This window comes from Ensifer sp. B1-9 (assembly GCF_050474445.1).
In the GTDB taxonomy this organism is placed as follows: Bacteria; Pseudomonadota; Alphaproteobacteria; order Rhizobiales; family Rhizobiaceae; genus Ensifer.
This window is the reverse complement of sequence record NZ_JBCHVG010000002.1, coordinates 276,562-389,718: the sequence shown is the minus strand read 5'-3', so window position 1 is coordinate 389,718 and position 113,157 is coordinate 276,562. Positions and strand designations below refer to the sequence as shown.

At 62.6% G+C, this 113,157-nt stretch carries 103 protein-coding genes and 1 pseudogene (2 of these 104 cut by a window edge); 53 read left to right on the top strand and 51 right to left on the bottom strand.

Annotated features, from left to right (window positions below; genetic code table 11):
- A protein-coding gene (locus ACQ5BM_RS05085; protein WP_429808612.1) for a hypothetical protein crosses the window boundary here: on the top strand, positions 1–269 show its 3' portion. Its footprint begins 82 nt before the window's first position; 269 of the gene's 351 nt are visible here — the last part of the coding sequence; its start codon lies off the left edge, out of view; the stop codon is at positions 267–269.
- Between the two features lie 92 nt (positions 270–361).
- Here the strand turns inward: ACQ5BM_RS05085 and ACQ5BM_RS05080 are convergent, their stop codons facing one another.
- From ACQ5BM_RS05080 to ACQ5BM_RS05050, 7 genes are all read right to left on the bottom strand, one after another.
- Complete coding sequence (locus tag ACQ5BM_RS05080; protein WP_429808609.1) at positions 362–982, bottom strand: riboflavin synthase; 621 nt, start codon at positions 980–982, stop codon at positions 362–364.
- Entirely contained in the window at positions 982–2,085 is a 1,104-nt protein-coding gene (ribD, locus tag ACQ5BM_RS05075; RefSeq protein ID WP_429808605.1) for a bifunctional diaminohydroxyphosphoribosylaminopyrimidine deaminase/5-amino-6-(5-phosphoribosylamino)uracil reductase RibD, read from the bottom strand. Before ribD ends, ACQ5BM_RS05080 begins: the two co-directional genes overlap by 1 nt.
- A gap of 20 nt (positions 2,086–2,105) precedes the next feature.
- Positions 2,106–2,579 (bottom strand): transcriptional regulator NrdR, encoded by a 474-nt coding sequence (nrdR, locus tag ACQ5BM_RS05070; protein ID WP_034803756.1) that lies wholly within the window; start codon positions 2,577–2,579, stop codon positions 2,106–2,108.
- A 10-nt stretch (positions 2,580–2,589) separates the two neighbouring features.
- A complete protein-coding gene (gene glyA / locus ACQ5BM_RS05065; protein WP_429808602.1) occupies positions 2,590–3,885 on the bottom strand; it encodes a serine hydroxymethyltransferase in 1,296 nt (431 codons plus the stop codon).
- Between the two features lie 183 nt (positions 3,886–4,068).
- Positions 4,069–5,394 carry a L,D-transpeptidase family protein gene (locus ACQ5BM_RS05060; protein ID WP_429808599.1) on the bottom strand — a complete coding sequence of 442 codons (1,326 nt, stop codon included), beginning with the start codon at positions 5,392–5,394 and terminating at the stop codon, positions 4,069–4,071.
- A 494-nt stretch (positions 5,395–5,888) separates the two neighbouring features.
- Positions 5,889–6,401 (bottom strand): transcriptional regulator LdtR, encoded by a 513-nt coding sequence (gene ldtR, locus ACQ5BM_RS05055; RefSeq protein WP_065777474.1) that lies wholly within the window; start codon positions 6,399–6,401, stop codon positions 5,889–5,891.
- A 130-nt stretch (positions 6,402–6,531) separates the two neighbouring features.
- Complete coding sequence (locus ACQ5BM_RS05050) at positions 6,532–6,969, bottom strand: DUF6163 family protein (protein WP_429808941.1); 438 nt, start codon at positions 6,967–6,969, stop codon at positions 6,532–6,534.
- Positions 6,970–7,153: 184 nt separating this feature from the next.
- Here ACQ5BM_RS05050 and hemB point away from each other — a divergent pair, with 184 nt between their 5' ends.
- The 4 genes from hemB (at position 7,154) to ACQ5BM_RS05030 (ending at position 10,648) form a co-directional block, all read left to right on the top strand.
- On the top strand, positions 7,154–8,170 hold the full coding sequence (gene hemB / locus ACQ5BM_RS05045) for a porphobilinogen synthase (RefSeq protein WP_429808597.1): 1,017 nt from the start codon (positions 7,154–7,156) through the stop codon (positions 8,168–8,170).
- A gap of 184 nt (positions 8,171–8,354) precedes the next feature.
- Entirely contained in the window at positions 8,355–8,819 is a 465-nt protein-coding gene (locus ACQ5BM_RS05040) for an RDD family protein (protein ID WP_429808594.1), read from the top strand.
- Between the two features lie 140 nt (positions 8,820–8,959).
- A complete protein-coding gene (locus tag ACQ5BM_RS05035) occupies positions 8,960–9,748 on the top strand; it encodes an arginyltransferase (RefSeq protein WP_429808591.1) in 789 nt (262 codons plus the stop codon).
- Positions 9,749–9,751: 3 nt separating this feature from the next.
- Entirely contained in the window at positions 9,752–10,648 is an 897-nt protein-coding gene (locus tag ACQ5BM_RS05030) for a DMT family transporter (protein WP_429808588.1), read from the top strand.
- Positions 10,649–10,754: 106 nt separating this feature from the next.
- Here the strand turns inward: ACQ5BM_RS05030 and ACQ5BM_RS05025 are convergent.
- Positions 10,755–11,081: pseudogene (locus ACQ5BM_RS05025) on the bottom strand (helix-turn-helix domain-containing protein); the annotation flags it as partial.
- Between the two features lie 24 nt (positions 11,082–11,105).
- On the opposite strand from ACQ5BM_RS05025, the gene ACQ5BM_RS05020 reads away from it, so the two are divergent.
- Positions 11,106–11,261, top strand: coding sequence for a hypothetical protein (locus ACQ5BM_RS05020; RefSeq protein WP_429808585.1), 156 nt, complete (start codon positions 11,106–11,108; stop codon positions 11,259–11,261).
- On the opposite strand, the gene parC is transcribed toward ACQ5BM_RS05020, so the two are convergent.
- A complete protein-coding gene (gene parC / locus ACQ5BM_RS05015; RefSeq protein ID WP_429808582.1) occupies positions 11,251–13,527 on the bottom strand; it encodes a DNA topoisomerase IV subunit A in 2,277 nt (758 codons plus the stop codon). The genes ACQ5BM_RS05020 and parC overlap by 11 nt on opposite strands.
- A 426-nt stretch (positions 13,528–13,953) precedes the next feature.
- On the opposite strand from parC, the gene ACQ5BM_RS05010 reads away from it, so the two are divergent.
- From ACQ5BM_RS05010 to groL, 5 genes are all read left to right on the top strand, one after another.
- Entirely contained in the window at positions 13,954–15,147 is a 1,194-nt protein-coding gene (locus tag ACQ5BM_RS05010; protein WP_429808579.1) for a hypothetical protein, read from the top strand.
- A gap of 558 nt (positions 15,148–15,705) precedes the next feature.
- Complete coding sequence (locus ACQ5BM_RS05005) at positions 15,706–17,073, top strand: cytochrome P450 (RefSeq protein ID WP_429808577.1); 1,368 nt, start codon at positions 15,706–15,708, stop codon at positions 17,071–17,073.
- Entirely contained in the window at positions 17,060–18,067 is a 1,008-nt protein-coding gene (locus ACQ5BM_RS05000; RefSeq protein WP_429808574.1) for a lysophospholipid acyltransferase family protein, read from the top strand. Before ACQ5BM_RS05005 ends, ACQ5BM_RS05000 begins: the two co-directional genes overlap by 14 nt.
- 135 nt (positions 18,068–18,202) lie before the next feature.
- Positions 18,203–18,436: a hypothetical protein gene (locus tag ACQ5BM_RS04995; RefSeq protein WP_057252607.1), complete on the top strand. Its 234-nt coding sequence runs from the start codon at positions 18,203–18,205 to the stop codon at positions 18,434–18,436.
- A 111-nt stretch (positions 18,437–18,547) separates the two neighbouring features.
- Positions 18,548–20,173 carry a chaperonin GroEL gene (groL, locus tag ACQ5BM_RS04990; RefSeq protein ID WP_429808571.1) on the top strand — a complete coding sequence of 542 codons (1,626 nt, stop codon included), beginning with the start codon at positions 18,548–18,550 and terminating at the stop codon, positions 20,171–20,173.
- 175 nt (positions 20,174–20,348) lie between these two features.
- On the opposite strand, the gene aspS is transcribed toward groL, so the two are convergent.
- Positions 20,349–22,136 carry an aspartate--tRNA ligase gene (aspS, locus tag ACQ5BM_RS04985; protein WP_429808568.1) on the bottom strand — a complete coding sequence of 596 codons (1,788 nt, stop codon included), beginning with the start codon at positions 22,134–22,136 and terminating at the stop codon, positions 20,349–20,351.
- Positions 22,137–22,457: 321 nt separating this feature from the next.
- On the opposite strand from aspS, the gene ACQ5BM_RS04980 reads away from it, so the two are divergent.
- From ACQ5BM_RS04980 to ACQ5BM_RS04965, 4 genes are all read left to right on the top strand, one after another.
- Positions 22,458–23,699, top strand: a complete 1,242-nt coding sequence (locus tag ACQ5BM_RS04980; RefSeq protein ID WP_429808565.1) for an MFS transporter — start codon at positions 22,458–22,460, stop codon at positions 23,697–23,699.
- A 149-nt stretch (positions 23,700–23,848) separates the two neighbouring features.
- Positions 23,849–25,249: a multicopper oxidase domain-containing protein gene (locus tag ACQ5BM_RS04975; RefSeq protein ID WP_429808562.1), complete on the top strand. Its 1,401-nt coding sequence runs from the start codon at positions 23,849–23,851 to the stop codon at positions 25,247–25,249.
- 77 nt (positions 25,250–25,326) lie between these two features.
- The gene (gene rnd / locus ACQ5BM_RS04970) at positions 25,327–26,478 is read left to right on the top strand and encodes a ribonuclease D (protein ID WP_429808559.1); all 1,152 of its coding nucleotides are present in this window, start codon (positions 25,327–25,329) and stop codon (positions 26,476–26,478) included.
- Positions 26,479–26,643: 165 nt separating this feature from the next.
- Positions 26,644–27,696: an adenylate/guanylate cyclase domain-containing protein gene (locus ACQ5BM_RS04965; protein WP_429808556.1), complete on the top strand. Its 1,053-nt coding sequence runs from the start codon at positions 26,644–26,646 to the stop codon at positions 27,694–27,696.
- Positions 27,697–27,718: 22 nt separating this feature from the next.
- Here ACQ5BM_RS04965 and ACQ5BM_RS04960 read toward each other — a convergent pair whose 3' ends face one another.
- A complete protein-coding gene (locus ACQ5BM_RS04960) occupies positions 27,719–28,126 on the bottom strand; it encodes a DUF2000 family protein (RefSeq protein ID WP_429808554.1) in 408 nt (135 codons plus the stop codon).
- Here ACQ5BM_RS04960 and ACQ5BM_RS04955 point away from each other — a divergent pair.
- Positions 28,125–29,021: an AraC family transcriptional regulator gene (locus ACQ5BM_RS04955; protein ID WP_429808552.1), complete on the top strand. Its 897-nt coding sequence runs from the start codon at positions 28,125–28,127 to the stop codon at positions 29,019–29,021. The genes ACQ5BM_RS04960 and ACQ5BM_RS04955 overlap by 2 nt on opposite strands.
- A 201-nt stretch (positions 29,022–29,222) precedes the next feature.
- Positions 29,223–30,581, top strand: a complete 1,359-nt coding sequence (locus ACQ5BM_RS04950) for an esterase-like activity of phytase family protein (RefSeq protein WP_429808549.1) — start codon at positions 29,223–29,225, stop codon at positions 30,579–30,581.
- A 169-nt stretch (positions 30,582–30,750) separates the two neighbouring features.
- Here the strand turns inward: ACQ5BM_RS04950 and ppx are convergent, their stop codons facing one another.
- The 4 genes from ppx to ACQ5BM_RS04930 all read right to left on the bottom strand — a co-directional run bounded on the left by ppx (position 30,751) and on the right by ACQ5BM_RS04930 (position 36,374).
- A complete protein-coding gene (gene ppx, locus ACQ5BM_RS04945; RefSeq protein ID WP_429808547.1) occupies positions 30,751–32,274 on the bottom strand; it encodes an exopolyphosphatase in 1,524 nt (507 codons plus the stop codon).
- Between the two features lie 11 nt (positions 32,275–32,285).
- Entirely contained in the window at positions 32,286–34,472 is a 2,187-nt protein-coding gene (locus ACQ5BM_RS04940; protein ID WP_429808938.1) for an RNA degradosome polyphosphate kinase, read from the bottom strand.
- A gap of 64 nt (positions 34,473–34,536) precedes the next feature.
- Positions 34,537–35,226 (bottom strand): DnaA regulatory inactivator HdaA, encoded by a 690-nt coding sequence (hdaA, locus tag ACQ5BM_RS04935; protein WP_429808544.1) that lies wholly within the window; start codon positions 35,224–35,226, stop codon positions 34,537–34,539.
- Between the two features lie 26 nt (positions 35,227–35,252).
- Positions 35,253–36,374 carry an AI-2E family transporter gene (locus ACQ5BM_RS04930; RefSeq protein ID WP_429808541.1) on the bottom strand — a complete coding sequence of 374 codons (1,122 nt, stop codon included), beginning with the start codon at positions 36,372–36,374 and terminating at the stop codon, positions 35,253–35,255.
- Between the two features lie 370 nt (positions 36,375–36,744).
- Here ACQ5BM_RS04930 and purM point away from each other — a divergent pair, with 370 nt between their 5' ends.
- Positions 36,745–37,815 carry a phosphoribosylformylglycinamidine cyclo-ligase gene (purM, locus tag ACQ5BM_RS04925; RefSeq protein WP_429808539.1) on the top strand — a complete coding sequence of 357 codons (1,071 nt, stop codon included), beginning with the start codon at positions 36,745–36,747 and terminating at the stop codon, positions 37,813–37,815.
- On the top strand, positions 37,812–38,480 hold the full coding sequence (purN, locus tag ACQ5BM_RS04920) for a phosphoribosylglycinamide formyltransferase (protein ID WP_429808536.1): 669 nt from the start codon (positions 37,812–37,814) through the stop codon (positions 38,478–38,480). Before purM ends, purN begins: the two co-directional genes overlap by 4 nt.
- A gap of 139 nt (positions 38,481–38,619) precedes the next feature.
- On the opposite strand, the gene ACQ5BM_RS04915 is transcribed toward purN, so the two are convergent.
- The 5 genes from ACQ5BM_RS04915 to ACQ5BM_RS04895 all read right to left on the bottom strand — a co-directional run bounded on the left by ACQ5BM_RS04915 (position 38,620) and on the right by ACQ5BM_RS04895 (position 46,516).
- The gene (locus ACQ5BM_RS04915; RefSeq protein WP_429808534.1) at positions 38,620–40,005 is read right to left on the bottom strand and encodes a virulence factor family protein; all 1,386 of its coding nucleotides are present in this window, start codon (positions 40,003–40,005) and stop codon (positions 38,620–38,622) included.
- Complete coding sequence (mprF, locus tag ACQ5BM_RS04910; RefSeq protein ID WP_429808532.1) at positions 40,002–42,611, bottom strand: bifunctional lysylphosphatidylglycerol flippase/synthetase MprF; 2,610 nt, start codon at positions 42,609–42,611, stop codon at positions 40,002–40,004. Before mprF ends, ACQ5BM_RS04915 begins: the two co-directional genes overlap by 4 nt.
- Before the next feature lie 103 nt (positions 42,612–42,714).
- Positions 42,715–43,311 (bottom strand): NUDIX domain-containing protein, encoded by a 597-nt coding sequence (locus ACQ5BM_RS04905; protein WP_429808529.1) that lies wholly within the window; start codon positions 43,309–43,311, stop codon positions 42,715–42,717.
- A gap of 145 nt (positions 43,312–43,456) precedes the next feature.
- Positions 43,457–44,350, bottom strand: a complete 894-nt coding sequence (locus ACQ5BM_RS04900) for a cation diffusion facilitator family transporter (protein WP_429808526.1) — start codon at positions 44,348–44,350, stop codon at positions 43,457–43,459.
- Between the two features lie 30 nt (positions 44,351–44,380).
- The gene (locus tag ACQ5BM_RS04895; protein WP_429808522.1) at positions 44,381–46,516 is read right to left on the bottom strand and encodes a molybdopterin-containing oxidoreductase family protein; all 2,136 of its coding nucleotides are present in this window, start codon (positions 46,514–46,516) and stop codon (positions 44,381–44,383) included.
- Between the two features lie 69 nt (positions 46,517–46,585).
- Between ACQ5BM_RS04895 and ACQ5BM_RS04890 the strand changes: the two genes are divergently transcribed.
- The 4 genes from ACQ5BM_RS04890 to ACQ5BM_RS04875 all read left to right on the top strand — a co-directional run bounded on the left by ACQ5BM_RS04890 (position 46,586) and on the right by ACQ5BM_RS04875 (position 49,323).
- Entirely contained in the window at positions 46,586–47,455 is an 870-nt protein-coding gene (locus ACQ5BM_RS04890; protein ID WP_429808519.1) for a 23S rRNA (adenine(2030)-N(6))-methyltransferase RlmJ, read from the top strand.
- A 51-nt stretch (positions 47,456–47,506) separates the two neighbouring features.
- The gene (locus ACQ5BM_RS04885; protein ID WP_429808516.1) at positions 47,507–47,947 is read left to right on the top strand and encodes a hypothetical protein; all 441 of its coding nucleotides are present in this window, start codon (positions 47,507–47,509) and stop codon (positions 47,945–47,947) included.
- Positions 47,948–47,949: 2 nt separating this feature from the next.
- Entirely contained in the window at positions 47,950–48,666 is a 717-nt protein-coding gene (locus tag ACQ5BM_RS04880) for a ribonuclease T2 family protein (protein WP_429808513.1), read from the top strand.
- Positions 48,667–48,732: 66 nt separating this feature from the next.
- On the top strand, positions 48,733–49,323 hold the full coding sequence (locus tag ACQ5BM_RS04875) for a glutathione S-transferase (RefSeq protein ID WP_429808510.1): 591 nt from the start codon (positions 48,733–48,735) through the stop codon (positions 49,321–49,323).
- 75 nt (positions 49,324–49,398) lie between these two features.
- Here the strand turns inward: ACQ5BM_RS04875 and ACQ5BM_RS04870 are convergent, their stop codons facing one another.
- Positions 49,399–50,037 (bottom strand): outer membrane protein, encoded by a 639-nt coding sequence (locus ACQ5BM_RS04870; protein WP_429808507.1) that lies wholly within the window; start codon positions 50,035–50,037, stop codon positions 49,399–49,401.
- Between the two features lie 367 nt (positions 50,038–50,404).
- Between ACQ5BM_RS04870 and ACQ5BM_RS04865 the strand changes: the two genes are divergently transcribed.
- The 5 genes from ACQ5BM_RS04865 to ACQ5BM_RS04845 all read left to right on the top strand — a co-directional run bounded on the left by ACQ5BM_RS04865 (position 50,405) and on the right by ACQ5BM_RS04845 (position 54,635).
- Positions 50,405–51,169: an SDR family oxidoreductase gene (locus tag ACQ5BM_RS04865; protein ID WP_429808504.1), complete on the top strand. Its 765-nt coding sequence runs from the start codon at positions 50,405–50,407 to the stop codon at positions 51,167–51,169.
- Positions 51,166–53,190, top strand: a complete 2,025-nt coding sequence (gene uvrC, locus ACQ5BM_RS04860) for an excinuclease ABC subunit UvrC (RefSeq protein ID WP_429808501.1) — start codon at positions 51,166–51,168, stop codon at positions 53,188–53,190. The genes ACQ5BM_RS04865 and uvrC overlap by 4 nt, the downstream gene beginning before the upstream one ends.
- 128 nt (positions 53,191–53,318) lie before the next feature.
- Positions 53,319–53,906 (top strand): CDP-diacylglycerol--glycerol-3-phosphate 3-phosphatidyltransferase, encoded by a 588-nt coding sequence (pgsA, locus tag ACQ5BM_RS04855; RefSeq protein WP_429808499.1) that lies wholly within the window; start codon positions 53,319–53,321, stop codon positions 53,904–53,906.
- Positions 53,903–54,163, top strand: coding sequence for a molybdopterin converting factor subunit 1 (gene moaD / locus ACQ5BM_RS04850; protein ID WP_429808497.1), 261 nt, complete (start codon positions 53,903–53,905; stop codon positions 54,161–54,163). Before pgsA ends, moaD begins: the two co-directional genes overlap by 4 nt.
- A 4-nt stretch (positions 54,164–54,167) precedes the next feature.
- Entirely contained in the window at positions 54,168–54,635 is a 468-nt protein-coding gene (locus tag ACQ5BM_RS04845) for a molybdenum cofactor biosynthesis protein MoaE (protein WP_429808494.1), read from the top strand.
- 39 nt (positions 54,636–54,674) lie between these two features.
- On the opposite strand, the gene ACQ5BM_RS04840 is transcribed toward ACQ5BM_RS04845, so the two are convergent.
- Entirely contained in the window at positions 54,675–55,571 is an 897-nt protein-coding gene (locus tag ACQ5BM_RS04840) for a branched-chain amino acid ABC transporter permease (protein ID WP_429808491.1), read from the bottom strand.
- Between the two features lie 67 nt (positions 55,572–55,638).
- Here ACQ5BM_RS04840 and ACQ5BM_RS04835 point away from each other — a divergent pair, with 67 nt between their 5' ends.
- Together ACQ5BM_RS04835 and ACQ5BM_RS04830 are read left to right on the top strand one after the other, a co-directional pair.
- Positions 55,639–56,199, top strand: a complete 561-nt coding sequence (locus ACQ5BM_RS04835) for a CGNR zinc finger domain-containing protein (RefSeq protein ID WP_429808488.1) — start codon at positions 55,639–55,641, stop codon at positions 56,197–56,199.
- Between the two features lie 5 nt (positions 56,200–56,204).
- Positions 56,205–56,705 (top strand): hypothetical protein, encoded by a 501-nt coding sequence (locus tag ACQ5BM_RS04830; RefSeq protein WP_429808936.1) that lies wholly within the window; start codon positions 56,205–56,207, stop codon positions 56,703–56,705.
- Positions 56,706–56,794: 89 nt separating this feature from the next.
- On the opposite strand, the gene ndk is transcribed toward ACQ5BM_RS04830, so the two are convergent.
- Positions 56,795–57,217, bottom strand: coding sequence for a nucleoside-diphosphate kinase (gene ndk, locus ACQ5BM_RS04825; protein WP_153441477.1), 423 nt, complete (start codon positions 57,215–57,217; stop codon positions 56,795–56,797).
- A 102-nt stretch (positions 57,218–57,319) separates the two neighbouring features.
- Positions 57,320–58,009, bottom strand: coding sequence for a glutathione S-transferase family protein (locus tag ACQ5BM_RS04820; RefSeq protein WP_429808485.1), 690 nt, complete (start codon positions 58,007–58,009; stop codon positions 57,320–57,322).
- Positions 58,010–58,144: 135 nt separating this feature from the next.
- On the opposite strand from ACQ5BM_RS04820, the gene ACQ5BM_RS04815 reads away from it, so the two are divergent.
- Positions 58,145–58,654: a DinB family protein gene (locus tag ACQ5BM_RS04815; RefSeq protein WP_429808483.1), complete on the top strand. Its 510-nt coding sequence runs from the start codon at positions 58,145–58,147 to the stop codon at positions 58,652–58,654.
- On the opposite strand, the gene ACQ5BM_RS04810 is transcribed toward ACQ5BM_RS04815, so the two are convergent.
- Positions 58,640–61,240: an AMP-binding protein gene (locus ACQ5BM_RS04810; RefSeq protein ID WP_429808480.1), complete on the bottom strand. Its 2,601-nt coding sequence runs from the start codon at positions 61,238–61,240 to the stop codon at positions 58,640–58,642. The genes ACQ5BM_RS04815 and ACQ5BM_RS04810 overlap by 15 nt on opposite strands.
- Positions 61,241–61,519: 279 nt before the next feature.
- Between ACQ5BM_RS04810 and ACQ5BM_RS04805 the strand changes: the two genes are divergently transcribed.
- Complete coding sequence (locus tag ACQ5BM_RS04805; RefSeq protein WP_429808477.1) at positions 61,520–62,599, top strand: GGDEF domain-containing protein; 1,080 nt, start codon at positions 61,520–61,522, stop codon at positions 62,597–62,599.
- Between the two features lie 11 nt (positions 62,600–62,610).
- Here the strand turns inward: ACQ5BM_RS04805 and ACQ5BM_RS04800 are convergent, their stop codons facing one another.
- The 3 genes from ACQ5BM_RS04800 to ACQ5BM_RS04790 all read right to left on the bottom strand — a co-directional run bounded on the left by ACQ5BM_RS04800 (position 62,611) and on the right by ACQ5BM_RS04790 (position 63,863).
- Positions 62,611–63,063, bottom strand: coding sequence for a MarR family winged helix-turn-helix transcriptional regulator (locus ACQ5BM_RS04800; RefSeq protein WP_429808474.1), 453 nt, complete (start codon positions 63,061–63,063; stop codon positions 62,611–62,613).
- 89 nt (positions 63,064–63,152) lie between these two features.
- Positions 63,153–63,431 (bottom strand): hypothetical protein, encoded by a 279-nt coding sequence (locus ACQ5BM_RS04795; protein ID WP_429808471.1) that lies wholly within the window; start codon positions 63,429–63,431, stop codon positions 63,153–63,155.
- Positions 63,432–63,575: 144 nt separating this feature from the next.
- Positions 63,576–63,863, bottom strand: coding sequence for a hypothetical protein (locus ACQ5BM_RS04790; RefSeq protein WP_173516076.1), 288 nt, complete (start codon positions 63,861–63,863; stop codon positions 63,576–63,578).
- Between the two features lie 312 nt (positions 63,864–64,175).
- Here ACQ5BM_RS04790 and ACQ5BM_RS04785 point away from each other — a divergent pair, with 312 nt between their 5' ends.
- Positions 64,176–66,065, top strand: a complete 1,890-nt coding sequence (locus tag ACQ5BM_RS04785) for an ABC-F family ATP-binding cassette domain-containing protein (protein WP_429808468.1) — start codon at positions 64,176–64,178, stop codon at positions 66,063–66,065.
- An 18-nt stretch (positions 66,066–66,083) separates the two neighbouring features.
- Here the strand turns inward: ACQ5BM_RS04785 and ACQ5BM_RS04780 are convergent, their stop codons facing one another.
- On the bottom strand, positions 66,084–66,926 hold the full coding sequence (locus tag ACQ5BM_RS04780) for a GNAT family N-acetyltransferase (RefSeq protein ID WP_429808465.1): 843 nt from the start codon (positions 66,924–66,926) through the stop codon (positions 66,084–66,086).
- Positions 66,927–67,156: 230 nt separating this feature from the next.
- On the opposite strand from ACQ5BM_RS04780, the gene ACQ5BM_RS04775 reads away from it, so the two are divergent.
- On the top strand, positions 67,157–68,083 hold the full coding sequence (locus ACQ5BM_RS04775) for a Gfo/Idh/MocA family protein (RefSeq protein WP_429808462.1): 927 nt from the start codon (positions 67,157–67,159) through the stop codon (positions 68,081–68,083).
- 75 nt (positions 68,084–68,158) lie between these two features.
- Here ACQ5BM_RS04775 and ACQ5BM_RS04770 read toward each other — a convergent pair whose 3' ends face one another.
- Both ACQ5BM_RS04770 and ACQ5BM_RS04765 read right to left on the bottom strand, forming a co-directional pair.
- Positions 68,159–68,608, bottom strand: a complete 450-nt coding sequence (locus tag ACQ5BM_RS04770) for a DNA polymerase III subunit chi (protein ID WP_429808459.1) — start codon at positions 68,606–68,608, stop codon at positions 68,159–68,161.
- Positions 68,609–68,649: 41 nt separating this feature from the next.
- Complete coding sequence (locus ACQ5BM_RS04765; protein WP_429808456.1) at positions 68,650–70,143, bottom strand: leucyl aminopeptidase; 1,494 nt, start codon at positions 70,141–70,143, stop codon at positions 68,650–68,652.
- On the opposite strand from ACQ5BM_RS04765, the gene ACQ5BM_RS04760 reads away from it, so the two are divergent.
- From ACQ5BM_RS04760 to rsmA, 7 genes are all read left to right on the top strand, one after another.
- Positions 70,121–70,534 carry a hypothetical protein gene (locus ACQ5BM_RS04760; protein ID WP_429808453.1) on the top strand — a complete coding sequence of 138 codons (414 nt, stop codon included), beginning with the start codon at positions 70,121–70,123 and terminating at the stop codon, positions 70,532–70,534. The genes ACQ5BM_RS04765 and ACQ5BM_RS04760 overlap by 23 nt on opposite strands.
- 25 nt (positions 70,535–70,559) lie before the next feature.
- On the top strand, positions 70,560–71,729 hold the full coding sequence (gene lptF, locus ACQ5BM_RS04755; protein ID WP_429808450.1) for an LPS export ABC transporter permease LptF: 1,170 nt from the start codon (positions 70,560–70,562) through the stop codon (positions 71,727–71,729).
- Positions 71,723–72,805, top strand: a complete 1,083-nt coding sequence (gene lptG / locus ACQ5BM_RS04750; protein ID WP_429808934.1) for an LPS export ABC transporter permease LptG — start codon at positions 71,723–71,725, stop codon at positions 72,803–72,805. Before lptF ends, lptG begins: the two co-directional genes overlap by 7 nt.
- Positions 72,805–75,156, top strand: coding sequence for an LPS-assembly protein LptD (locus tag ACQ5BM_RS04745; RefSeq protein WP_429808447.1), 2,352 nt, complete (start codon positions 72,805–72,807; stop codon positions 75,154–75,156). Before lptG ends, ACQ5BM_RS04745 begins: the two co-directional genes overlap by 1 nt.
- 187 nt (positions 75,157–75,343) lie before the next feature.
- On the top strand, positions 75,344–76,282 hold the full coding sequence (locus tag ACQ5BM_RS04740; protein WP_429808444.1) for a peptidylprolyl isomerase: 939 nt from the start codon (positions 75,344–75,346) through the stop codon (positions 76,280–76,282).
- A 13-nt stretch (positions 76,283–76,295) separates the two neighbouring features.
- Positions 76,296–77,324, top strand: a complete 1,029-nt coding sequence (pdxA, locus tag ACQ5BM_RS04735) for a 4-hydroxythreonine-4-phosphate dehydrogenase PdxA (protein WP_429808441.1) — start codon at positions 76,296–76,298, stop codon at positions 77,322–77,324.
- The gene (rsmA, locus tag ACQ5BM_RS04730; RefSeq protein ID WP_429808438.1) at positions 77,324–78,151 is read left to right on the top strand and encodes a 16S rRNA (adenine(1518)-N(6)/adenine(1519)-N(6))-dimethyltransferase RsmA; all 828 of its coding nucleotides are present in this window, start codon (positions 77,324–77,326) and stop codon (positions 78,149–78,151) included. Before pdxA ends, rsmA begins: the two co-directional genes overlap by 1 nt.
- 101 nt (positions 78,152–78,252) lie before the next feature.
- Here rsmA and gmk read toward each other — a convergent pair whose 3' ends face one another.
- The 7 genes from gmk to fabD all read right to left on the bottom strand — a co-directional run bounded on the left by gmk (position 78,253) and on the right by fabD (position 85,421).
- Complete coding sequence (gene gmk / locus ACQ5BM_RS04725) at positions 78,253–78,912, bottom strand: guanylate kinase (RefSeq protein ID WP_173516065.1); 660 nt, start codon at positions 78,910–78,912, stop codon at positions 78,253–78,255.
- Positions 78,913–78,915: 3 nt separating this feature from the next.
- The gene (locus ACQ5BM_RS04720) at positions 78,916–79,803 is read right to left on the bottom strand and encodes a YicC/YloC family endoribonuclease (RefSeq protein WP_429808435.1); all 888 of its coding nucleotides are present in this window, start codon (positions 79,801–79,803) and stop codon (positions 78,916–78,918) included.
- Positions 79,804–79,901: 98 nt separating this feature from the next.
- Positions 79,902–81,101 (bottom strand): endolytic transglycosylase MltG, encoded by a 1,200-nt coding sequence (gene mltG / locus ACQ5BM_RS04715; RefSeq protein WP_429808432.1) that lies wholly within the window; start codon positions 81,099–81,101, stop codon positions 79,902–79,904.
- Between the two features lie 548 nt (positions 81,102–81,649).
- Positions 81,650–82,915 carry a beta-ketoacyl-ACP synthase II gene (gene fabF, locus ACQ5BM_RS04710; RefSeq protein WP_429808430.1) on the bottom strand — a complete coding sequence of 422 codons (1,266 nt, stop codon included), beginning with the start codon at positions 82,913–82,915 and terminating at the stop codon, positions 81,650–81,652.
- Positions 82,916–83,132: 217 nt separating this feature from the next.
- Positions 83,133–83,369 carry an acyl carrier protein gene (locus ACQ5BM_RS04705; RefSeq protein WP_003531676.1) on the bottom strand — a complete coding sequence of 79 codons (237 nt, stop codon included), beginning with the start codon at positions 83,367–83,369 and terminating at the stop codon, positions 83,133–83,135.
- A 330-nt stretch (positions 83,370–83,699) separates the two neighbouring features.
- Positions 83,700–84,437 carry a 3-oxoacyl-[acyl-carrier-protein] reductase gene (gene fabG / locus ACQ5BM_RS04700; protein ID WP_173516061.1) on the bottom strand — a complete coding sequence of 246 codons (738 nt, stop codon included), beginning with the start codon at positions 84,435–84,437 and terminating at the stop codon, positions 83,700–83,702.
- Positions 84,438–84,476: 39 nt separating this feature from the next.
- The gene (gene fabD / locus ACQ5BM_RS04695; RefSeq protein WP_429808426.1) at positions 84,477–85,421 is read right to left on the bottom strand and encodes an ACP S-malonyltransferase; all 945 of its coding nucleotides are present in this window, start codon (positions 85,419–85,421) and stop codon (positions 84,477–84,479) included.
- Between the two features lie 356 nt (positions 85,422–85,777).
- Here fabD and ACQ5BM_RS04690 point away from each other — a divergent pair, with 356 nt between their 5' ends.
- The 5 genes from ACQ5BM_RS04690 (at position 85,778) to rplI (ending at position 89,597) form a co-directional block, all read left to right on the top strand.
- A complete protein-coding gene (locus ACQ5BM_RS04690) occupies positions 85,778–86,821 on the top strand; it encodes an aldo/keto reductase (RefSeq protein WP_429808423.1) in 1,044 nt (347 codons plus the stop codon).
- Between the two features lie 301 nt (positions 86,822–87,122).
- Positions 87,123–87,569, top strand: a complete 447-nt coding sequence (rpsF, locus tag ACQ5BM_RS04685; protein WP_173516058.1) for a 30S ribosomal protein S6 — start codon at positions 87,123–87,125, stop codon at positions 87,567–87,569.
- A 26-nt stretch (positions 87,570–87,595) separates the two neighbouring features.
- Positions 87,596–87,844, top strand: a complete 249-nt coding sequence (gene rpsR, locus ACQ5BM_RS04680) for a 30S ribosomal protein S18 (RefSeq protein WP_025426448.1) — start codon at positions 87,596–87,598, stop codon at positions 87,842–87,844.
- A gap of 191 nt (positions 87,845–88,035) precedes the next feature.
- A complete protein-coding gene (locus tag ACQ5BM_RS04675; protein ID WP_429808419.1) occupies positions 88,036–88,989 on the top strand; it encodes a DUF2232 domain-containing protein in 954 nt (317 codons plus the stop codon).
- 32 nt (positions 88,990–89,021) lie between these two features.
- Entirely contained in the window at positions 89,022–89,597 is a 576-nt protein-coding gene (gene rplI, locus ACQ5BM_RS04670) for a 50S ribosomal protein L9 (RefSeq protein ID WP_429808416.1), read from the top strand.
- A 96-nt stretch (positions 89,598–89,693) separates the two neighbouring features.
- Here rplI and ACQ5BM_RS04665 read toward each other — a convergent pair whose 3' ends face one another.
- From ACQ5BM_RS04665 to ACQ5BM_RS04655, 3 genes are read right to left on the bottom strand one after another with little or no spacing between them, the layout of a single operon-like run.
- Positions 89,694–90,776 carry an HlyD family secretion protein gene (locus tag ACQ5BM_RS04665; protein ID WP_429808413.1) on the bottom strand — a complete coding sequence of 361 codons (1,083 nt, stop codon included), beginning with the start codon at positions 90,774–90,776 and terminating at the stop codon, positions 89,694–89,696.
- Positions 90,777–90,794: 18 nt separating this feature from the next.
- Positions 90,795–92,489, bottom strand: a complete 1,695-nt coding sequence (locus ACQ5BM_RS04660) for an MFS transporter (protein WP_429808411.1) — start codon at positions 92,487–92,489, stop codon at positions 90,795–90,797.
- A 5-nt stretch (positions 92,490–92,494) separates the two neighbouring features.
- Positions 92,495–92,938 (bottom strand): MarR family winged helix-turn-helix transcriptional regulator, encoded by a 444-nt coding sequence (locus ACQ5BM_RS04655; RefSeq protein WP_429808408.1) that lies wholly within the window; start codon positions 92,936–92,938, stop codon positions 92,495–92,497.
- 326 nt (positions 92,939–93,264) lie between these two features.
- Here ACQ5BM_RS04655 and ACQ5BM_RS04650 point away from each other — a divergent pair, with 326 nt between their 5' ends.
- Positions 93,265–94,767: a replicative DNA helicase gene (locus ACQ5BM_RS04650; protein WP_429808405.1), complete on the top strand. Its 1,503-nt coding sequence runs from the start codon at positions 93,265–93,267 to the stop codon at positions 94,765–94,767.
- Positions 94,768–94,868: 101 nt separating this feature from the next.
- Here the strand turns inward: ACQ5BM_RS04650 and ACQ5BM_RS04645 are convergent, their stop codons facing one another.
- The 3 genes from ACQ5BM_RS04645 to ACQ5BM_RS04635 form a co-directional block, all read right to left on the bottom strand.
- Positions 94,869–95,180, bottom strand: coding sequence for an AzlD domain-containing protein (locus tag ACQ5BM_RS04645; protein WP_429808402.1), 312 nt, complete (start codon positions 95,178–95,180; stop codon positions 94,869–94,871).
- Positions 95,177–95,830 (bottom strand): AzlC family ABC transporter permease, encoded by a 654-nt coding sequence (locus ACQ5BM_RS04640; protein WP_429808399.1) that lies wholly within the window; start codon positions 95,828–95,830, stop codon positions 95,177–95,179. Before ACQ5BM_RS04640 ends, ACQ5BM_RS04645 begins: the two co-directional genes overlap by 4 nt.
- A gap of 184 nt (positions 95,831–96,014) precedes the next feature.
- Positions 96,015–96,872, bottom strand: a complete 858-nt coding sequence (locus tag ACQ5BM_RS04635) for an AraC family ligand binding domain-containing protein (RefSeq protein ID WP_429808396.1) — start codon at positions 96,870–96,872, stop codon at positions 96,015–96,017.
- Between the two features lie 150 nt (positions 96,873–97,022).
- Between ACQ5BM_RS04635 and alr the strand changes: the two genes are divergently transcribed.
- The 5 genes from alr to ACQ5BM_RS04610 all read left to right on the top strand — a co-directional run bounded on the left by alr (position 97,023) and on the right by ACQ5BM_RS04610 (position 103,067).
- The gene (gene alr / locus ACQ5BM_RS04630) at positions 97,023–98,162 is read left to right on the top strand and encodes an alanine racemase (protein ID WP_429808393.1); all 1,140 of its coding nucleotides are present in this window, start codon (positions 97,023–97,025) and stop codon (positions 98,160–98,162) included.
- A gap of 157 nt (positions 98,163–98,319) precedes the next feature.
- Complete coding sequence (gene radA, locus ACQ5BM_RS04625; RefSeq protein WP_429808390.1) at positions 98,320–99,723, top strand: DNA repair protein RadA; 1,404 nt, start codon at positions 98,320–98,322, stop codon at positions 99,721–99,723.
- A gap of 331 nt (positions 99,724–100,054) precedes the next feature.
- Complete coding sequence (locus ACQ5BM_RS04620; protein WP_429808387.1) at positions 100,055–100,678, top strand: CvpA family protein; 624 nt, start codon at positions 100,055–100,057, stop codon at positions 100,676–100,678.
- Between the two features lie 145 nt (positions 100,679–100,823).
- Entirely contained in the window at positions 100,824–102,314 is a 1,491-nt protein-coding gene (gene purF / locus ACQ5BM_RS04615; RefSeq protein WP_429808384.1) for an amidophosphoribosyltransferase, read from the top strand.
- 12 nt (positions 102,315–102,326) lie between these two features.
- Complete coding sequence (locus tag ACQ5BM_RS04610) at positions 102,327–103,067, top strand: SDR family NAD(P)-dependent oxidoreductase (protein ID WP_429808381.1); 741 nt, start codon at positions 102,327–102,329, stop codon at positions 103,065–103,067.
- 183 nt (positions 103,068–103,250) lie between these two features.
- On the opposite strand, the gene pssA is transcribed toward ACQ5BM_RS04610, so the two are convergent.
- The 4 genes from pssA to ACQ5BM_RS04590 form a co-directional block, all read right to left on the bottom strand.
- The gene (gene pssA / locus ACQ5BM_RS04605; protein WP_429808377.1) at positions 103,251–104,126 is read right to left on the bottom strand and encodes a CDP-diacylglycerol--serine O-phosphatidyltransferase; all 876 of its coding nucleotides are present in this window, start codon (positions 104,124–104,126) and stop codon (positions 103,251–103,253) included.
- A 9-nt stretch (positions 104,127–104,135) separates the two neighbouring features.
- Positions 104,136–104,834, bottom strand: coding sequence for a phosphatidylserine decarboxylase (locus ACQ5BM_RS04600; RefSeq protein WP_429808374.1), 699 nt, complete (start codon positions 104,832–104,834; stop codon positions 104,136–104,138).
- A 107-nt stretch (positions 104,835–104,941) separates the two neighbouring features.
- Positions 104,942–106,828 carry an ABCB family ABC transporter ATP-binding protein/permease gene (locus ACQ5BM_RS04595; protein WP_429808372.1) on the bottom strand — a complete coding sequence of 629 codons (1,887 nt, stop codon included), beginning with the start codon at positions 106,826–106,828 and terminating at the stop codon, positions 104,942–104,944.
- Between the two features lie 191 nt (positions 106,829–107,019).
- A complete protein-coding gene (locus ACQ5BM_RS04590) occupies positions 107,020–108,777 on the bottom strand; it encodes a LysM peptidoglycan-binding domain-containing protein (protein WP_429808368.1) in 1,758 nt (585 codons plus the stop codon).
- A gap of 243 nt (positions 108,778–109,020) precedes the next feature.
- On the opposite strand from ACQ5BM_RS04590, the gene ACQ5BM_RS04585 reads away from it, so the two are divergent.
- A complete protein-coding gene (locus ACQ5BM_RS04585) occupies positions 109,021–109,641 on the top strand; it encodes a TIGR00730 family Rossman fold protein (RefSeq protein ID WP_429808366.1) in 621 nt (206 codons plus the stop codon).
- A 70-nt stretch (positions 109,642–109,711) separates the two neighbouring features.
- Here ACQ5BM_RS04585 and rarD read toward each other — a convergent pair whose 3' ends face one another.
- The 3 genes from rarD to pip form a co-directional block, all read right to left on the bottom strand.
- Positions 109,712–110,650 carry an EamA family transporter RarD gene (rarD, locus tag ACQ5BM_RS04580; protein ID WP_429808363.1) on the bottom strand — a complete coding sequence of 313 codons (939 nt, stop codon included), beginning with the start codon at positions 110,648–110,650 and terminating at the stop codon, positions 109,712–109,714.
- A gap of 306 nt (positions 110,651–110,956) precedes the next feature.
- A complete protein-coding gene (cimA, locus tag ACQ5BM_RS04575) occupies positions 110,957–112,573 on the bottom strand; it encodes a citramalate synthase (RefSeq protein ID WP_429808360.1) in 1,617 nt (538 codons plus the stop codon).
- A gap of 35 nt (positions 112,574–112,608) precedes the next feature.
- Positions 112,609–113,157: the 3' portion of a prolyl aminopeptidase gene (pip, locus tag ACQ5BM_RS04570; protein WP_429808357.1), read on the bottom strand. 414 nt of this gene lie beyond the right edge of the window; only the last 549 of its 963 coding nucleotides appear in the window; its start codon lies beyond the right edge, outside the window; it ends in the stop codon at positions 112,609–112,611.

Genomic DNA, 113,157 nt, shown 5'->3' with positions numbered 1-113,157 from the left:
CGATGAACTGGCCGGCGCATATCGACCAGACGGTACGCCACTTCAAGGGCAACCACTTCACTGTCGTCGATATCGACACGCTCAAGGCAACGAGCCAGACGCGGACCTGGATCAACGAAGCGACGCCGAAGCAAGTTTCGGCCCTGCACGCCGCAGTCCGCGCCAACAGGCCGCTGGCAACCAAGCTGAAGGGCGAGAACGTCGAGATGAACAACATCGCCGGCGCCGAACGGGCGGCCGATGGCAGCCTGACCTTCTATGTGCGCTAAGCCTTAAATTGCCCCTCCTGAAACGCCACCGCCCCCAATTGGGGGCGGTACGGTTGTAACGGACATTTTCGGCAAGGAACTTCAAACTTCGCTCATGCCGGCTTGGGTGCCGGGAACTCGGCCAGGCGCGCCGCATATCGCGCCATGGTGTCGACCTCGAAGTTCACAAAATCACCGGCCTTGCGCTCGCCCCAGGTGGTGACCTCCAGCGAATGACGGATAAGCAGCACGTCGAATTCGGCGCCATCGACCTTGTTGACCGTCAGCGACGTTCCGTCGAGCGCGACGGAGCCCTTCGGCGCTACGAATTTTGCCAGATGTTCGGGTGCCCGCAGCCGAAAGCGCACCGCGTCACCTTCCGGTTCCACCGAGAGGATTTCGGCCTTGTCGTCGACATGGCCGGAGACCAGGTGGCCGCCGAGCTCATCGCCGATCTTCAGCGATCGCTCGAGGTTGATCCGCGTGCCCTTCGTCCAGCCTGCAATCGTCGTCAGCCGCAACGCTTCTTCCCAGGCCTCGACCTCGAACCAGCGCTCGTTGCTGCCGGCTTCAGGCAGGGCGGTCACCGTCAGGCACACGCCGGAATGGGCAATGGAGGCGCCCATGTCGATGGTCTTCGGATCATAGCTCGTGGCAACACGCAGCTTGATGCCTTCCTTGAGCGGGGTGACGGCATCGACGGTGCCGATATCGGTAACAATGCCTGTGAACATCAGTTCTCTCTTTCGTATTCCTCGAACAGGTCGTCGCCATACCGTGCCTCGGCGACGCGTCGGAAGCCTCTCGGCACGGACTTACGGTCAAATGGGGATGCGATACCGTTTTCGCCAATCGCCCCGGGGCCGGTGTAAAGCTGAATACGGTCGACGAGATCCGCAGCGAGAAAGGCGCGTGCCGCGACGGCTCCGCCTTCGACCATCAGGGAGGAGAGGCCGCGGGAAGCGAGCGCCGCTAGCAGATCGGCAATCGAACCGGCTTCGAGAACCTCGACGCCCGCCGCCTCCAGGGCCGCCTTGCGTGCGGCCCGGCCGTCGTCAGCATCCGTCTCGCCGGATCCATCACTGGAGACCACGATCACCGGGACATCCCGCGCCGTTCGCGCCAGTTTCGAAGCAAGCGGGAGGTCGAGCCGACGGTCGAGGACGATGCGCAGCGGCGAGCGATTTTCGAGCCCTGGCAGCCGCACGGTCAATTCGGGATCATCAGCCGTCGCCGTGCCGATCCCGACCAGGATCGCATCCGTCTCGGCCCTCAGCATCTGCACCTGCCCGCGGGAGATGGGACCGGTGATGCGAACCTGCCCCTCCCCTTTGCGGCCGATCATGCCGTCGGCCGAAACGGCAAGCTTGAGAGTCACATAGGGGCGGCGGCTGACCTGGCGCATGAGATAGGCTTCGAGCGCCCGCTGCCCCTCTTCCGCGAGAACGCCGATATCGACGGTGAGGCCGGCATCGCGCAGGCGCACGACGCCGCGCCCGGCGACGCGCTCGTCCGGATCGAGGATCGAGATCACCACGCGGGCAACGCCGGATGCGACGAGCGCGTCCGCGCAAGGCGGCGTCTTGCCGTGGTGCGAGCAGGGCTCCAGCGTCACATAGGCCGTCGCTCCCCTCGCCCCCTCGCCGGCTTCGGCAAGAGCCTGGGTTTCGGCATGCGGACGGCCGCTTCGCGCCGTCACGGCGCGCCCGACGATGACGCCGTCCTTGACGATCAGGCAGGCGACGGAAGGATTGGTGGATGTCTGTCCGAGATGATGGCGGGCCAGCCTCAGCGCCGCGGCCATGAACCTCTCGTCTTCACGGTTGGTCGCTGCCATGGCTCTATCCAGCGTGTGTTCTATTCGCCGGGATCGCGCGCGATCTTGGCGCTGATCTCGGTGATGACCTTCTCGAAATCCTCGGCATGCGAGAAATCGCGATAGACCGAAGCGTAACGCACGAAGGCAACGTCATCGAGGCTCTTGAGGGCCTCGAGCACCTGCAAACCGATTTCTTCGGAGGGAATCTCCGTCTCGCCCGAGCTTTCGAGACGCCGCACGATGCCGGAAACCGCCCGCTCGATGCGGTCGCGATCGACCGGGCGCTTCCTCAGCGCGATCTCGAAAGACCGCAGGAGCTTGTCCCGGTCGAAAGGTACCTTCCGACCGGTCTTCTTGATGATCATCAGTTCACGCAACTGCACCCGCTCGAAGGTCGTGAAGCGACCTCCGCAATCCGGACAAATCCGGCGACGGCGAATGGCGTTCCCGTCCTCTGCCGGACGGGAATCCTTCACCTGGCTGTCTTCAGAACCGCAGTAGGGGCAGCGCATGGGCGACCGATCACATGTAGCCGTACATCGGGAAACGGTCGGTCAGCTTGACGACCTTGTCGCGAACGCCCGCTTCGACGGCGGCATTGCCCTCGTCGGAGTTGGCGACCTTCAGGCCATCGAGGACCTCGACGATCAGCTCGCCGATTTCCTTGAACTCGGCTTCCTTGAAGCCGCGGGTCGTGCCAGCCGGCGTGCCGAGACGGACGCCCGAGGTGACGAACGGCTTCTCGGGATCGAACGGGATGCCGTTCTTGTTGCAGGTGATGAAGGCACGGCCGAGCGCGGCTTCTGCACGCTTGCCGGTCGCATTCTTCTTGCGCAGGTCGACGAGCATCAGGTGGTTGTCGGTGCCGCCGGAAACGATGTCGAGGCCATTGGCCTTGAGCGTTTCGGCGAGCGTCCGGGCGTTCTTGACGATCTGGGCCGCATAGTCCTTGAACGAGGGGTGCAGAGCCTCGCCGAGCGCGACCGCCTTGGCGGCGATGACGTGCATCAGCGGGCCACCCTGGAGACCCGGGAAGACGGCCGAGTTGATCTTCTTGGCGATGTCTTCGTCGTTGGTCAGAACCATGCCGCCACGCGGGCCGCGCAGCGACTTGTGCGTAGTCGTGGTGGCGACGTGGCAATGCGGGAACGGCGACGGGTGCTGGCCACCGGCAACGAGACCGGCGATGTGCGCCATGTCAACCATCAGCCAGGCGCCGATTTCGTCGGCGATCTCGCGGAAGCGCTTCCAGTCCCAGATACGCGAATAGGCCGTGCCGCCGGCGATGATCAGCTTCGGCTTGTGCTTGCGTGCCTTCTCGGCGACGTCGTCCATGTCGAGCAGGTGATCGTCTTCACGCACGCCGTAGGAGACGACGTTGAACCACTTGCCGGACATGTTGACCGGCGAACCGTGCGTCAGGTGGCCGCCCGAATTGAGGTCGAGGCCCATGAAGGTATCGCCCGGCTGCAGGAGCGCCAGGAACACGGCCTGGTTCATCTGCGAACCGGAGTTCGGCTGGACGTTGGCGAAGTTGACGCCGAAGAGCTTCTTGGCGCGCTCGATCGCCAGTTCCTCGGCGATATCGACGAACTGGCAGCCGCCGTAATAGCGCTTGCCCGGATAGCCCTCGGCATATTTGTTGGTCATGATCGAGCCCTGGGCTTCGAGCACGGCGCGGGAAACGATGTTCTCGGAGGCGATCAGTTCGATCTCGTGGCGCTGACGACCCAGCTCCTTCTCGATCGCACCGAAGATATCCGGATCGCTGTCGGCCAGAGAGCGGGTGAAGAAGGCGTCATTGGTCTGTTCAGGCATCGGCGCGAGGCTCCTCTCAAGGGTGGCAGTTCTTTAGCTTCCTCGCACGGCGAGAGCAATATCTGCTGTGCGGTTTGCGTCATTTCCCCCATCTGCCGCGCCGAAATACCGCGGGGCTCCGTGCACGAAAAAGCCGCGCGGGCAAGGCTCGCGCGGCTTCAATCGGAAAATGCCCGACTTTGCTTATTGCGGCAGATTATCCTGCTCGATCGAGCCGGCCGATTGTTCGATGCCGGTCGTCGTCTGCAATGCCAGCTGCTGTTCGCCGTCCATTTCGTAGATGTCGTCGCGGAACTGGACGATGCCGTCCATCGCTGCCCAGGCGGTGATGTACTTGAAATAGACCGGAACCTCGACCGCCAGCTTGATCGGCGAATTCTGGCCCGAACGGATCGTCGCCTCGATCTGCTGGCGCGACCAGCCGGGCGTGTCGCGCAGAAGCCACGTCGTCAGGTCGCGCACGTTCTGAACCCGCACGCAACCGGACGATTCGAAGCGCGCCAGCTTGTTGAACAGGCCCTGCTGCGGCGTGTCGTGCATGTACTCGTTGTTTTCATTATGGAAATTGATCTTCGTCGAGGCCATGGCATTGGTCTTGCCGGGATCCTGGCGGAACGTCAGGTTCGGTGCCTTTTCGGCATTCCAGTCGATTGTCTCAGGGGAGACCTCGTTGCCGCTGCCGTCGATGAGGCGGATCGCATTCTTCTCCAGATATTCCGGATCCTTGCGCATCAGCGGAACGATGTCCTTCTCGACGATCGAACGCGGCGCGGTCCAATAGGGATTGAGGATGACCTCATAGATATTCGAGTTGATGATGTGCGTCGGGCGGCTGATACGGCCGACGACGGCCGTGTGGCGCGTTGCAACGCGGCCATTTTCGACCGCCTCGATGTAGGCCGCGGGAATGTTGACGAGGACATAGCGGCTGCCGAGATCTCCGGACATGGACTGTAGCCGCACGATATTCGTGTTCAGTTGCCCAAGCCGGACATCCGCGGAGATGTTCATCGCCTTGATGGAATATTCGCCGAGCACGCCGTCCGCCGGCAGTCCGTGGCGGGCCTGGAAGCGCTTGACCGCGCCATCGACGTAGGAGTCGAATGCGCTGGAAATCCCGGCAGACTGTGGAAGGTCACCGGAAATCATCAGACGCTGGCGCAGAGCCTGCACGGCCGGATCGGAGACGCCCATCTGCAAGCGAACTGCCGAATTGACCTGCGGCCAGCCGCCGGCGGAGACGATCTGTTGATACTGCGCAATGGCGTTCTGCGTGTTGGCAAGCGTATCGATGCCGAAGATCGGATTGTTGGAAACGACGGCGGTCGCGGCCCGCGCGGCCTTCGCGTCATACTGGTCATCCCAGGAACCGCGGCGCGGCGAATTGATGATCTCGTTCAGGGCATCCTGTGCGCTTGCCGCGCCAGCGACCGCCACAGCACCGAAGGTTGCCGCCGAGCGCAGAAAGGCGCGGCGCGAGAATGCATCAATTCCATTCTTTTTCGACATATTCCTACCATCCCAATGCGTTGGCACGCGCCCTATGCGCTGGCACGCATGTTGCCGGAGCCCTAACACGATCGTGGTTAACAAAGGTCAACCAACGAGCCACCCTGCCCTCACAAGTTTTCACGATACCGCGAGTGACAACCCTCATCCGGCAGGCGAAACGCGAAATGAATCCACGCTCGAGAAACCACGTGGCCGCACCTACCGCATGTCGTCGTCGCTGTCACAGCAATATGGCCAATTCGTGTCTCGGCGAGGCTGAACGACGACGTGACACGCCATTTGCTTTTCACCGCAACGGACAGGCCCGCAGGTAGGTCGCAGACAGCAACATTTTGATTTTCTAATATTTTCCGTCCGGAAAGCCGGCCAGACGCGGGATTGGCGTGCCAATGGGGTGCGGCTTTTGGGCAACAGAACGCGACGCCGACAAATGGCAAAGGTCGGACACGCAGGGATTGCGCCCGACCCTTGAACTGGAGGTTTTGTCTGGATCAGAGACGGTACATGATCGAGTCGTTCCAGAAGCGATCCAGGCGCTGCAGCAGCTTGTTCATCTGGGTGAACTCGTCCGAACCGATGCCGCCGACCTTCTGGATCGAGCCGATGTGGCGCTCATAAAGCTTGGCGACGGTTTCGGCGATGTCCTGGCCGTCTTCCGTCAGGCTGATGCGAACCGAGCGGCGATCGACGCGGGAGCGCTGGTGGTTGATCAGGCCAAGGTCGACGAGCTTCTTGACGTTGTAGGAGACGTTCGAGCCGAGGTAGTAGCCGCGGGAGCGAAGTTCGCCGGCGGTCAGTTCCGAATTGCCGATGTTGAAGAGCAACAGGGCCTGGACGGCGTTGACGTCGCTGCGACCTTCGCGGTCGAACTCGTCCTTGATGACGTCGAGCAGACGGCGATGCAGGCGCTCGACGAGGTGAAGGGATTCCATGTAGAGACCACGGATGGTTTCTTCCTGAGGGTCTCGGGGCTGAGCCGCCTGCGGCTTCATCTTGGTGTTCATTTGACTGCCTCACTGTTTTGTTTGGCGGTGTCTGTTTGTCTTCCCGCCTTGAGTGAGACCCTATCGAATACGTCTAAAATTCTACTTAAACCGCAGCCTTAACAAGAGCTTGCCATTTGACGAGCCTGTCTCAGGGTGAATCAACTCTTACCTGCTTGGCCTGCCGCCAACGCTGATAGAAGAGTGCCGCCCGGAAAAGAACGAAGGTCACGGCAACCGCCGCATGCAGCACGAGCAGCAGCGGACGGGCGCCGAAACTGGTCGGATAGAACTCGTACATGGCGATCTCGATCGCCGCGGCGACCACCCAGACCACGGGCCCCCAGGAGACGAGCAGCCAGAGGCCGAGCGCCGCAACGGGATAGACGACGGCGAGCGCGGTGGCGGCCGCACGCCATTCGGGAGACAGGAGATCGAAGCGACCGGCGCCGCCATGGGAAAAGCCGATCAGCATGGCCCAGTAATTGAGTGCGAACCAGATGCACGAGGCAGCGACCAGACGCAAGAAGACACCGAAGAGGATCTCGGTGAGCGATGGTTTCGGCACATGGGCAGAATCATGAAGCATGGTCGGCAAGATAGGGCGGCTCTTGCTCCTCCGCCAGCGGGATCGCTGCGCGCCCTCCCCTGCCGCCGTCATTTGAAGAGAAGAAATGCCGCAGCCTGTTTGCCTGACGCGCGGTTCCCAATTGCCGCCGCCCCATGATAAAGCGCTTGGCTAACGACGATTTTGACCGGAAAGGCGCGGCGCTATGAACGACAGGACAAATCTTGTGGACAGGATCACCGGCCACCGCCGCATGCGCCGCAACCGCAAGGCCGACTGGACGCGGCGGCTGGTGCAGGAAAACCGCCTGACCGTCGACGATCTGATCTGGCCGATCTTCATCGTGCCGGGCAGCAACATCGTCCAGCCGATCGAGGCAATGCCCGGCGTCAACCGCATGAGCGTCGACAAGGCGGTGGAAGCCGTCAAGGAGGCAGCCGACCTCGGCATTCCGGCGATCGCCACCTTCCCCAACATCGACATGCGGCTGCGCGACGAGACCGGCTCCAACAGCCTGGCTGCCGACAACCTGATCAATGAGGCCACCCGCGCGTTCAAGAAGGCGGTGCCCGAGATCGGCGTCATCACCGACGTCGCGCTCGATCCCTTCACCAGCCATGGCCACGACGGCATCCTGCGCAACGGCGAGATCGTCAACGATGAAACCGTCGAGATGATCTCCAGAGCGGCAATCGCCCAGGCGGATGCCGGCTCCGACATCATCGCCCCCTCCGACATGATGGATGGCCGGATCGGCGCGATCCGCCAGGCGCTGGACGCCGCCGGGCACCAGAATGTCGGCATCATGTCCTATGCGACGAAGTTCGCCTCCGGCTTCTACGGTCCCTATCGCGAAGCGATCGGCACCGGCGGCCTGCTCAAGGGCGACAAGAAGACCTATTACATCGATCCGGCAAACGGCACCGAAGCCATCCGCGACGCCGCCCTCGACGTCGAGGAAGGCGCCGACATGCTGATGGTGAAGCCGGGTCTCCCCTATCTCGACATCTGCTGGCGGATGAAGGAGGCCTTCGGCCTGCCGGTCTTCGCCTACCAGGTGTCCGGCGAATATTCGCAGATAAAAGCCGCCGCCGCCAATGGCTGGATCGACGGCGAGAAGGTAATGCTGGAAACGCTGCTCGCCTTCAAGCGCGCCGGCTGTGACGGCATCCTCAGCTATTTCGCCGTCGAGGTCGCTCGCATCCTCGCCAAGGGCCGTTAGGCCCAGGGTTCTTGGCCCCGAGGTTCTTCGGTACCGCGCATCTTTTCAGACGCGCGGGGGCGCCGCAGCATTTTGAGTTGCCGGATACCGTTTCCGACCTAAGGAATAGGCAGGAGCCTGCGATCCTTGTTTTGCCGGCGTCACCGTCCCATATTCTGCATGCACCCAAGCGAGGCTTAAACGGATGACCATGCACAACGAAGAACTGAGGCTGCCGAGCAATGATTGGCGCGCCTATCAGGGCGTGCTCTCCCGGCGCATATTCGCGTTCCTGCTGGATTACGCCATCATCGCCCTTTTGTGGATCCCGGCGGCGGTCGTCGTCTTCTTCCTGGGCATCCTCACGCTCGGCCTCGGCTTCATGCTTTACCCGGCGCTCTTTGCCATCGTCGCCATGCTTTATTTCGGCCTGACGGTCGGCGGGCGGGAGCAGGCCTCCCTCGGCATGCGGATGATGGGATTGGCGGTCGCCCGCACCGATGGACGTCCGATGGATTTCCTGACCGCCATCGTCCACCTCGTCATCTTCTGGATCGCCAACGCTCTGCTGACGCCGCTGATCCTGCTGATCGGCCTCTTTACCGATCGCAGCCGCCTGCTGCACGACCTGCTGATCGGTACCGTCATGGTCCGCCGTGACATGTACTGACCGGAAGCGCGCCCATTGTCGGCAATGCTAAAATAACTGGCCGGCAGAGGCGGAAGCTGCAAACGAGTGAGTTGACGTTTTCCATTCTTCCGCCATGCTACGGTCATGAGCAACCGCGTGAAGAGTAACCTCCGCACTCGATGAACACACAGACCGCACCGTCTCCGCAATTCTACCTCACTGCGCCGGCAGCCTGCCCTTACCTGCCGAACGAGATGGAGCGAAAAGTCTTCACCCACATGGTGGGCGAGCGCGCGCCCGAACTCAACGATCTCCTGACACAGGGCGGCTTCCGCCGCTCGCAGAACATCGCCTACCGCCCGGCCTGCGAGACCTGTCGCGCCTGTATCTCGGTGCGCATTCTTGCCAACGAGTTCAAGCCCAGCCGCTCCATGCGCCGGGTGCTTGCCGCCAATCAGGATGTGACATCGGCGGAGTATCCGGCCGAGCCGTCGAGCGAACAGTACAATCTTTTCCGTCGGTACCTCGACCGCAGACACCAGAAGGGCGGCATGTCTGACATGTCGGTGCTCGACTACGCGATGATGGTCGAAGACACGCACGTGCACACGAAGATCATCGAGTATCGCCTTAGGGTCGAAGGCGATGGCATTAGCGAGAAAGCGCGCGGACCGCTGATTGCGGCAGCGCTGACAGATCGCATGGGCGACGGGCTTTCGATGGTCTACTCCTTCTTCGATCCCGATCGAGAAGACCGCTCGCTCGGCACGTTCATGATTCTCGACCACATTCGCCGCGCCAGAGAGCGCGGATTGCCCCATGTCTATCTTGGCTATTGGGTCAAGGGATCGCGGAAGATGGGCTATAAGACAAAGTTTTTGCCGCAAGAACACCTTATGGCCCGTGGCTGGGAACGCTATGAAGGCGGAGACACCACAGTGGAAGCCGCACCTACGAAAACGGGTTAGAAATTGAGTTCATCTTCTGATGCCGCGATGCACCGGCGCGGCCTTGCCATAACCGGTCTCGGCGGTCTCGCGCTCTCCTTCGACATCCCGCTCATCCGCTCCGCCGGTGGCGACGTCTGGTCGCTGCTTGCCGTGCGCAGCCTGTCGACGTTCGTCGTCGCGCTCGGCGCCTGGTTCGTGATCAACCGCGTGTTCGGCCGGAAGCTCTCCCTGTTACCAGGCAAGACCGGGCTTGCCGTCGGGCTGTTCTACGGCATCAATTCCTGCACCTTCCTGCTCGCCGTCTTCAACACCTCGACGGCGAATGTGGTCTTCATCCTCGCCTTCACCTCGATGTTTGCCGCCATTTTGTCCTGGATCTTCCTGAAGGAACGGCCATCGAACGCCACATTGGTGACGATGCTGGTCATGGTGTTCGGCGTCGGATTGATCGTCCAGGACGGATTGGAAAGCGGCCATCTGTTCGGTGATGCGATGGCCGCGTCCTCCGCGTTTCTCCTCGCCAGTGCCATCACGATCAGCCGCGCGAGCAAGCGCGACATGGCGCTGGTACCGTTGGTGACGGCGATCTTCCCGGCAGCAGTCGCTCTGCTGATGCTGCCTCCTTCGGGCTTCTCGATCGCAGAGCCTAGTTACATCTTCTTCAACGGCCTCGTGATGATCCCGCTCGCCTTCTTCTGCCTGGCGACGGGACCGCGTTACCTCTCCGCGCCGGAAGTGGGCATGTTCTACCTGCTCGAAACGATCCTGGCGCCGATCTGGGTCTGGCTGGTCTTTGCCGAAACCCCGACAACGCAGACCTTGTTGGGCGGCGCGATCCTGATTCTGGCGCTCATTGGTCATTCGCTCTGGCAGATGCGCAGCCGGGCGCTGAGAGCCGCAGTGACCTGCGCCGAGTAACGATATCGGATCAATGGTCGCGGCGAGGACCGGTTGGCCGCGGGCGGCGCGGCTTCTGGTCGGATTCGCCACGGCGATCACGAATCGGGGTTCGTTCCGGCACCGGTTCCGGCGCGGCGGATGCCAGTCGGGTTTCAGGCATCTGCACGCGCATCGCCCACAGCTCACGATTGGTGTTGATCCAGGTGGCCGCCTCGCTCAAAGGCGCCGGATTCCCGCTTAGCGATTCGCCTTCGCGACGCCGCAGGCGCGTGACGAGACCCGCTGCCTCAAGGAGTGCGATGTGCTTCTCCAGTTCTTCGCCTCGCACCGCAACGGCCGAGGCGATGTCGGTGACACGCGCCTCGCCGGCAAAGAGGATCTCGAAGATCCGCCGGCGAACCGGGCTGGCGAGCGCCAGGAGAATATCGTCGAGCGTGTTGGCGTTCGGCATTGGCACCATCCTGTTGGATGGGCAGTGATCCACGATACGTGCGGCACTTACAAGCGCCGCATCTCGCTCGGTTTCAACTGTATTTCCAATACCTTAATGTACAAATTCAGTGCCCCGGAACGGGACACCGGCCATGCGGCTCGTCAGCCGCACGGCCAGCAATTGCTGGTCAGCCGCTAAACTTTCCGCTGCGCGGGAAGCCCTTCGGAACGACGCGGCCCGCCGATGCGCGATCGCCCTGCCACTCGATCAGCTCATCCTTCGTCTTGGTAAACACACGGCCGGCGCTGTCTTCCCAGACGAGCCCCTCGGCGATCGTGAAGCAGCGGATGTCGGAGATGCCGCCATCCTTGTAGCGCTGCAGCCGGACGCCCTTGCCGCGCGCCATTTCAGGGATCTGGACGAGCGGGAAAACAAGCATCTTGCGGTTCTCGCCGACGACGGCAACATGGTCTCCCTTGACCGGCACGACCAGCTTGGTTTCGTCCGGCATCGAAACGTTCATCACCTGCTTGCCCTTGCGGGTATTGGCGACGATGTCGCTTTCCGTCACGACAAAACCGTTGCCGGCAGCCGACGAGACAATGAGCTTGCGCGCCGGATCGTGGACGAAGGCGGTCAGCACGTCCTGGTCGTTCTCCATGTCGACGATGATGCGCAGCGGCTCGCCATGGCCGCGACCGCCAGGCAGCTTGTCGCCGCCGAGCGTGTAGACCTTGCCGCCCGTCGTGAAGACGAGGATCTTGTCGGTCGTCTGCGCCGGGAACGCCACCTTGAGCGCATCGCCCTCCTTGAACTGAAGCGAGGACGTGTCGGTGATGTGGCCCTTCAGCGCCCGGATCCAGCCCTTTTCCGAGATGACGACGGTGATCGGTTCCTTCTCGATCATCGCCTGCTGGATCGCTTCGACGTCAGCCTCCGGTGCATCGGCGAAGGTGCTGCGACGCTTGCCGATCTCGGTGGCCTTGGCAAACTTCTTTTTGACCTCGCCAATCTCCCAGGCGACGGTCTGCCACTGCTTCTCCTCCGAGGCGAGCAGTGCTTCGATTTCGGCCTTCTCCTTCGAAAGCGCGTCGAATTCGGTGCGAATCTCGAACTCTTCGAGCCGGCGCAAGGAGCGCAGGCGCATGTTGAGGATCGACTCGGCCTGCAGATCGGTGAGCGAGAAGCGCTCCATCATGACCGGCTTCGGCTCGTCTTCTTCGCGGATGATGCGAATGACTTCGTCGATGTTCAGATAGGCGACGAGATAGCCACCGAGGATTTCCAGCCGGCGATCAATGGCCGACAGGCGGTGGCGGGAGCGGCGCTGCAGCACCTCGCGACGGTGCGCTAGCCATTCCGAGAGCACCTCGTTGAGCGCCATGACCTTCGGCACGCGCCCCATGGACAGCACGTTCATGTTGAGCGAGATGCGGCTCTCCAGCTCGGTCAGCTTGAAGAGCGACTCCATCAGAATGCCGGCATCGACCGAGCGGCTCTTCGGCACGAGAACGATGCGGACGTCTTCCGCGGATTCATCGCGGATGTCTTCGAGCAGGGGCAGCTTGCGGGCGACCAGAAGCTCGGCGATCTTTTCGATCAGGCGCGACTTCTGAACCTGATAGGGGATCTCGGTGACGACGATCTGGTAGCCGCCACGGCCGAGATCCTCCTGCACCCAGCGAGCGCGAACGCGGAAACCGCCACGGCCCGTGCGATAGGACTCGGCCATGCTTTCGCGACTCTCGACGATCACGCCGCCGGTCGGGAAATCGGGGCCCTCAATGCCGCCCCTCTGTGGATTGGCCGGATCGTAAAGCAGGTCCTCGACACTCGCGTCCGGATGGCGGATGAGGTGCAGCGCCGCGTCGCACAGTTCGTGTGCGTTGTGCGGCGGGATCGAGGTGGCCATGCCGACCGCAATGCCGGTGGCGCCGTTTGCCAGCAGATTCGGGAAGGCCCCGGGAAGCACGGTCGGCTCCTGGTCCTCCTCGTTGTAGGTGGGGCGGAAATCCACCGCGTCCTGGTCGATCCCTTCGAGCAGGAGCGAGCAGACATCCGTCATCTTCGCTTCGGTGTATCGCATCGCCGCGGCGTTATCGCCGTCGATATTGCCGAAGTTGCCCTGGCCATCCACCAGCGGATAACGGATCGCAAATTCCTGGGACAGGCGCACCAGCGCGTCATAGATCGATGCGTCGCCATGCGGGTGGAACTTACCCATGACGTCGCCGACGATACGGGCGCATTTCTTGAACGACGAGTTGGGCCTGAGGCCCATTTCGCTCATCGCATGCACGATGCGGCGATGCACGGGCTTCAATCCGTCGCGGACGTCCGGAAGCGCGCGGTGCATGATGGTCGACAAGGCATAGGCAAGATAACGCTCTTCCAGCGCCGCCTTGAGGTCAACCGGCTGAATATTGTCGTCCCCGCCTGACGGGGGAGTAAGGCTTTGTCCCATAGGTCCTTGCTAACGCAACAAACCCGGAACAGCAAGGTTTTCAGGGGATGCGATTGTGGAGAACCCCCTTGCGGGCCAACTGTTGGCGGTCGAAGCGATCCGCTTGCTCCGGCGCAATGTTCGTGCAACGGTCGGACGGCTATGCGTCGGAGGCGAGCGCTTGGTAACATCCCGGAAAGCATGCCCGACCGGGAACATGTGCAGTTCGACCAAGCGAATATAATTTCGCCCTGTTTCGTAATAGCTTCGGCTGCAGTTGATTTGGACGAATTGTGAGGGGGATTGCAAGACACGAACTGGCCGCCGACATCCACCGGATGTTGCCGTTCGCTCCCAGTTGACGCCCGCCGCGGAAACAAACCAGATTAGCCACGCCTCATCTTCGAAACAGCTAGACAATCAAAGATTTTACGAAGGAACTCGACAATGATGCACACGCGCAAGATCCGCCTGATGATGGCGAGCGCCGCGCTCCTCACGCTCGCCGGTCCGGCCTTCGCGCTCGATGGCGCGGATCTGATGAAGAAGCTCGACGCGGCGACGAACGCGAACGGAACATCCCTTACCTACGACAAGGCCGAAGTCGACGGCGACAAGGTAACGGTGTCCGGCGTGCAACTGAAGGTCGCCAGCCACCCGGGCGACGCGCTGAAGATCGGTGAGTTGACCTTCGAAGGTGTCGAAGAAACCGAAGGCGGCGGATACTACGCAGAAACCGTATCGTTCCCCGACGTCAATCTAAGCCAGGACGAGGGCAGCCTGTCGGTCAAGGACATCCTGCTTTCGGGCCTGACGATCCCCGCCAACGCGAACGGCGGCACCATCAACGATATTCTCCTCTACGAAAGCGCCAGCACCGGCCCGATCACGGTGAATGCGAAGGGCAAGGAAGTCTTCTCGCTGGAGAGCACCGAAGCAAACCTGGCGCGCCAGGAAAACGACGCCGGCTTCGACTTCGACGCGACGGCGTCCGGCATCAAGGCGGACCTTTCATCCGTCGAGGACGCCAAAACGAAGGACGCAATCGAAAAGCTCGGCCTGACCACGCTTGACGGCGCCCTGACGATGAAGGGTAGCTGGGAGATCGAGAGCGGCAATGTCGCCCTGGAAGAATATTCCTTCGACTTCAAGAATGTCGGCCGGCTGAACTTCGCCTTCGACATCTCGGGCTACACGCTCGCCTTCGTCAAGTCGATGCAGGAGGCGATGAAGGCGGCCGAGGCCAACCCGAACAAGGAAGAGGCCAACCAGGCCATGGGCCTCGCGATGATGGGCCTGATGCAGCAGCTGACATTCAACAGCGCCGAAATCCGCTTCGATGACGCCTCGATCACCAAGAAGGCGCTCGACTATGCCGGTTCGCAGCAAGGCGTTTCCGGCGAGCAGATGGCTCAGTCGCTGAAGGGCCTGGTGCCGATCATGATGGCACAGCTCAATGTGCCGGAACTGCAGAACCAGGTATCCGCCGCCGTGAACGCCTATCTCGATGGCCCGAAGAGCCTGACAATCAGCGCGGCACCGGAAAAGCCGGTTCCGTTCCCGATGATCATGGGCGCCGCCATGGGCGCACCGAACACCATTCCGTCGGTGCTCGGCGTCAAGGTGACCGCGAACGACTGACCCTCGCACCTGTTCCCGGCCTCAGCCGGGCCCGAAACAAGCGACGTTACGATAAGCGTTTGCGCGCCCGTACGGGCGCGCAAACCTGAGTGGCCGCATCGGTCCCCTGATTTTGCCGCACGATCCGCGAGACTTCCAATCCAGCTTCCCCGAAGCAGGTTTGTATTTCACACCCATTGGCTGCCCACAGATCAAGGGCCGCTTCTACTTGCGGACATGCTTTCGGCTGACACCCGTACTTCTTGGCGGAGCGCGCATCGGTTGCAGCGATCGTCACTTTCCCAGCAGGCTATTCATGGCATCAAGAAAATTTCGCGGTCGGGCGATGGCGTTTTTCATCAAAATCGGGCATGCCACACTCACGCGGCTGAAAATCCGACTTCTGACGAACTTGAGTACATCTAAGGCTTAGCAGGGTCGTCTCGGACTTTATGTAAGAAATACAAGTATACGCCTGAATATAATCTTCACGTTACGGCAGATCGGACGTAAATGCTCGCCTGGCTCCAGCAGTCTGTAAATTTTAGAGAAGAATTGGCGGACGGGAAATTTGCCCCCGTGCGCGCCGATTACTATTCGGGCCCACCGGGTAAGCCGCTTCGCCTCCTGCTCCAGGCGCGAACGGATTTCCTGTCGATCTGGCGCGCCGGCGATTATACCGAAAAGGTCTCGCAGATCCGGATTCTCGGCCGGCAGGTCATCGTCGTCAACTCACCCGACTTGATCCGGCAGGTCGTCGTCAAACGACACGAGAACTTCGAGCGCAAGAGTCCGCAGATGCGCCGGGCGCTCGACTTCCTGCTCGGGGACGGGTTGTTCATTTCCGATGGCGACACCTGGAAGCAACGCCGGCCATTGGTGGCGGACATCGTCCACGCGAAGAGGGTTCCGTCCTTCGGCCCTGTCATGGAGAAGACGACCAGCGAACTGGTCGAGCGCTGGAACCGGATGCCCGATGGGGCAGAGGTCAATGCGCTCCACGAAATGGCGGGCCTGACCGCCGAGATCATCGCGCGCAGCGTCTTCGGCAACCAGCTCGGTGATGACAGTGCGGCCGCCGTTACCGAGGGCTTCACCAGTTACCAGTCGTTGGTCGATTCCATCAACATCGGCTATTTCCTCGGCTTTGACGACGGGCTTCCCGTCCTGCGCACCCCGAGCCTGCGCCGCTCGGTCAAGCGTATCCACGGGACCATCGACAAGGTAGTGGAGGATCATCTTGCCGGGCGCGGTGACCACAATTCCATGGTCGAACTGCTCATCCGGCGCCAACAGCGAAATCCGGAGCTGAAGCTCGATCTCGTCGCCTTGCGCAACGAGGCCGCGACCATCTTCATGGCCGGCCATGAAACGACGGCGGCCACGCTTACCTGGACCTGGTATCTGCTTTCCAAGGCGGGCTGGATCGAGAAGGCCGTCCACGACGAGATCGCCAGGGTCTGCGGCGACCGAATGCCGACGATCGACGACGTGCCGCAGCTCGAATGGTGCCGGGCCGTCATCGAGGAAACGCTTCGTCTCTACCCACCGGTTCCGATCCTGGCGCGACAGACGCGCGAGGCGGACATGATCGGCGACGTCGCTGCCGAGCCGGGCTCGCTGGTCCTGATCGTGCCATGGCTCCTCCACCGCACCGCAAGCCTCTTCGAAGACCCGCACCATTTCCATCCGGAGCGGTTCACCGAGGGCCGCCGCCCGACGCCCTACAGCTTCATTCCCTTCGCAAGCGGCCCGCGCGTCTGCCCGGGCCTGCATTTCGGCCTGACGGAAGCGATCCTGTGCCTGGCCATCATCGCTCAGCGCTACCGGGTTCGCCTGCGCGAACGCCACGCGGTCGAGCCGATCTGCCGGCTGACCCTGAGGCCGAAGGGCGGGCTTCCGGTCACCCTACATAGGCGAGAAGGCACGTCGCATGGCGCCGGATAATCCTGGCCTAAAGGGACCCATCGCCAAGCGGAAAGCCTGGATCTTCGCTGAAGAGCACCCGCCGCGTCTTGCTGACGCGCTGGCGGGGGGCGAACGCGCGCGAGCCTTTCGGCGCTACTGGATCAGCGACAATCTCTCGAATCTCGCCAACCTTGCCGCCCATTTCGGCATGAAACTGTTACCGATGGATGCATGCTCGCGCCTGGGGGCCGCGCTTGGCCTGTTCGCGGTGCCGCGCTTTCACAAGGTCGCCGCTCAGCGCGCCCGCGATACGATCAAACATCTGCGTCCGGACCTGACCCCCGCGGAACAGGAAGCCTTGTTTCTCGAAAACTGTCGGGCCCAGGGGCGCCTGATGACGGAGTTTTCCGTCATCAACAGATTGCAGAGATATCACGATAGGTTGCTGACCGAGGGTCTCGCGCCGATCCGCGACGCGGCGAAAGACGGCCCCATCATCCTCGTCGGGCTTCATCTCGGCAATTGGGAGGTCGGGACGATCGCGTTCCGCAATCTCGGTCTCCAGCCCCACGCCTTCTACGTCCCCCCGAAAAGCCGTGCCAAGGCATGGATTGCCGAACGCGTGCGCAGCAAGGCCGGACTGCAGTTTCTTCCGCCGGGCGCCGAGGGAATTCGGCCGGCGCTCAAGGTCCTGAAGAGCGGTGGTGTGGTCAGCATGTTCTGCGACGAAGGTTTTGGCGGCATGATCCGCGGACCGTTCTTCGACCGCATACCGCATCAGGAAGGCAATCTCGCGCTTGCCATTCGCCTGGCACACATGACAAGTGCCACGATCTGCCCCTGGTACGGCCTGCGTACTGACGGCTTTCGCTTCGAATGCCGGGCGCTGGAGCCCATCGGGCTTCCGGCCTCAGATCCCGCCAACGCGCGCCTCCTGGACGATATGCTGCTTCTGAACGAGGCGATCGAGCCCATCGTTCGAGCGCATCTCGACCAATGGTATTTCCTGGACAACGCGCTTCGTCCGGAATGACGGCACCGCGGTTTTTTGCCCCCTCGGCTTCCATGATATGATCAGCGCTTGATGCCGTCAGACCTCGGCCTATTTACTTTGGGCGGGGATCCGAGGTCCCCGCATTCCCGACCGATAAAACGGAAGGAGGAGCCCATGGGACTGAAGCATGCGGATATTACCGCTATCCTTGGCCCGGTCGACGAGACGCTGATGGCCGAGTTGCTTGCGACCGGCGCGACGGCGGGCGAACTCGCCGAGGCCATTGCCTGGGTCAACAACGACGAGGCGCTGATTGGCGAAGGCCGCCACCTGCCGGCTGGCCGGGTTGCGGCATTGATCGATATCCTGACGCCGGACAATGACGAGGAACGGGACTTCGCGACGTAGCCGAACAGGCAGCGAGGCGCGCTGAGGGTTTTCGATAGCATGCAGGATTGCCCCCGCGCGGCGGGCGGCGGGAGCATGAGGCTACGTGTTTGGTGTTGAGGGAGGTCAACAATGGCAGCCAAGGAAGTCAAGTTCAGCAGCGATGCCCGCGACCGTATGCTGCGTGGTGTCGATATTCTCGCCGATGCCGTGAAGGTGACGCTCGGCCCGAAGGGGCGGAACGTGGTGATCGACAAGGCCTTTGGCGCGCCGCGCGTCACCAAGGACGGCGTCTCGGTTGCCAAGGAGATCGAGCTCGAAGACAAATTCGAGAATATGGGCGCGCAGATGCTGCGTGAAGTGGCGTCACGCACCAGCGATGTAGCCGGCGACGGAACGACGACGGCCACCGTGCTCGCTCAAGCCATTGTCCGGGAAGGCGTCAAGGCGATCGCATCGGGCATGAACCCGATGGACCTCAAGCGCGGCATCGATCTCGCCGTCGAGACGATCGTTGCGCAATTGAAGACCCATGCCCGAAAGATCTCCAACAACGAGGAAATCGCCCAGGTCGGCACGATCTCGGCGAACGGCGACAAGGAAATCGGCAACTATCTGGCAAAGGCGATGGAGCGCGTCGGCAACGAGGGCGTGATCACCGTCGAGGAAGCCAAGACCGCCGAGATCGAACTTGAGATCGTCGAGGGTATGCAGTTCGACCGCGGCTACCTTTCCCCCTACTTCATTACCGACCAGGAGAAGATGCGCGTCGAATTCGAAGACCCGTATATTCTCATTCACGAGAAGAAGCTCTCTAACCTGCAGGCCATGATCCCGATCCTCGAATCCGTGATCCAGGCGAGCCATCCCTTGCTGATCATCGCCGAGGATGTGGAGGGCGAAGCGCTTGCCACGCTCGTCGTCAACAAACTGCGCGGCGGTCTCAAGATCGCGGCCGTCAAAGCCCCCGGCTTCGGAGATCGGCGCAAGGCGATCCTCGAGGACATCGCCATCCTGACGGGCGGCACGGTCATTTCCGAGGACCTCGGCATCAAGCTTGAAAACGTGACGCTGGACACGCTCGGGCGCGCCAAGCGGGTGATGGTCGAGAAGGAAAACACCACGATCGTCGATGGCGCCGGAACGAAGGCGGATATCGGCGGACGTGTCAGCCAGATCAAGGCACAGATCGAGGAAACGACGTCCGACTACGATCGGGAAAAGCTGCAGGAACGGCTCGCCAAACTCGCCGGCGGCGTCGCGGTGATCCGGGTTGGCGGCTCGACCGAAGTCGAAGTGAAGGAGAAGAAGGATCGCGTCGACGACGCCCTGCATGCGACGCGAGCCGCGGTAGAAGAAGGTATTCTGCCCGGCGGCGGCGTCGCGCTGCTCAGGGTCGTGCACGCACTCGACGGGCTCAAGGCCGGCAATGACGATCAGCGCGTCGGCGTCGAGATCGTTCGGCGGGCAGTCGAGATGCCCGTTCGCCAGATTGCCGAGAATGCCGGTGCCGAAGGCTCCGTGATCGTCGGAAAACTCCGAGAAAAGAATGACTTCGCCCACGGCTGGAACGCCCAGACCGGCGAATATGGCGACCTCTTCCGTATGGGCGTCATCGACCCCGCCAAGGTGGTGCGTGCGGCGTTGCAGGATGCGGCTTCCATCGCCGGTCTCTTGGTGACGACCGAGGCCATGGTCGCGGAAAAACCGAAGAAGAATGGACCCGCGCCGACGCCCGGTCCCGGCATGGACTTCTGACCGACGCCAGAAGCTCATCGTTGCATGACGAACGCGACCTTTGCGGACAGGGGCAGTTCACGCGCGACGTTCGCGACACTGCCTACGGCAGGCGCTGAGACGGATGGAGCGTATCAAACGAAAAAGCCCGGCGAGACGACCGCCGGGCTTTTCTTTTTGCGAGATCTGCTCGACCTCAGTCCTTCTTCTGCGGGATCGGGCGGATCGCCAGTTCGCGCAGCTGTGCCGGGGTTGCGGCCGACGGCGCGCCCATCAAGAGGTCGACAGCCTGCTGGTTCATCGGGAACAGCGAGATCTCGCGCAGGTTCTTGGCGCCGACCAAGAGCATGACGATGCGATCGATACCGAAGGCCATACCGCCATGCGGCGGTGCGCCGTACTGGAAGGCGCGGTAGAGGCCGCCGAACTGCTCTTCGACTTCCTGCTGCGACTTGCCGGTCAGTTCGAATGCCTTGACCATGACTTCCGGCAACTGGTTACGAATCGAGCCCGAGGCGATTTCGAAGCCGTTGCAGACCATGTCGTACTGGTAGGCCTTGATCGACAGCGGATCTTCGCCGTTGAGCGCTTCCAGGCCGCCCTGCGGCATCGAGAAGGGGTTGTGGGCGAAGTCGATCTTCTTCTCGTCCTCCAGCCATTCGTAGAATGGGAAGTCGACGATCCAGCAGAATTCGTAGCGGTCACGGTCGACGAGGTTGAGTTCCTCGCCGGCGCGGGTGCGGGCTTCGCCGGCAAACTTGTAGAACTTGGCGGGATCACCGGCGACGAAGAAGCAGGCGTCGCCGTCGTCGAGGCCGAGCTGCGTGCGGATCGCGTCCGTGCGCTCCTCGCCGATGTTCTTGGCGAGCGGGCCGGCGCCTTCGAGCTTTTCGCCTTCCTTGCGCCAGAAGATGTAGCCGAGGCCCGGCTGACCCTGGCTCTGTGCCCAGGCGTTCATGCGGTCGCAGAAGGCGCGCGAGCCACCCGTCTTGGCCGGGATCGCCCAGACTTCGACCTTCGGGTTCGACGCGATCATGTTCGCGAAGACCTTGAAGCCGGAGCCGGCAAAGTGCTCGGTGACCGCCTGCATCTCGATCGGGTTGCGCAGGTCCGGCTTGTCGGAGCCATATTTGCGGATCGCCGTGTCATAAGGGATGCGCGGGAACGTCTCGGTCACCGGCTTGCCTTCGGCGAACTCGACGAAGATCTCGCGGATGACCGGTTCCATGGTCGACCAGACGTCTTCCTGCTCGACGAAGCTCATTTCCAGGTCGAGCTGGTAGAACTCGCCCGGCAGGCGGTCGGCGCGCGGGTCTTCGTCGCGGAAGCACGGTGCGATCTGGAAGTACCGATCAAAGCCGGCAACCATCAAGAGCTGCTTGTACTGCTGCGGCGCCTGCGGCAGGGCGTAGAAGTTGCCGGGGTGGATACGTGACGGTACCAGGAAGTCACGCGCGCCTTCCGGCGACGATGCCGTCAGGATCGGGGTCGTGTATTCTGTGAAGCCGACTTCGCCCATGTGGCGGCGCATCGACGAAATGATCTGCGTGCGCTTGACGATGTTCTTGTGTAGCGTGTCGCGGCGCAGATCGAGGAAGCGATACTTCAGGCGCACGTCTTCCGGGTAATCAGGCTCACCGAACACCGGCAGCGGCAGTTCCTTGGCGGCCGAGAGAACCTCGATCTCCTTGGCATAGAGCTCGATCTCGCCGGTCGGCATACCCTTGTTGACGGTATCGTCGGTGCGCGCCTTGACGACGCCATCGATACGGATCACCCATTCGCCACGCACCGTCTCTGCGATCTTGAACGCCGGGCTATCCGGATCGGCGACGACCTGGGTCATGCCGTAATGGTCGCGCAGGTCGATGAACAGCACGCCGCCATGGTCGCGGACGCGGTGGACCCAGCCGGAGAGGCGAACGGTGGAGCCGACGTCCGACTTGCGGAGGGCGGCACAGGTGTGGCTGCGGTAACGATGCATCGTCTTATCCCGGAATTGCAAAGAGCCGCGCAGGCTCGTGGGACACGGCGCGCGGCAACATGGTCAAAATCGGGCGGAAAAGCGCATGATGCGCAGCCTTTGTCAAGCCGCGCGACCGCTGCCGCCCCCGATGGAGGCGCGTTGTAGACGAAGGAAACGGCCAGTCCAAGGCCGTGCTCGAACAAGAGCCTGCCGAAATGCCGCGAAAAGAATGGCAATCGTCACAATTCGGGGCTGTCCGGCAGCAGAATGCGGGGCTACACATTTGAGGCCCGCAACGATCCCTCGAGTCGCGGCCGATTTCCGGATGTCGCCTGCCCCATGTCTCAGATTCGCCCGCTCATCCCCCTTCTCGTTACCGCAGGCATCCTCATCGGCGGCAATGGCCTGCAGGGCACCTTCATCTCGCTTCGTGCATTGGAAGAGGGGTTTTCGACATCCCTGATCGGCGTGATCGGCGCCGGCTACAATATCGGCTTCGCGCTCGGCTGCGTCTATGTCACGCGCATCCTGCGCGCCATCGGCCACATCCGCACCTTCTCGGCAATGGCTGCGATCGCATCGGCCGCGGCGATCTCCATGGTGCTCGTCATCAATCCGCTGATGTGGTTCCTGATGCGACTGCTTGCCGGCATCTGCTTCGCCTGCCTGTTCGCGACCGTCGAAAGCTGGCTGAATGCCAGCGTCACCAATGCCAACCGGGCGCGCACGCTTTCGGTCTACCGCCTCGTCGATCTCGGATCGGTGACGGCAGCCCAATATGTCATCCCCGGCATCGGCCTCGAGGGCTTCGAACTCTTCGCCATCATCTCCATGGCGCTGACGCTGTCGCTGGTCCCGATCTCCTTCGCCGATCGGTCGAGCCCCGTGGCCCCGGAAGCCATCCGCTTCGATGTGAAAGCACTCTGGAACATCTCGCCGCTCGCGACCATCGGCTGCATCGTCGTCGGCCTGACCAACGCCGCCTTTCGCTCGCTCGGCCCGATCTATGGCCAAGGCATCGGCCTCTCCGTGACGGCCATCGCCACCTTCATGAGCGCCGGCATCATCGGTGGCGTCGTGCTGCAATATCCGCTTGGCCACTATTCCGACCGGCTCGACCGCCGGCTGATCATCCTGATCGCCACCTTCGGTTCGCTGCTGGCGGGCCTGTTCCTGGCCTTCGGCGCCGGCAACGACGAGTGGCTGAACTTTGCCGGCATCTTCCTGTTCGGCGCCTTTGCAATGCCGCTCTATTCGCTCTGCTCGGCCCACGCCAACGACCATGCCGCAGAGGGCCAACATGCACTGGTTTCGGCAGGCATGCTGTTCTTCTGGTCGCTCGGCGCGATCATTGGGCCGCTCTTTGCGTCGTTTCTGCTCGAGATCTTCGGGCCTCAGGCGCTTTTCATCTACACGGCCGCCGTCCTCTTCCTGTTCATGCTCTACACGCTGCAGCGCATGACGGCGCGCGGGCCGGTCCCTGCGGAAGCGCGCGCCATGCCCTTCCGCAACCTTCTGCGCACCTCGTCCTTCTTCAACAAGCTCGCCGCCGGCAACAACCACAGGCGCAAGGACGGCTAACCTGCGGCAAGATGCGCGCAGTCCGGCTAATTGCTGAATGCGGCGTTCAGGTTTAGAACCGACGCCAGAGCGGGATGAGGAAAAGTGTTTGCGGTTTTCCGCCCGCATCCAGCTCTAACGTGATCTAACCAGTTGCCGAGATTGCCTGAATGCCCGCCATCAGTCGCCGCACCTTCCTTCAAGGTTCCGCCGCCCTCGGAGGCGCCTTTGCGCTCGGCGCCGGCATGGCGGCACGCGCCGGCACCGCCCCCGATCCGCAGATCCTGACGGCGCAGTTTATCAAAGCGCAGATCGCCACCGACGGCATCACACCGAAAGTAATGACCTACGGATTGGGAGAGGCCGAAAGCGGCGGCATGCCCCCGGTCCTGCGCATGCGCAAGGGCGAGCCCTACGCCGCACGCCTGCTCAACCGGCTGGACGAGCCGACGACGGTGCATTGGCACGGGCTTCGCATCGCCAACGCCATGGACGGCGTGCCCGAGCTGACACAGCCCTATGTCTATCCAGGCGATCGCTTCGACTATCTCATCACGCCGCCGGATGCCGGCACTTTCTGGTACCACCCGCACTGCAATACCCTGACGCAGATGGGCGCCGGCCTGACCGGCGTGATCGTCGTCGAGAATCCGGAGGATCCGGTGTTCGATGCCGAGATCGTGCTCAACCTGCGCGACTGGCGGCTCGGCACAGGCGGCGCCTTCATCGACCCGTTCAAGCCGCGCGACGCCGCACGCGGCGGCACCTACGGCACGGTGCGCACCGCCAATTGGCAGCAGGAACCGACCTATGATGCGCCGGCCGGCGGGCTGGTGCGCGTACGCATCGCCGCCACCGACGTCACGCGCATCTATACGATCGGCCTCGATGGCGCCGAGGCGATGGTAATCGCGCTCGACGGCAATCCGGTCGACAAGCCTTTCGTGCTCGATCGCTATGATTTCGGCCCCGGCCAGCGCGTCGATCTTGTCGTGCGCATGCCCGATGGAGAGGGGCAGACGGCCGTGCTCGGCAATTTCCGCGGATCGAACCCCTGGACCATCGCGCGTTTCCGTGCGGCCGGCTCTTCGCTGAAACGCGACCTCCGCGATGTCGCCCCCCTGCCCGCCAACCCGATCTCCGAGGCGGACCTTTCCACCGCGACCCGCGTGCCGATCGAACTGACGGCAACAGCCGAGCATAAGGCTGCCCCTTCTATCTGCGGCTCGCTCGGCTATACGTTCTGGGCGATCAACAAGGTGCCGTGGCCAGGCGACACCCCGGATCCGATCGCACCGATCGAGGAGATGAAGCTCGGCAAGAGCTATGTCCTGCAGGTAACCAACCGAACGCCGCACGCGCATCCGATCCATCTGCACGGCTTGAGCTTCCGCATCCTCAATTCCAACAAGCGGACATTCCTGCCGCCGCCGACCGATACGATCCTGCTTTTGCCCGACGAACAGGCGGAAGTGGCGCTGGTGGCCGACAATCCGGGCGACTGGGTCATTCATTGCCACATCATCGAGCACCAGAAGACCGGCATGACGGGTTATTTCAAGATCGTCTGAGATTTCGATTGTGACAGATGGCGCGACGGGCTACACGAAAATGTAAGCCGCATTTTTGCCATAGTGATTTAAATCTGATGATTGAGACAACCGCAGACCTTGAGGCGGCGTGCCAACAACTGGCCCGCTCAAATTATATTACGATCGATACTGAATTCCTGCGCGAGACGACCTTCTGGCCAGAGCTCTGCCTGATCCAGATGGCGAGTCCGGATCTCGCCGTCATCGTCGACCCGATGGCCAAAGGCATCGATCTTTCGCCCTTCTTTGCGCTGATGGCCAACCCTGAAGTCATCAAGGTATTCCATGCCGCGCGCCAGGACATCGAGATCATTTTCCATCTCGGCAACCTCATTCCGCACCCGATCTTCGACACGCAGGTCGCGGCCATGGTTTGCGGGTTCGGCGACAGCGTCTCCTATGACCAGCTCGTTAACCGCGTCACCGGCACCCAGATCGACAAGTCTTCGCGCTTCACCGACTGGAGCCGCCGGCCGCTGACCGACAAGCAGCTCGACTATGCGCTGGCCGACGTCACGCATCTGCGCGACATTTACCAGTACCTGGCCGCCGAACTGGAGCGCGAGGGACGTTCGCTGTGGCTGACCGAGGAGATGGCGATCCTCGAGGCGCGTGACACCTACGACCTGCATCCGGACGACGCCTGGCAGCGTCTGAAGATGCGCGTCAAGAAACCGATCGAACTCGCCACGCTCAAGACCGTCGCCGCCTGGCGCGAACGCGAGGCACGCGCCCGCAACGTGCCGCGTGGCCGCATCCTGAAGGACGACGCCATCTACGAGATCGCCCAGCAGCAGCCGAAGGACGCGGAAGCCCTGGCACGGCTCAGGACCATTCCCAAGGGCTGGGAACGCTCCAGCGCCGGAACTGCGGTCATCGAAGCGGTCAACGAGGCGCTCGCGATTCCCAAGGCCGATCTGCCGAAACTGCCGCGTCAAAGCCATACGCCGGAAGGTGCCGCTGCCGCAGGCGAAATGCTGAAGGTGCTATTGAAGCTCATCGCCGAAAAGCAGGGCGTGGCCGCGAAGATCATCGCCAACAGCGACGATCTCGACAAGATCGCCGCCGAAGGCGAGAAGGCCGATGTCGGTGCGCTCAAGGGCTGGCGGCGCGAACTCTTCGGGGAAACCGCGCTGAAGCTCATCAATGGCGAAGTGGCTCTTCGTTTCGTCGACAAGAAGATCGAGACGGTGGAGCTCAGCGGCTGAGCCTGCAAGGGCGGAGCCAAGTTTCCGCCCGAATCCGGCTCTAGCTGAAAGCCCGGCGGAACAGAATCACCATCGTCTCAAACGAGGTGACGGGGCGTGAAGCCGGCGCGGTTAACCGGGCCGGCCGACACGGATTCCGCTTCTTCCGGTACCAGGGCTCTCCGTATGCGTTGGCGTTTCTCCACTTTCGAAGGACTGCTCCTGCTCCTGGTGGTTGCGACCGCCGGGGCAGTCTACGCCTGGATTGCCTATGGCACAGGCGCGCTGATCGGCGCGACCTATGCGCTGTTCATGTGCATTCCGATCATTGCGTTCGAGCGGCGCATCATTTTCCGACGCCTCAACCGACGAATTCACGCCTTCTCGACACCGATGTTTTTCGTCGCCTCGCTTGCGATCTACTTTGTGCTTCTGGACGTCGGTTACGCGGCCGCCGGTCTGATCATGCAGACAAGCGGCGCTTTCGGAGACGTCTACTGGATGGAGGCGATGATGCCCTCCAAGACGGTGCTGCTCTATGCGCTGACGATCTCGGGCTCGCTCGTCTTCATCCTCAGGGTCCGCGAACTTCTTGGACGCGACGTGTTCCTGAGCCTCCTGACGGGGCGTTACCGCAGACCGATCCAGGAGGAGCGCGTCTTCCTGTTCATCGACCTCGCCGGATCGACCTCCTATGCCGAACGCTACGGTGACCTCAGGATGCAGGAATATCTCGGCAAGCTCTTTGCGACAATTGCCGACCCCGTGCTGCGCTATCGCGGGTCGATCGACGACTATGTGGGTGACGCCGCCGTCATCACCTGGCCTTTCGACCGCGCCACCAACAACGCGGCCTGCATCCATTGCGTCTTCGACATTCTGGAAATCATCGATGCGGACGCGCACCGTTGGCAGAAGGAATTCGGCGAAGTCCCGCGCCTGCGCGCGGCGCTTCATGGCGGCACCATCGTCGCTGCCGAAATCGGCCTCGATCGGCACAAGATTACCTATTTCGGCGACACGGTGAACACCACCGCCCGGCTGGAAGGCTTCTGCAAGACGCTCGGCCACCAGGTGCTGATCTCCACCGATCTCGCCCGCAAGATGCGTCTGCCGCATTACGTCCGCGTCGAAGATCTTGGCGAGCACGCCGTCAAGGGACGCGGGCAGAAGCTCGGCGTGCTGGCGCTGCGTGTCGGAGGCTCGACGCCTGCCCTCGCCCCCAGTGCGGCGGAATAGTCATCATCGGGCGGCAGCCGCTTCAGCCGTGCAGCTTTGCGCCCTTGGTGATCTTGTCGACCAGCTTCTTGTCCGCGTGGATCGCGATGCCGGCAACGGCGGCATCATCCGGGCTGGTCTCTGCGAAGACCGCGCGGTTGGCGCTGTCGTGACCGGTGGCGAACATCGCATCGACATAGATCGACGCCCGAACGTCTCTCTCGATCGCACGGCGTTGAATGTTGCCGAGCGTCTTCCCATCGGCGGCAAGTACGATGATCGGCTGAACGCTCAAGGCGTTGTAGACGTTGCCGGCGCCGTCGCGATAATCTTCGCCGATGATATCGGGCTTCTGCCCGGCAATACCGGTGGCGAGGAAGGCGGTGACGTTCAGCTTCTGCCAGGTTGCCAGGTCCTCGCGCAATACGATCGCAATTTTGGTATCGAACATGACGGTCATCTCCATTTCAGCCCGACAGGGCGTTCCGGCAGACGCATTATCGGAGGATGCCGCGATCGATCTTGAACGATTGTGCGGCGCGCCGGGCGACGGCATCCGCGTCGCTCCGGCGGTCGAAGGCATCGAGCGCATCGAAGCGCGGCTACACGGGAAATTCTTCGAACCGCACCGCCACGACACCTATGCGATCGGCGTGACGCTGGGCGGCGTTCAGACGTTTCAGTACCGGGGCGAAAGCCGCTTCAGCAAACCTGGAAGCATCATCATCCTCCACCCGGACGAGGTCCACGATGGCGGGGCGGGAACGGAGATGGGGCTACGCTACAGGATGATGTATGTGCAGCCGGAAAGGCTGCTTGCCGCGCTCGACGAAACGGGCCGCTCCCTGCCCTTCGTCGCAGCACCGGTGGTGGGTGATGAGGCTTTGCAGCAGGCAGTCGGGGAAGCCTTGATGGACCTCGACAATGGCATTGACGAGCTGGCGCTCGACAACATCCTCGTGCGGATTGCCGAGGGCCTCTATCGGCATGCCGGCGCCAAGGACATCAAGCAGGGAAAGGCCGACAGGCACGCGGTTCTCGAGGCAACAGAATTCCTTCGCGCCAATCTCGAGCGGCCCGTCGGTTCCCAGGAACTCGAGGCGATCAGCGGACTTGATCGCTTCGCGCTCGCCCGGCAATTTCGCAAGGTTCTCGGCACCAGCCCGCACCGTTATCTCTTGATGCGCCGGCTGGAGCGCGCCCGGCAGATGATCGCCAGGGGCGAAAGCCTTGCAGGCGCGGCGCTCGAGACCGGCTTCGCCGACCAGGCGCATTTCACCCGCCATTTCAAGCGGGCTTACGGCATCACGCCCGGGCGCTGGTCAAACCTTACCGTCGCCGGCTGAGCCTGTCACCAAAGCTTCATCGGCCTGTAAAGCAAGCATCACCCAACCGTCATCAAAGCCGCCTATCGGGTTGCCGTCTCCAGTCCTGCGCGTCCCATCGGACGCGCAAAGGTCGCTGTAGCACTTTGAATGGCTGCATGCCTTTGTCCTGAAATCGAGGGCGAGGAGACATGCAGGAGGCTCCAACCCATGGTGACTTTCATGACGAAAACGCTTCTCGCCACTGCGGCTCTTTCTCTTTTGATGACAATGGCCGCTTCGGCCGAGGAAAAGTCCTTCACCGCTACCCTGAAGGGTCACGCGATCCTGCCGGCAAACACGATCATTGCGGCCCCCTCGGACGCGCCTGAATACCTGAAGACCTCGGGCAAGTTCACCACCCCGGACCGCAAGCGCGCCGAGGCGCTGGGCACGGTTCCGGGTAAGGACGGCGTTCGTCCGACCGGCCTGTCGCTGCCCTTCGATGGCCAGCCGATGCAGGGCTTCTCCGGCATCAAGGCGATGGAAGACGGCACGTTCTGGAGCCTCTCCGACAATGGCTTCGGCAGCAAGATGAACTCCAGCGATGCCATGCTGATGCTGCACCATGTGAAGATGGACTGGGATGCCGGCAAGGTCGAGGCGCTGAAGACAGTGTTCCTCACCGACCCTGACAAGAAGGCGCCCTTCCCGATCGTCATGGAGGGCTCCGACAAGCGCTATCTCACCGGCGCCGACTTCGACGTCGAATCGATCCAGCCGGTCGCCGACGGCTTCTGGGTCGGTGAGGAGTTCGGGCCTTACATCCTCAAGTTCGATCTCGACGGCAAGCTGACGGACGTCATCCCGACGACCGTTAACGGCAAGCCGATCATGTCGCCCGACAATCCGACGCTGACGCTGCAGGCTGATCCGTCGAAGAAGACGCCCGCCTTCAACCTGAAGCGCTCCGGCGGCTATGAGGGCATGGCCCTTTCCAAGGACGGCAGCAAGCTCTACGGCCTGCTCGAAGGCCCGCTCTGGACGGACAGTGAAACAGTCGAGCAGGCCGAAGGCCGCCCGGCCCTTCGCATCATCGAACTCGATGTTGCAAGCAAAGCCTGGACCGGCCGTAGCTGGCTCTATCCGCTGGCTGAAGGCGGCGAGGCGATCGGCGATTTCAACATGCTCGATGACCGAACCGCGCTGGTGATCGAACGCGATAACGGCGCCGGCACGGTCGACAAGGCCTGCGCCGATCCGAAGGACCCGAAGCCGGACTGCTTCGCCACCGGTTCCAGGGTCAAGCGCATCTACAAGATCGCCTTCGACGACAGCAATGTCGGCAAGGCCGTGCGCAAGGTCGGCTACATCGACCTGCTGAAGATCGCCGACCCGGACAACAAGAAGCGCCAGGGCGGCGGCGAAGGCTTCTATGACATGCCCTTCGTCACCATCGAAAACGTCGACCGCGTCGATGCGACCCACATCATCGTCGGCAACGACAACAACCTGCCGTTCTCGGCCGGCCGCTCGCTCGACAAGGCCGATGACAACGAGTTCGTGCTGCTCGAGGTCGGCGATTTCCTGAAGGCCGAATAATCAAAAAGGGCGCGCGAACACTGCATGTTTCCCTAAATCGTTCGCCGATTTAAGGATAAAAACATGCAGCAAATCAGTCGGCTACAGCGACCTTTGCGCGTCCGACAAGACGCGCGGCGCTGTAGCGTTCGCGCGCCCTGCCCGTTTCATCCGGGGATTTTCTTCGACGTCAGCTTTCGAAGTGGAAAGCGAGCCGCTTGCCGGTAAGCTTGCCAAGTTGCTGCAGGCGCCCATCCAGTCGTTCGCCCGCAAACTCCGAGTAAGCGGCCGGAACGACGATTTCGAGATCCACGTCCGGCTGAGACGACTTGCGGAACGTCAGGTTCCGCGCGATCCCAGGCATTGATGCCGAGAAGAGATAGGCGACACGCAGCAGGCCGCCGAGCAGCTTCGCCAGTTCCAGCAGGCGCGGCGTGGTGATACCAGCGAGCGCGTTCGTGGCGCCGTCGTCGTTCAACCCTTCGAAGCGATAATAGTTGGCGAGCGCGATATAGGCGCGGCCCGCATGGGTAATCCCCGAAAAGGTCGAGTGAGCGATGATATTCAGCGCCTGCAGGCCGCGATAATCCGGATGCGCGCGCCAGCTGATATCGGCAAGCAGGCAGGCGGCCTGGCGATAACGGCTTTCCTCTTCCGTCTCTTCGATCCCGAAGAACGGCACCATGCGGCCGGTCCAATCGGCCAGTTCGCGGGCATGCTCGGGCGAGCGGGCGCGCAGGATGGCGATCTCGTTCGCCGCCGTCAGCAACGGGTCCTGAGCGCGTTCCTCGTGCTTCAGCAGCGAGAACAGATAGCCTTCGCGCACGCCGAGCGCGGAGAACGAAATCCGCTCCGGCTCCATGATCGCGAGCGCTTCCTGCATGGCGATCGCCCCGAAGGGCAAAAGGCTGCGGCGGCTCTTCGAGATCGTCGAATAGGCCGAGGGCTTGATGTTCTTCGGCTCGATCACCTCCGGCAGGAGCGCCATCGCCTCGTCAAAGGAAATCTCGTAGCCCTGCATCATGTGCAACGGATAATCGCGGATCTCCATGTGCAGCTTGGCGATCGAGCGCCAGGTGCCGCCGACGGCATAGAAGGTGCGTCCCGTGCCGGTCTTCAGGACAGCCGAGTTCTTCATGAACTTGCGCACCCAAGTGCGCGCTTTCGTCAACGAGCCGTTGCTGTGTTCGAACAGGCGGATGCCGCCGAGCGGCAGGGTGATGCCCTTGCCGATCTTCGTGCCCGAGACGTCGACGAGCTCGAGGGAGCCGCCGCCAAGGTCGCCAACGACGCCATCAGGATCGTAATAGCCGCTGACGATGCCCATCGCGGAATAGTAGGCCTCCTCCTCGCCGCTGAGGATGCGGACCTTGTGACCAAGGATGGCCTCCGCCTTTTCGATGAAAGCCGGGCCGTTGCTGGCCTCGCGCGCAGCCGCGGTGGCGAGCACATACATCGATGTCGCACGCGCCTGCTTCGAGAGCGCGTGAAAGCGATGCAACGCCTTCAGCGCACGCTCGACGCTTTCTTCGTCCATGCGACCGGTGGCATCGATACCCTTGCCGAGACCGCACATCACCTTTTCGTTGAACAGCATGGCCGGCGATCGGCTCAGGCCTTCGTAGACGACAAGGCGGATGGAGTTCGAACCGATATCGATAACGGAAACCGGGCGGATGCCGGGCAGACGCCCCTGCGCTTCAGATTCGACCATGCAATTCCAGTTTATTTGTGCCAGCCGCTCTTCCAGCCGGCGATGAGCTTCGGTGCGCTGGACTTCAAGGCCTCGCCCCGGCCCGAGAGGCTGGGATTGGTCATGAAATAGTGCTGTGCGTTGAAAGGCTCGGCATCCTTGCCGACTTCCATCCGGCGAGAGGTACCGTCAGGAAGAATTTCGTAGCTCTGCTGGTTGTCGATGAGATTGCCCAGCATGATCTGCGACAGAACCTGTTCGTGCACAGTCCGGTTGATGAGAGGCACGAGCGTCTCGACCCGCCGGTCCAGATTGCGCGGCATCATATCCGCCGAGCCGATATAGACAAGGGCATTTTCCGATGGAAGCCCGTGACCGTTGCCAAAGCAGAATATGCGGGAATGCTCGAGGAAACGGCCGACGATGGACTTGACGCGGATGTTGTCGGAGAGCCCCGGGACCTGTGGTCGCAGGCAGCAGATGCCGCGCACCACGAGGTCGATCTCGACGCCGGCGCGGCTCGCCTTGTAGAGCGCGTCGATGATTTCCGGATCGACGAGCGAGTTCATCTTCATCCAGATCGCCGCCGGGCGCCCGGCCTTGGCGTGCTCGATCTCTTCATCGATGTGCTTGAGAATACGCGGGCGCAGCGTGTGCGGCGAGACCGCCAGCTTCATGCCCGCCTCCGGCTCGCCATAACCGGTGATGAAGTTGAAGATGTTCGCCATGTCGTGGGCGATAACCGGGTTGCAGGTGAAGAACGACAGGTCCGTGTAGATCTTCGCCGTCACCGGGTGATAGTTGCCGGTGCCGAGGTGGCAATAGGTCCTGAGCTTGCCCTCCTCGCGCCGCACGACCATCGACATCTTGGCGTGGGTTTTCAGTTCGATAAAGCCGAAGACGACCTGCACGCCTGCGCGTTCCAGGTCGCGCGCCCAGCGGATATTGGCTTCCTCGTCGAAGCGAGCCTTGAGCTCGACCAGAGCGGTCACCGACTTGCCAGCCTCGGCGGCGTCGATCAACGCACGCACGATCGGGCTGTCATTCGAAGTGCGGTAGAGCGTCTGCTTGATGGCGACGACATCAGGATCGCGCGCCGCCTGCAGCAGGAACTGCACGACGACGTCGAAGGATTCATAGGGGTGGTGGACGACCATGTCCTTTTCGCGGATTGCCGCGAGGCAGTCGCCGGCATGTTCGCGCACCCGTTCCGGAAAGCGCGGATTGTAGGGCTCGAAGCGCAGATCGTCGCGCGGCGCCTTTGTGATCTCCGAGAGCGTGTTGAGCGCCAGCAGCCCCGGCAGAACGGCGATGCGGTTTTCCGGAACGCCAAGTTCCTGCACGACGAACTGGCGCAGCGATGCCGGCATCTCCGAATCGGTCTCGATGCGGATCACCGATCCGCGGCGACGGCGCTTCAGCGCCGTCTCGAAGAAGCGCACCAGATCCTCGGCCTCTTCCTCCACTTCGATATCACTGTCGCGAATGATGCGGAACGTACCGGAACCCTTCACCTCGTAGCCGGGGAACAACCGGTCGATGAACTGGCTCACGACATCCTCGAGCGTGATGTAGCGGATGACGTTCTTGACGTCAGGCAGCCGAACGAAACGATCGAGCGCCACCGGCAAACGCAGGAGCGCGGTCATCGGCTCGCGGCCGGTCTTGCTGACGAGCTGCAGGCCCATCGAAAAGCCGAGGTTCGGAATGAACGGGAACGGGTGGGCCGGATCGATCGAGAGCGGCGTCAGCACCGGGAAGATCGACTGATCGAATTCGTTGGCGAGCCAGCTCTTGTCCTGCGCCGAAAGCGACGCTGGACGTACGATCAGGATGTCCTCCTTGGCGAGATACTGCTGCAGCACGGCAAGGGAGGCTTGCTGCTCCATCTGCAGGTTGTCGATTTCCTTGAGAATGTCTTCGAGCTGCTCGATCGGTGTCTTGCCGTCAGGCGAACGCATGGCGAGGCCCTGGCGGACCTGTCCTTCGAGGCCCGCGACACGCACCATGAAGAACTCGTCGAGGTTGGCGGCGGAGATGGACAGGAAGCGAATACGCTCCAGCAGCGGATGGGCCGTGTTCAGCGTCTCTTCAAGCACGCGACGATTGAACTGCAGCCAGGAGAATTCGCGGTTGATGAAGCGCTGCGGGCTGGTCAGCAGATCGACTTCCTCCGCCGCAGCCTGGTTCTCGTTCACCGCCGATACCGCGTTATCCATGCTCATTCGATCCCATTGCTCCGGTTGCACCGGCTATCTCAGTTTGACGACGGTTCTGTGACAGTCAATCGGACCGCCGCTGATTCCCCAGTTCTTCAAGAACTTCGGAGGCGAGCGTTCGGCTGAGCTTCGTGCCGCGCGAGAGCGCCAGATGATCGATCCGCTCGACGATCGTCTGCGCTGCTTCCAGCGACCGCTCCATGCGCTGGACGATGTAGCCGACGAGCCGTTCATCGACGAAGAGCTGGCGGTCGGCGAAAAGCTTGATCAGCACCTGCGTCAGCAACTCGTCATCCGGCTCGCCGATCTCGACGACGGTCGCCGCCTTCAGGCGCGAGCGCAGATCCGGCAGCGTCACCGGCCAGGACATCGGCCAGAGCCGCGTGGTCATCAAGAGGCCGGTGCCGTGCTGGCGTACGTTGTTGATGACGTGAAACAGGGTGGTGTCGTCGAAGCTGCTCCGGTCGGCGTCCTCGAAGAGAACAGGCTTTTCCGCCGCAATCATTGCTGCATCGGAGCCGGCGAGCGGGTGGATTACCTCGGCTCCTGCCCGTTCTTTCCAGATGCTGGCGAGATGCGATTTGCCGGAGCCAACCGGCCCGGCGATGATGACGACCGGTGACGGCCAATCCGGCCAATGATCGACGATGGCGATCGCCGCGCTCAGCCGGTCGGAAACGAGCAGATCCTCACGGCCCGTCGCCGGGTCGTGGCCGAAGGCCAGGGGTAATTGTTCGAATGGGCGTTTTGTCATGCTGTACTCGGGACAATCGTCGGAAATCAGGCGGCCTTGTCGCTCTTCGCCTTCTTTTCCACGGCCTTGCCGTGCCCGTGATAGAGGTCGCTATCAAGGTACCGCTGGATGCCGAAGCGGACAAGCACGCCGATGGCCGCTGCCGCCGGCACCGCCACCAACAGACCGACGAAGCCGAACAGCGCGCCGAAGGCAAGCAGGGCGAACATCAGCCAGACCGGATGCAGGCCGACGCTTTTGCCCACCAGCTTCGGCTGGAGGATGTTGCCCTCCATGAACTGGCCGCTGAAGAAGACTGCCAGCACGAGGCCGATCCAGAGATAGTCCGGCCAGAACTGCACCAGGGCGACGCCGACGGCGAGCACGAGGCCGACCATGGATCCGACGTAAGGAATGAAACTGATCATGCCGGCGAAAAGGCCAATCAGCAGGCCGAAATTGAGGCCGACGAGTGACAGGCCGATGCCGTAGTAAAGGCCGAGAATGACGCAGAGCGAACCCTGTCCGCGCACGAAACCGGCGATTGTCATGTTCATGTCTCGGGCGATCTGGCGCACCGTCGTCACATGGTCGCGCGGCACCCAGCTATCGACCTTCTCGACCATCCGGTCCCAGTCGAGCAGAATGTAGAAGGCGACGACGGGGGTGACGACGAGCAGCGAGATGACGTCAAGCAAAGCCACGCCGGAGTTCCAGAGCTGCTGGAAGAGCGTGCCCAGGAAGGCGGCTCCCTGTTCTAGCAGCTTGCCGGAACTTTGCTTGAGCGACGGCATCTGGCTTGCCAGCCAATCCGGAATGAGCCGTGTCTGCGCTTCGTTGACGAGCAACTGCAGCTTGGCGGCATAGCCCGGGATGTTCGCAATGAAATCCGAAGCCTGACTGACGACCACGGGAATGATGATCATCAGTGCAAGCACGAAGACGACGACGAAGCCGATCAGGATGACGACCGTCGCCATCAGCCGGCTCAGGCCCAGCCGCTCGAGACGGTCGGCGACCGGATCGAGGAAATAGGCAAGCGCCATGCCGGCAAGGAACGGCAGCAGGATCGAGCTGAAAACCATGAGGAAGGCAATGAAGGCGGCAAGCACCAGCAGCCAGAAGATGACCTGGCGCTGCAATCCGGAACCGCTGACCTTGATATCCATGACACTCCCTTTAGATCACGATGATTTTAGGTCGGATCGGCCTAAAATCATCGTGATCGTTTCTCATAAGTGAGAGCGGGATGCGGGCGGAAAGCCGCACGCATTTCTTCTCATCCCGCTCTAGCGCGCCGCGCGCACCGATCGCGTATCACAATCCTTCAAAGGAGATAGGGGGCGGCGCGGGCGCCGGTCAAGTCCAACCGGGCGGGAGCGCGCGGTTTGGAGCGATACTCGCTCGCTTGCAGCGTGGGATATGGGCAAAATGTTGAAAAAACGCCGTTGACGACAGCTCTCGGCTTGCACTCCCCTGCCTGCCGTGCCAATCGCATCCGCAAATTACCTGTCGCACGACGAGCCTTGGAGAACGAGCATGAGCCAGTCGGGAAAGAACGGCCTCACCTATAGCGACGCGGGCGTGGATATCGACGCCGGCAACCTGATGGTCGAGAAGATCAAGCCGCATGTGCGCTCGACGAGGCGGCCTGGTGCCGACGGTGAGATCGGCGGCTTCGGTGGCCTCTTCGATCTCAAGGCTGCGGGCTTCACCGACCCGGTTCTGGTTGCCGCCAATGACGGCGTCGGCACCAAGCTCAAGATTGCCATCGACGCCAACAAGCACGACACCGTCGGGATCGACCTCGTCGCCATGTGCGTCAACGATCTGGTGGTCCAGGGCGCCGAACCGCTGTTCTTCCTCGATTACTTCGCGACCGGCAAGCTCGACCCGGATCAGGGTGCGGCCATCGTCGCCGGCATTGCCAGCGGCTGCCGGGAAGCGGGCTGTGCGCTGATCGGCGGCGAGACCGCGGAAATGCCGGGCATGTATTCCGGCGGCGACTATGATCTTGCGGGCTTTGCCGTCGGCGCTGCCGAACGTGGTCAGTTGCTTCCCGCCGGCGACATCGGCGAAGGCGACGTCATTCTCGGCCTCGCCTCCTCGGGCGTTCATTCCAACGGCTATTCGCTGGTACGCAAGATCGTTTCGCTCTCGGGCCTTGCCTGGGACGCCCCTGCTCCATTCGGCGAAGGCACGCTTGCCGACCTCTTGATGACGCCGACTCGCATCTATGTGAAGCCGCTTCTGAAGGCAATCCGCGCGACCGGCGCGATCAAGGCGCTCGCCCACATCACCGGCGGCGGTTTCCCGGAGAACATTCCGCGCGTGCTGCCGAAGCACCTGGCGGCCGAAATCGACCTCGATGCAATCAAGGCGCCGAAGGTATTCTCCTGGCTCGCCCAGACCGGCGGCGTTGCCGCCAATGAAATGCTGCGCACCTTCAATTGCGGCGTCGGCATGATCGTCGTCGTTCCGGCCGACAAGGCCGCAGAGGTTTCGGCGGTGCTGACCGGCGAAGGCGAAACCGTCTTCACCCTTGGCCGGATGGTCGGGCGCGCCGAAGGTGCTGCCGGCACGATCTACAAGGGCAGCCTCGCCCTATGACGAGCGATGTGACGTCAGGCAAGAAGCGGGTCGTCGTCTTCATTTCGGGCGGCGGCTCCAACATGCTGGCGCTCGCAAAGGCAACGGCCGAGCCGGGATTCCCGGCCGAGATCGTTGCCGTCATCGCCGACAAGGCGGATGCCGGCGGGCTCGCCAAAGCGGCGGCGCTCGGCATTCCGACGAGGAGCTTCCAGCGCAAGGATTTCGAGAGCAAGGACGCGCACGAGGCGGCGATCCTTGCCGAGCTCGATCGCCTGTCGCCCGACATCATCTGCCTGGCTGGCTACATGCGGCTGCTTTCCGCGACGTTCATCCAGCGCCATGAAGGGAGGATCCTCAACATCCACCCCTCGCTGCTGCCGCTGTTTCCGGGCTTGCATACCCACCAGCGCGCGATCGACGCCGGCATGAAGGTCGCCGGCTGCACCGTGCACTTCGTCACCGAAGGCATGGACGAGGGCCCGATCCTCGCCCAGGCTGTCGTGCCGGTTCTCCCCGGCGATACGTCCGACAGCCTTGCTGCACGGGTGCTGACCGTCGAGCACCGCACCTATCCGATGGCGCTTCGAATGATGGCCGAGGGCAAGGTGCGCATGGAAGGCGGCCGCGCGGTGATCGATGGCGCTCGCGAGGCAACGGGCACGCTGATTTCGCCGGCGGCGTGATCGTCCGCGGCTGTCGTGAACGACAGCAGTCGAAGCGAGCTTGTGGGGATATGCCCCGGCAGCGCAGAGGGGCGTCTCCACCTTCATCGTCATTGCTCCTGACCGTTTCAGGGGCCAGGCGCCACGCCGCAAAGTCAGTTCACTTCGCCGACGCCAGCCGGCGATCGAGCGCATCGAGCACCCGCCGCGTCAGTGCCGGATAATCCTCGTCGAAGTGGTGGCCACCATCGATGCCGATCACATCGACGCCGGTCCCCTTCAATTCAGGGCAGGCATCGTCGTCTTCGTCCGTGCCGTAGATGCATTGCACGAGCGTAGGATCGATGCGCTTGATATCATCGAGCGGATCGCCGCCCTTGCCATCGCCCTCCGCACCCAGCCAACCGAGCACCGAGACCTTGTAGTCGACCACGTGCGAGAGCGCCATCAGCGTCACCTGGCGGACATGGGCTTTCTCGCCTGACGGCAGCAGGTTGAAGGTTCGCGGCAAAACGTCGGCACCGAAGGAATAGCCGATCAGGAGCACATTGCGGACGTTCCAGTGCTTGCGATAGTAGCTCATGACCTTGGCAAGGTCGTCCGCGGTCGCCTGCGGGTCTCGCTCGGACCAGAAGTAATGCAGGGAATCGAAGCCGACGACGGGCACGCCTTGCTGCTGGAGGACGTCGCCGACCTCCTTGTCGATGTCGCGCCAGCCACCGTCGCCCGAGTAGATCACTGCCATCGTATCGCGCGTCGGCTTCGCGTCGAGAACGGTCAGCGGCAGGCCAAATGGGTTGCCGGCATCGCGCTCGCTGTCGATCAGATCGGTGAGGTGATCGGACAATGCCGTGAAGGCATCGTCATCGCTGTCTTCCTGCTCGACGTCCGGATGTTTCGCAACGAGTGCCGCGACATGCGCACGGCCATCCGCGGAAGCTGCCGGAGAAAAGACGACGGAGACCGGGTCCGGCAAGGCGCCGTCGGTCAGCCCATAGACCATCCGGTTGTCCTTCCGCACCTTATCGGCCGGTGTGCAGAGTTGCTTCTCGAGCGCGATCCCCTCCTCCGGGTCGACGGCCAACGTCTGACCGATCGTTGCCGGCGGGGTCTGGGCGGCAATCGCAAGCGCCATCGCGCCACCCGCGCCGACGCCCGCGACAATAGGCAACTGATAAGCGTCGGTGCCGACTGCGCGCTGCACCTGTTGGCTGAGCGACTCGATATCGGAGACCATGTAGACGCAATCGCCGTCGTCCTTGGCAAGCGACGCGAGATAGGCCTTGAGGTCAATACCGATGACGACGGTCTTGTCGCCGGTGAGCGTATCGGCGATCGCCTGCTCCTTGTCCGTCCAGCCACCGGCATCCGAAAGCAGCACGACCAGTGCGGCCGCCTTTTCCTTGGGCAGCATGATGCGTGGCGAGGGGATCATCCCGGTATCGTAGCTCTTCGCCGCGTCTTCTGCGGAAGCGGGAAGAATGGAAGCCGAAAGCAGCAGCGCCGCCGAGGCAAGGCATTTCCAGGCGTTCGCAACATGGATCATTTCTTCACCACTCCCTTGAGACCGCCGCCGATCAGGAATGTCGCATCCATCAAGGCGAGGATCGGATTGATGCCGCCGCTGGCGACAAGATAGCGCGGTTGCCACTGCGGATGAAACTTCGACTTGAAGGCACGCAGGCCCTTGAAGTTGTAGAAGCGCTCACCGTGTTCGAAGAAGGTGCGGCCGGCCCGGTCCCACACCGGCGCGATCTGGCGCGTCGACATGCCCGATAGCGGCGCCATGCCGAGGTTGAAGGTGCGATAGCCCTCCGCCTTCAGATATTCCATGACCTGAGCGAAGAGGAAATCCATCGCCCCTTTCGGCGCATCGGGCGCAAAACGCATCAGATCGACGGTCCCCTCCTTCTTGGTCCCCGTCACCAGGATGTTGGCGAAGGCGACGATGCGTCCGCCACAGGTGAGGATCGCAACGGGCTGCTGGACCAGATAGTCGGGGTCGAAGGCACCAAGCGAGAAGCCCTTTTCCTTGGCGTTGTGATGTTCCAGCCAGGCATCGGAAACCGCCGTCAGGTCGTCCATGATCCGAGGCACTTCTGCTGGTGGTACGACCTGGAACTCGAGCCCTTCACGCTGGGCGCGGCTGACCTGCTGGCGCAGGTTTGCCCACTTGCCGCCCTTCATTTCGAAGCGGGTGAGGTCCACGCGCGCCAGTTCGCCGAGCCGGAAGGCACGCAGCCCCGCATCGGCATAGTAAGCTAGGCCGTCGGGTGATACCTGGTAGAAAACCGCCCGGCACCCCGAGGCGCGCGCCTTTTCGATGAATTGCCAGATCAGCTCTGGCCAGGCATCGATCGGGCCGACGGGATCGAAAAGCGCGATCCAGGAACGGGCGCGCTGACCGTACATGATGAAGGCGCGCCCATCGGCGGAAAACAGGATGCTCTTGTCGCCCATGCGCACCAGATTGGCATCGGACATGTCCTGTGCCTCGACGATCGCCAATGCCCGCTCCATCGCATCGTCAGAGGCGGGCTCAGCTGCCCCGGTTGCCGGACGCATCAGGCTCCAGATCGCAAGCAGGCTCGAACCGATCGTCACACCCAGGAGTGCCCGAAGCCCGCGCGGAGCCTCGGCGGAAAATTCGAACTGCCACCAGAGTTCATGGCTGTACTCGACATCGCGGTAGACGAAGAGCAGCACGACCAGTCCGCCCAAGCAGATAACCCCAAGCGCCGTCAGCCAGGGTATGGTGAGCGCCTGGCCGAAGAGCGATGCCGGACGGACGAACAGGCGCCGGCTGACAATCAATCCCAGGAGGAAGAAGGCAAGCATGCCCGCCTCCACCACCGCGACCGCCTTGATGAGTGACAGCAAAAGCGCTGCCATCGCAATCGCGATGGACGCCCACCAGGAGCCATCAAGGCGCAGGGCAAGACCACGGGAGACGACGACGAGCGCCAGTCCGAGCAGGCTTGCGAGGAAATGGGCGCCCTCGACGATCGGCAAGGGCAGCAGACTTTCCAGAAAAGCCAGGTTTTCGTCCGGCGTCGGCGTCACGCTCGAAAGCACCAGCATGATCGCCAGCACGATGCCGAGCGTCGCAAGCAGCAACGGCGTCATACGGCCGCCGATGCGCCGCACGCTCGAGGCAACCGGATGACCGGAAAGCTGCCGGAGCTCGATGCCGATAACGACGGCAATCGCGATCACCAGAGGCAGCACGTGATAGATCACGCGATAGAGAACCAGCGCGCCGAGAATGGTATCGACATCGGTGTTGTGACTGAGCGTCGCGATGATGATCGTCTCGAAGACACCAAGGCCGGCGGGAACATGGCTGAGAACACCGACGCCGACGGCGAGCGAATAGACCGCGAGGAAGGCCGGCCAGCCGATGGTGCCGTCCGGCAGGAGCACGTAGAGGACGGTCGCCGAAGCGGCGAGATCGAGTGCCGTCACCAGGAACTGGCGGGAGACGGTTCGCGAATCCGGCAGCCGCAACGTCATGCGTCCGAGGCTGACCTCGCGTCCGTTGCGCGCAAGGAAGAACACGGTAAACAATCCACCGAGGACGACGACGGCGATCAGGCGCAGCAACAGGGGATCCAGCCCGGTCATCGGCGCCACATATTCGCCGACGGCGAGCAGGCTGAGACAGGTCACCGTCAGAAGCCCGAGGCCGAAGGCGAGCGTCACAAAGGCGATGATCCGGGCAATCTTTTCCGGCTCGACGCCGAGGCGGGAATAGGACCGGTAGCGGATTGCGCCACCGCTCAATGCGCCGAAGCCCGCGGTATTGCCGACCGCATAGGCGCAAGCCGCCGTCAACGCCACGTCGGCATAGGGCAGCTTCCGCCTGACATAATCGAGCGCGCTGACATCATAGAAGGTCAGCGCCAGGAAACTCAGGGCCGTGAAGAACACCGCTGCCGCGACCGACGTCCAGGACGTCTCCGCCAAGGCCTGCACGACTTCGTCGTACTGCACTTCCGATGTCAGGTGAAAGATCGCGACGCCGAAAAGGGCGATTAGGAACAGCGTGCCGGCGGCCGAAAGATAGCGACGGTTGCGGCGGAGGAAGGCGAGCCAGCCTCCCTCCGCCTGTTGTTCGTCGTCGGTGGGGCTTTGTGAAAGGGAGGATGTCATGGAGCGCCCATGTCGATGATGAGGACACCAGCGCTTTAGCCTACCCGATACGGATCAAAAAGTGAAATATCCGTAATAAATTATGTTCTTACAAAACAATGATTTAGCCGATGAGTTCGTGGCGGTTGAGCCTTGCCCATTGCAGCAGCATGATCGTCTTGGCGTCGCAGATCTCGCCGGTGGCGATCATCGCGAAGGCCTCATAGAGCGCTATTTCGAGAACTTCGATGTCCTCGCCCTCATGCGCAAGCCCGCCGCCGTCGCCGCGTTTCTCGTTAACGTCGATACGGCCGACGAAGAAGCTGGTGCGCTCGGTGATCGCGCCTGGGCTCATATAGGCATCGAAAAGATGGGTGGCGCCCTCGACATGGTAGCCGGTTTCTTCCAATGCCTCGCGGGCGATCGCGATTTCGGGCGTATCGTCGTCCAGCAACCCCGCTACCGCCTCGATCATATAGGCCGGGTCACCCTGCAAAAGGACGGGAACGCGCAATTGCCGTACCAACACCACGCTCTGCCGCCTGGTGTCGACGAGCAGGATCGTCGCCGCACTGCCGTGATCGTGCACTTCTCGCTTCAGCGTCGCGGTCACGCCATTCGACATGTCCTGTTCGAGCGTCACTTCCTCGAGATGGATGAACCCGTCCCAAAGCGTGCGGCGGCCGATGATCCTGACGCGCGGATCGTGATGTGTGCTCATGCGAAATCCTTCATTGGCGGGGGCAATCCGTCCGCTCCGCCCCAAGAGCGCCGTGCGTTCATATGAACGCACAAAGGACGCTCTAGCGCTTTGATTCTAGAGCATCTTTCTACTTTCAAGTGATACCACCTGAAAGCAGGATGCTCTAGTGAACGTGTTCCTTTGCGGCACGGTCTTCGCGCTCCATCTGCAAGGTCGTGTGGTGAAGGTCAAACTCTTGGCGCAACCGCGTCTCGATCGCCCGGCGCACCGTTTCGCCATCGGCGCCATCGGCAAGGACTGCGTGGGCGGTCAGCGACGGCTGGCTTTGGGTGATTGCCCATAGGTGAAGATCATGGACGGAGGCGACGCCGGGCACGGCGGCGATCGTCGCGTGGACATCGGAGAGCCGCATGCCGGGCGGCACGCCTTCGAGCAGGATGTTGACGCATTCCTTGAGCAGGACCCAGGTGCGCGGAAAGACCATGAAGCCGATGCCGACGGCAAGCAGCGAGTCCACCCATTGCCAACCGGTGAACCAGATGACCACCGCGCCGACGATGACGGCGAGCGAACCGAGCATGTCGGACCAGACCTCCAGATAGGCGCCCTTGACGTTGAGACTCTCGTCCTTGTGGCTGGTCAACAGCCGCATCGAGGCGAGATTGACGAGGAGGCCGATGACGGCGATCACCAGCATGCCGGCCGACTGGATCTCCTGCGGCTCCGACAAGCGCTTCCAGGCTTCGTAGAGAATATAGAAGGCTACGGCGAGCAGCAGCAGGGCATTGAAGGCGGCCGCCAGGATCTCGAAGCGCGCATAGCCGTAGGTGCGCAGCAGGTCGGACGGGCGGCGGCCGATCTGGATGGCAACGAGCGCGATCGCGAGTGCCGCCGTATCCGTCAGCATATGCATGGCATCGGAGATCAGCGCCAGGCTACCGGTCAGGATACCGCCGACGACCTCGGCCAGCATGAACCCGCCGGTCAGGCCGAGCGAAGCCCAGAGCCGGGAGACCGGCGTGTTGCTGACATCGGCATGCTGGTGGTCGCCGCTCATGAGGCCTCCGGGTTACCGTCGTGCGATGATCTAGGGCGCGCGCTTTACCCAGACCCTGTTGTCGTGGAAAGCGGCACCGCCATAGGGCGCCACCGCATCGGCGCCGGTCAGAACGTTGATCCCCTCGCCGCCGAGATGGGCGCCGTTCGGCCACAGCCCCTCGGCGATCACCACGCCGCGGCGCGTACCACCGCCGATTTTCGCGTGCAGGCGGATCTCACCACGCTGGTTGCCAAGCTGAACGACATCACCATCGGCAATGCCGAGCGCCTCGGCGTCCGCGGCATGGATCATCACTTCCGGGCGCACTTCCTTCTGGATCGAGGACGGCGTCTCGGCAAAGGTCGAGTTGAGGAAGGAGCGCGCCGGCGAGGTCGCAAGACGGAAGGGATGCTCGGCGTCGGCGACCTCGATGAGATCGACATGGTCAGGGAACTCCGGCAATTCAGCGTGCGGCCCCTGAATGCCCATGGACTTCGGCGGCCGGTTCGGCGCGGGCGTTCCCGCCCAGTCCGCCCTGAAGCGGAACTTGCCGTCGGGATGGCCGAAGCCGTTGAGATAATGCGCCTCTTCGAAGGCCGGCTGGCAGTCGAGCCACTTCTCCTGCTTCATCTCCTCGTAGCCGATGCCGTAATTGGCAAGCAGCCGGTCGATATGCTGGCGCTCCGTGAGACCGAAGCCGGCATGGCCGGCGACGCCCAGACGCTTGGCCAGTTCCTCGATCACGAAGAGGTTGGTGCGCACGGTCGACGGCGGCTCAACCACTTTCGGGCCGATCAGGATGTGCTGGTGGCCGCCGCCGCGATAGAGATCGTCGTGTTCGAGGAACATGGTGGCCGGCAGAACGATATCGGCGACATCAGCCGTATCTGTCATGAACTGCTCGTGCACGGCGACGAACAGGTCGTCGCGCAGGAAACCGCGCTTCACCAGCCGCTGCTCCGGCGCGACGTTAACCGGATTGGTGTTCTGGATCAGCATCGCCGTCACCGGGCCGCGATGGCGCAGTGCCTCGGCGTCACCGGTCAGCACCCGGCCGATCTGTGACTGGTCGAGCATGCGCACATCCGGATCGTGGAAGGCCGAGCCGACCAGCTCGCGCTTGTCGAGCTTGAAGATGTCGTTGTTGGAGTGGAAGGCGCCGCCGCCCTCATGCTTCCAGGAACCGAGAACCGTCGCCACGGAGGCGGCAGCATGGATCGCGACCGAGCCGTTGCGCTGGCGCGTGAAGCCGTAGCCGAGGCGGAAATAGGTTCTGGGCGTCGTGCCGACCAGTCTGGCGAAGGCTTCGATTTCCTCGACCGGTAGACCGGTGATGGCGGATGCCCATTCGGGCCCGCGCGACTGGAGATGCGCCTCGAGCCCGGCCGGATCGTCAGCGAATTCCGCCATATAGGCCCGGTCGGCATAGCCGTCGCGGAAGGCGATGTGCATGACCGCACAGGCAAGTGCTGCGTCGGTGCCGGGCTTCAGCACCAGGCCCATGTCCGCCTGCTTCACCGTCGGATTGTCATAGATGTCGATGACGACGATCTTGGCGCCGCGGTCCTTGCGGGCCTTGACCGCGTGCGTCATCACGTTGACCTGGGTCGCGACCGCGTTCGTTCCCCAGATCACCACGCAATCGGCCTTTGCCATCTCGCGCGGGTCGGGGCCGCGCAAGGCGCCGGTCGCCATGGTAAAGCCGGTCCAGGCCATGTTGGTGCAGATCGAGCCGAAGAAACCGGAATAGCGCTTGGCGTGGCGCAGCCGCTCGATGGAGTCGCGCTGCACCTGGCCCATGGTGCCGGCATAGAAATACGGCCAGACAGCCTCCGCCCCGTGTTTCTGTTCAGCGCGGATGAACTGATCGGCGATCTCGTCGAGCGCCGCCTCCCAGCTCACCTCCTGCCAGTGGCCCTCGCCCTTGGCGCCCTTGCGGCGCTTCGGCACCATAAGACGACCCGGATGGTAGATGCGCTCGGAATAGCGCGCCACCTTGGCGCAGATCACGCCGGCGGTATAGGTGTTGGCGGATGCGCCACGCACGCGGCCGATGCGCCCTTCGGCGGTCAGGTCGACCTCCAGCGCGCAGGCGGAGGGACAGTCGTGCGGACAGACCGAATGGCCGATCGATTTTTCTGCTTTGATGGGGGTCGCAACGTTCATGGCTTTTCTATATGGCATCGACAAACGGGCTCAAAGAGCCAATCGTTCATCCATCGAAACAATTGATCACGGCCATCGGCGGCGCTCATGAACTATCGGCACATCTACCACGCGGGCAATTTCGCCGACGTCCTGAAACATGCGGTCCTGGCCCGGCTTGTCACCTATCTCCAGCAGAAGGAGAAGGCGTTCCGCGTGCTCGACACCCATGCCGGCATCGGGCTCTACGATCTCTCCAGCGAAGAGGCACAGAAAACCGGCGAATGGCGCGACGGCATCGGCCGGTTGCTCGATGGTGATCTGCCCGCAGAAATCGCCGCCATCCTCGCTCCTTATCTTTCGTCCATTCGTACGCTCAATCCCGGCGCCGAGCTGACGCTCTATCCCGGCTCGCCGAAGCTGGCGCGCATGCTCTTCCGCCCGCAGGACCGGCTCTCGGCAATGGAGCTGCATCCGCAGGACTACGAGACCCTGCACCGGCTCTTCGACGGTGATTTTCAGAGCCGCATCACCGAACTCGACGGCTGGCTGGCCCTCGGCGCGCATCTGCCTCCGAAAGAGAAGCGCGGGCTGATCCTCGTCGATCCGCCTTTCGAGAAGGAAGGCGAGTACGAACGCCTCGTCGATGGCCTCGCGCGCGCCCATAGGCGCTTTGCCGGCGGCATCTATTGCCTCTGGTATCCATTGAAGCAGGGCGCTCCGATCAAGGCTTTCCACGAAGCACTGAAGGCACTCGAGATTCCGAAGATGCTCTGCGCCGAACTGTCGGTCCGCAGCGACCGCGAAACCACCGGCCTTTCGGGCTCCGGCCTCATCATCGTCAACCCGCCCTTTACGCTGAAGGGCGAGCTCGACCTGCTGCTGCCGTTCCTGAAAGCACGGCTGGCGCAGGATCGCTTCGCCTCCGCACGCTGCTTCTGGCTTCGCAGCGAAGAACAGGCAACCCGAGGGGCTTGACGGACGGGCGCGACACACCGCAATCTCGTGTGACGATATAGGGAGACGCCCATGACTCGCACGCTCGCAGCAACGCTTCTCATCTCGCTTTCCCTCGCCGGCGCCACAGCGCCGGGCGCATCCGCCGCCGACTATATCGGCAGCAGCCAGGCACAGTCCTACAACGCAGGGGTTTGCAGTGAAACCTCGGTGCTCGGTTTCATCACCTCGCGCTTCGAATACCGCGATGCAAACTATCTGCACGCCAATCTGTCGATCGCCGAGATCCGCGACATGGGGCAGAACCGGCAAGAGCTTCGCGACGAGACGCATCTGGTGGAGCGTGAATATTGCTACGCCACGGCGGTCATGAACGACGGCCAGCAGCGCTCGCTCTACTATCTCATCGAACGTCCCTGGGGCTTCGCCGGCGTCGGCAGAAGCATCGAGTTCTGTGTCGGCGGGCTTGATCCCTGGTATGTCTACGGCGCGCATTGCGCCTCGCTCCGCTAACCATGAAAGCAATCCGGGATGCGCGCCGGCTTCTGCCGGCGCTTCTCGTTGCGGCCAGCCTGGTCGGTTGCAGCGATCAGAACGCCGAGAAGGCGCCGGCCGCGACCGGAACGCAGTCCACGAAAGCGATCACCGCGGTGCCGGTCGGCAGCGGCTTCGATTTCTATGTGCTTTCGCTCTCCTGGTCGCCGACCTGGTGTGGCGACAATGACCCCAACGGAAAATCCAGCCAATGCGAGACGGGCAGCAACCGCGGGCTGATTGTGCACGGCCTCTGGCCTCAGAACGAAAAGGGCTATCCGGATTTCTGCCCGACGCGACAGTCCGATCGTGTGCCCGCCTCTCTCGGCAAACAATATCTCGACCTGATCCCGTCGATGGGGCTGATCGGCCATCAATGGCGCAAGCACGGCACCTGTTCCGGCCTCAGCCAGGAAGACTATTTCGTTGTCACGCGCGCGGCCTGGAATAGACTTGCCCTGCCCTCGGAGCTCTCGCCTCCCCGGCAGCAAACGAATTTGTCCGTCAACGCAATCGAAAGCGCGCTCGTCGCCAAAAACCCCGGCATGACGAAAGATGCGGTCGCGGTTACGTGCGAAGGCAACAGGCTCGAAGAAATCCGGGTCTGCTTCGACAAGTCGCTGAATTTCCGATCCTGCCCGGCGGTCGATCGCCAGGCATGCCCGAAGGACAGCGTTTCACTGCCTCCGGCTCCATAGGTATTTGTTTTTACGCGACTCCCGGCGTAGCGCCGGGAATTGCCCGCACCAGAAGAAAGACGTTCGATGAAGATACTGTACTCGCCCGCCTCGCCCTATTCGAACAAGGTTCGCATGGCGGCGCATTATGTCGGGTTCCCGGCCGAAAGCGTTCTAACCGACACCAACGCCAACCCGCCGGAGCTCGTCGACAACAATCCGCTCGGCAAGATCCCGACGCTAATCCTCGATGACGGCCGGGCAATCTATGACAGCCGTGCGATCACGCATTTCATCGACCGGGAAACCAAGGGCAAGCTCTATCCGAAGAATGCCGGAAAGCGCACCGACGTCGAGCTTCTCGAGGCCCTATGCGACGGTGTCTGCGACAGCCTGCTGGCGATCGTCTACGAGAAACGTTCGCACCCGCCGGAAAAGGTGCACCAGCCCTGGATCGACCGGCAATGGGAAAAAGTCGAACGCAGCCTCGACCATCTGAATGCCAACCTGCCGAAGACCGGGGCCAAGCTCCATGCCGGCCATTTCGCCCTTGCGGCGATGCTGCGCTACATCGAATTGCGCTTTACCGGCGAATGGCAGAAGGGCCGCGCCAAGCTCAAGAACTGGCCGGCAAAGTTCGAAAAGCACTTCCCCGATTATGCCAAGTTCAAGGCTTGAGCGACGGGTTTGAAAAAGACAGGACATGAAAAAGGCCGGGTCTCCCCGGCCTTTTTATGATCTGGCAGAAGCCGATCAGAACTTCACGCCCATACCGACGCGAACGCTGTGCTCGTCGTAACCGGAGGAGACGTTGGTGCCGCCGACGTTGAAGTCCTTCGAACCGTAATCCGTGTAACGGTACTCGACACGTGCGGTGATGTTGTCGGTGACGAAGGTTTCCGCACCAGCGCCGGCCGTCCAGCCGACCATGGTGTTCTTGTCGGAAGCGCCACCGATGCTGGCCTTGGCCTGACCAACGGCGAGACCGGCGGTGCCGTAAAGCAGAACCGGGTTCAGATCAACACCGACGCGAGCGCGCAGCGAGCCGTTGACGCCCTGCTTCATGCGCAGGTCACCCTTGCTCGAATCCTGGCCGGAGTAGCCGATATCGGCTTCACCGCCGTATACGATCTGACCGCTCTGCATGTTGTAGCCGCCGTAGAGACCACCGCCGAAGCCGGCTGCCGTGTTGCTGCCGGTCGCGTCATGCTGGCCATGGTGCCAATCGGCGGTACCACCGACATAGGCGCCCGACCAGTTCTTGACTGCCGGCTCGGTGTATTCGGCCTGCGGAGCAGCCGGAACTTCGTCAATCGCATCAGCAGCCTGGGCGGCCTGGAAGGCGATGAGGGTCATAGCGGAAGCCATGAGGGTGGTGGTGAGCGTACGCATAAATATTCTCCTTTTCGTACCGATGCCCCCTGGGCTTGGGGTCCCACAGTGAAACATCGGACAACTTTCAATTAACCCGCCCGGTTGAGCTGAAATTGGCCAGCAAATGAGGATTCACAAGAGCCAAAATGTGAAATTTTGGTGGCGCAAACACGCCCAAAATTTGATGTTGCTTTGGCGCCACACGGAATTTGTTAACCATAATTCAAGATTAACGAAAGATATACTATAAGACTTCAAAATAATACAATTTACGCCAATTCCATTAATTTTTCCGCAAGGAACTGTCAGGGAGTGTTTCAGGCTCACGTTTCTTGCCTATATCTTCGTCCGCTGACGCGAAGATTCGAAAATGCGGGATGAAACGTTGAAGAAAGCACGGAAGGCGGCCCTCGTGACCGGGGGCGCCAAGCGGATCGGCAAAGCTATAGTTGAGGACCTCGCGGCCCATGGCTTTTCGGTCGCCATTCACGCCGACGCCTCATTTGCCGAAGCGGAAGCGCTGGTCGAGACCCTCTCGAAAGGCAAAACGAAGGCCGTCGCGCTTCGCGCCGACCTCACCGATACGGCCGAGACTTCGACGCTGATCGCACGCGCCGCAGAGGCACTTGGCCCGCTTGATCTGCTCGTCAACAATGCCTCGGTGTTCAAGAAGGACAGTCTCGACGCTTTCGACGAAGCAATCTGGGATCAGCACTTCGCCCTGCATGTGAAGGCCCCTTCCCTGCTGGCGCGCGACTTCGCAGCATTGCTTCCGGCGGACGCCCATGGGCTCATCGTCAATGTGATCGACCAGCGCGTCTGGGCTCCCAATCCGCGCTTTTATTCCTATATGTTGTCCAAGTCGGCGCTTTGGACGGCTACCCGGACGATGGCGCAGGCGCTCGCCCCGCGCATCCGCGTCAACGGTATCGGCCCCGGGCCGACGCTGCCGAACGAGCGGCAGGACCCGAAGGATTTTGAGGCACAGGTCGAAGCCCTGATTCTCAAACGCGGGCCGACGCTCGACGAATTCGGACGGACGATCCGCTTCCTGTTCGACACGCCGTCGATTACCGGACAGATGATCGCGCTCGACGGGGGCCAGCACCTCGCCTGGGAAACGCCCGATATCAGGGAGATAGTGGAATGAACGGACGCGTGCCGACAGACGGCGGCATCCTCTATGACGGCACCGAGGCGGAAGACGACGACGATCTGATCGAGGTCGCGGAAAGCGAAAGCGCCGCCACGCCTGTCGCGTGGAACGAGAATCGCGTCGAGACCGCGGGATTGAAGGGCGCGGAACTGATCCAGGCCTTCGTCAAGCTCCTGCCGAACGGGCCCGGTGTCTATCGCATGTTCAACGAGGCCGGCGACGTTCTCTATGTCGGCAAGGCGCGCAGCCTGAAGAAGCGCGTCAGCAACTACGCCCAGGGGCGTGGCCACTCCAACCGCATCGCCCGCATGGTCCGCGAAACGGCGAACATGGAGTTCGTGACGACGCGCACCGAGATCGAGGCGCTGCTTCTCGAAGCGAACCTGATCAAGCGCCTCAGGCCGCGCTTCAACGTGCTTTTGCGCGACGACAAGTCGTTTCCTTATATTCTGGTCACGGGCGACAGCCGCGCGCCGGCGCTCTACAAGCACCGCGGCGCGCGCAGCCGCAAGGGCGACTATTTCGGACCCTTCGCCTCCGCCGGCGCGGTCGGCCGCACGATCAATTCGCTGCAGCGGGCCTTCCTGCTCCGAACCTGTACAGACAGCGTCTTCGAGACCCGGACGCGGCCCTGCCTGCTCTACCAGATCAAGCGCTGCTCGGCGCCCTGCACCGGCGAAATCAGCGATCCGGATTATGCGGAGCTGGTGCGCGAGGCCAAGGACTTCCTGTCCGGCAAGAGCCAGGCGGTGAAGGCGACCATCGCCGCCGCCATGAGCGAGGCTTCGGAGAACCTCGACTTCGAACGGGCGGCCCTTTATCGCGACCGCCTGGCGGCGCTGAGCCACGTGCAGAGCCACCAGGGCATCAATCCCGCCGGCGTCGAGGAGGCGGACGTCTTTGCCATCCACCACGAGGGCGGCATATCCTGCATCCAGGTCTTCTTCTTCCGCACCGGCCAGAACTGGGGCAACCGCGCCTATTTCCCGAAGGCCGACCCGTCGCTCCCGGCGGCCGAGGTGCTTTCGCAGTTCCTGGCCCAGTTCTACGACGACAAACCCTGCCCCCGGCAGATCCTCCTCTGCGAGGCCGTGGAGGAGCAGGAACTTCTGGGCCAGGCGCTCAGCGAGAAGTCCGGATACAAGGTGGCGATCCAGGTGCCGCAACGCGGCGAGAAGAAGGATCTCGTCGACCACGCGCTTGCCAATGCACGCGAAGCCCATGGCCGCAAGCTGGCGGAAACCGCCTCGCAATCGCGCCTGCTCGAGGGCTTCTCGGAAACCTTCAAGCTCGAGCGCGTGCCGCGCCGCATCGAGATCTACGACAACTCCCACATCATGGGCACCAATGCCGTCGGCGGCATGGTGGTGGCCGGGCCGGAAGGCTTCGTCAAAGGGCAGTACCGCAAGTTCAACATCAAATCGACCGACATCACGCCGGGCGACGACTTCGGCATGATGCGCGAGGTGATGACGCGGCGGTTCTCGCGACTGCTGAAGGAGGAAGGCAAACCGGACAGGAGCGCCGAGGCTGTCGATGATGGCGCCTTCCCCGCCTGGCCGGATGTCATCCTCATCGACGGCGGCCAGGGCCAGATGACCGCCGTGCGCGCCATTCTCAAAGAACTCGACGTCGAGGACTGCGTGACGGCGATCGGCGTCGCCAAGGGTGTCGACCGCGACGCGGGACGCGAGCGCTTCTTCGCACTCGGCCGCGACAGTTTCACCCTGCCGCCGCGCGATCCGGTGCTCTATTTCATTCAACGGCTGCGCGACGAAGCACACCGTTTCGCCATCGGCTCGCACCGCGCCCGCCGCAAGAAAGAGATGGTCAAGAACCCGCTCGATGAGATCGCCGGCATCGGGCCCACGCGCAAGCGCGCGCTGCTGACGCATTTCGGCACTGCCAAGGCCGTCTCGCGCGCCGGCATCAGCGACCTCATGGCCGTCTCGGGCATTTCCGAAACGGTGGCCCGGCTAGTCTATGAACATTTCCACGACGATGCTGCTAAATGAAAACCGGGTGTCACAATTCACCCAGCGTTCACATGCAATAGGGCAAATATGACAGTTGCCGACGATGACCTGTTGACCTCCGGCCAGCAAAGTCATTCTGTACCTGACGAACCAGAGAACACGAATCCATGGCCAAGCCTGTCGCCTACAGCATCCCGAACCTGCTCACCTATTTCCGAATCCTGATCGTGCCGTTGATCGTCCTTTGCTTCTTCGTCGAGGGTCGGCTGCACAGTTCGGATTTCGCACGCTGGACGGCGGTCACGCTCTTTATCGTTGCATCGATCACCGATTTCTTCGACGGCTATCTCGCCCGCATCTGGAACCAGACGTCGAACATCGGCCGCATGCTCGACCCGATTGCGGACAAGCTCCTGGTCGCCTCGATCCTGCTGCTCGTCGCCGCCGATCAGACGATTGCCGGCTGGTCGATCTGGGCCGCGATCATCATTCTCTGCCGCGAAATCCTGGTGTCCGGCCTGCGCGAATATCTGGCTGCGCTGAAGGTCAGCGTTCCGGTGACGCGCATCGCCAAGTGGAAGACGACGATCCAGATGGTCGCCATCGCCTTCCTGCTGGCAGGTCCCGCCGGCGACAAGATTTTGCCCTATACGACGGAAGCGGGTATCGTGCTCCTGTGGATCGCCGCCGGGATTACGCTCTACACGGGCTACGACTATTTCCGCGCCGGCCTCAAGCACGTGGTCAACGAATGAGCACCGTCAATCTCGTCTATTTCTCCTGGGTGCGGGAGCGGATCGGCAAGGCCGAAGAGACGCTGGACGTTCCCGCCGGCGTCGTCACCATTGCCGACCTGCTCACGCATCTGAAGACGCTCGGCGAGGAGTACGAGGCGGCGCTCGAACATGAAAACGTCATCCGCGCGGCCATCAACCAGGAACATGTCGACCATCGCGAGCCGATCGCCGGCGCCCGGGAGATCGCCCTGTTTCCGCCGATGACGGGTGGTTGAGGCAATGAGCGCGCCGGTGACCGTGCGCGTTCAGCGCGAGGACTTCGACCTCAATGGCGAGGTCGCGAAACTTTCGGCGGGACGGGCCGATATCGGTGCCGTCGTCACCTTTTCCGGGCTTTGCCGCGATGAAGCGGGCACGCTTGCCGCCCTCGAGCTCGAACATTATCCGGGCATGGCCGAGGCGGAAATCGAACGCATCTGCCGCGAGGCGGCCGAGCGTTTCTCGCTGCAGGCCGCGACCGCCATCCACCGCTACGGCAAGATCAGGCCCGGCGAAAACATCGTGCTGGTGGTCACCGCCTCGCGGCACCGGCAGGCTGCCTTCGACGGCGCCAACTTCATCATGGATTTCCTGAAGACTTCTGCGCCCTTCTGGAAGAAGGAGCACCTTGGCGACGGGACCAGCGGCGGCTGGGTCAGCGCCAAGGATGCCGACGACACGGCGCGGGAGCGCTGGTCGACGAAATAACGCTGCGCTGGCACGGAACACCCGTGGCCCATCCACCAGTCAGGGAATGATCTTCTCCTTGCGCGTCACCGCGAGCACGAGCACGAGAAAACCGAAGATCGCAAAGTCGCGCCACAGGATCGGACCATAGGCGCTCCACAGCGTTTCCAGCAGGCCGACCCCGGCGGCACCGAGTGCGGCGTAGAGCGGCGAGGCCTGGCCACCGATCGCGGCGATGAACAGCACCTTGACGCCGAAAGTGAGTCCCGTGCCGAAATCCATGTTGCCGTAGTAGGACGCAGCGAGAATGCCGCAGAAGGCAGCGATCAGCGACGCCGCGCCATAGGCGACGATATAAACAGTCGCGGCATCGACGCCACAGAGCGCCGCAGCGCCCCGATCCTCCGATACTGCGCGCCAGAACCGCCCAGCCCGTGAATGCGTGAGATACCAGTGTCCGGCTGCCACGACCGCGGCCATGAGCACGATGTTGCCGAGCTGGATGACCGTCAGCGTCACTGGAAAGCGCGGATCGTCCCAGAAGACGATGTTGCCGTTCAGGAACGGCGGCAGCCAAAGGCTGCGCGTCTCGGAGGCGAGCCGCGCCGTTTCCATCAGGACCAGCAGGGAGCCGAGCGAGGCCACGACGACGGTGTTGGCTGACGAAAAGGCGAGCGGCCGCATGACATATCGCCCGGCAACGAGCCCGGCGCCAAGGCCGAAACTCAAGGCCGCCGCCGCGCCGAGGCCGAGGGCGGCCGGCAGCACCAGCCACAGCCGGTTCCAGCCGAAATCCGCAAACAGCACGAACATCTGGCCCGAGAAGGCAAAGAGCGCGCCATAGGTGAGATCCGCCCGGCGCGTCACGGCGAAGGCGATGGCATAGCCAAAGGCCAGCGCCGCATAAAGCGCGGCGACAGGGACGGCATTGGCGAGCTGCTGCAGAAAATAGAGCATGGCGCATCCGGAGCGTGACAAGATCAATATAACTGGTAAAATCAATTTTGCCAGTTAGGATTTTCGCATGACCTTCACCTGGACAGCCCATCGTTTTGCCGGCGGCGCCTTGGCGCTGGACGTGGCCAATTCCATCGTCCTGCGCTTCGATCCCGAGCGCCGGATCGACCGTTTCGCCGACGTTGCAGCGATCGATTCCTTTGCGGAAGCTGCCAACCGTTTCGGAGCGGAGAACACCCGCTTCGGTCCGCTGGTGCCGGTCGCGGCCGAACACCGCGTCGGGCTGCTGCGGCTGCGCGAGGCAACCGATCGACACTTTCGCGCGGAGATATCGAACAGTGGCCGGCCGGAGTTCCTGGCCGACTTGCTGGAGGCAATCGCGGTGGTTCTGCGCGGTTCCGTTCCGCATGGCGGCGCGCTTCCGCTCGACACCGCAACCGCGCATTCGGCGCTCAGCCTTGCCGCCAACCCCGAGCCCGACCGGCTGAAGATCTGCCCGAATTGCGGCTGGCTGTTTCTCGACCGCAGCCGCAACCGCAGCCGGACCTGGTGCGACATGGCGGTCTGCGGCAATCGCAACAAGGCCAAGCGCCACTACCATCGCAACAGGGAAGAAGCAGGCCTATGACAAGGATGACCGGGATCTTGGCGGCACTTGCCGTCACACTCGCCACCACCGGCTGTCAGCGCGAGACCGGACCGGATCCGCTGAAGCTGACGGGCAAGATGTTCGTCTTCAACTATCGCCTCGCCTATGCGACCTACATGGTGACGCTCTCGAAGACCGAGCCGGTCCCGGATGGCAGCATCGTGGTCGCGCGCTTCGAAAACCCGGCTGGCGGCGACGCGCTGACGTTGGAACGCAAGCTCTTCCCGAAGCTGGAGAAGGTGGTGCTGGAAAGTCCCGACGTGACCTGCGTGAAGAAGGACCGTCCCTATGCGGTGACGATCGAGGTCAAAGGGCCGGAGGGACAGTCGCTGCAGAAACTCGAAACCACCGTGACCTCCGACGTCGATCAGGACATCATGCCGGCCAAGGCCCTGGTAGAGGGCCCGGCCTATGACAAGAACCCGGAGGTCTTCCGCGGCGGCAAGGCGCCGGAGCATTTCGAGACCGCGAAATGCCCGGTGTAAGCGACCGGCAACAAAAAGCCGGAGCGTTTCCGCTCCGGCTCAAATCCGAGTCAATTCAAGCCGTTGCGGCTCAAACTGGAGATTTTGAATCAGCCAACGATCTCGGTGCCCGAGAACCAGTAGGCGATTTCTTCGGCAGCGGTTTCCGGGGCATCCGAGCCGTGAACCGAGTTTTCGCCGATCGACAGGGCGTGAACCTTGCGGATGGTGCCTTCAGCAGCGTTTGCCGGGTTGGTGGCGCCCATGACTTCGCGGTTCTTGGCGATTGCGTTTTCGCCTTCCAGAACCTGAACGATCGTCGGGCCGGAGGACATGAACTCGACCAGTTCGCCGAAGAACGGACGTTCCTTGTGAACGGCGTAGAAGCCTTCGGCTTCGCGACGGCTCATCCAGACGCGCTTGGAGGCGACGACGCGCAGGCCGGCATCTTCGAGCATCTTGGTGATGGCGCCGGTCAGGTTGCGCTTGGTCGCGTCCGGCTTGATCATCGAGAAGGTACGTTCAATAGCCATTGGCTCAAATCCCTTGTTTCTTGAGAAGTGGCGGTTCATTAGCCGCCAATCCCGCGCAAAACAAGGGGGCCCGCCGATGATTCGGCTCGAGCCGAGCGGGTTTCATGCAGCCGTTACAGTCCGTCCGAGGCCGCCATGCAGGTCGAGGCAACGTTCGAACCAGTCGGTGACGGGATCGCCTGGCTGAAGCAGGCTTTGCGGCGAGACGATGCGCGCCCACTGAAACGCCCCGAAGACGATATAGTCGGCGAAAAGCGGTTCCGCGCCACCCAGGAAATCCTGAAACTTCAGCATGTGGCGAAGCGGCTCGAGCTTTTCGGCGAATGTTGCAAGGGCAGCCGGGCCGCCTTCGGCGACCGCTTCCAGCGACATGCCGAAGCGCTTTTCGCGGCTTTGCCGGAAATAGGCCTGATCGACCGGATCAAGGCTATCGTGAATGTCCTGGATAATGATGCGGGCGATGGCGGGATGCAGCGTCGTCTGCGACCAGCCCTCCACGAAACGGGCGGTGGCCTTCGCACCCTTACCGGCGAAGAGCAGCGGGCGGTCCGGATAAGTCTCTTCGAGATAGAGGGCGATGTCGAAGCTGTCCTTCACCAGCCGTTCGCCGTCACGCAACAGCGGCACCAGCGTCGTGGCCCCGTCCTCGACGCCTGGGATTTCGGTGAAGCCGATCGGCACGACGTCAAAATCGAGCCCCTTATGCGCGAGCGACATCTTCGTCTTCCACACATGCGGCGAGAAGGGACGCGTCCTGTCGGACCCACAAAGCGAATAGAGTTTTCTCGACATACAGACTCCCGGTCGGTTGGCGTCCCGTTGAACGACAAATCGGCGGCGTCATCAAATCAGTAAATTTCATGAGTGATATCAGCCACAGAAATGCAGTTTCGAGTTAGCGTCGCCGCCCCTTGAAGGAGATACCCAATGCTCGAGCACTTTCGCATGTTCGCCGGCTATAACCGCTGGGCGAACCGCCTGATCTATGCCGCTGCGGCAGAATTGACCGATGCCGAATTGCGGGAAAACCGCGGCGCCTTCTTCGGCTCGCTGCTGGCGACCCTCAATCATATCCTCGTTGCCGATCGGGTGTGGATGAAACGCTTTACGCACGAGGGTGATGCCCCCACTGCGCTCGATACGATCCTGCACGGCGATCTGCCGGCGCTCACCACCGCTCGCAACGCCGAGGACGAACGCATCATTGCCTGGATCGACAGCTTGAGCGAGGAACGCCTCCGCGCCGATCTCACCTACACGCCACTCACCAACCCGACGGTTATCACGCAGAAGCTGGCGCCGACGCTCGGGCACTTCTTCAACCATCAGACTCATCACCGTGGACAGGCGCATGCGACGCTGACCGCACTCGGCCAGCCGTCCGTGACGCTGGACCTGGCCTACTTCCTCAGGACTGACGGGTCACAATGGGCGTAGCGGAAAGCGCAGCGTCCCGAATCCGAGCGATCGTAGCGGCCGGAGTTCGCGCTCCCGCCACTCCGCAAGCTTCTTTAGAAGCTGACGCTGGCCGAGCCACCCGGCCAGGCCGAGCGCGATGCCGCCAACGATCGACAGGATCGAAAACGCAACCGGTGGCAGCGCCGGTTGCAGCGGCAGCATCAGCAGTTCGGGAACGAAGCGGTGCAGGATGTAGATGTGGAAGCCTGCCGCCGACAGAGGCAGGACGAGCTGCGCCGACCAGCGCGGCAGGCTGATGCGCGGCAGATAAAGCAGCGCTGCCAGGACGGCGATTTGCAGGAGGTATTTGATCTTCGTCCCGATCCAGATCCCCTCGTATAGACCGAAGAACAGGAACGCCGCGGCGCCGGACAACATCAGCAGCAGGCGTTGTTTGCCGGTTTCGGCGACCGCCGCGCACCAGCCGATGACCGCGAGATAGAAAATCCATGGCAGAGTGAAGATCTGGCGATTGCCGATCGGCCACAGCAACGGCAGGGCCAACCTGGCGACGAGAGCGGCAAACAGCAGGGCCATGCCGGCGGCGAAGGGCCTCGCCGAAACAAAGCGCCGGAACTGCGGGATCGCGAAGAGCCCGACGAAGACGAGCATCATCTGGCAATAGGCTTCGATGAACCAGTAGAGATACGGCACCATGCCGTGTGCCTCCGGCAGGGCCACACCGAAATTGCCGACGAGGAAGACCGACGCCCAGGGCACCTCGCCCCAGGCGACCGCATAGGCAGCGACGATCAGATAGTAAGGCACCAGCACCTGGGCGAGCGGACGCAGGATGGCCGGGCCATCTCCGGCCAGAAGCGGCCCCATCTGGAAGCGGGCGAGGCTGAAGCCTGCGAGAACGACCATGGCTGCGGAGCCGCCGGGGATGGGCCAAAGCAATTCGTGGTGCAGGACGACCAGCAGAATCGCCAATGCCCGGATCAGCAGGTCCATCCCGATCCTTCGCGTGGCGGTCTCACGGCGCTCCTGCGCCGACAACTCGGCGATCGACAAGATCTCCCAGGCATCGGGAACTTGCCCCAGCGCCTTTTCCAGACCGATCGAGAGCTGAACGAAACGCAGGGAATCGCCGCCCAGCGACACAAAACTGTCGGAGCGCTTCACCCTCTTCGGATAGAAGACCTGCGCAAAAAGCTCTTCGATGCCGCCGCTGTCGTCGTCGACAGTCGCCGCCGCCTGGCGGGCAGCCATGTTGAGCGCGTTAAAGTCGACCTTGCCGCTGGAAAGCCGCGGCATTTCGGCAAGGGGCGTGGCCTTGAGATGCGCGAGCGTCAGCCCGCTCGCTTGCGCGAGGAACCGTCTGATCTCCTCGGCATCACGACCGCCGGCATAGAAAGCATGAAGGCCGGCATCGTCGCCGACTACGGCTGCTACGATGCCGCGCCTTTCGAGCGCCGCTTCCAGCCCATCGTGAGCGATCCTGAGGCCGGCAATCTTGGAAATCCGCTTCATGCGGCCGACGATCTGGAACAGGCCATCGGCATGGCGCATCGCGAGGTCACCGGTGCGCAGTTCGGTAAGCTCCGCGCCGCGACAAAGATCTTTGCGCGACGTGGCATACCCCATCATCACATTCGGGCCGCGATAGACGAGTTCGCCCGTCACGCCGTGACTTTCGATCGACTCTCCGTTCTCGTTTTCGATCGAGAGGTGACCGCCGGGGATGGCTATGCCGATCCTCTCCTCATTGCCGGCAAGTGCCGCCGGCGGCACGAAGGCTATGCGCGCGGTGGCTTCCGTCTGGCCGTACATCGCAAAGAACGATGCGCCTTGGGCGCGAAGGTGGTCGTGATAGAGACGTATGATCTCCGGGCTCAACCGACCGCCGGCGACGGTCATGAAGCGCAAATGCGGGAACCGCCGTTCGCGGAAGCCCACCTTCTCCAGCAATTCGTAGGAATAGGGCACGCCCGCAAGGTTTGTGCTGTCGCTTGCGGCGAGACCATCGAGGAAGCCGGCATCGAGGATCGACCCACCGGGAATATAGAGGCTTGCTCCAACCGCCAGGTGAGAGTTCAGCACCGACAGACCATAGGAATAGTGAAGCGGCAGGATGAGGCAACCGCGATCATCCGCCGTCAGGCTGAGATATTCTGCGATGGAAGCGGCATTTGCCGCGATGTTTTCCCGGGACAAGCGGACGGCCTTGCCGCAACCGGTGCTGCCGGAGGTGGAGAGCATCACCGCCAGCTCGGGATGCGGCGCCCTGCCGTCTTGCCGCACATACTCCGCGCGCCAGCGGCCATCGATCCGGCGAAAGCCGTAGTCGGGCTCGAAGGCATCGACCCAGGATCCGACAGCGCCGGACTTCGGAGCCTGCATGGCCACAGCATGTCCCGCAGTCAGTGCCGCCAGGTAAGCGATGATCGCATGTTCGGAAAGTTCGGCCTCGATCGCCACCAGTCCGCGTGAACCGCTGAAGGCGAGCGCCTGGCGGGCAACCCGTTCGCCGAGTTCCCGATAGGTGACGATCCGTTGCCCGGAAAAGACCAGCGCCGCGCGGTCACCCCATTTCGCCAGATCCGCAATGAACGAGAGGGACATCCTTGACCGTCGCTGTTGTCCGCGGGCTCCGATGCCCGATTTAGCAGCGCCGAATATAATTGGTGACTAAAGGCGTCAAGTATAAAGTTTACCGAGCTGACGGCTGTCAGCTGGCATGCGATTCCCGGTTGCGCCGCGTCGCGAGCAGATGGAATTCAGCAACCATACCGGGCGGGAACGAGCAGTGACCCGAAATCTTCAGACTCCCTTAAATGCAGCCCTTCCATAGTGTTCCTCGATCCGGACATCAGCATCCGACAGACATCGAGGACCGACAGAATGACCAGGCAAGTTCCGGCGGACGCCAGCCGATCGCAGGCGAGGCAGGCAGCGATCATTCTGAAGGTGGCCCACGCAATGTCCGCGCATGGCATTGCTGCCCTGCCCCGCAATTACGAGCTTTTCTACGAAGCACTGTCCGGGCGTTTGCCGCAGCTTTCCCGGGAGCTTGGCGCGCTCGGGCACAACCCACAACAGGACTCGCTGGACGCGCTGGGCCTCAAGCATCGCCTCGTCTCCCACGCTTCTCTCGCCGCGGACCGGGCGAGAGCCGAAGCCCAGGAAGCCCTCGCCGACATGGCCAGCAAGCTCAAGCTTGCGCTGGCGCAGAAACAAGCGTTCAAGAACGAACTCGATCATTTCGCCGGTCGTCTTGCAGAAGATCCCGTCGCCCGCCTTACGGAGTTCGCCGACGCTGCCATACGGCTGCGAGAAGCGGCGGGTCGATTGATGAACGAAGAGAGCGCTCTGCGGCACCTCCTGGAAAACGGCGCACAACGCTTCGTCGAACTTGACGGCGATCTGGCCGAAAGCCGTCGGTCACTCACCCGTGACCCTGCCACCGGCCTGCCGAATCGGCTGGCACTTTCAGCGAAGCTCGACTCCATTCTCGAAACGGAGCGGATCGACCAACCGGTCGCCCTGCTTCTCGTCTCCGTGGAGGGGCTTCGCGAGATGGCTGACCACCATGGCGGCACGGTTGCGGCCAAAGCGCTTGGCAAACTGTCGGCGCTGTTTCGCAAGTTGATCAAGAAAAACGACTTCGTTGCCCGCGTGGGCCAGCAGGACTTCGCCTTTGTCTGCCGGGACGTCAGCGCCGAAAACGCCGAGGCCATTGCGCGGCGCCTCCTGCAATCCGTAGAGGCAATGAAGGTCACCCTTCCCGGGCGCGTGCACACCACCGAGACGCTCTCGCTTGCGGCGGGCATCACCATCGCGCAGCCGGCATCAACCACCGCCGATCTCCTGATCCAGGCGGAGATCGCACTCGCCGGAGCGCGCGATGGCGCCGGCATCCTCGGCTATTCGGCGACACTCGGCCGCGACCGCGGCAAGATCTACGGTCAGAACGCCGCTTAGGTGCTCACACGTCAGGCGGCGACCGGCTGGCGGTTCTCATCGATCTCCGTCGCCTTCTCCCGGAGACAGCCGAGCAGGCGGAAGAGCTCGGTGCGCTCGCAATCGTTGAGCGCCGAGAACAGTTCGTCGATCGTGCGATGACGTGGCTGCAGCGCCGCTTCCAGTGCCAGTCGGCCGCGATCGGTAATCGAGATGGTCTTCGCGCGGCGATCCTCCGGATCTGCTTCACGGACGACCATGCCGTCCCGTTCCAGTCCGTCGATCGCTTCGGTGACGGTTCTCGCTGCAAAGCCGAGCGCCGAGGCGATTTCCGCACAGCGACGGGGTCCGAGCGTGTTGAGATAGAACAGGAATTTGCTGCGCGCGAGCGAAACGCCTTCCTCCGACATCGACGCGTTCACCAGGCGATGAACGCAGTGATAGAGATCGAAGAGCCGCTCGGCGACCTCGACTTTTTCTGTCATGGCAATGTACCTCTTTTGGCAACGCCAAAACGCAACAGCCCGGTCCCGCGGGGCGGGACCGGGCTGTTCGGTCAACCGTTTGGCGTGACTTACTGTTTGTTTTCGTCGGTCCGGCCGAAAGCCTTGGCGCCGCTGCTGGCGATCGCACCGGTTGCCGTCGCATCGACGGATCGGTCTTCGATACCTGCGTAGTAGTCGCCGCGGCTGGTCGTGCTCGCAGAGACGCCGGTGCCGGCGGAAGCCTCGGCGCGGCCGGTAAAGAGCGGCGTGGAGCTCACGCCCTCATAGTAGCTGCCGCCGGCCACAGCGGCCGACGCACCGCCAAGCATGGCGGCCGCAACGAGGATCGCGGCAATGGACTTCTTCATAAATCTGTTCCTTGGTGGAGATGGACAGTCGGGGCTAACCCCGTTCGGGCGCTTGGGAGGCCGCTTCATAAGATCACGGCGGTGATCAATCAAATCCCTCGAAAAAGGGTGCGGGCAGAAACCCGCACCCCCTCTTCATCGCAGTCAGCGCGAGATGCCCTGATAATATTCGCCTTCGCCACCCTGGACGCTCTTCGGCGCAACGCCGTAGCTCACCACCGAACCGGTGTTGGTGCGGTCGACATAGCCGGCTTCAGAATTGCCGATGGTAAAGGACGACTTGCCGGTAACGGCAGGCGTGCGCTCGGTATAGAGCGGCGTCGGGCTGACGCCTTCGTAGTAGCTGCCGCCGGCCAAGGCAGCGGAGGCGCCCCCGAGGATGGCGGTTGCAACGAGCGCGGCGGAAAGAGCGGTCTGGATTGCAGTTTTCATGATCTTCACTCCTGGGAGGCTCGTTCGGTCGAACGAGGTTTCATCTAATATCCGTGGCCGGATCGGTCGTCCCTCGGAACGCGGGGCCCTTGCCGATGGCGTTCAGTCGATCGAGGCGGTCAGAAGAGCGGTCCGCGCCCTTCCGATTATTGAGATGGTCCCTCACGATGAGGATGTGTAGTATCGATTGCCGGAACGCGTTGTTCAAAAATCGATAACAATGACCTCTTGAAATCCCGGACCGCCATCGCAGGAAAACGCAGCATACCCGCGCCTCTTGCCTTCCCGGCCAAGTCCGGGCAAAAGGCCGCAATGATCCAGATTTCCGGCCTTTCCGCCCGCATCGCGGGACGTCTCCTCATCGAAAATGCATCCGTGACGCTTCCGGCGGGCACGAAGGCAGGGCTCGTGGGCCGAAACGGTGCCGGCAAATCGACGCTGTTTCGCATCATCACCGGCGACTTTGCCTCCGAAGCCGGCAGCATCTCGCTGCCCAAGAATGCCCGTATCGGTCAGGTAGCGCAGGAAGCGCCCGGCACCGAGGAGCCGCTGATCGAGATCGTGCTCAAGGCAGACAAGGAGCGCTCGGCGTTGATCGCCGAAGCGGAGACCGCGACCGACCCGCACCGCATCGCCGAGATCCAGACGCGGCTTGCCGATATCGGCGCCCACTCGGCCGAGTCGCGGGCGGCCAGCATCCTCGCCGGCCTCGGCTTCGACCACGAGGCGCAGCAGCGGCCGGCATCGTCCTTCTCCGGCGGCTGGCGGATGCGCGTGGCCCTGGCCGCGGTGCTTTTCTCCGAGCCCGACCTGCTGCTGCTCGACGAGCCGACCAACTACCTCGACCTCGAAGGCACGCTCTGGCTGGAGGACTATGTCCGCCGCTATCCGCATACGGTCATCATCATCAGCCACGACCGCGATCTCCTGAACACCGCAGTCAACGCCATCGTGCACCTCGATCAGAAGAAGCTTACTTTCTATCGCGGCTCCTACGACCAGTTCGAACGGCAGAAGGCCGAGGCCGACGAATTGCAGATGAAGGCGAAGGCGAAAAACGACGCCGCCCGCAAGCATCTGCAGAGCTTTATTGATCGGTTCCGCGCCAAGGCGACGAAGGCCCGCCAGGCGCAGAGCCGCATCAAGGCGCTGGAGCGCATGGGAACGGTGGCCGCCGTCATCGAGGACCATGTCCAGGGTTTCTCCTTCCCGGATCCGGAGAAGGAAGCGGCATCGCCGATCATCGCCGTGACCGGCGGCGCCGTCGGCTACGAGCCCGGCAAGCCGATCCTCAAGCGGCTGAACCTCAGGATCGATACCGACGACCGCATCGCGCTGCTCGGCTCCAACGGCAACGGCAAGTCCACCTTCGCCAAATTCATCTCCGGCCGGCTGGCGCCTGAAGCGGGCGATTTGAAGATCGCGCCGAACCTCAAGGTCGGCTTCTTCGCCCAGCACCAGTTGGACGACCTCATCCCGGGCCAGAGCGCCGTCGAGCATGTGCGTCGGCGCATGCCGGATGCGCCGGAAGCCAAGGTGCGCTCGCGCGTGGCGCAGATGGGACTTGCGACAGAAAAGATGGAAACGCCCGCCAAGGATCTCTCCGGCGGCGAAAAGGCGCGGCTGCTGATGGGCCTTGCCGCCTTCGACGCGCCGAACCTGCTGATCCTCGACGAGCCGACCAACCACCTCGACATCGACAGCCGCAACGCGCTGATCACCGCACTCAACGACTATTCCGGCGCCGTGATCCTGATCTCGCATGATCGACACCTGATCGAGGCGACCGCCGACCGGCTGTGGCTGGTGCGCGATGGAACCGTGACGAGCTATGACGGCGACCTCGAGGATTATCGCAGCCTGATCGTCGGCGGCCCCAAGGCGAAGGACGAGAGGGCCAAGTCAGCGAGCGCCGAAGACAGCGTTTCGAAGGCGGACCAGCGCAAGGCCAATGCCGACAAGCGCGCCTCGCTTGCGCCGCTTCGCAAGAAGATCAATGAAATCGAATCCTTGACCGGAAAGCTGGAGAAACTGATTCAGGCACTTGATGTGGAACTGGCCGATCCGGCGCTCTACGAAAAGGCGCCTGCGAAAGCTGCACAGAAGGCCAAGGAACGCGCCGACGCGGCAGCGAAACTCGTTCACGCCGAAGAGCAATGGCTTGAGCTTTCCGCCGAATACGAAGAGGCGATGGCCGGCTGACACAGGCCAGCCGGTCGTTCATCCCAGCTCAAACGTGGTGATGCCGTAGATCCGGGCAAGCGGCAGGCCGGGGTCCGGCCCGCGATACATGCGCGCCGTTTCGAACACCGGCCGCAGATTGTAGCGATCGCAAAGCGCCTTGGCCGAGGCGTTCGGTTCGGGGATATCGAGATAGACCTCGCTGCCATTGACGCCGGAGGCGAGCTTGCGAAACACGAGATCGGCGCCGGTCTCCGTGTCGGAGAAGAGCGGCCCGATCTTGAAGCCGTTGCGGCAGGCACGAATCGTCCCGAAGGCGGCGACCGCCCCATCGCGCAGCAGCAAGACACTGCGCCGTCCATCACTCGACTTCAACCATTCGCGAAGGAATGCCTCGCGACGGGCCGGGACGAAGCGGCGGTCATATTCGGTGAGGAGCGACATATGAACCGGCGCGACCTCCAGAAGATCGGCACCCGGCGGCTCGACGACATCGATCGCACCGCCGTAGCGGATGTTCGCATGGGCGTAAGCGAAGCCGGATCGGCGATAATTCTCCTGCTGGGCGACCACGCCGTCGAGGCCGACGATGCGCCCATCGGCGGACGACATCGCCTGCTGCCACAATTGGCGGCCGATGCCCTGGCCGCGAAATTCCGGTCGCGTGATGAAGAAGCCGAGAAAGCCATAGCTTTGGTTGTATCGCACCAGTGAAATGGCTCCGACGGGTCCTTCCTCTCCATCCGCGATCCAGTAACCGTCCGGGTCGGCCGTCCAGAACGGGCCTGCGTCGCCGAGGCCGGGATTCCACCCTTCCTCCGCGGCCCATTCGATCATGACATCGAGTTCGGCTCGGCTTGCGCGACGGATTTGCAACTGCATGTTCACTCCTCTTCGGGCGGTCAGATCACCCTGTTGACCCGCCCCCGCTGGCGAGACGACACGGCACGTCCGGTGGTAGAGCTAGAGCGATGGCGTTCAGAGGGAATGATCGTCTGTCGATTTCCACGACATTGATGGCATATGCTGGCGGCGGACCGGCGGCGCTTGCCCCCTTTGCGCAATCTGCTACAAGAGCCGACAATAAGTCATACAAATCGAGCGGAACACCAATGGCCCCCATCAAAATTGCGCTTGTCGGCGTCGGCAAGATCGTTCGCGACCAGCATCTGCCGGCGATCGCCAGAAACGGCGACTATCACCTGATCGCCGCGGCCAGCCGGCATGGCACGGTCGACGGCATCGACAATTTCAAATCGATCGAGGCGATGCTGGAAGCCGTGCCTGCGATCGAGGCCGTGTCGCTCTGCATGCCGCCGCAGTATCGCTACGAGGCGGCCCGCACGGCGCTCGACGCCGGCAAGCACGTGTTCCTCGAAAAGCCGCCGGGCGCCACCCTTAGCGAAGTCGCGGACCTCGAAGCGCTGGCGGCATCGAAGGGGCTGTCGCTGTTTGCCAGCTGGCACTCCCGCTACGCACCGGCCGTGGAAGCGGCAAAGTCCTTTCTGGCGACAACGACGATCAATGATGTCCAGGTCATCTGGAAGGAAGACGTGCGCCACTGGCACCCGAATCAGGAATGGATTTGGGCGGCGGGCGGTCTCGGCGTGTTCGACCCGGGCATCAATGCACTTTCGATCGTCACCCACATCCTGCCGCGTCCGCTGTTCGTGACCTCGGCCGTGCTCGAATTCCCCGAGAATCGCGACGCGCCGATTGCCGCCAACATCACCTTCACGGATGGGAAGAAACTGCCGGTTTCCGCCGAGTTCGACTGGCGCCAGACCGGCAAGCAGAGCTGGGACATCGTCGCCCGGACCGCGGCGGGCGAGATGGTGCTGTCCGAAGGCGGCGCCAAGCTCGCCATCGATGGCAAGCTCGAGCATCAAGAGCCCGAACAGGAATACCCGATGCTCTATCGGCGCTTCGCCGAGATCGTCAAAGCCGGGGCCTCGGATGTCGATCTGGCGCCGCTGCGCCACGTCGCCGATGCCTTCATGCTCGGCAAGCGCAAGTTCGTCGAAGCGTTCCACGATTGAACATCTGAGCACGGCAGAAACACGAAGCCCGCGGCATCGGCTCCGCGGGCTTTCTCGTCGCAATGCGTTGTAAACTCAAGCCTTCTTTTCCCAGCGGCCGTCGCGGTTCTGCTGCCAGTAGGTGAGGTTGTGCCCCTCCCCCTTCAGCCGCTTCCAATGGGCGCGCGCACCCTCGAGCTGATCCTGGTCGTAACCATCGAACATGAAGACGACGCGCTCGTAGGTCGAAACATCAGGCGGGCTGGCGCCGTCAATGACGAAGCGAACCGTCGCGGCATTCGCATTGCCTTCGTCGGCCACCAGCAAGACCGGCTGATCTGCGGCGAAGTCGCCGGCATCCGTGCCATGCGGCAGGAAGCTTTCGTCGCGATAGACCCACAGATGCGTGTCGAGCGCGTCGCGTCGCTCGGCATCGATCGTCTGCACAGCCACCCGCCAGCCGCGCTCGACGCTCCTGTCGAGCAACGGCGGCAACGCGTCTTCGAGTTTCGATTCCGTCAGGTGATAGAACAGGATTTCGGTCATCCCGATTGCTTCCCGCCTTTCGTCACATCCGTCGCGGCCGGTCAGGATTCGTAGCTCGCCCGCACCAGTTCATCGAGCAGCCGGACACCGAATCCCGAGCCCCAGGACTGGTTGACCTCGTCCGTCGGCGCGCCCATGGCGGTGCCGGCGATATCGAGATGCGCCCAAGGCGTATCCTTGACGAAACGCTTCAGGAACTGCGCCGCCGTTACCGCACCGCCGTGCCGGCCGCCGGTGTTCTTCATGTCGGCGAACTTGCTGTCGATCATCTTGTCGTATTCCTTGCCGAGCGGCATGCGCCACAGGCGTTCCTGCGTCGCGATGCCGGCGGCGAGCAACTGACCGGCCAGGCGGTCGTCGTTCGAGAACAGGCCGGCGTGATGGGTTGCGAGCGCAACCATGATGGCGCCGGTCAAGGTCGCGAGATCGATGATCGCCTGCGGCTTGAAGCGGTCGTTGCAATACCACAGCGCATCGCACAGCACGAGGCGGCCTTCGGCATCGGTGTTGATCACCTCGATCGTCTGGCCGGACATCGAGGTCACGATGTCGCCGGGGCGCTGTGCGCTGCCGTCGGGCATGTTTTCCACAAGGCCGATGATGCCGATGGCATTGACCTTCGCTTCGCGCGCAGCGAGCACATGCATGAGGCCGATGACGGCGGCGGCGCCGCCCATGTCACCCTTCATCTCCTCCATGCCGGCGGCCGGCTTGATCGAGATGCCACCGCTGTCGAAGACGACGCCCTTGCCGACGAAGGCGAGCGGACGCTCCTTGGCCTTGCCGCCCTTCCACTGCATGACAACGAGCCGCGGCGGGCGGGTAGACCCCTGCGCCACCCCCAGCAGCGCGCCCATGCCGAGTTTCTTCATCTCCTTTTCGGTGAGAATCTCCACCTCGACGCCGAGCTTCTCGAGGTCCTTTGCCTTGGCGGCAAACTCGACCGGGCCCAGCACGTTCGCCGGCTCGTTGACAAGGTCGCGCGCCAGGAAGACGCCCTCGGCAACCGCCTGTGCGGTGGCGAAGGCCTTCTTCGCGGCGATAACGGTGCCGGTGACGATCGTTAACTTGGCCGGCTTGCCGGAGAACTTGGCATCGTCGTCGGCTTTCTTGGTCTTGTAACCATCGAATCTGTAGGCGTTCATCTCCATGCCGAGCGCGAAATCGGCGGCCGCCTTGCCGGTCACGTCAACCCCGGGTGCGTCGACGAAGACGGTCACCTTGTCGGCCGAACCGAGCTTCGCGGCGACGGCACCGCCGGCCTTCAGCCAATCGTGTTCCGTCAGCGCATCCGCTTCTCCGAGCCCGAGCACGATGATTCGGTCTGCAGGCGAGCCATGCGGCGCGACGATATCGAGGCTGGAGAACGCCTTTGCAGTGAACTTCTTCACCTTCGCCGCCTTCGTCACGACGTCTTCCGGATCGGCGACATCGGCGCCGGCTGCAGCTCCGCCGCCCGACGTCTTGAGGAGCACGGCGACACCGCCGCTCGGCCGGTGGGACTTGGCAAAGGTGAACTCGAACTTCATCGGCATTGAAAAACTCCGGCTACTTTCTTGTCTCTGCGCGCATCCGGAGAATCGAAAGAAGCTTCCGAGAGCCGGCATCAGGGGCAAGGTGATGGTGGCCGCGACGCGTTGGGATGACACGGCGAGGCTTGTGGCGATCCGCCCTGTTACCGGGCGGTTACAGTGGAAAATATTCGCAACATTCGCCACCGTCAAAGCTGTGGCCGGCACCCTTCTCGCTTTTCAACCGCTTGGCAAGATGCCCCCGGATGTTTACATGCGGTTAACCGAGGTTCTTCGCCTTAAATTATCCCTGTTGCTGCAGAATTTGAGCGACGCGAATAGCAGGCAGGAATCAGGCTTCGGCTTGGACCCGGGCAAAGCCCGGCCCGATGCCGCCGCCGGAACAGAAACATGAGCAGGATTTTGGACCGGACACGGGCATGAAGCTGATCGAACGCTACATATTCCGGCGTGCCTTGATCATGTTCCTGGCGACACTCCTGCCATTGCTCGGCATCGTGTGGACGACGCAGGCGCTTGCCAACGTCAATCTGGTCACCGACAGCGGCCAGTCGGTTCTGGCCTTCGCCAAGCTGGCAACGCTCATCCTGCCTTCGGTCATCCCGATCATCCTGCCCTTTGCACTGGTCATCGGCGTCACCCAGACGCTCACCACGATGAACACCGATTCGGAACTGACGGTGCTCAACGCCGCCGGCAGCTCGCGCATGGCCATCATCCGGCCGGTCATCTACCTGGCAGTGGGCCTGAGCGTCCTGTCTTTCGCCGTCGACAATTTCGTCGAGCCCTATTCGCGCGTTTCAGTACGCAAGATGCTGGCGACCGCCAATGCGGATCTGCTGTCGTCCGTCGTTCAGGAGAACTCGTTCCGCAAGGTTGCCGACGGACTCTATGTTCAGGTCGGCGCGCGGCGAAGCGGCGGCGTATTGCAGGGCATCTTCGTTGCCGATTCGCGCAATCCCGCCTTCGAACTCGTCTATTACGCCCGCGAAGGCGCGGTCGACGAAAAAAGCTCCGCGCTGGTGATGAAGGACGGCGAGGTGCAACGCAAACTGCCGGACGGCAGCGTCTCGATCATCAAGTTCGATTCCTATGCCTTCGACCTCGCCGACATGACCAAGACGACGCGCGAGGCGACGATCCGGGCGAAGGACCGGGACCTCGCCGGACTGCTCAATCCCGATCCGAACGATCAGGTCTACAAGAACAAGCCGCTTGCCTTTACCGCCGAGATCAACCGCCGCCTGACGGAGTGGACCTTCCCGCTGCTGTTCGGGCTGATCGCACTGGTGTTCAGCAGCGATGCGCGGTCTCACCGGGAAGCGCGCCTCCATCCCATGGTGAGCGCGCTCGGAACGGCGCTGCTCATCCGCTGGATGACCTTCTATGCCGGCAACAGCGCCGAGGATTCCATCTGGTTCGTGCCCCTGATGTACATCGTGCCACTTGCAGCCGGTGCGCTCTGCATTCACCAGCTCGTGAGCAACAAGCGTCTCGACATCCCGATGACCTGGCAGGAAAAGCTGCAGGATCTCCTTGAACGCCTGCGCCTGGTGCGGCGTGACGCCGAAGGAGGGCAGCCATCATGATGGGCACGCTCGGACGCTACTTCTTCATCCGCTACGCGGTCACCACTTTCTGGTTTCTCGTCGGCATCTTCTCGCTGATCTTCATCATCGACTTCAGCGAGCAGGCAAGCCGCCTGGCGAACCTGCCACATTATTCGATCACCGGCGCCCTGCTGATGACCGCGCTTCGCATCCCGCTGATCCTGCAGCAGACGATTCCGTTTGTGGCGCTGTTTTCGGCAATGGCGGCGCTGATCTCCCTCAACCGGCGCTACGAACTGGTCGTGACCCGCGCCGCAGGTATCTCCGTCTGGCAGTTCCTGCGCCCGTTCGTGCTGGGCGCCTTCCTCTTCGGCGTGCTCGCCGTGATCGCGCTCAACCCGCTGGCAGCCTGGGGCACGAAACGTGGGGAGGCACTGCTGGCGGAATGGGGCGCCTCGCGTTCCTCCGACGCGGGGTCGATTCCGTGGCTGCGACAGATCTACAACGGGACCGATACGATCATCGGCGCGCGCTCGGTCCAGGACAACGGCACGACGCTCCTCAACGTCACCGTCATCCACTTCGATCCACAGGGCTCGATCATTCTGAGACAGGATGCGGCCTCGGCGAAGCTCGAAGATGGTTACTGGCTTCTTAACCAGGTAACGGAAACGCGCAACGGACAACTGCCGCGTCGTTTGAAAACAGCACAACTCAGCACCAATCTGAAGGCTGAGTTTGTTCAGGAACGTCTTGCAAAGGCTGATTCCATTCAGTTTTTTGACCTGCCCGGCAAGATCGAAGTGGCTCGCTCTTTTGGTTTTTCAACCAATGCCATGGAAACCCAATTCCACTCGATGCTCTCGCTGCCGCTGCTTCTCGTCGCCATGACGCTGATCGCCGCCTGCGTGTCGCTCAAATTTAGCCGGTTCAACCAATCTCGCTCCGTAATTCTCGGTGGCATCCTTTCAGGCTTCGTGCTTTATGTCGTCACCGTGCTTGTCAAAGCATTCGGGAGCAGCGGCATTGTGCCTCCTTTCGTTGCAGCCTGGTTGCCAGTTGTTGTAGCGATGGCGCTGGGCTCGACGATTCTTTTAAATCAGGAGGATGGCTAGTGGCGGTAGTGAACCGCAAACGCATGACGCTGATCAACGCTACCCTGCTCGCAGGCGTGGCGCTGCAGACACTTGCCATGGGAATGAGTGCGCCTGCTATGGCGCAGCAGGCTTCGGACCGCCTCGATTCGCTGCGTCCGAACATGCCAGAAGACGCCAAGCTGCTTCTGTCCGCCAATGAGCTCGTCTACAACAAGGACGCCGAGAAGGTGATCGTGCGCGGCAACGTGCAGATCGACTACGGCGGCTACAAGATGGTGGCCCGCCAGGTCGAATACGACCAGAAGAATGGCCGCATCTATGCATCCGGGGACATCCAGTTCATCGAGCCGGGCGGCAATGTCGTCTATGCCGACAAGATGGACGTAACCGACGATTTCGGCAACGGTTTCCTTGAGCAGATGCGCATCGAAACCACCGACCTCACCCGGCTTGCCGCAACGAGCGGCGAGCGGCGGAACGGCGAGGAATTCATCCTGAACGAGGCCGTCTACACGGCCTGCACACCCTGCGCGACCAAGCCGGAACATCGCTCGCTGTGGCATATCAAGGCGCAGCGCGTCATTCAGAACGGCCGTACGCGGACGATTCGCCTGGAGAACGCCCGTTTCGAGCTCTTCGGCAAGCCCATCGCCTATATTCCGGTGATGGAGTTGCCCGACCATACGGTCAAGCGCAAGAGTGGCTTCCTTTTCCCGACCTTCCGCTCGGCGCAGAAGCTCGGCGTCGGCGTCGGCGTTCCCTACTATTGGGCGATCTCGCCCTATATGGATGCGACGGCAACCGTTACGGGCCTGACCCGGCAGGGTTTCCTGCTGGAAGGCGAGTTCCGCCAGCGGTTCCACAACGGCTTCCATACGCTGAACGTCGCCGGCATCAGCCAGCTCGACCGGAGCAAGTTCACGCCTGGCACGGTCGACGCCGAGAAGACCAATCGCGGCATGATCGCGTCGAAGGCCGAGTTCGAGATCAATCCGCGCTGGACGTTCGGCTGGAACGTTCTCGTCCAGTCGGACGCCAACTTCGCCAAGACCTACGAACTGTCGAACTTCGACGGTACGACCTATGTCAACCAGGCCTACCTGACCGGGCTCGGCAAGCGAAACTTCTTCGATCTGCGCGCCTTCTACTTCGACATTCAGGACGCGGACCCGAACAGCATCAAGGAAAATCAGCAGCCTGCGGCGCAGGTTCTCGATTACTCCTACAAGGCGCCTCAGCCCATTTTGGGCGGCGAACTTTCGGCAACCGTCAACCTGACGAACATCAAGCGCAACCGGCTGGACTTGGAGAATGTTCCAGGCGTCGTCGATCGCTTCCGCGGTCTGGAGGGCACAACCCACCGCCTGACGGGCGAGCTTGAATGGAAGCGCACTTTCATCGCCCCCGGCGGCCTCGTCGTCACACCGCTTCTGGCGGCGCGCGGTGATGCCCTCGGGCTCAACATGGACGCGCCTGGACCGCTCTATACCGGCGACTACAACACCAGCGACGCAACGACGCGGCGCATGTTGACCGCCGGTCTCGAGGCCCGTTACCCGATTCTCTTCGTCGGCGAGGACAGCAGCCACGTGCTCGAGCCGATCGCTCAGCTCTACGCGCGCCCGGACGAACAGGATGCCGGCGGCCTGCCGAACGAAGACGCCCAGAGCTTCGTGTTCGACGCGACCAACCTTTTCGACCGCGACAAGTTCTCGGGCTTCGACCGGGTCGAAGGTGGCACGCGCGCCAACGTCGGCTTCCGCTATACCGGCACCTTCGACAGCGGCTATGGCCTGCGCGGTGTCGTCGGTCAGTCCTTCCATCTCGGTGGCCTGAATTCGTTTGCAACCGACGACCTGGTGAAGGCCGGCGCGAACTCCGGTCTGGAAACGAAGAGCTCAGACTATGTCGCGATGTTCGGCATCGATGCACCGTCCGGCCTGATGGCCAGCCTCTCGGGCCGTCTCGACGAAAGGGATCTGGCACTGCGTCGTGCCGATGCGACCGTCGGGTACCTCGGCACGACGTGGCAGGCGGCGATGACCTATACGCGCATCGAAGCGCAGCCGCTTTATGGTTCGCAGGTGGATCAGGACGAAATTCAGACGGCCGCCGCCTATAAGTTCCACGACTATTGGTCGGTCTTTGGTGCCATCACCTACGACATCAACCGGGACGTCATCTCGCGCAACGGCTTTGGCATCACCTACGACGATCAGGACACCCTGTTCTCGATCGTCTACAAGCAGGAACGCGATACCGGCAGCACACTGGCGAACGATTGGTCGATCGGTGCCAGGATCAGCTTCCGCACCCTCGGCGACGTCAATGTCGGCGACACCAAGTTCGAAGAGCTGGATTACTATTAAGATCATTGGAACGAGGGGGCGAAACGCGAAGTTCGCCCCCTCTCGCAATTTTGGGCTGCTCAAACGGTCTTGTCATCGTTTGGCCGCATGTATTATGCATTTCCTCCGACAAGATAAGGCAACGGCGCAACGCCGGCAGGCGGACAAGACCCGACGACGGTGATCGTCCGGCAAACAGGAAAAGGTAATGGGCGGGAAAATGTCGATCTCGAGGACGCTTTCGGTATTGGCTGTGGCCGGAGCCCTGAGCATCGCGGCATGTGCCGGTGCGCAGGCTGCAAGTCAGGTCAAGGTGACGGTCAACAACACCGTGATCACCTCGGGCGATATTGCCAAACGTGTCGCATTCATCCGCCTGCAGCATCAAAAGGGCGGAGCAGACGAAGCCAAGAAGCAGCTTGTCGACGAAGTGCTGAAGCGTGCCGAGATTGCCCGGCTCGGGCAGTCGGTCAGCACACAAGAGGTCGATGCCGCCTTTGCCCGCTTTGCCGGAGGCAACAAGCTTTCGCCGGAACAGCTCGGCAAGATCCTCGACCAGGCGGGCGTCGGCGTAGAGCATTTCAAGCAGTATATCGCCGTCCAGATGAGCTGGCCGCGCGCGGTCAACTTCCGCTACGGAAATTCGAGCCGGCTGCAGGGCGCCGATCTCGTCAAGCGGATGATGGAAGGCGGCGGCAGCAAGCCGGTGACGACGGAGTACTTCCTCCAACAAGTGATCTTCGTCATTCCCGAAAAGAAGCGCGGCGCCATCACGGCGAAGCGGCAAGCTGAGGCAAATGCCTCGCGGTCGCAGTTCCCGGGCTGCGAGACCTCCAAGGTGTTCGCCGCCAACTATCGCGACGTTTCGATTCGCAATCTCGGTCGCATGCTCGCACAGCAATTGCCGGACGAATGGAAGCCCCTGGTCGAAAAGGCCGGCGAAAACGGCACGACCGGAACTCGCGTAACCGAAAAGGGCGTTGAATACCTGGCGATCTGCAAGAAGCGTGAGGTCAACGACGACACGGCCGCTGAAATCGTCTTCCGCGCCGAGGATATCGGCAAGAAGAAGGCGGGTGGAGAAGACCCGAACAGCGAAAAGTACCTCGAGGAACTGCGCAAGAAGGCGCAGATCGTCAACAAGTAAGCACATCGGTAACATGCGCGAACCAACCGGCGGGCCACTCGCCCTGACCATGGGCGATCCGGCCGGTATCGGGCCGGATATCAGCCTTTCCGCCTGGCTTGGCCGCCGCGAGCACGCGACGGCACCTTTCCTGTTTGTCGGCGATCCTTCGGTGCTTGCCGCGCGAGCGGCGATGCTCGGCTATTCGGTTCCCGTGCGGGAGACGGATTGCGCCGGCGCCATTGCCGTGTTCGATGCGGCACTGCCGGTGCTGCCGGTCACCTGTCCTGCCCCGGTTACGGCGGGCGATCCCGACACCGCCAATGCCAGCGCTGTCATCAAGGCGATCGATATGGCGGTGCAGCTCGTAACCGCCGGCGAAGCTTCGGCCGTTGTGACCAACCCGATCGCCAAGGCAGTCCTCTACGACGCCGGATTCCGTTTTCCCGGCCACACCGAATACCTGGCGGATCTCGCGGCGAAGGCGACGGGACAAGCCGTTCTGCCGGTCATGATGCTGGCCGGACCGAAGCTGCGCGCGGTTCCGGTCACCATCCACATCCCGCTGAAGGACGTACCGGGCCAGTTAACGCCGGATCTCATCTATCGCACCTGTGCGATCACCGCGGCTGATCTGCGCAACCGTTTCGGGCTCGAGCGACCGCGCCTCGCGATCGCCGGGCTCAACCCTCACGCCGGCGAGAACGGTGCGCTCGGCCTTGAGGACGACGCCGTCATCCGCCCCGTGATCGACCGTCTGCGGGCCGACGGGATCGATGCCGTGGGTCCCCTGCCGGCGGATACGATGTTCCATGATCGGGCGCGCGCGACCTACGACGTAGCAATCTGCATGTATCACGATCAGGCGCTGATCCCGGCCAAGGCGCTCGGCTTCGACGACAGCGTCAATGTCACGCTCGGCCTTCCCTTTATCCGCACGTCGCCGGACCACGGCACGGCCTTCAGCCTTGCCGGCAAAGGCGTCGCCCGCGACGACAGCCTCAGGGCGGCACTTGATCTTGCCGCGATGCTCGCGGCCAATACCCCGGGAGATATCCGCTGATGGCCGCGCTCGACGGTCTTCCTCCGCTGCGCGACGTGATCCAGCGCCACGGCCTCGACGCCAGGAAAGCGTTGGGCCAGAACTTCCTGCTCGACCTCAACTTGACGCAGAAGATTGCCCGGACCGCCGGCTCGCTCGAAGGCGTGACGGTCATCGAAGTCGGGCCTGGTCCCGGCGGCCTGACGCGCGCCATCCTGGCCCTCGGAGCCAAGAAGGTTATCGCGATCGAGCGCGATTCCCGCTGCGTGCCGGCGCTTGCCGAGATTGGCGCGCATTATCCGGACCGGTTGCAGGTGATCGAAGGCGACGCCCTGAAAACACCGTTCGCGACGCTTGCCGACGGTGGGCCGGTCAAGATCATCGCCAACCTGCCTTACAATGTCGGCACGCAATTGCTCGTCAACTGGCTTTTGCCCGAACGCTGGCCACCGTTTTGGCAGTCATTGACGCTGATGTTCCAGCGGGAAGTGGGCCTCAGGATCGTCGCCGAAGCGGATGACGATCACTACGGACGCCTCGGGGTGCTCTGCGGCTGGCGCACCAGGGCGCGGATGGCTTTCGACGTGCCGCCGCAAGCCTTCACCCCGCCGCCGAAGGTGACATCGTCGGTGGTCCATCTGGAGCCTGTGGAGAACCCGATCCCCTGCTCCGTTTCGGCACTCGAGAAGGTGACGCACGCCGCCTTCGGCCAGCGCCGCAAGATGCTGCGGCAAAGCCTCAAGCCGCTTGGCGGCGAAGCCCTGCTGGCAAAGGCCGATATCGACCCGCAGCGGCGGGCCGAGACGCTGTCGGTGGAAGAATTCTGCCGTCTGGCAAACTGCCTCTGAGCCGCAGCAGCGGAGCTTTCGGCCGGCGAGGCCCGATCACACACCCTGTCTGGTGAGCGGCTTTGAGCGCCGCGCGTTCCGGTGAACGCACGAAGGTCGCTCTAGAACGGATTTTCCGTCAGAAGCCCATTGACGAAATCGAACAGGCCCGGGCGTCGGTCGCGACGAAGCCGTTCCGCCTCGACGATCGCCCGCACGGAGGCGAAAGCGCGGTCGAGGTCGTCGTTGAGCACGATGTAATCGTACTCGCGCCAGTGCTCGATTTCGGCGCGTGAGTTGGCAAGCCGCGTCGCAATCACCTCTTCGCTGTCTTCGGCCCGACGGTGCAGGCGTGATTGCAGCTCGGTCATCGACGGCGGCAAGATGAAGATCGACACGACGTCGCCGGCCATCTTTTCCTGAAGCTGCTGGGCGCCCTGCCAATCGATATCGAAGAGCATGTCGCGGCCGGCGGCCATCGCCGCTTCGACGGCATCGCGTGGCGTGCCATAGAAATTGCCGTGCACCTCCGCCCATTCGAGCAGCGAGTCGGTCGCCCGCAACGCCTCGAATTCCCGGATCGACTTGAAGTGATAATGCCGGCCATCGATTTCGCTCGGACGGCGCTGGCGCGTGGTCACGCTGACGGAGATGCTCATCTCCGGATCGGCTTCCAGGAGGTTGCGCGCGATCGTCGACTTGCCGGCGCCCGAGGGCGAGGAAATGACGAGCATCAGCCCACGACGGGCAATCTTGATGGGCGAAGGGGTCGCCGGGGTCATGCTTTACTCCAGATTCTGGACCTGTTCGCGGAACTGGTCGATGACGACCTTGAGTTCGATGCCGGCGGCCGAAACGGCGGCCGCATTCGACTTGGAACAGATCGTATTCGATTCTCGGTTAAATTCCTGTGCCAGGAAATCAAGCTTGCGGCCGACGGGGCCGCCCTTCGCCAACAACTCGCGCGCCGCTGCGATGTGGGAGCCAAGCCGGTCGATCTCTTCCCGAAGATCGGCCTTGGTGGCGAGGAGCGCCACTTCGGCATAAAGGCGTTCCCGGTCGAGTGAGGAGCCGTTGTCCATCACCAGGGCCACCTGCTGGGCAAGCCGGTCGGCGATGGCCGCGGCGCTACGCGACGGATCGGCTTCCACGGTCGCCGTGAGCGCCTCGATGCCTTCGACCTGCGCCAGCAGGATCTGACAGAGCGCGGCCCCCTCTTCCTCGCGCATGGCGCGGAGATCGGCAAGCGCGAGCCTCAACCCTTCGACGATGTCCGTATCAAGGGCAGCACGCTCCTCTTCGCTTTCTTCCGGCTCGCGAAAATCGACAATGCCGCGGATTGAGAGAAGCGTGTCAAATTTCAACGGCGCCGGATCGACGAGATCGCCGAGTTGTTCGCGCAAGTTCAAGACCGCCGTCAGCGCGCCCTGATTGACCACCGCCTCGACGGTTGCTTCCGCGCCGCTGACGGAAAGTCCGATCTGGAGATTGCCACGCGAGAAATAATCTGCCGCGAGCTTGCGCACCTCGGGCTCGAAGCGCTCGAGCCCTTGCGGCAGGCGCAACCTGAGATCAAGGCCCTTGCCATTGACGGAGCGCAGTTCCCAGGCCCAACGGCGGCGGCCACTGCTGCCTTCCCTGCGGGCAAAGCCGGTCATCGATTGGAGCGGCATCGTCACCTCCGTTGTGTTTCAGCAGAAGCAATACGGCGACGGCGCGGCATCCCGCAAGGGATATCCGCGCCGTGATCTATCCGTCCACAATGCAGCGTTTATTGCGGCTGCGCTGCTGCCGGTTCTGCCACTGCAGCATCCGTGGCAGCCTTCGCGGCTTCCGCTGCCTTCTCGGCTTCCGCCTTGCGCCAACGCCTTACGTTCGCGTTGTGCTCGTCCAAAGTCTCCGCGAAAACATGGCCACCCGAACCGTCGGCCACGAAGTAGAGTTCCGGCGTGCGCGACGGATTGGCGACTGCCTCCAGCGCCGCACGGCCCGGATTGGCGATCGGCGTCGGCGGCAAGCCCTTGATGATATAGGTGTTGTAGGGCGTCTGCTTGTCGATGTCGGACTTCAGGATCGGACGGTCCGCCGGCTTTCCGTCGCCGCCGAAAATGCCGTAGATGATCGTCGGGTCGGACTGCAGCCGCATGCCCTTGTCGAGCCGGTTGATGAAAACGGAGGCGACCCGCGGCCGTTCGTCGGCGCGACCGGTTTCCTTCTCCACGATCGAAGCAAGCGTGACGAGTTCCTCGACCGTCGAAACCGGCAGGTTCGGATCACGCTTCTCCCAGATTTGATCGACCAGCGCCTTCTGCGCCGCAATCATCTGCTGGACGATCTCGCCGCGCTTGGTGCCGCGTGTGAACTTGTAGGTGTCCGGCATCAGCGAGCCTTCCGGCGGAAGCTCCTTCGGCAGGTCGCCGACCAGAACCGGATCGTCGGAAAGCTTGTGGAACATCTGCTTGACGGTCAGACCTTCGGGCAGAGAAACGGAATAGAGGATCGATTTGCCCGACTTCAGCAACTGCATCACGTCCTGCATCGACGAGCCGGCCTTGATTTCATATTCGCCGGCCTTCAGCGTCTCATTGTCGAGATAGGCTTCCGAGACAAAGCGGAAGACGCGCGCGTCGGTAATGATGTTGCTGCGCTCGAGACCGCTGGCGATCTCGCTCATGCCGGCGCCGCTCCTGACGATGAAGTTCTGGTTTGCCTGCAGCGGACCCGGCTTCTCGTACTGATGCATGGCGTAGTAGACCGTGCCGGCCGCGGCAAGCGCCGCGAAAACGATGATGGTCATCACGAAGTTCAGGAAGATCACCACCTGGCTGCGCGCCTTGCGCGACCGCTTCGGGGGCTGCGGCACCTTTTCCGGGCGCAGCGCCTCGTTGGCCGATTTCGGAATGATCGGCCCGTTGCTCGCGTTTTCATTGCGGCCGAATTGCGCCGCGCCGTTATCGTTTGAGTCGCTCACGATTATCCCGAACCCGAAATTCGCAACCTCATTCTCTTCCTGCCCCGGTGCGAATTTCGGACTGGACCATGGCAGGCTTAAGTCAATTTCATAATCGGCGCCGGCCTGGCGGGCGGCGTTCCGCAGTCTTCATCACAATAGACCTGCGGCGCAGTGCCTTGGCACCAGGAACCACAGAAATGTGTCGGTTCACCGCCTGTTCAAGAGACGACGACGGACGGCTGACACTTTACAGAACCGTACGCCTTATAGGATGCGTTAAGGTCGCTGTAACATTCTAAATGGCTGCCTGCTTCCTCCCTAAATCGGATTTAAGGAGACAGGCAACCGTTCGGAACGTGCCGCCCCGGTTACCACTGGGTGGCGACATGTTCCCGGCAATAGCTAAATGGCAATCTGACAGATATGCCTTGCGCGAACATAGCGGTCGGCAAGCACCGCCGCGATGGCGTTGCATCCTCCCAAATCATGCTTGTAGCGAGCAATGCGGCAAAAGCAGGATCATCGGACCGACTTATCGGATCGATCCGATGATTGGCAGGGCCCGATCAGGCGCCCGTATAGCGGCGCAGGACCAGCGACGCATTGGTGCCACCGAAGCCGAAGGAATTCGACAGCGCCACATTGATCTCGCGCTTGCGCGCAACGTGCGGCACGAGGTCGATCTTGGTTTCCACTGACGGATTGTCGAGGTTGAGCGTCGGTGGCGCGATGTTGTCGCGAATCGCGAGTGCCGAGAAGATCGCTTCGACAGCGCCGGCAGCGCCGAGCAGATGGCCAATCGCCGACTTGGTCGAGGACATGGAGATCTTCGACGCATGCTCGCCGACCAGGCGCTCGACGGCACCGAGCTCGATCGTGTCCGCCATGGTCGAGGTGCCGTGGGCGTTGATATAGTCGACGTCGGCGGCCGTCAGGCCGGCGCGCTTCAGCGCCATCTGCATGCAGCGATAGGCGCCATCGCCGTCTTCCGACGGAGCGGTGATGTGGAAGGCGTCGCCGGAAAGGCCGTAACCGACGACTTCAGCATAGATCTTCGCGCCGCGGGCCTTGGCGTGCTCGAGCTCTTCGAGGATGACGACGCCGGCGCCCTCGCCCATGACGAAGCCGTCACGATCGACATCGTAGGGACGCGATGCCTTTTCCGGGTTGTCGTTGTGCTGGGTCGACAAGGCCTTGCAGGCGGCGAAGCCCGCAAGCGAGATCCGGCAGATCGGCGATTCCGCACCGCCGGCGACCATGACGTCGGCATCGCCGAGCGCAATCAGACGGCTCGCGTCGCCGATGGCATGCGCGCCGGTCGAGCACGCGGTGACGACCGAGTGGTTCGGACCACGCAGCTTGTGGCGGATCGACACCTGGCCCGAGGCGAGGTTGATGAGGCGGCCGGGGATGAAGAACGGCGAAATGCGGCGGGGACCCTTGTCGCGCAGCGTATAACCGCCTTCGACGATACCTTCGAGACCGCCGATACCCGAACCGATCAGGACGCCGGTCGCGATCTGGTCCTCGTTGCTCTCCGGCTTCCAGCCGGCGTCGGCGAGCGCCATGTCGGCGGCCGCCATCGCGTAGACGATGAACGGATCGACCTTGCGCTGCTCCTTCGGCTCCATCCAGTCGTCGGCGTTGAAGGTTGCGTCGGTGCCGTCACCGAAAGGAATGCGACAGGCGATCTTGGCAGGAAGATCCTCGACCTCGAATTCGGTCACCTTGCGCGCAGCATTCTGCCCGGCAAGAAGGCGCGCCCACGTCGCCTCAGTTCCGCAACCCAAGGGAGATACCATGCCGGTACCGGTGATAACGACACGTCTCATAGTCCGCGACCCACCCTGACTTTTCAATTTCAGAGCCGGATCGGACCACGTGTGACGAACCCGATCCGGGCATCCATTTTAAGGTTCTTATTCACGATCAGAGGAAAATGCGGCAAAACGCTTGCTGATCGAAACCCGCGCTCGCGGGACAGCCCACTTCCCTGGGCTGAAACGGGCCGCTTTAGGCGGCCCGTCTACGGCCGTAGCCGCTTGGATCTTAGGCCTGGGCCTTTTCGATGAACTTGACGGCGTCGCCGACGGTCAGGATCGAGTCGGCGGCATCGTCCGGGATTTCAACGCCGAATTCTTCTTCGAAAGCCATGACCAGTTCGACGGTGTCGAGCGAGTCCGCGCCGAGGTCATCGATGAAGCTTGCGCCTTCGCTGACCTTTTCGGCGTCGACGCCAAGATGATCAATAACAATTTTCTTTACGCGTTCTGCGATATCGCTCATGTCGGAGTTCCTCGACCTTCGTTTCTGTGGGCGCCTATTCCGGCACCGGTACTCTTACTTCAGCCTGATAGACCAAGACGGGCTACCCGGCAATCCATCCAACCGGAACTGCGGCAAACCCAGGGCAGCCAAGGCTGCCGGACACCTGGCGGGACCGGTCGACTGCTAACAGTCATGGCCCGATTAACACGGTTTAAGTCTGCCGCAAAGTCCGAAAATGCCTGACATTCGCTTGGTCAACATTGAATTTCAGGCATTTGGCAGGCGCATCCCGGGACGTTGAATATCGCCCGTCGCACAATCTCGACGGGCGACGGATCCCGAACCGGATCAGATCATCGCCATACCGCCATTGACGTGAATCGTCTGGCCGGTGACGTAGCCAGCCTCGTTCGACGCGAGGTAGACGACGGCCGACGCAATCTCCGCGCCGGTGCCCATGCGCTTCATGGGGATCGCGCCCATGATCGCATCTTTCTGCTTGTCGTTCAGCTTGCCGGTCATCGCGCTCTCGATGAAGCCGGGCGCGACGCAGTTGACCGTGACGTTGCGCGTCGCGATCTCCTGCGCCAGGGACTTCGAGAAGCCGATCATGCCGGCCTTGGAGGCACAGTAATTGGCCTGGCCCGGATTGCCGGTGACACCGACGATCGAGGTGATGTTGACGATGCGGCCGAAGCGGCGGCGCATCATCGGATGGGTGAGCTCGCGCGTCAGGCGGAAGACGGCTGTCAGGTTGACTTCGAGAACGCTGTCCCAGTCCTCATCGCTCATGCGCACGAAGAGGCCGTCCTTGGTGATGCCGGCATTGTTGACGAGGATGTCGACGCCGCCGAGTTCGGCCTCGGCCTTTTCGCCGAGCGCCTTGACTTCGGCACGGTCCGAAAGGTTCGCCGGGAAGAGCTGCACGCGATCGCCGAGTTCATTGGCAAGGGCTTCCAGCTTTTCGACACGGGTGCCGTGCAGGCCGACGGTTGCGCCCTGGGCGTGCAGCATGCGGGCGATTTCTTCACCGATACCACCGGATGCGCCGGTAACGAGAGCCTTGCGGCCGGAAAGATCGAACATCTGATTGATTCCTTGTAACTGGAGCGCTTGCGCGATCGCTCAGGCGAGCAAGGCGGCAAGTGCGGTGTCGATATCGGCAGGCGTATTGACGGCAATACCGTTGACGGTCTTGTCGATCCGGCGGGCAAGCCCGGTCAGGACCTTGCCGGAACCGAGTTCATAGAGCGTCGTGACGTTGTTGGCGGCAAACCACTCGACCGTCTCGCGCCAGCGGACCTGGCCCGTGACCTGCTCCACCAGCAGCCGGGCGATCTCGCCGGCATCGCTGACAGGTGCGGCCAGCACGTTAGCGATCACGGGCACGACGGGATTGCGCTTCTCGACCTTGGCGAGAGCCTCGCGCATGGCGTCGGCGGCCGGCGCCATCAGGCTCGAATGGAAGGGAGCGGAAACCGGCAGCATCAAAGCGCGCTTGGCGCCCTTTTCGGATGCCAGTGCGGCAGCCTTCTCGACGGCCACCTTCTCGCCGGAAATCACCAGCTGGCCGCCGCCATTGTCGTTGGCGATCTGGCAGGAGCCGAGCGCCGAAGCTTCGCGGCAAACGGCTTCGACGTCGGCATGCTCCAGGCCGATGATCGCGGCCATCGCGCCCTTACCGACCGGTACGGCCGCCTGCATCGCGTTGCCGCGGATACGCAGGAGACGCGCCGTGTCGGCGATCGAGAAGGTGCCGGCGGCACAGAGCGCCGAATATTCACCGAGCGAATGGCCGGCGACGAAGGAGACCTTTGACTTGATGTCGAGACCTTTGGCTTCGAGCACCCGGATGACGGCCATCGATACGGCCATCAGCGCGGGCTGCGCGTTCGCGGTCAGCGTCAGCGTTTCCTCGGGGCCGTTCCACATGATCTCGGACAGCTTCTCGCCGAGTGCCTCGTCGACTTCGGCAAAAACCGCTGCCGCTTCCGGAAAAGCGTCGGCCAGATCCTTGCCCATGCCGACAGCCTGGCTGCCCTGGCCGGGAAACGTGAATGCAATGCTCATGGGATAGTCCCTTCCCTAGATCACTATAATTTCGGGTCGGCTCGACACGAAATCATAGTGATCGGTTCTTATGAGTTGGAGCGGGATCCGGGCGAAAACCGCAAACACTTTTCCCCAAGCCCGCTCCGGTTCCCTCTCCATTCACATTCCTGAACGGCGAGTCAAGCTTGGAGGCCCGTACGGACGAGTCCGACGGCGCCTTTTGCCCTTGATCTTCAACAATCAAGGCGTAAGTTTGCCGCCCGATGTCGTTCTGCCCTGCCACCGACGCACAGGCAAAGGCGGCCACTCCATTCCCGCGCGCGCTCCTTTCCTCCCCAAGTCGGCGCCCGCCCTTCACAAGGATACTTATCTAGATGCGCTACAACACGCTTGGCCGCACCGGCATCAAGGTCTCGGAAATCTGCCTGGGCACCATGACCTGGGGCTCGCAGAACTCCATCGCCGAGGCGCACGAGCAGCTGGATCACGCCTTCGACACGGGCGTCAATTTCATCGATACGGCTGAACTCTACCCAACGACCCCGCTCTCGCCCGAGACCTACGGCAATACGGAGCGTTTCATCGGCGAATGGCTGGCGAAGCGCGGCCGCCGCGACGACGTCGTGCTCGCGACCAAGGTCGCCGGCCCCGGCCGCCCCTATATCCGCAATGGCGATCCCACGACCCCAGAAGGCATCGAACTGGCAATCGACGCCAGCCTTCGACGTTTGAAGACGGACTATGTCGACCTCTACCAGATCCACTGGCCGAACCGCGGTCACTACCACTTCCGCAATGCCTGGTCCTACGATCCGGCCAAGCAGGACAAGGCGCATGTCGCCAGCGATCTCCGAGCGATCCTCGACAAGCTCGGCGATCTCGTGAATGCCGGTAAGGTCCGCGCCATCGGTCTCTCCAACGAAACGGCCTGGGGCACGATGAAGTTCATCGACATGGCCGAACGTCACGCCCTGCCAAGGGTCGCCTCGGTCCAGAACGAATACAATCTGCTCTACCGCGCCTATGATCTCGATCTTTCCGAGCTGTCGCATCACGAGGACGTGGGCTTGCTCGCCTATTCGCCGCTCGCAGCCGGACTGCTCAGCGGCAAGTATCTGGACGGCGCCAGACCGAAGGGCTCCCGCCTCTCGATCAACGGCGATCTCGGCGGCCGCTTCACGCCGCACCAGGAACCGGCGGTCGCCGGCTATGTGAAGCTTGCACGCGAGCACGGTATCGATCCCGCTCAGATGGCAATCGCCTTCTGCCTGACGCGTCCGTTCATGGCGTCCGTCATCATCGGCGCGACGTCGATGGATCAGTTGAAGACCAACCTCGGCGCCGCCAATCTCACTCTGTCGCAGGACGTCATGAACGGCATCCGGCGACTGCACCGTCTCTACCCCATGCCGATCTGATCGGCATGGGGCCGTCAGAGACCAGGGCGGAGTGAAAATATCCGGCGAGCCTTGCCTTCTGCGGAAAAATGCGTATAAGCGCGCTGTTCGAAATGCCCGGTCTTCTGGCTGGTGGCTGAACGGAGGGCCGGTTTCCCGCGAGGGCGCCGTCAGGAATGCAAGGCATTCCGGCCTCCCGTGTCTCCGCTCTCGACCGTCTCGATACAACACTTTCTTGCCGGCTTTTGCGAGCCCATAAGAACAGTCGTTGAGGCTTAGCCGCCGAGGTCCGGGCTGATTAACGCAAGAAAGGCAAGCCACAATGGCTCTTTATGAACACGTATTCCTGGCCCGCCAGGACATCACGCCGCAGCAGGTCGACGCTCTCGTCGAGCAGTACAAGGGCGTGCTCGAAGCGAACGGCGGCAAGGTCGGTCGCGTCGAGAACTGGGGCCTGAAGTCCCTCACCTACCGCATCAAGAAGAACCGCAAGGCTCACTACGTTCTGATGGACATCGATGCTCCGGCACCGGCTGTTCACGAAGTCGAGCGTCAGATGCGCATCAACGAAGACATCCTGCGCTACATGACGATCGCCGTCGAAAAGCACGAGGAAGGCCCGTCTGCCATGATGCAGAAGCGCGACCGCGACGACCGTCCGCGCCGCGATGGCGACCGTCCGGAGCGTGGCTTCGGCGACCGTGGTCCGCGTCCGGACCGTGGCGACCGCGAAGACCGCCCGCGTCGTCCGCGCGAAGACCGCGCGTAATCAAGAAGCTTTAGGAGATAAAGACAATGGCTGAAGTTTCTTCCGCTCCGGTTCGTCGCCCGTTCCACCGTCGCCGCAAGACCTGCCCCTTCTCGGGCGCAAACGCTCCGCGGATCGACTACAAGGACATCCGTCTGCTGCAGCGCTACATTTCCGAGCGTGGCAAGATCGTTCCTTCCCGCATCACGGCCGTTTCCCAGAAGAAGCAGCGCGAACTCGCCCAGGCGATCAAGCGTGCACGCTTCCTCGGCCTGCTGCCCTACGTCGTTTCCTAAGAACGGCTGACTCTCCGTCGGTCATCTGACTCGACGGAAACCGACTCCGGGATAAGGCGCTCCGCCGACGTGAGCGCCTTGCCCCTCCCTTCCGCGGTGGGCGCGGATCGGAACCGGTGCGAAAGCGCCAAAATCCCATGCTGGGGCCGGGCCTTTGCCATCCCCTAACTGCACGAAGCAGGACAGCGAACGTGACGAATGTGAACAGGACATCGCTGCTGACCGGCGTTCTCGCCGGCTTTACCGCCGCCCTCTTGTCGATGGGCGCGAACACGCAGTCGTCTCTTGCCATCGTCCTTTATGCCGCTTCCGCACTCCCGATCCTGATTGCCGGCCTCGGCTGGGGCAATGCCGCCGCGATTGCTGCGATCGTCAGCGCCGGCGCCACCGCCGCCGCGCTCGTCTCGCCCTATTTCGCACTGCTGATTCTCGTCGTCACGCTGATCCCCGCCGGCTGGCTCAGCCACCTCGCCAATCTCGCCCGCCCGGCTTCCGAACTCGGCGGCCCGGACGAAGCACTTGCCTGGTATCCACTGTCCGATATCCTCAGCCACCTCGCCGGCCTCGTGACCATCGGCATGATCATCGTCGGCTTCATCGTCGGCTATGGCGCCGACATCTCCGACCGCATGGTCGATATCGTCATTGAGGCGGTGAAGGCGCAGGATCCGGGCTACAATCCGGACGTAGCTGCCGTTGCCCAGATCAAGTCGCTCTTCACCCTGGCCCTGCCGCTCGTCCAGGGCGCGATCTGGGTATTGATGCTCTTTACCGCCTACTACGTCGCAACCCGCATCGTGCAGATGTCGGGCCGGTCGTTGCGCCCGCGCGAGGACATTCCTTCGACGCTGCGCATGCACCGCAACGCGATCTTCATTTTCCTCGGCGGCCTGGTCATGACCTTCCTCGGCGGCGCGCCCGCGACGATCGGCGCGCTGATCTGCGGAACCTTCGGCGCAGGCTTTCTGCTCGCCGGCTTCGCCTCCTTCCATTTCCGCACGCGCGGCAAGTCCTGGCGGCTTCCCGTGCTGTGGATCGCATACCTGTCGGTGCTCGTGTTCACGATCCCGGCATTCTTCTTCCTCCTGTCCGGCCTGATCGATACGCGACGCACCATCGCAGTCACGCCGGTGGGAAAAAACTGACCAACGAACTGAAACACTGAAAGGAAACCAACATGGAAGTCATTCTTCTCGAACGTATCGCCAAGCTCGGCCAGATGGGCGACACCGTAAAGGTTCGCGACGGCTTTGCCCGCAACTACCTCCTGCCGCTCGGCAAGGCACTGCGCGCCAACGCTGCCAACAAGGCCCGCTTCGAAGCCGAGCGTTCGACGCTCGAAGCCCGTAACCTCGAGCGCAAGTCGGAAGCCCAGGCGGTTGCCGAAAAGCTCGACGGCAAGTCCTTCATCATCGTCCGCTCCGCTGGCGAAACCGGCCAGCTCTACGGCTCGGTTGCCGCTCGCGACATCATCGAAGTGCTCGCTGCCGAAGGCTTCAACGTCGGCCGCAACCAGGTTGACCTCAACCATCCGATCAAGTCGATCGGCCTGCACAAGGTCACGCTGCACCTGCACTCGGAAGTCGAGATTTCGGTTGAAATCAATGTGGCCCGTTCGGCTGAAGAAGCCGAGCGCCAGGCCAAGGGCGAAAGCCTGACCTCGGCCGACGCCATCTACGGCGTCGACGAAGACGCTCTGAAGCCGGAAGACTTCTTCAATCCGGAAGCCGAATTCGAAGGCGAAGAAGAATAAGCCTTAGCGGCCATTCGACAGACGAAAGCCCGGGTCATCGATCCGGGCTTTTTTCTTGGTCGCTTCTTTCTACGCTTCTTCACGGAAGGCGGCAGCCTACCCCTGCGCAGCAACGGGCACGGCGTGGCCAGTCGCCTGGGTCGGCGCGTCCTTGTCGACGCGCACGACCACCGAGAGCCCGGGCGAGAGCATCTCGGCCAGCGGCTGACCGGGATCGACCACGATCCGCACGCCGACGCGCTGGGCCACCTTGGTGAAGTTGCCGGTGGCGTTGTCCGCCCTGATCACGCTGAATTCCGAACCGGCCGCCGGCGAGAAGCGCTCGATATGTCCCGTAAGTTCGCTCTTCTGCAGGGCATCGACCGCGATGGTGACGGGCTGGCCCGCCTTCATGCCGTCGAGCTGCGTCTCCTTGAAATTGGCGACGACCCACACATCGTTCGGCACCAGTGCGAGGAGTTGCGATCCCGCCGTCACATATTGCCCGATCCGCGCACCGATCTCGCCCAGCCTGCCGTCACGCGGCGCAACGATGCGTGTGTTTTCGAGATCGATGCGCGCCAGTTCGACGGCCGCTTCCGCGCCGGTCACGGCCGCTTCCAATCCTGCACGCGCGCCAAGCGTCGTCGCCAGCGCCTGCTTCGACACTTCCAGCCCGGCTTCCGCCTGGCTCACGGCGGCGTCGGCCTGCTCGAAGCCGGCGCGTGCCTGATCGGCATCGCTGCGTGTCGACACGCCCTTTTCGGCGAGCGGACGAATGCGGTCCCAGGTGGCGCGCGCCCGGTTGAAGGCCGCCTTGGCGCTGTCGAGCTGTGCTTCGCTGGCGGCGATGCCGGCCTTGGCCGACAGTTCCTGCTGATAGGAATTGGCGAGCGCCGCCTTCTGTCCGGCAAGCGTGGCTTCGGCCTGAGCCAGCTTCTGCGCATAGATGCGATCGTCAATCTTCACCAGCAATTGCCCTGCCTTGACGGTCTCGTAGTCGCGCACCGGAACGTCGGCGACGTAGCCCGAAAGCTGCGGGCTCATGATCGTGACATAGCCGCGCACATAGGCATTCTCCGTCATCTCGACGGAGCTGTGGAACGGCGGCAGCCGCCAGGCATAGAGCACAAGGGCGACACCGGCGATGCCGGCGAGAAACACAAGGATGGTCGTTGGAGAACGGAGGAACTTCGGCATGGTCGTCAACTCGATTGATCAAGCGGCCGGCATTGGCGCAGGGGCAGTCAGCCTCTGCGTGAGCCAGTTGCAGGACATGTGCAGGAGCAGGCCGGCGAGTGCGAAAAGCGCGATCACGGCGGCCAGCAGGAATGCGTCGTTATAGGCGAGTATGTAGGCTTCCCGCGTCACTTGCTGCGACAGCAGCAAGGTGCCCTCGCCGTTCAGCAGGGTCCTATCGCCCATCACCTTGCCATAGGCGGCGGAGAGCTGGTTGACGCGCTGAGCAACCAGCGGATTGGACAACACCATCTGCTCGGCCAGAATATTGGAATGGAACTTCTCGCGGATCGTGATGAAGGTCCCGAAGGCCGCGGAACCGATCAGGCTGCCGATGCTCTGGGTGAACAGGAAGATGACGATGAAGCTCAGGATGTAGCTCGGCCCCTTCGCCAGCGCCGCCTTGAAACCGCGCGCCATGGCAGGCGGCAGGAAGAGCGCAGTGCCCGAGGCGATCATCGCCTGGCTCAGATACATCTGCTCCGGCCGTGTCAGGCTCGTCGCCTGGCTGTCCATATAGGCGCCGGTCGCAAGCAGGCCGAGCGCGAGGATGTGCACGCGCTCCGCATGCTGCGGGTTCATCAGCACCGCGCAGAGCAGGCCACCGGCGATGGCCGCGGCGAGGATGATCCAATAGAGCGTTGCGACCTGTTCGAACTGGAGGCCGAGCTGCTGATAGAAATTCGCGGCGATTGCCGATTGCTCGGAGGCGACCAGGCGGAAGATCAGCAGGACCGCGGCAAAATGGATGATTTCCTTCGAGGCGATCCAGCGCACATCGATCAGCGGCACCTGGCGATGGAGCTCAATCAGCACCACGGTCGTCAGCGTCGCGATCGAGACGACCAGGAGAATGCCGAGCCAGGGCGCCTCCAGCCACCAGTAGAGACGCCCCATGGTCAGCACGACTGCGAGACAACCGAAGGCGACAGCGACGAGCAGGTAGCTCAGGATATCCATGCGCTGGATAACCTTGGCGTGCGGCACCGGCGTCAGCGGCAGCAGATAGATGATCGGCAGCGCGATCAGCGCCAGCGCCATTTCGAGCGTATAGAGCGCATGCCACTGGCCGTATTCGATGAGGGTTGGCGAGATGAGACGGGTGATCGGCGCGGAGATCGTCGTGCAGGTGAGTGCGAGCGCCAGACCGACGGTCAATTTGCGCGCCGGCGGAAAGGCCTCGAGCATATAGAGGAAGCCGAGCGTCGACATCGGTGCGGCGGCGATGCCGCTGATGAAGCGGACGACGATGGCCGAATGCAGGTCGGAAACGAAGACGTTCATCAAGGAGACGATGACGAAGCCGACGATGCTGATTTCGGCAAAGCGGCGCAGCCCATATTGAGCGCGGATCTTCACCAGGGCGATCGACAGGCTGACATTGGGCGCCATGTAGGCCGCCGACAGCCAGCCGGCCTCGACCGAAGTTGCCGAGAGCGATCCCTGAACCTGCGTCAGATTGGCCAGCGCCAGATTCATGCCCAGGCCCTGCGTCAAAAACAGAAGAACGGAACCGACCACATAGACCGCCGATAGCGCCGGGCTTTTGTCGGCTGGTGCTGGCACCGGAACCGGTGCAACAGGAGCAATCTCCTCCAGGTCGCCGGCCGCACTGATCTCCGGCGCCGGAGCATTGCGATTATCGTTTGCAGCAGCGGTCGCGACTGCGCTCATCGCCGTCACTCCCGCGCCAGTGACTGAACGTTGTCGGCGATCGCCCGCACCACCCGCTTTGTCACGGCAAGTTCGGCGGCATCAATACCTTCCAGCACTTCCGCCCGGATCTCATCGGCAAGCCTCAGGATTTCGTCCGCGACGCTGCGGCCATACTCCGTCATGTGGATCTGCTTGGCGCGCCGGTCGGAGGCCTCGACCCGCCGCTCGATGAAACCCTGCTTCTCCATGCCGTCGAGCAGGCGCACCAGCGTCGGCGTCTCGATGTCGAGCTCATCGGCCAGCTCGCGCTGGTTCAAACCATCCTTCCGGGTCAGGGCGAAGAGCGCGCGCGCCCGCGAGAGCGTCAGCCCCTTTTCCTTCACCCGAGCATCGAACACGGCCCGTAGCTTGCGATTGACCAGCGACAGGGCATCGAACAGTTCGCGGTTTACGGTGGGCTGATACATTGGTATCTTTTCCATATTACTAGCATGCTAACTATTTTGCTCCTATCTAATCCAAATGCGGCCGGTTTTCAAGATGGAGATTTGAGCGGATTAGGGAGAGGGCTACACTTCCGTAGCCCGGTTGGGTGATTCGTTCGTCAACGTCCAACTTTGTGGGAAGGCGAGATTCTACGCTTTTGTGAACCCGGCCTGTGGATCAGTCGAACAACGGGAAAAGCGCCAGACCGCGATGAGACGCTTTGCGAGTGTGTCCCCCCTGCACTTGACCCGGCTCGCGGTAGATCGCAAACCGGTTCCACACCAGACAGAGGCAGAGATAAAACGACATGAACGACGCGGCGCGAAAGCTATCCCCTATCAGCAACGATCAGGTGGACCAGCACTATCGCGAGGCGCCGAACAACCTTGAAGCCGAACAGGCTCTGCTCGGCGCGATCCTCGTCAACAACGACGCCTTTTACCGCGTCTCGGACTTCCTGAAGCCGGTGCATCTCTACGAGCCGCTGCACCGCAAGATCTTTGAGGTCGCCGGCGACATCATCCGCATGGGCAAGACCGCAAACCCGGTCACCATCAAGACCTTCCTCAAGGCCGACGAGAAGGTGGGCGACCTGACCGTCGCACAATATCTCGCGCGTCTTGCCGCCGAAGCCGTGTCGATCATCAATGCGGAAGACTACGGCCGGGCGATCTACGACCTGGCGCTGCGCCGCTCGCTGATCACCATCGGCGAGGACATGGTCAACATCGCCTATGACGCGCCGCTCGACATGCCGCCCCAGGGCCAGATCGAGGACGCCGAGCGCCGCCTGTTCGAACTCGCCGAGACTGGTCGCTACGACGGCGGCTTCCAGTCGTTCAACGATGCCGTAGCGCTCGCGATCGACATGGCGGGTGCCGCCTTCGAGCGTGACGGCAGCCTTTCCGGTATCTCGACCGGCATCCATTCGCTCGATGCCCGCATGGGCGGCCTGCAGCGCTCGGACTTGATCGTGCTTGCCGGACGTCCGGGCATGGGCAAGACCTCGCTTGCCACCAACATCGCCTACAACATCGCCGCCGCCTATGAGCCCGAAGTCCAGGCGGACGGTTCGTTCAAGGCGAAGAACGGCGGCGTCGTCGGCTTCTACTCGCTCGAAATGTCGTCCGAACAGCTCGCCACCCGTATCATCTCCGAGCAGACCGAAGTCTCCTCGTCGAAGATCCGCCGTGGTGACATTTCCGAGGCCGATTTCGAAAAGCTCGTCGCCTGCTCGCAGATGATGCAGAAGGTGCCGCTCTATATCGACCAGACCGGTGGTATCTCGATCGCCCAGCTTTCCGCCCGCGCTCGACGCCTGAAGCGCCAGCGCGGCCTCGACTGCCTGGTGGTGGACTATATCCAGCTCATGACCGGCTCGGGCAAATCCAGCGACAACCGCGTGCAGGAAATCACCCAGATCACCACGGGCCTCAAGGCGCTCGGCAAGGAACTGAACGTTCCGATCATCGCACTGTCACAGCTCTCCCGTCAGGTGGAAAGCCGAGAAGACAAGCGCCCACAGCTCTCCGACCTTCGTGAATCGGGCTCGATCGAGCAGGACGCCGACGTGGTGCTCTTCGTGTTCCGTGAGGAATACTACGTGAAGAACCTGGAGCCGCGCGACGAATTCGACCCGAAGTACGAGGAGTGGAAGATGAAGATGGAGCAGGTGAAGGGCACGGCCGATGTGATCATCGCCAAGCAGCGCCACGGACCGACGGGCACCGTGAAGCTTGCGTTCCAGTCGGAATTCACGCGCTTCGCCGACCTCGCCGATCCTTCCTTCAGCCAGTACGAAGAACACTAAAGTTCCGTGGGGGCGGCCGGAGCGGGATGGGAAAAATGTTTGCGGTTTCCCATCCCGCTCTCACTTCACAGCCAGCCGCCCAAGCGCGACGGTCTAACCTTTTACCAGGCGCCGCCCAGAACCTGACGCAACAGCGCTACCGAGACCACGCCGACGGCAACCGATGCCAACAGCGGCAGCTTGGTCGCGGCAACCGCCGTCGCGGCAGCCGCAATCGTTTCGGCTGGGCCGGTGACCAGTGCCGTCGGAGCGATAACCGCCATCAGAACCGCAGGCGGAATGGCTTCGAGGGCACGCTTCTGGTTCTCTCCGATCGTCACGGAGCGGATGAGCACGAGGCCGGCGATGCGTGTCGCGATCGTCGCGGCGGCCATGGCCAGGATCGCAAGCAGTGTGTCGAGATCGACGGTCATGCGTGGGCCTCCTTGCGTCCGCCGGAAAGCACGGCCACGACGACGCCGGCGGCGGCACCGGCCGCGATGTACCACACCCCCGGCAGCAATTGATGCGTGACCACAGCCGCACAAGCGCTTGCGGCCAGCACGGCGCCCGTTTCACGCCCCTTCCAGAACCCCATGACCAATATGATGAAAACGGCCGGGAAGGCGAAGTCGAGACCGATGACCTTCGGATCGCCAAGCAGGGCGCCAAGCATCGCGCCCGTCAGGCTCGTCAGCACCCAGGCGCAATAGAAGGGCACGGCGAGGCCGGCATACCAGGCGGGCGTCAGCCTGCCATTGCTCGCGCGCATCTCGGCCATGGCCCAGATTTCATCGGCGAGCAGCAGCATGGAGGCATAGCGCGCCGGCCCGGAGAAACCGTCGAGCTTGCTGCCGATCGAGGCGCTCATCAGCACATGGCGGATATTGACCAGCAGGGCCGAGAAGCCGAGTGCGGCCCAGGAGGCCGGGTGCGTCCAGATATCCATGGCGACGAATTGCGACCCACCGGCAAAGACCAGCGCGCTCATCAGCGTCACCTCCGCCGGCGTCAGCCCCTTGGCCGCAGCCACCGCACCGAACACCAGACCGATTGGCATGACGGCGACGATCAGCGGCGTCATCGCGATCGCCGCGGCCCGAAATTCCTGAAATGCACTTCTTACCTGCAACGTCCCTGGCTCCATTTGCGCGAAACGGAGAACGTCTAAAGGCTGGAGCGGCTTGCGTATTGAACGAAAGTGATTGCTCTCGTGAGTAAGAGCGCGATGCGGGCGGAAAGCGGCACGCATCTTTCCACATCCCGCTTTAGCCGGCGCGAAAAGCCCCGGGTGTCACACCGGTGCGCGCTTTGAAGTGGCGGCTGAAATGCGCCTGATCGGCGAAGCCGCACTGATAGGCCGCATCCACCGCCGACCAGCCATGCCTGAGCAAGGTCTTGGCAGCACGCACGCGCTTGTCGGTCAAAAAGGCATGCGGGGTGATATGAAATTCCTTGCGGAAGGCGCGGATCAGGTGCGCACGGCTAAGCCCTGCGACCTTGGCCAGCTCCTCGAGCCCGACGTCTTCAACGTAGTTCTCGATCAGATAGTCCCGCGCCCGATGCACAGCGGACTGCTCGCGCGTCTCGATCGGGGTGATGATCGTGCTGCCGTGCCTCTCGAACATCGCCGCAAGCACGCCGAACATTCTCTCTTCGGCCTCGAGCTGACCGCCCGCCAGCTCAAGCGTTCGGTGCGCGTGATGAAAGGACAAGGCAAGGTCCGCATCCTGCAGCACACGCTTCGAGAAGCACGGCGTTCCCTTGAAGGGGCGGCCGGTCACGTCCTCGATGATGTTCACCAGCAGATCGGCGCTCGGATAGACCATGCGGTAGCGATAGCCGCTGCCGCCGGGATGACCGTCGTGGATCTCGTCGGGGTTGATCAGGTAGAAGAATCCGGGGCCGGCTTCCGAGCGCTCGCCCTTGATCTTGCTGATCTGCGAGCCCGCCTCGATCGCGCCGATGCTGAAGGTCTCGTGCGCATGCGGCGCGAATTCGTGGGTGATGAATGTCGCCGTCAGGCATTCCATCCCCAAGAAACGAGCGTCCCGCCAGAAGCGCGTGCGTTCGGCGCCCTCAATCGGCGTGTCATCGATGGCCTGTTGCTGCGAAATCGTCTGCATGCGGGAATCATAGTGGTCCGAGCCGATCCCGTCTTGCACAAAAGTGCTCGGTTCCCGACACAGCCCGGGTGCACGTGCGACAGGCGAGCATTTGCGACCGTGGGCCGTTGGCTGTATTGCTTTTCGGATCGTCCACGCAGAGTGTCCGGCATGCTTCCTCCCGAATTTCTTTCCGCCTCCAACCGCCTCACCATCGATCTCGGCGCGCTTGCCGACAACTGGCGGGCGATGAATGCTCGCTCCGGCAAGGCGCGGGCGGCAGCGGTGTTGAAGGCGAACGCCTACGGGCTCGGTATCGAACATGCCGCCCCTACCCTCTATGCGGCCGGCGCGCGTGACTTCTTCGTTGCCAATGCCGAGGAAGGTGCCGAGCTGCGCCCCCTCGTTCCGGAGGGCCGTATCTACATTCTCGCCGGCATGTGGCCGGGAAACGAAGAGTTCTTCTTCGACAACGATCTCGTGCCCATCATCAATTCCGAGGAGCAGCTCGCCGTGTTCATGGCCGCGCTTTCGGAGCGCGGTGATCATCCCTGCGTCCTGCATGTCGATACCGGCATGAATCGCCTCGGCCTCTCGGTCGAGGCCGCAGTAACCCTTGCCAACGACCCGGCGCGGCCCGCAAGCTTCTCGCCCGTCTTGATCATGAGCCACCTCGCCTGCGCCGACGAACCACAGCATCCATTGAACGCCTACCAGCTCGCGCGCTTCCGCGAAGCGGCAGCCGCCTATGAGGGCGTCGATGCCAGCCTTGCCAACTCCGGCGGGGTCTTCCTCGGCGCCGACTATCATTTCGAGCTCACCCGGCCGGGCATTGCCGTCTATGGCGGCGAGGCGGTCAACGATGCCGTCAATCCGATGACGCCTGTCGTGACTGCCGAAGCCAGGATCATCCAGATTCGCGAAGTTGCCGCCGGCGGTACCGCCAGCTACGGCGCTTCCGCCCGCTTCGACAGGGACAGCCGCATCGCCACCGTCGCGGTCGGCTACGCCGACGGCTACCATCGCTCGGTTTCCGGCGGCGGCGTGACTCTGCGGCAGGCAACTCCGTCGGGGGCATTCGGCTTCCTACACGGCAAGCGCGTGCCGCATGTCGGTCGCGTCACCATGGACCTCAGCCTGTTCGACGTCACCGACCTTCCGGCAGGTGCAGCACGCCCGGGCGATTACATCGAGCTCTTCGGCCGCAACATCGCTATTGACGACATTGCGCGCGCCGGCGGTACGATCGGTTACGAACTGCTGACCAGCCTCGGACATCGCTACATCAGGAACTATGTCGGCGCAGTCTGACGCGGGTTTTCCCGCAAATTCCTTGCGGCCCTCGCTAAAATTCACCTTTTGTTCCGCGTTTCGCGGCATTATGTGACGACAAAGCTGATTCTCCTGTCACTGACGGTATCGCTCCCCGCGATCGCCGGTGGCTCTCCAGATTTCGAAAGTCGACTCGATGGCGAAAGCCCGCACACAATTCATCTGCCAGAACTGTGGCACCGTCCACACCCGCTGGGCGGGCAAATGCGAAGGCTGCGGCGAGTGGAACACCATCGTTGAGGAGGATCCGACGGCGGGCATCGGCGGCGGTCCGTCGCGCGCACCGAAGAAGGGCCGCCCGGTGGCGCTCACCACGCTTTCCGGCGATAGCGAGGATGCGCCGCGCATCCAGACCGGCATTTCGGAACTGGACCGGGTGACCGGTGGCGGCTTCGTGCGGGGCTCGGCGCTGCTCGTCGGCGGCGATCCCGGGATCGGCAAATCGACAGTGCTGATGCAGGCGGCCGCAGCACTCTCGCGCCGCAAGCACCGCGTCATCTATGTCTCCGGCGAAGAGGCCGTGGCGCAGGTGCGCCTGCGTGCGCAGCGCCTGGGCGCGGCTGACAGCGACGTGCTGCTTGCGGCCGAAACCAATGTCGAGGACATCCTCGCAACGCTCGCCGACGGCAAGCGGCCCGACCTCGTCATCATCGACTCGATCCAGACGCTCTGGAGCGACATCGTCGATTCGGCACCCGGCACGGTGACCCAGGTTCGGACCGGCGTGCAGGCGATGATCCGCTTCGCCAAACAGACGGGAACCGCCGTCGTGCTCGTCGGCCATGTCACCAAGGAGGGGCAGATTGCCGGCCCGCGCGTCGTCGAGCACATGGTCGATGCCGTGCTCTATTTCGAAGGCGACCGCGGTCACCACTATCGCATCCTGCGCACCGTCAAGAACCGCTTCGGCCCGACCGACGAGATCGGCGTCTTCGAGATGTCCGACAAGGGCCTGCGCGAAGTCGCCAATCCGTCCGAACTGTTTCTCGGCGAGCGCAACGAGAAATCGCCGGGTGCGGCTGTCTTTGCCGGCATGGAAGGCACGCGCCCTGTTCTCGTCGAAGTCCAGGCCCTCGTCGCGCCGACTTCGCTCGGCACGCCGCGGCGCGCCGTCGTCGGCTGGGACTCGGCCCGGCTGTCGATGATCCTCGCCGTACTCGAGGCCCATTGCGGCGTGCGGCTCGGCCAGCACGATGTCTATCTCAATATCGCCGGCGGTTACCGCATTTCGGAGCCGGCCGCCGATCTAGCTGTGGCTTCCGCACTGGTTTCATCGCTTGCCGGGCTTGCCCTTCCAGCAGATTGCGTCTATTTCGGCGAAGTCAGCTTGTCGGGTGCCATCCGGCCGGTTGCGCATACCGCACAACGCCTTAAAGAAGCCGAGAAACTCGGGTTCTCACAGGCGGTTCTGCCATCCGCTTCCACCGAGTTGCCGAAAAACGGCAATGGCCGATGGAGCGAAATGGAAGGTCTGCCGGATCTGGTGGCGCGCATCGCGGGATCGCGACACGCGCTGAGGCCGGCGGAGGAGGCAGACTGACGCAGCGGATGTCGCAGACCGCCCCTACTGCATAATTCCTTAAATCGGGATCGATTTAAGGACAAAATTATGCAGCAGGTCTAAGTGCTACAACGACCTTTGCGCGCCCGAAAGGACGCGCGGCGCTGTAGGGGCCGCGAAAAGCTGCGAATGCCCTACTGCATGTTTCCTTTGATCGTAGCCGATCAAAGGACAAAAACATGCAGCACATCAAAGTGGTACAGCGACCTTTGCGCGTCCAATAAGACGCGCGGTGCTGTAACATCAGGCAGGGCCGATGGCGGATAGGCTTGAGGAGACCCGGACGAACCGGGTCCGGAGTAAGGACAAAATGCCCATTACAATTCTCGACGGTATCGTTCTCGGCGTCGCCCTGTTTTCCGCAATCCTGGCCATGGTTCGAGGCTTTTCGCGCGAAGTGCTCTCGGTCGCGAGCTGGGTGGGTGCGGCCGCAGCCGCCTATTTCCTCTACCCGCAGCTTCTGCCCTACGCCAAGCAGTACACCAACAGCGATACCGTCGCATTGATCGGATCGGCGGCGGTGATCTTCCTGATCGCGCTGATCATCATTTCCTTCATCACCATGCGGATTGCCGATTTCATCATCGACAGCCGCATCGGCGCGCTCGACCGCACCCTCGGCTTCCTGTTCGGTGCCGCCCGCGGTATCCTGCTGGTCGTCGTCGCCATGCTGTTCTTCAACTGGCTCGTGGCGCCGCAGCAGCAGCCGACCTGGGTCACCCAGGCGAAATCGAAACCGCTGCTCGACAATCTCGGCAACAAGCTGATCGCGCTGCTGCCTGAAGAAGCCGACGCCACCATTCTCGACCGCCTGCGCGGCAAGGACACGACCGGCGAAGGTGAAGGCGAAGCGCCGGCGGCCACCCCCGGCCAGACACCGTCGACGACGCCCGAGCAGGCGCCTGCCGACGACGCACCGGCCACCAACGGCTGAGACAGGAACGATTTGCCGACAAAGCCCGCCCCGCGGGCTTTGTCCTTTTGGGGAATAACGCTTGCAGCCGTTTTCAGCTAAGATCGCTTGAAGACGGCGGGCCTGATCACGATATGCGCACCGGTACGGAGCAAAGGCGACTGTGATGACCGATCTGAGATCCATGGAAATCCACGATGAACTCGAAGGCGATGAGCTGCACGAAGAGTGCGGCGTCTTCGGCATATTGGGGCACCCGGACGCGGCGGCGCTGACGGCGCTCGGCCTGCATGCGCTCCAGCATCGCGGCCAGGAAGCGGCCGGCATCGTCACCTTCGACGGCAAGCAGTTCTGCACCGAAAAGCGCATGGGGCTTGTCGGCGACCACTACACGGACCCAGCGACGCTGGCGAAGCTCCCGGGCTTCATGTCGATCGGCCACACCCGCTACTCGACGACGGGTGAAGTGGCGCTACGCAACGTCCAGCCACTCTTTGCCGAACTCGAAGTCGGCGGTATCGCCGTCGCCCACAACGGCAACTTCACCAACGGCCTCACCCTTCGCCGCCAATTGATCGCCGATGGCGCCATCTGTCAGTCGACCTCCGACACCGAAGTCGTCCTGCATCTGATCGCCCGCTCCAAGCAGACCTCCTCCTCCGACCGCTTCATCGACGCCATCCGCCAGATGGAAGGCGGCTATTCGATGCTGGCGATGACCCGCACCAAGCTGATCGCAGCGCGCGACCCGATCGGCATCCGTCCGCTCGTCATGGGCGAGCTCGACGGCAAGCCGATCTTCTGCTCCGAGACCTGCGCGCTCGACATCATTGGCGCAACCTACGTGCGCGACGTCGAGAACGGCGAAGTGATCATCTGCGAGATCCAGCCTGACGGCTCGATCACCATCGATGCGCGCAAGCCCGAGGTGACGCAGCCGGAACGCCTCTGCCTATTTGAATATGTCTATTTCGCCCGGCCGGATTCGGTCGTCGGCGGCCGCAGCATCTACGTGTCACGCAAGAACATGGGCATCAACCTCGCGAAAGAATCGCCCATTGAGGCGGACGTGGTCGTGCCGGTGCCGGACGGCGGCACGCCGGCTGCGCTCGGCTATGCCCAACAGAGCGGCATTCCGTTCGAATACGGCATCATCCGCAACCACTATGTCGGCCGCACGTTCATCGAGCCGACGCAGCAGATCCGCGCCTTCGGCGTCAAGCTCAAGCACTCCGCCAACCGCGCAATGATCGCCGGCAAGCGTGTCGTTCTGGTTGACGATTCGATCGTGCGCGGCACGACTTCGGTGAAGATCGTGCAGATGATGCGGGACGCCGGTGCGCGCGAAGTGCATATCCGCGTCGCGAGCCCCATGATCTTCCATCCGGACTTCTACGGCATCGACACGCCGGATCGTGACAAGCTGCTCGCCAACCAGCATGCCGACCTCGCCTCCATGTGCCGCTACATCGGCGCGGACTCGCTCGAGTTCCTGTCGATCGATGGCCTCTATGAGGCGGTCGGCGGCGAAAAGCGCGACCCCAAGGCGCCACAGTTCACCGACCACTACTTCACCGGGGACTATCCGACCCGCCTTCTCGACCAGGAAGGCGCCAGCAATGTCCGCAAACTCTCGGTTCTCGCCAGCAACGGATAATCAGACAATAAAATGACGATCGATCTCAAAGGCCGGGTGGCCGTGGTCACCGGCGCATCGCGCGGTATCGGTTATTTCACCGCTCTCGAACTGGCCAAGGCCGGTGCCCATGTCGTCGCCTGCGCGCGCACCGTCGGCGGGCTCGAAGAACTCGACGACGCGATCAAGGCCGCGGGCGGCTCGGCGACGCTGGTGCCGTTCGACCTCGCCGACATGACAGCGATCGACAAGCTCGGCGGCGCGATCAACGAGCGCTGGGGCAAGCTCGACATCATGGTCGCCAATGCCGGCGTCCTCGGCACCATCTCGCCGATCGGCCATGTCGAGGCGAAGGTGTTCGAGAAGGTGATGAACATCAACGTCAACGCCACCTGGCGGCTGATCCGCTCGCTGGAGCCACTGCTGATCAAATCGGATGCCGGCCGCGCGCTGATCCTGTCGTCCAGTGCCGCCCACAAGTGCAAACCTTTCTGGGGGCCCTACTCCGCGTCGAAGGCAGCCGTCGAGGCTCTTGCCCGCACCTGGGCCGGCGAAACGCAGCGCCTGCCGCTGCGCGTCCTCTCCGTCGATCCCGGCGCCACCCGCACGGCGATGCGCGCGCAGGCAATGCCCGGCGAGGATCCGGAGACCGTGCCGCATCCTTCAGAGGTCGCGGCCAGGCTGCTTGCGCTCGTCGGTCCGCAGCAGACCGAGACCGGCAAGCTCTATATCGTCCGCGAAGACAAGATCGTCGACTACCGGATGCCGGAGTAATCCTCTACAGCGCCGCGCGTCTTATCGACGCGCAAAGGTCGCTGCGGCGCTTTGATTTGCTGCGTGTCCGTCTCCTTAAATCGAGGTCGATTCAGGAAGACATGCAGTAGGACTTACCCAAACGGAAAAAGGCCACCGTGTCGCCACGGTGGCCTTTTCCTTTGTACCTGAGCTGGAGCTCAATCATTCCTTGTCACCGGGCAGGCCATCGCCGCCCGTCGATGGATGGGCCGGCCAATCGCCGCCATATTTGCGCTGCCACGAGCGCGCGCCGAAAGGCAGCGTGATCAGGTAGCCAAGCGCCGTCACCGCCATCGTCTCCCACGTGTAGGTCATCAGCGTCGCGACATAGAAGACGACACCGAGAATGGCCGGCAGGACGAGATCACGGCGCACGCGGCTATTTTCCGACTTGCCGGACCAGACCGGCAGGCGGCTGACCAGCAGGAAGGCGATCAGCACGGTGTAGCCCGATGCAATCAGCGCGAAGGTGCGCTCCGGCGCCAGGCCCAGGAGGCCGAGGTAGACCGGAAGCAGGACCAGCATGGCGCCCGCCGGGGCCGGCACGCCGACGAAATATTCCGACTGCCACGGCGCCTTGGACTGGCGCTCGGCCATGACGTTGAAGCGCGCAAGCCTGAGGCCACAGGCGATCGCGTAGATCAGAGCCGCGATCCAGCCGATCGAGCGGGCCTGATCCAGGATGAAGACATAGAGCACGAGCGCCGGTGCGACGCCGAAATTGATGATATCGGCGAGCGAGTCCATCTGGCCGCCAAAATTCGACGTCGCCTTCAGGAGGCGGGCGACGCGGCCGTCAATGCCGTCGAGAAAGGCCGCAAGCAACACCATGGCAACGGCAAGCTCGATGCGGTTTTCGAAGGCGAGCCGAATGCCCGAAAGGCCCGCACAGATCGCCAGCACCGTGATCAGGTTCGGGATCATCAGGCGCAGCGGTATCTCGCGCAGCCGAGGGCCGCGACCGGTGTCGTTTGAACCGCTCGCGTCGCCGCCGACATTGAGCGGTTCGGCCGGTTTTTCCTGTTCAGAGCCTTCCATGTACACTCCTTATGCGCGACGGCTGAGGACCGGGCCCTTGGCCGAACCGAATTCGGCAAGCACGGTTTCACCCGCTACGGCAGTCTGCCCGACGCTGACGCGCGGTTCGGCTCCTGCGGGCAGGAAGACGTCGAGGCGCGAGCCGAAACGGATCAGGCCAAAGCGTTCGCCGGCGTCCAGCGAGCCGTTTTCATATTTCCAGCAGAGGATGCGGCGGGCAACGAGCCCGGCGATCTGCACGACGCCGATCGCGCCGTGCTTCGTGTCGATCACGAGGCCGTTGCGCTCGTTCTCGTGGCTGGCCTTGTCGAGCTCGGCGTTGACGAACTTGCCGGCGCGATAGGCGACGCGGGTGATCGTGCCCGCCATCGGCGCACGGTTCACATGGCAATTGAACACATTCATGAAGACCGAGATGCGGAGCATCGGTTCCGAACCGAGGTTCAGCTCTTCCGGCGGCATCACCGTGGCGATCGACGAAACGCGGCCGTCGGCCGGGCTGATCACCAGGTCGTCGTCGATCGGCGTCATGCGCTCCGGATCCCGGAAGAAATAGGCACACCAGGCGGTCAGCACGAAGCCGATCCACATCAACGGCTCCCACAGGAAGCCAAGCACCAGCGACACGACGAAGAAGATCGCAACGAAGCGATAGCCTTCCTTGTGCACCGGGACGAGCGTGTTGCGGATCGTATTGACCAGACTCATAAACTCTACTCCAGATTTTCCGTGGAACGTGAACTACCGCGAAATGCCCCAGCGGGCAACGCCACCCGCCCCATAGCGACAAAACGCGTCGCGACCAGCAAACATCCTCAGACCGCCGGCTCGCCGCGCGTGACGATGCCGAGATCGTCGTTTTCGCGCACCCGCTTCAGCTGCTCTTCCGCCTGCGTCGCTTCGCGCTGGCGGCTCCACATCGAGGCATAGAGGCCATCGCGGTCGATCAACTCGCCATGGGTGCCGCGCTCGGCGATGACGCCATCCTTCAGCACGATGATCTCGTCGGCGTTGATCACCGTCGAGAGCCGGTGCGCGATGACCAGCGTCGTGCGATTGCGCGAGACGACGTCGAGCGCCGACTGGATTTCCTGCTCCGTCCGAGTGTCGAGCGCCGAGGTCGCCTCGTCGAGGATCAGGATCGGCGGCGCCTTGAGGATCGTGCGGGCAATCGCGACGCGCTGCTTCTCGCCGCCGGAAAGTTTGAGGCCGCGCTCGCCGACCATGGCCTGGAAGCCTTCCGGCAGCGAGCGGATAAAGCCGGCGATCTGTGCGGCCTCAGCGGCCGATTCGACCTCCGCCTCGCTGGCCGAAATCCGGCCGTAGCGGATGTTATAGGCAATCGTGTCGTTGAAGAGCACGGTATCCTGCGGCACCATGCCGATGACCGAACGCAGGCTCTTCTGCGTCACCGTCCGCACGTCCTGGCCGTCGACGGTGATCGCCCCCTCCTGCACGTCGTAGAAGCGATAAAGCAGCCGGGAGAGCGTCGACTTGCCGGCGCCCGACGGGCCGACGACGGCAACGGTTTTGCCGGCGGGCACCTCGAAGGTGATGCCCTTGAGGATCGGTCGGGCCGGATCATAGGCGAAATGCACGTCCTTGAAGGCGATAGCCCCCTTGCCGATGACGAGCTCGGCGGCATCGGGGCGATCCACCACTTCCGCCTGCACGTCGAGCAGGTCGAACATATGCTCAATATCCGTCAGGCCCTGGCGGATTTCGCGGTAGACGAAGCCGATGAAATTGAGCGGGATCGCGAGCTGGATCAGCATGGCGTTGACGAAGACGAAATCGCCGAGCGTCTGCTCGCCGCGCTGAACGGCCAGCGCCGACATGATCATCATGACCGCCGTGCCGGCACCGAAGATCAGCGCCTGGCCGAAGTTGAGCCAGCCGAGCGAGGTCCAGACCTGCGTTGCCGCCTTTTCATAGCGCTCCATCGACTTGTCGAAGCGTCGGGCCTCCATGTCCTCGTTGCCGAAATACTTGACCGTTTCGAAGTTCAGGAGCGAGTCGATCGCCTTGGTATTGGCATCTGTGTCGCTGTCGTTCATCGAGCGGCGAATGGCGATGCGCCAGTCGCTCGCCTTGACGGTGAACCAGATGTAGAGCCAGACGGTAACGGCGGTCACGAAGAGATAGCCGAAGCCGTAGCCCCACCAGAAGATCACGGCCGTCAGCAAGAACTCGATCAGTGTCGGCAGGCTGTTCAGGATGGTGAAACGAACAATCGTCTCGATGCCCTTGGTGCCGCGCTCGATGACGCGCGAAAGCCCGCCCGTGCGCCGTTCCAGATGGAAGCGCAGCGAGAGCTGATGCATATGCACGAAGGTCTTGTAGGCGAGCTGGCGGACGGCGTACTGGCCGACGCTTGCAAACAGTGCGTCGCGGAGCTGATTCAGTCCCGCCTGCAGCAGGCGCGCCAGGTTGTAGGCAAGCACCAGCATGACGGCGCCGGTCAGGACCTCCGGCAGGAAGCCCATAACGTCCGGCTTGCCGTTCAGCGCGTCCGTCGCCCATTTGAAGGAATAGGGAACGAGGATCAGAACGACCTTGGCGATGATCAGAATGACCGTTGCCCAGATGACCCGGAGCTTGAGGTCGGCCCTGTCCTTCGGCCACATATAGGGCCAGAGATTGGCAATCGTCTGCAACGGATTGCTCGTATCGGCCGAAACAGTTTTCTTCTGGGGTGCCACGTTCTGATCCGCTCTTACGTTTCGCGCTGCTCTTCGTCCTCACATCGAGGTCGATTCAGGCCGTAGCCCGAGACAAGCAACGCCACCATCACCGTTCAATGAAAAGCGGCGCCTCGTTGAAGGCGCCGCCCTGGATCGAGAGATAGGCATCCAACGCCGCCGCCGCAATGTGCCGGCGGACGATCGGCTGCCTATTGCTCGTGTTTCATGTGCTTTCTGTGAATCTCGCGGGATTCGTCATCGGGCAACGCCTTATCCGGCACGCCGAAAACCTGCCCCGGGCGAATGCGGTCCGGGTCTTCGATCTGGTCCTGGTTGGCAAGGTAGATCGTGGTGTAGCGCAAGCCCGCACCATAGACGCGACGCGATATCTGCCACAGCGTATCGCCGCGACGGATGATCACCGAGGACTTGCTCTCCTTGAGCGGTTCCTGCTGGACGGTCTGCGGCTCTTCCTGCTGGGGGACAGCGGCTGCGGCTTCCGTGCCTTGTACCGGCGTCGTGGCGTCGCTGGCCATCGCGCTGCCTGCGCCCATGACTTTCGCCAGTTCACCCGGCGCAGGGGCATTGCCCTTCTGCTGGGCTTGCCCGTCCGATGCCGGCGTCGCGCTGCCGCGCTCAGCCAGAACCGGACCGACGGTCGCATCGACCTTCGCAAGCGCCGAGGCGACGCTCGGCGCATCCTGCGGCGCCGCCTTCAAGGCTGACAGCGCGTCGGCTGCCGCCTTGGAAGCCCGCGACGCAGCCGCCGCCAGCGCCTGATCGGAACTGTCGGCAAGCCGGAAATCCGCCAGCGACTTCAGTGCAATTTCCGTCGCGGAACGCGCTGCGGCAAGCTGCTCGCCGCTCGGCACCTTGCCGTTGGCATAAAGTCCCTTCAAGAGGGCCAGCGCCTTGCCGGCCTCGGCGCGCACGCCATCAAGACCGGCTGTCGCCGAAGGCGTGCCCGACGGCGCGACTGCGGCAACCTGGGAGCCGGCGGGGCGATCAAAGGGAACCGATGCGCGCATGGCGACCTTGGTGCCATCCTCGTTCAGCATGTCGGCGCGGATGATGTGGCTGCCCACGGTCAACTCGACCTCGCCATCGACAACGAAATTGCCCTTGTCGTCGGCCTTGATTTCGCCGATCAGCTTGTCATCCGCATAGACGCGCACCAGCGCATGCGACTTGGCGCTGCCCGCGACGAACATCTTGCTTCCTTCGATCTCGACGGCGGTCACCTGCAGGCCGGGTACGCCAGCCGTCTTTGCCGGTGCCGAAGACGCGTCGCCGGTTGCCAGCGGCGTCTGCGATGCGACCTCAGCCGGCTTGCCGTCGATTGTCGGCGCGGTTTCACTCTTGGCCGCTTCCGGCGTCGTGATCAGCCGGCTTGCTTCACCCGGCTTGGACACCATGGCGAGAAGCTGTCCCGAGGGGTCCTTGGGAACCGAAACGGTCGCGACTTCCTCGGAGGTCTTCACGGCGCCGTCGTCACCGGTGCTGCGCAGCGTCAACTGATAGTCGCCGGCCGGCAACGGCTTGTCGAACACCGCTGCGAAGTCGCCCGTCGCGCCGACATCGGCGGTACCGACAACGGCATCGCCGCTCAGGATCTCGAGCTTCGAACCGGGCTGCGCGTGCCCAGCGATGACCGTCGATCCATCCGGCTCCACACGCAACACGTCGAACCCGGGCACGGCAGAGTTTTCGGCAGGTGCGTTCGTCGCCGCAGCGTTTGCCGTCGCGCCGGCGGCCTCACCGGCCTTGGTGTCCAGCGGTTTCGCCGTTCCCTCGGTCGCTTGCGGGCCAGAAGCGGTTTCGTTCGACTCTGTCGCATTGCCTGCCGCCGGCTCTTCCGCCGGCTTCTTGGCGTCACCGCGCAAGTTCGGCTGCACCACGAATACCATCAACGCTGTTGCTGCCACGAGGACAGTAATGGCCACCCAGCCGGCCCTATTTTTTATCATGCCACTCTCCACACGGAGCGGAGCAGAACTCCGCGCATGCCCTCTCATCGGCCTGCGGTGCGGGCTAACGCCATGCATTATAGCGCAACAGCAAGCAACCGTCCGATTTCTTCAATCAATCCCTGAAATTGCTAGCGATTCCTGATTCGCCATACAAGCTGTCGGCCCCCCGGCAAACGGCTGAAAACCGGCTTTCCCCTCATTTTTCTTGACCCTTGCTGCGGTGCAATGTCTTTTGGGGGCATGAGCACCGAAAGCACCACGATTCGATCCATCTGCGTCTATTGCGGTTCACAGCCCGGACGCGACAATGCCTATATGGAAGCCGGCCGCGCACTTGGCCGCTCGATCGCCCATCACGGTCTCCGCCTCGTTTATGGTGGCGGCACGCGCGGCATCATGGGAGCCGTCGCCAGCGGCGTCCTTTCGAACGGCGGCGAAGTCACCGGGATCATCCCTGAATTCCTGATGGACAAGGAAGCGACCCGCCACTCACTCGGCCAACTCAACGAGCTGATCGTGACTGCCGACATGCACGAGCGCAAGCACACAATGTTCGAACGCGCCGACGCCTTCGTCGCGCTCCCTGGTGGCATCGGCACGCTGGAAGAGATCGTCGAGATCATGACCTGGGCGCAACTCGGCCGTCACCGCAAGCCGATGGTCTTCGGCAACATCAACAATTTCTGGCGGCCGATGCTCGACCTGCTGCAGCACATGCGCGACGAGGGCTTCGTCCACACCGCGCATCTCGTGCAGCCACTGGTCGTCGACAACGCCGCTGATATCGTGCCGGCCATCCTGGCGGCTGCCAATGGTGGCAATGGCCGCGAGGGCGAGGCAGAGATCATCTCCCGTCTTTGATGGCAGCAAGCACCGACATGAAAAAGGCGCGTCCACCAACGCGCCTTTTTGATTTGGATCGACTGCGAGCCTATTCCGCGGGACTTGCCTGCAGCACCCGGCGCGCCCGGCTTTCGGCCAGCATTGCGCCCGAATAGATCACCAGCGCCGCCCAGATCAGGCCGAAGGCAATGAGCTTCGCCGTGCCGAAGGGTTCATGGAAGACGAAAACGGCAATCAGGAAGATCATCGTCGGGGCGATGTACTGCATGATGCCGATCGTCGACAGGCGCAGCAACTTGGCACCGTTGGCATAGATCATCAATGGAATGGCAGTGACGACACCGCAGGACATCAGCCAGAGAATATCGGCCGTGCCGGTATCTCCGAAATGGCCCTGCCCGGTCGCCTCGAGCCAGATTATATAGCCGAGCGCCGGAACGCTGAGCAGCAGGACTTCCAGGAAAAAGCCCTGGTTCGGACCGACAGGCAGGGTCTTGCGGAAGAAGGCATAGAAGCCCCAGGACAGGCAAAGGCCGATCGATACCCACGGCAGGCCACCGGCATCGAAAGCAAGTACGGCGACCGCGGAGGCCGCAAGCGCAATCGCAACCATCTGCGCCGGGTTCGGCTTCTCCTTCAGCAGCACCGCGCCGAGGAAGATAGAAAACAGCGGGTTGATGTAGTAGCCGAGCGCCGTCTCGATCGCCCGGCCGGCACCGATCGCCCAGACATAGATGCCCCAGTTGATGGTGATCAACACGGCGGTCAGCGCCGCCATGCGCAGCATGCGCGGCGAGCGCAGCGCCACCTTGATGTCATCCGTACGCCCGAGCCAGAGCAGAACCAGGCCTGCAAGCGGCACCGACCACACGATCCGGTGCGCCACCACTTCCGGCGCCGGAATGTGAGCGACGGCCTTCATGAAGAAGGGCAGAAAGCCCCAAAGGAGATAGGCGGTCAGCGCGAAGGCAAAGCCTTTCGCGGAATCGGTGTTTTCGGCGGGTACTTTCGCGTTCGGCTCAGCCATAACATCTTTTCCTGGTGCGTTTGCCGGCGAGCCTTGGTGGAACGAGCCGCTCTCCGATCTCTGCTGCCCGTCTCCCTAAATCGTCTCCGACTCAAGGGCAAAACATGCAGCAATACAAAGTGCGACAGGACCTGTCTGACGGGACGCGCGGCGCTGTAGGGAAGGCGCGGCTTGCCAGCCGGCACAAGCTCCCATGAAGCGTCCTACCCCAATGCGCGGTTATGTACCAATTCATTTCCGTGAAGGGATGGTGAGTTTTACTCATCACCCCGCCGGAGAGGACCCAGTCTTAGCTTGCCGCCGACGTCATTCGGCAGCGATCAGGCCCACATGGTCCCGGTTCTTCAGCAGCTTGAAGATGATGCTGTCCATCAGTGCCTGGAAGGATGCGTCGATGATATTGTCGGAGACGCCCACCGTCCACCAGCGCGCGCCGGTTCCGTCGGTCGATTCGATCAGCACGCGCGTGATCGCCTCGGTGCCGCCGTTGAGGATACGAACCTTATAGTCCGCGAGCTCGAGATCGGCGATCTCCGACTGGTACTTGCCGAGGTCCTTGCGCAGCGCGAGGTCGAGCGCGTTGACGGGCCCGTGCCCTTCGGCAACCGACATCATCGTCTCGCCATCGACCACCACCTTCACCACCGCTTCCGACACGGTCTTCAGATTGCCGTTGGCATCGAAGCGGCGCTCGACCATGACGCGGAAGCTTTCGACGTGGAAGAAGTCCGGCACCGTACCGAGAATGCGGCTCGCGAGCAGCGCGAAACTCGCGTCCGCGCCCTCATAGGCATAGCCGGTCGCTTCCCGCTCCTTGACGATGGCGATCAACTTGTCGAGCTTCGGATCGTCCTTGCTCACAGCGATGCCGCGGCGCTTCAGCGCGTTGATGAAATTGGCCTTGCCGCCCTGGTCCGATACCATGACCTTGCGCAGGTTGCCGATGCTCTCGGGCGCGACATGCTCGTAGGTGCGCGGATCCTTGAGCAGCGCCGAGGCATGGATGCCGGCCTTGGTGGCAAATGCGGATGCGCCGACGTAAGGGGCCTGCTGATCCGGCGAACGGTTCAATAGCTCGTCGAACGAATGGGCGAGCTTCGTCAATTCCTGCAAGCGATCGGCATCGATCGCCGTTTCGAAGCGGCTGGAATAGGTCTCCTTGAGCGCGAGCGTCGGGATCAGTGTGACGAGATTGGCGTTGCCGCAGCGCTCGCCGATGCCGTTCAGCGTTCCCTGGATCTGGCGCACGCCAGCTTCCACCGCGGCCAGCGAATTGGCGACCGCCTGGCCGGTATCGTTATGGGCGTGTATGCCGAGATTGGCGCCGGGCACGCCGGCGGCGATCACCGCGGCGACGATCTCGCGCACCTCCGGTGGCTGCGTGCCCCCATTGGTGTCGCAGAGAACGACCCAGCGGGCGCCGGCTTCAAAGGCCGTCTTCGCACAGGCGAGCGCGTAAGCCGGATTGGCCTTGTAGCCATCGAAGAAATGCTCGCAGTCGACCATCGCCTCACGGCCGGAAGCGACCACGGCCTCGACCGAAGCGCGGATGTTGTCGAGATTTTCCTCGTTGGTACAGCCGAGTGCAACCTCGACATGGTAGTCCCAGCTCTTGGCGACCAGACAGATCGCGTCGCTCTTGGCGGCAAGCAGCGCCGCGAGGCCCGGGTCATTGGACGCCGAAACGCCGGCGCGCTTGGTCATGCCGAAGGCCACAAAAGCGGCCTTCTGCGTGCGCTTGCGCGTGAAAAACTCGGTATCCGTCGGGTTCGCACCCGGATAGCCGCCCTCGATGTAGTCCATGCCGAAGCCGTCGAGCAGGCTCGCAATCGCAATCTTGTCCTCGACCGAAAAGTCGATGCCGGGCGTCTGCTGCCCGTCCCGTAGCGTCGTGTCGAAGAGGTAGATGCGTTCCCTGGTCATGGCTAATCGTCCAACTGCTCTGTTCTTGCCTGGTCTTACTTGGTCTTGCCTGCGTATCTGTCCGTGGCGCGGATCAGCCGGTCGAGAATGCCCGGCTCGGAATAGGCGTGCCCTGCCCCCTCGATCAGGTGCAACTCGGACCCGGGCCAGGCCTTATGCAACTGCCAGGCATATTTCGCCGGACAAGGCATGTCGTAGCGCCCATGGATGATAACCCCGGGAATGCCGTGAAGCCGGTGAACATCCCGCAACAATTGGCCATCCTCCATCCAGCCGGCATTGACGAAGAAGTGGTTTTCGATGCGCGCGAAGGCGTCGGCATATTCGTCGTCCTCGAAGGGAGCGCTGGTCGATAGTTCCGGCAGCAGCGTAATCGTCTCGCCTTCCCAGATGCTCCAGGCCTTTGCAGCCGCAAGGCGCGTTGCCTTGTCGTCGCTCGTCAGGCGACGGTGATAGGCGTGCATCATCTCGTGCCGCTCTGCTTCCGGGATCGGCGCGATGAACCGCTCCCACTTGTCCGGGAACATTTCCGAGACGCCGAATTGATAGTACCAGTCGAGTTCGGCTTTCGTCAGCGTATAGAT

Excerpts from the sequence above, each read along its gene's own strand:
- purN (WP_429808536.1), top strand. The coding sequence starts at position 37,812 with ATGACGAGCGATGTGACGTCAGGCAAGAAGCGGGTCGTCGTCTTCATT.
- ACQ5BM_RS04655 (WP_429808408.1), bottom strand. The coding sequence starts at position 92,938 with ATGTATCAGCCCACCGTAAACCGCGAACTGTTCGATGCCCTGTCGCTG.
- ACQ5BM_RS04995 (WP_057252607.1), top strand. The coding sequence starts at position 18,203 with ATGGGACTGAAGCATGCGGATATTACCGCTATCCTTGGCCCGGTCGAC.
- ACQ5BM_RS04620 (WP_429808387.1), top strand. The coding sequence starts at position 100,055 with ATGCCCATTACAATTCTCGACGGTATCGTTCTCGGCGTCGCCCTGTTT.
- moaD (WP_429808497.1), top strand. The coding sequence starts at position 53,903 with ATGAGCACCGTCAATCTCGTCTATTTCTCCTGGGTGCGGGAGCGGATC.
- aspS (WP_429808568.1), bottom strand. The coding sequence starts at position 22,136 with ATGCATCGTTACCGCAGCCACACCTGTGCCGCCCTCCGCAAGTCGGAC.
- ACQ5BM_RS04965 (WP_429808556.1), top strand. The coding sequence starts at position 26,644 with ATGCGTTGGCGTTTCTCCACTTTCGAAGGACTGCTCCTGCTCCTGGTG.
- ACQ5BM_RS05035 (WP_429808591.1), top strand. The coding sequence starts at position 8,960 with ATGAACACACAGACCGCACCGTCTCCGCAATTCTACCTCACTGCGCCG.
- ACQ5BM_RS04805 (WP_429808477.1), top strand. The coding sequence starts at position 61,520 with ATGACCAGGCAAGTTCCGGCGGACGCCAGCCGATCGCAGGCGAGGCAG.
- ACQ5BM_RS04975 (WP_429808562.1), top strand. The coding sequence starts at position 23,849 with ATGCCCGCCATCAGTCGCCGCACCTTCCTTCAAGGTTCCGCCGCCCTC.
- ACQ5BM_RS04690 (WP_429808423.1), top strand. The coding sequence starts at position 85,778 with ATGCGCTACAACACGCTTGGCCGCACCGGCATCAAGGTCTCGGAAATC.
- ACQ5BM_RS04790 (WP_173516076.1), bottom strand. The coding sequence starts at position 63,863 with ATGAAAACTGCAATCCAGACCGCTCTTTCCGCCGCGCTCGTTGCAACC.
- ribD (WP_429808605.1), bottom strand. The coding sequence starts at position 2,085 with ATGGCAGCGACCAACCGTGAAGACGAGAGGTTCATGGCCGCGGCGCTG.
- ACQ5BM_RS04770 (WP_429808459.1), bottom strand. The coding sequence starts at position 68,608 with ATGACCGAAATCCTGTTCTATCACCTGACGGAATCGAAACTCGAAGAC.
- ACQ5BM_RS04780 (WP_429808465.1), bottom strand. The coding sequence starts at position 66,926 with ATGCAGTTGCAAATCCGTCGCGCAAGCCGAGCCGAACTCGATGTCATG.
- ACQ5BM_RS04820 (WP_429808485.1), bottom strand. The coding sequence starts at position 58,009 with ATGTCGAGAAAACTCTATTCGCTTTGTGGGTCCGACAGGACGCGTCCC.
- ACQ5BM_RS04650 (WP_429808405.1), top strand. The coding sequence starts at position 93,265 with ATGAACGACGCGGCGCGAAAGCTATCCCCTATCAGCAACGATCAGGTG.
- fabG (WP_173516061.1), bottom strand. The coding sequence starts at position 84,437 with ATGTTCGATCTTTCCGGCCGCAAGGCTCTCGTTACCGGCGCATCCGGT.
- parC (WP_429808582.1), bottom strand. The coding sequence starts at position 13,527 with ATGGGACAAAGCCTTACTCCCCCGTCAGGCGGGGACGACAATATTCAG.
- purM (WP_429808539.1), top strand. The coding sequence starts at position 36,745 with ATGAGCCAGTCGGGAAAGAACGGCCTCACCTATAGCGACGCGGGCGTG.
- ACQ5BM_RS04940 (WP_429808938.1), bottom strand. The coding sequence starts at position 34,472 with ATGGATAACGCGGTATCGGCGGTGAACGAGAACCAGGCTGCGGCGGAG.
- ACQ5BM_RS04885 (WP_429808516.1), top strand. The coding sequence starts at position 47,507 with ATGACTCGCACGCTCGCAGCAACGCTTCTCATCTCGCTTTCCCTCGCC.
- ACQ5BM_RS04895 (WP_429808522.1), bottom strand. The coding sequence starts at position 46,516 with ATGCCATATAGAAAAGCCATGAACGTTGCGACCCCCATCAAAGCAGAA.
- ACQ5BM_RS04875 (WP_429808510.1), top strand. The coding sequence starts at position 48,733 with ATGAAGATACTGTACTCGCCCGCCTCGCCCTATTCGAACAAGGTTCGC.
- ACQ5BM_RS05080 (WP_429808609.1), bottom strand. The coding sequence starts at position 982 with ATGTTCACAGGCATTGTTACCGATATCGGCACCGTCGATGCCGTCACC.
- ACQ5BM_RS04830 (WP_429808936.1), top strand. The coding sequence starts at position 56,205 with ATGACCGGGATCTTGGCGGCACTTGCCGTCACACTCGCCACCACCGGC.
- nrdR (WP_034803756.1), bottom strand. The coding sequence starts at position 2,579 with ATGCGCTGCCCCTACTGCGGTTCTGAAGACAGCCAGGTGAAGGATTCC.
- ACQ5BM_RS04660 (WP_429808411.1), bottom strand. The coding sequence starts at position 92,489 with ATGAGCGCAGTCGCGACCGCTGCTGCAAACGATAATCGCAATGCTCCG.
- ACQ5BM_RS04705 (WP_003531676.1), bottom strand. The coding sequence starts at position 83,369 with ATGAGCGATATCGCAGAACGCGTAAAGAAAATTGTTATTGATCATCTT.
- ldtR (WP_065777474.1), bottom strand. The coding sequence starts at position 6,401 with ATGAACACCAAGATGAAGCCGCAGGCGGCTCAGCCCCGAGACCCTCAG.
- ACQ5BM_RS04930 (WP_429808541.1), bottom strand. The coding sequence starts at position 36,374 with ATGGATATCAAGGTCAGCGGTTCCGGATTGCAGCGCCAGGTCATCTTC.
- pgsA (WP_429808499.1), top strand. The coding sequence starts at position 53,319 with ATGGCCAAGCCTGTCGCCTACAGCATCCCGAACCTGCTCACCTATTTC.
- ACQ5BM_RS04880 (WP_429808513.1), top strand. The coding sequence starts at position 47,950 with ATGAAAGCAATCCGGGATGCGCGCCGGCTTCTGCCGGCGCTTCTCGTT.
- hemB (WP_429808597.1), top strand. The coding sequence starts at position 7,154 with ATGAACGACAGGACAAATCTTGTGGACAGGATCACCGGCCACCGCCGC.
- ndk (WP_153441477.1), bottom strand. The coding sequence starts at position 57,217 with ATGGCTATTGAACGTACCTTCTCGATGATCAAGCCGGACGCGACCAAG.
- ppx (WP_429808547.1), bottom strand. The coding sequence starts at position 32,274 with ATGGTCGAATCTGAAGCGCAGGGGCGTCTGCCCGGCATCCGCCCGGTT.
- glyA (WP_429808602.1), bottom strand. The coding sequence starts at position 3,885 with ATGCCTGAACAGACCAATGACGCCTTCTTCACCCGCTCTCTGGCCGAC.
- ACQ5BM_RS04785 (WP_429808468.1), top strand. The coding sequence starts at position 64,176 with ATGATCCAGATTTCCGGCCTTTCCGCCCGCATCGCGGGACGTCTCCTC.
- ACQ5BM_RS04635 (WP_429808396.1), bottom strand. The coding sequence starts at position 96,872 with ATGCAGACGATTTCGCAGCAACAGGCCATCGATGACACGCCGATTGAG.
- ACQ5BM_RS04765 (WP_429808456.1), bottom strand. The coding sequence starts at position 70,143 with ATGCCGATGAAGTTCGAGTTCACCTTTGCCAAGTCCCACCGGCCGAGC.
- ACQ5BM_RS04610 (WP_429808381.1), top strand. The coding sequence starts at position 102,327 with ATGACGATCGATCTCAAAGGCCGGGTGGCCGTGGTCACCGGCGCATCG.
- ACQ5BM_RS04870 (WP_429808507.1), bottom strand. The coding sequence starts at position 50,037 with ATGCGTACGCTCACCACCACCCTCATGGCTTCCGCTATGACCCTCATC.
- ACQ5BM_RS04795 (WP_429808471.1), bottom strand. The coding sequence starts at position 63,431 with ATGAAGAAGTCCATTGCCGCGATCCTCGTTGCGGCCGCCATGCTTGGC.
- ACQ5BM_RS04640 (WP_429808399.1), bottom strand. The coding sequence starts at position 95,830 with ATGACGCCGCTGATCGTCGCCGTCATGCCAATCGGTCTGGTGTTCGGT.
- rpsR (WP_025426448.1), top strand. The coding sequence starts at position 87,596 with ATGGCTGAAGTTTCTTCCGCTCCGGTTCGTCGCCCGTTCCACCGTCGC.
- purF (WP_429808384.1), top strand. The coding sequence starts at position 100,824 with ATGACCGATCTGAGATCCATGGAAATCCACGATGAACTCGAAGGCGAT.
- ACQ5BM_RS04600 (WP_429808374.1), bottom strand. The coding sequence starts at position 104,834 with ATGAGTCTGGTCAATACGATCCGCAACACGCTCGTCCCGGTGCACAAG.
- ACQ5BM_RS04800 (WP_429808474.1), bottom strand. The coding sequence starts at position 63,063 with ATGACAGAAAAAGTCGAGGTCGCCGAGCGGCTCTTCGATCTCTATCAC.
- ACQ5BM_RS05010 (WP_429808579.1), top strand. The coding sequence starts at position 13,954 with ATGATGCACACGCGCAAGATCCGCCTGATGATGGCGAGCGCCGCGCTC.
- ACQ5BM_RS04955 (WP_429808552.1), top strand. The coding sequence starts at position 28,125 with ATGACGGTCATCTCCATTTCAGCCCGACAGGGCGTTCCGGCAGACGCA.
- groL (WP_429808571.1), top strand. The coding sequence starts at position 18,548 with ATGGCAGCCAAGGAAGTCAAGTTCAGCAGCGATGCCCGCGACCGTATG.
- ACQ5BM_RS04840 (WP_429808491.1), bottom strand. The coding sequence starts at position 55,571 with ATGCTCTATTTTCTGCAGCAGCTCGCCAATGCCGTCCCTGTCGCCGCG.
- rnd (WP_429808559.1), top strand. The coding sequence starts at position 25,327 with ATGATTGAGACAACCGCAGACCTTGAGGCGGCGTGCCAACAACTGGCC.
- ACQ5BM_RS05050 (WP_429808941.1), bottom strand. The coding sequence starts at position 6,969 with ATGCTTCATGATTCTGCCCATGTGCCGAAACCATCGCTCACCGAGATC.
- ACQ5BM_RS04905 (WP_429808529.1), bottom strand. The coding sequence starts at position 43,311 with ATGAGCACACATCACGATCCGCGCGTCAGGATCATCGGCCGCCGCACG.
- ACQ5BM_RS04960 (WP_429808554.1), bottom strand. The coding sequence starts at position 28,126 with ATGTTCGATACCAAAATTGCGATCGTATTGCGCGAGGACCTGGCAACC.
- uvrC (WP_429808501.1), top strand. The coding sequence starts at position 51,166 with ATGAACGGACGCGTGCCGACAGACGGCGGCATCCTCTATGACGGCACC.
- ACQ5BM_RS04845 (WP_429808494.1), top strand. The coding sequence starts at position 54,168 with ATGAGCGCGCCGGTGACCGTGCGCGTTCAGCGCGAGGACTTCGACCTC.
- ACQ5BM_RS04740 (WP_429808444.1), top strand. The coding sequence starts at position 75,344 with ATGGGCGGGAAAATGTCGATCTCGAGGACGCTTTCGGTATTGGCTGTG.
- ACQ5BM_RS04980 (WP_429808565.1), top strand. The coding sequence starts at position 22,458 with ATGTCTCAGATTCGCCCGCTCATCCCCCTTCTCGTTACCGCAGGCATC.
- cimA (WP_429808360.1), bottom strand. The coding sequence starts at position 112,573 with ATGACCAGGGAACGCATCTACCTCTTCGACACGACGCTACGGGACGGG.
- hdaA (WP_429808544.1), bottom strand. The coding sequence starts at position 35,226 with ATGACAAAACGCCCATTCGAACAATTACCCCTGGCCTTCGGCCACGAC.
- ACQ5BM_RS05000 (WP_429808574.1), top strand. The coding sequence starts at position 17,060 with ATGGCGCCGGATAATCCTGGCCTAAAGGGACCCATCGCCAAGCGGAAA.
- ACQ5BM_RS05060 (WP_429808599.1), bottom strand. The coding sequence starts at position 5,394 with ATGTCGAAAAAGAATGGAATTGATGCATTCTCGCGCCGCGCCTTTCTG.
- ACQ5BM_RS04775 (WP_429808462.1), top strand. The coding sequence starts at position 67,157 with ATGGCCCCCATCAAAATTGCGCTTGTCGGCGTCGGCAAGATCGTTCGC.
- ACQ5BM_RS04950 (WP_429808549.1), top strand. The coding sequence starts at position 29,223 with ATGACGAAAACGCTTCTCGCCACTGCGGCTCTTTCTCTTTTGATGACA.
- rplI (WP_429808416.1), top strand. The coding sequence starts at position 89,022 with ATGGAAGTCATTCTTCTCGAACGTATCGCCAAGCTCGGCCAGATGGGC.
- pdxA (WP_429808441.1), top strand. The coding sequence starts at position 76,296 with ATGCGCGAACCAACCGGCGGGCCACTCGCCCTGACCATGGGCGATCCG.
- ACQ5BM_RS04810 (WP_429808480.1), bottom strand. The coding sequence starts at position 61,240 with ATGTCCCTCTCGTTCATTGCGGATCTGGCGAAATGGGGTGACCGCGCG.
- rsmA (WP_429808438.1), top strand. The coding sequence starts at position 77,324 with ATGGCCGCGCTCGACGGTCTTCCTCCGCTGCGCGACGTGATCCAGCGC.
- ACQ5BM_RS04915 (WP_429808534.1), bottom strand. The coding sequence starts at position 40,005 with ATGATCCATGTTGCGAACGCCTGGAAATGCCTTGCCTCGGCGGCGCTG.
- fabD (WP_429808426.1), bottom strand. The coding sequence starts at position 85,421 with ATGAGCATTGCATTCACGTTTCCCGGCCAGGGCAGCCAGGCTGTCGGC.
- ACQ5BM_RS04645 (WP_429808402.1), bottom strand. The coding sequence starts at position 95,180 with ATGACCGTCGATCTCGACACACTGCTTGCGATCCTGGCCATGGCCGCC.
- ACQ5BM_RS04890 (WP_429808519.1), top strand. The coding sequence starts at position 46,586 with ATGAACTATCGGCACATCTACCACGCGGGCAATTTCGCCGACGTCCTG.
- gmk (WP_173516065.1), bottom strand. The coding sequence starts at position 78,912 with ATGACCCCGGCGACCCCTTCGCCCATCAAGATTGCCCGTCGTGGGCTG.
- ACQ5BM_RS04900 (WP_429808526.1), bottom strand. The coding sequence starts at position 44,350 with ATGAGCGGCGACCACCAGCATGCCGATGTCAGCAACACGCCGGTCTCC.
- ACQ5BM_RS04585 (WP_429808366.1), top strand. The coding sequence starts at position 109,021 with ATGAGCACCGAAAGCACCACGATTCGATCCATCTGCGTCTATTGCGGT.
- radA (WP_429808390.1), top strand. The coding sequence starts at position 98,320 with ATGGCGAAAGCCCGCACACAATTCATCTGCCAGAACTGTGGCACCGTC.
- ACQ5BM_RS04590 (WP_429808368.1), bottom strand. The coding sequence starts at position 108,777 with ATGATAAAAAATAGGGCCGGCTGGGTGGCCATTACTGTCCTCGTGGCA.
- fabF (WP_429808430.1), bottom strand. The coding sequence starts at position 82,915 with ATGAGACGTGTCGTTATCACCGGTACCGGCATGGTATCTCCCTTGGGT.
- ACQ5BM_RS04665 (WP_429808413.1), bottom strand. The coding sequence starts at position 90,776 with ATGCCGAAGTTCCTCCGTTCTCCAACGACCATCCTTGTGTTTCTCGCC.
- rpsF (WP_173516058.1), top strand. The coding sequence starts at position 87,123 with ATGGCTCTTTATGAACACGTATTCCTGGCCCGCCAGGACATCACGCCG.
- ACQ5BM_RS04720 (WP_429808435.1), bottom strand. The coding sequence starts at position 79,803 with ATGCCGCTCCAATCGATGACCGGCTTTGCCCGCAGGGAAGGCAGCAGT.
- mprF (WP_429808532.1), bottom strand. The coding sequence starts at position 42,611 with ATGACATCCTCCCTTTCACAAAGCCCCACCGACGACGAACAACAGGCG.
- alr (WP_429808393.1), top strand. The coding sequence starts at position 97,023 with ATGCTTCCTCCCGAATTTCTTTCCGCCTCCAACCGCCTCACCATCGAT.
- ACQ5BM_RS04835 (WP_429808488.1), top strand. The coding sequence starts at position 55,639 with ATGACCTTCACCTGGACAGCCCATCGTTTTGCCGGCGGCGCCTTGGCG.
- ACQ5BM_RS05040 (WP_429808594.1), top strand. The coding sequence starts at position 8,355 with ATGACCATGCACAACGAAGAACTGAGGCTGCCGAGCAATGATTGGCGC.
- lptF (WP_429808450.1), top strand. The coding sequence starts at position 70,560 with ATGAAGCTGATCGAACGCTACATATTCCGGCGTGCCTTGATCATGTTC.
- rarD (WP_429808363.1), bottom strand. The coding sequence starts at position 110,650 with ATGGCTGAGCCGAACGCGAAAGTACCCGCCGAAAACACCGATTCCGCG.
- ACQ5BM_RS04815 (WP_429808483.1), top strand. The coding sequence starts at position 58,145 with ATGCTCGAGCACTTTCGCATGTTCGCCGGCTATAACCGCTGGGCGAAC.
- pssA (WP_429808377.1), bottom strand. The coding sequence starts at position 104,126 with ATGGAAGGCTCTGAACAGGAAAAACCGGCCGAACCGCTCAATGTCGGC.